The sequence below is a fragment of the Burkholderia anthina genome (assembly GCF_001547525.1).
GTDB lineage: Bacteria > Pseudomonadota > Gammaproteobacteria > Burkholderiales > Burkholderiaceae > Burkholderia > Burkholderia semiarida.
Map to the genome: position 1 here is coordinate 627,028 of NZ_LNJP01000003.1, position 115,343 is coordinate 742,370.

A 115,343-nucleotide genomic window follows, 5' to 3' on the forward strand; every position below is an offset into this window, starting at 1 on the left:
CCGCGGTTTCGTTCGCGGTCGCCTGCTGCTCGCGCGAGGTGGCCGCGATCTCGGCCACCGACGTCGTCACCTGCAGCGACGATTGCTGCGCGCGCGACACCAGCTCGGTCAGCTCGTCGGCCATCCGGTTGAAGCCCGTCTCGAGCGTGCCGAACTCGTCGCGGCGACGCAGGTCGAGGCGATGTGTCAGGTTGCCGGTGCGCATCACGTCGTGCACCTCGACGAGCCGCGCCATCGGCACGGTGACCGAACGGTACAGCATGTAGCCGAGTCCGAGCGCGGACAGCAGCATGAACGCCAGCGCGGTCGCCAGCACGATCTCGGTGTCCTGCACGGATTCGCGGATCAGCTTCGCGGACTGCTCGGCGAACTTGCGGTTCTCCTGCACCAGCACGTTCGCGTTGCGCACGACCTCGGTCCACGCGGGCAGCGTTTTCGCGTACGCGGCGACCGCGTCTTCGCGCGACGCGCGGCCCTTCTGCACCGCTTCGTTCAGCAACGGCACGTAGTGATCGTAGGCGCCGCGGAACGCCGTGAAGCGCTGCCGGTCGTCGTCGCGAAACGTCGTGTTCTGGTAGTCCACCGTCAGCGACTCGACCTCCTTCAGCGCGTCGGCGATCTTCGCGAGATCGCGCTGCGCGGCGTCGGGATCGGTTTCGACGAAGATCGCGCGCTGCAGCAGCGTGAACGATTCGTTGACCGCGCCGCGCAGCGTCGACGCGAGGTAGACGCCGGGCAGCGAGTCGCGCTCGATGCTGACGGCTTCGGCGTTGATCGCACGCAGTCGCTCGTACGACACGCCGGCCGTCACCAGCATCAGCACGAACAGCACGCCGAAGCTGAGCAGGATGCGATTGCCGAGCGTCAGCCGGGCGGCGCCGATCGTCGGATGCAGGCTTTCATTGGTCGCGCGGGGCGTCACGGTGGCCATGTTCGTTATGGGCTTTCTAAATTCAGCGTTGAAAAAACCGCGCCCGCGTGCGCGCCGAATGGCGCGCCACGAGCGCATCGGGGTCTCCCGGGCGGCGCGGCGGCGGCAGGCCGCGCCGCGACATCACCGCTCCGCCTGCGCCGGCAGCCGAAGCGCGACCATGAAACCGCGCGCCGTATTGCGCATCAGGATCTGGCCGCGATGCCGCGCCGCCGTTGCGCGGACGAATGCGAGGCCGAGGCCGAAACCGCCGCGCGCCGCGCCATGCGCGGATTCGAGCTGCACGAACGACTCGGTCGCGGCGGTACGCTGCTCCGGCGCGATGCCGGCGCCGGCATCCTCGACGCCGATCAGCCAGGCGCCGTCCTCGCCGCCCAGCGTGCAATGTACGTCCATCCCGGCCGGGCCGTATTTCAGCCCGTTGTCGACCAGGTTCGCGACCGCGCGCGTCAGCATCATCCGGTCGCCCATCGTCACGCACTCGCCGTCGGGCACGTGCGCGATCACCCGGCAGCCGAGCCCGGCCGCCTTCTCCCACAGCTGGTCGACGGCGTCGACCACGATCTCGTTGAGACTCACGACTTCGTGCGCGCGGCGCTCGGACTGCGCGCGGGTCAGGTGGATGAAGCCGTCGGCGAGCGCGAGCGCGCGCCGCGCATGGCCGGCGATGCGCTCCATGATCGCCGGCATGTCGCCGTGTTCGGCCCGGTAGACGTCGAGCAGCGCGAGGATCGACGTCTGCGGCGAACGCATGTCGTGCGACAGGAAATCGAGCGCCTCGTCGCGCTGCCGCGACATCAGGTACGAATTCGAGTGGTAGCGAATGCGCGCGGTCAGTTCCATCGCGTCGGGAAGCTTCACCAGATAGTCGTTCGCGCCGGCGATGAACGCCTCGCGCTTGACGATCGGCTCTTCCTTCGCGGACAGCACGATGATCGGCACGCGCGCGGTGCCGGCGTCCGCGCGCCACGCGCGCACGAGATCGAGGCCGTCGATCTCCGGCATCACAAGATCCTGCAGGATGACCGTCGGCTTCACGTCGCGCGCGACCGCCATCGCCCGATGTGCATCGGTGCACACGTGCAGGTCGATGTCGTGCTCGCTGCGCAACGCGCGGCGGATCACCTCGCCGACGAATGGCTGATCGTCGACAAGGAGGACCGATAACCCCGATTCGAGGCAATCCGAGGCATTATCACTACTCGATTCTTTCATAAATCCAGTTTCAAACGCCGAATCTCCAAACGATTCTTTCATAGGAGTTGTTTATCCGACTTGGGCGCCATCTTATATTGGCAGTTGAAAAACCCGCCTGATTCCGCGGATTAGGCCTGTCGGCACTGCCTTGCGGGGCCTCGGACGCCGTTGTTTCCCCGTCGGCGACCGCATTACCTCCGCATTCTTTCTCTCAATAAACATAACCGGCTGATTCTAAATGAAATTAGAACACAGCATCTATCTCCTTCCGGTTTAGTTTTGCCAAATATGCAGAAAGAGACGGAAACGGATAAATCGGATCATTTCCGGATTCGACGCACGATAACGTTTGCGAGACCCGCGCCATAAGGCTTGCATGTCGTGCAAGGCTGCGGGATCAGTCGTATTGGGGCCCGATCCTGACAAGTCCAACCGGCAGTGGGACGGGGAAATCGCACGGCGGCCGACGCTCGATCCGCATGCGTAGGAGAACCGGCGGCGGAGCCGGCAGGACGCCGGCCCCGTGGGGGTGAGTCGTGAGCCCGCGCCCGATTAACCGCGCGCGTGCTGCGCGGACACTTCCTGCAGGTCGAGGTCGCGTTCGAGCGTGTGCAGCATCTCGTCGTGAATGCGCCCCGACCGGTGCAGGCGCAACAGCTCGGCGCGCCCGGCCCGGATCGCGGCCAGCACCACGTCGTAGTGCGCGGTGCGCAGTTCCGCCGGATACGCGGGCGCGTTCTTCGACCGTTCGGTCAGCTCGGCGCGATACGTGTACTGCTCGAGCAGGCGCGGATGGATCACGACGCCGTTCTCGTCGCGCACGAGCGGCTGGATCGCCGCGAGCTGCGCGGCCTCGACGTACGCCCACGTCTGCGGCTCGGTCAGGTGGTGCGCGGCGCGCTCGTCGCGCGGCGGCAGGCGCAGCAGCCGGATCAGCGGGCCGATCGTCGTGCCCTGCAGCAGCACGGTGACGAGGATCACCGCGAACGATGCGACCAGGATCACGTCGCGGCCGGGTAGCGCCTCGGGCAGCGACAGCGCGATCGCCAGCGTCACCACGCCGCGCATCCCGGCCCAGCTCATGATCGTCGCGGCCTTCCAGTCCGGCGCCTCGCCGCGGCCCGCGAGGCCGCGCACCGGCCACTTCAGCGCCTCGACCGCGTAGATCCACACGAAGCGCGACACGATCACCGCCGCCAGTACCGCGAGCACCGGCGGCACCATCGTGCCGAGCACCTGCTCGAAGCCGCCGAGCCGATGGATCGCGCCGCGCAGCGACAGCCCGATCAGCACGAACACCAGCGCCTCGAGCAGGAACACGATGACCTGCCAGAACGCGGTGCCGCGCGTGCGCACGGCCGCCGAAAACACTTCGTGCTGATGCCAGCCGACGATCATGCCGGCCGTGACGGTCGAGATCACGCCCGACACCTCGACCATTTCGCCCGCGATGTACGCGATCCAGCCGGCGATCACCGCGACGGTGATCACGAGATAGTCGTCGTCGAGCAGCTTCAGGAACCACACGACGAGCTTGCCGACCACGAAGCCGACCACCACGCCGCCGAGCCCGAGCTCCGCGAAGCGCACGACCGCGTGCTCGAGGCTGAACGCGCCGGTGAGCGCGGCCGCGACCGCGAAGCGGAACAGCACGAGGCCGGCCGCGTCGTTCAGCAGGCTCTCGCCTTCGAGCAGCACCATCAGCCGGCGCGGCAGCGCGACGCGTTCGAGCACGGCCTTCGCGGCCACCGCATCGGGCGGCGACACGATCGCGCCGAGCGCGAAGCACGCGGCCCACGGCAGCGTCGGCACCACCCAGTGCACGGCGAAGCCGACCGCGAACGTCGTGAATACGACCGCGCCGATCGCCAGCATCAGGATGCCGCCGACGTTGCGCTTGAATTCTTCCCACACGGAGAAGTACGCACCGTCCATCAGCAGCGGCGGCAGGAACACCAGCAGCACCAGCTCGGGATCGAGATCGATCGGCGGCAGGCCGGGGATGAACGCGATGCCGATGCCGCCGATCAGCAGCGCGGCCGCGGGCGGCAGCCGCAGCCGCTTGGCGATGCATTCGAGCGCGACGATCGCGAGGAATGACAACAGAACCAGCTTGAATGCCGAGACGGGGGACATGAATCGACCTCGTGAAGAATGAATTCGCGCGTTCCGGCGTCGTACCCCGGTCGGCAGTTTCGCGCGATTACATCACGAGGCGACGCCCATCGTCGAGCCCGTGTCGGGCAGTTCGGCGCGCGGGACACGCGCGGCGCCGCACCGCGCTCGCGACGCGCGATGAAAGAACGGCACGCGGGCCGGCCCGATCGCCCGCCCGCGTGCCGTCATGGCGCCGCGCCGCCTGCCGCGCGTTACCGGCGCCGCACGACCATCAACCGCGGCTCGGTCATGTCCTCGATCGCGTAGCGGACGCCTTCGCGGCCGAGGCCCGAATCCTTCACGCCGCCGTACGGCATGTTGTCGACGCGAAACGACGGCACGTCGTTGATCACGACGCCGCCGACTTCCAGCTCGTCCCACGCGCGCTGCGCATGCGTGAGCGAATCGGTGAACACGCCGGCCTGCAGCCCGAAGTCGCTGTCGTTCACGCGCGCGAGCGCGTCGTCGAAGCGGTCGAACTTCTCGAGGATCGCGACGGGGCCGAACGCCTCCTTCCGGTACAGGTCCTGCTCGCGCCCGACGTTCTCCAGCAGCGTCGCCTCGAACATCGCGCCGTCGACCTTGCCGCCCGCGACGATCTTCGCGCCCGCCGCGACGGCCGCGTCCATCCAGCCCGACAGCCGGCGCGACTCGGATTCGGAGATCATCGGCCCGACGAACGTCGACGGATCCTTCGGATCGCCCATCTTCAGCGAACGCGTCTTCGCGATCAGCTTCTCGCGCAGCGCGTCGTACAGGTCGGCATGCACGAGAATCCGCTGCACGCCGATGCAGCTCTGGCCCGACTGGTAGTACGCGCCGAACGCGAGGCGATCGACCACGTAGTCGAGCCGGTCGCGCTGGTCGGCATCGACGATCGCGGCCGCGTTGCCGCCGAGTTCCAGCACGACTTTCTTCTTGCCGGCCTTCTCCTTCAGCGCCCAGCCTACCGCCGGCGAACCGGTGAACGACAGCAGCTTGAAGCGCTCGTCGGTCGTGAAGAGGTCGGCGCCGTCGCGATGCGCGGGCAGCACCGAGAACGCGCCCTTCGGCAGGTCGGTTTCCGCGAGCACCTCGCCGATGATCAGCGCGCCGATCGGCGTGCGGCTCGCCGGCTTCAGCACGAACGGGCAGCCGGCCGCGAGCGCGGGCGCGACCTTGTGCGCGGCGAGGTTCAACGGGAAGTTGAACGGCGAGATGAACGAGCACGGGCCGACCGGCACGCGCTTCGTGTAGCCCGTATAGCCCTGCGCCCGCGCGGAAATCTCGAGATTGACGATCTCGCCGTCGATGCGCACCGATTCCTCGGACGCGACGCGGAACGTGTCGATCAGCCGCGTGACTTCGCCCTTCGAATCGTTGATCGGCTTGCCGGCCTCGATGCACAGCGCCTCGGCCAGCTCGTCGAAACGTTCGCGAAACCGCGCGACGCAATGATCGAGCACGGCCTGCCGCTTGTAGGCCGGCATCTCGCGCATCGGCTTCGTGGCGTCGACTGCCGCGGCGATCGCCGCGTCGATCGCCTTCGCGTCGGCCAGCGCGACGCGCGTGGCGACCTTGCCGCTGAACTTGTCGGTCACCTCCAGATCGGTGTTCGCGTAGACGGCTTCGTTGGCGAGATAGTACGGATAGGTTTCCTTCAACATGGAACGACTCCTTCCTGTGAACGGGGAATTCAGAGTTGCGCCGACAGGCGCTTGATCTCGCGGTTCAGCACGCGCTCGTTGTCCGAGTAGTCGATCGGCACGTCGATCACGTGCACGCCCGGCGACGCGAAGCATTCGCGCAGCAGCGGCTCGAGATCGTCGGCCGACTCGACGCGATGCCCGTGCGCGCCGTAGCTTTGCGCGTACGACACGAAATCGGGGTTCTGCAGCGTCATCGCGAAATCGGGAAAGTTCATGTTCTCCTGCTTCCAGCGGATCATCCCGAACGCGTCGTCGCGCAGGATCATCACGACGATGTCGAGCTTCAGCCGCACGGCCGTTTCGAGCTCCTGCGAATTCATCATGAAGCCGCCGTCGCCGCACACGGCGATCACCTTGCGCTGCGGATGCACGATCTTCGTCGCGATCGCCGACGGCAGGCCCGCGCCCATCGACGCGAGCGCGTTGTCGAGCAGCAGCGAGTTCGGCTCGTGCGCACGCCAGTAGCGCGCGAACCAGATCTTGTACATCCCGTTGTCGAGACAGACGATGCCGTCCACCGGCAACGCGTTGTACAGGTCGTTCACGATCCGCACCGGGTACATCGGGAAGCGCGGATCGTGCTGGCCCTTTTCCAGATGCGCGTCGAAATGCGACTTGATCATCCTGAAGCGCTCGAAATCCCAGTGCGATTGCGGCGTCAGCGCCTCCTTCATCTGCCACACCGCATTCGCGATGTCGCCGACCACCTCGATCTGCGGGAAATAGACGGGGTCGACCTGCGCGCCGAGGAAGTTCACGTGGATCACGGTCTTGTCGTCGGTGCGCATGAAGAACGGCGGCTTCTCGATCACGTCGTGGCCGACGTTGATGATGCAGTCCGCATGCTCGATCGCGCGATGCACGAAGTCGCCGTCGGACAGCGTCGCGTTGCCGAGCCACAGCGGGTGCGTCTCGTCGATCACGCCCTTGCCCATCTGCGTCGTGAAGAACGGAATGCCCGTCTTGTCGACGAATTCGAGCAGCATCTTGCAGGTGGTCTTGCGGTTGCCGCCCGCGCCGATCATCAACAGCGGATGACGCGCGGCCTGGATCGCGTCGACCGCATGCGCGACCGCCTTCTCCTCGGCCACCGGCCGCCGGCTGTAGCTGCGCGGGATCGGCTTGCCGTCGCCCTCCTCGTGCGCGATGTCCTCGGGCAGTTCGAGGTGCGCGGCGCCCGGGCGCTCTTCCTCCGCGCGGCGAAACGCCTCGCGCACGGCCGACGGGATGTTGCCGATCGACACGATCTGCCGCGTGAATTTCGTGAGCGGCTGCATCATGTCGACCACGTCGACGATCTGGAAGTGGCCCTGCTTGCTGGACTTGATCGGCTTCTGCCCGGTGATCATCAGCATCGGCATCCCGCCGAGCTGCGCATACGCGGCGGCCGTCACGAAGTTCGTCGCACCCGGCCCGAGCGTCGCGAGACACACGCCGGTGCGGCCCGTGAGGCGGCCGTAGGTGGCGGCCATGAACCCGGCCGCCTGCTCGTGCCGGGTCAGCACGAGCTTGATCTTCGATCGCCGCAGCGATTCGAGCAGATCGAGGTTTTCTTCGCCGGGAATGCCGAACACGTACTCGACGCCTTCGGCTTCCAGCGCCTTCACGAACAGATCCGATGCTTTCATGGGACTCTCGGTTATGCCGCCTGCCCGGCCTACGGACACGCGGCGTTCAGGACGCGCGCCGGCCTACGGCACGCGGACGCCTTACCTGCTGGACACAAACCACGGCACTGCTCGCCGCGCGACACGCGATGCCGGAGCGTGATGCGCGATGCGCGGCGGCGCCTCCGGATGATGGAGGACGAACGGATCCGCCCGCGCGCGGCCAGCTCGCGCGAACGGCAAAGACGTTTTCGATTGTAGACGGATTCCTGAAATTCCGGCTTCGGCCGGATGGCCGGCTCCGCCAGCGGAACGATCGGCCTGACGGCCAGTCAACACCCGCCGACGCGCCGGCCGGGCTGTAATGGCAACGATGTTTCATTCAACAGACATGTGAACCATGGTTGACACACTGCAATTCATGCCCTACAGTCCTCCTGCATTCAGCATCCGGACCACCGACGTCTTCGACGCCTGGTTTGCCGGCCTGCCCGATCGCATCGCCAGGCGCCGCATCCAGGCGCGCATCGACCGCCTGTCGATGGGCAATCCGGGCGACTGGAAATCCGCCGGCTCGCCCGTCGTCGAAATGCGCATCGATCATGGGCCCGGCTATCGCGTCTACTACGCGAGGCGCGGGACGATCTGGGTGATCCTGCTCTGCGGCGGCGATAAATCGACGCAACAGGCCGACATACGCGCCGCGCACGCAATGCTCGCGCACCTCGACATGGAGTGATCGATGGACAAGATCAAGACGCGGCCGTGGGATTCGGCCGAACACCTGAAAACCGAAGACGACATGGCCGACTACTTCGACGCCTGCCTGCAGGAGGCCGGCGACGACCCGGCCTTCATCGCGCACGCGCTCGGCGTGATCGCCCGCGCGCGCGGCATGTCGCAGGTCGCGCGCGATGCGGGCCTGTCGCGCGAAGGGCTGTACAAGGCGCTGTCGCACGACGGCAATCCGAGCTTCGGCACGATCCTGAAAGTCATCAAGGCGCTCGGCCTGCAATTGCACGGCGCCAAGGCGGCCGCGTGACCGGGCGGCGCACGGCGTCGCGTCGTGCGCGCAACGCCCGTGCCCGCGTCAGTGCAGCCAGCCGGCCGCCCAGCGCGGCGCCAGCGACACCAGATACAACCCGAGCCCGATCAGTCCGCCGACCAGCGTGCCGTTGATGCGGATGTACTGCAGATCCTTGCCGATGTTCAGTTCGATCTGTCGCGACATCTCGCGCGCATCCCAGTTGCGCACCGTGTCGCGAATGTGACGCATCAGGAAATCGGCAAAATCGGGCGCCATCTCGTGCACGGCCTTCTCGATATGCTCGTTCAGCGACGCGCGCAGCGCCGGACTCTCGGCGAGCCGCGCGCCGAGCCAGCCGCCGAGCGTCGCGGCCTGCCGGTGCAGCGCAGAATCGGCGCGCGCGAGATCGGCCTTCAGCCAGGCCCGCAACTGGCCCCACAAGTCGCGCACATAGTCGTTGAACGCATCGCCGTCGCGGATGTAGCGCTTGATCTCGTCGCCCTTCGCGATGAATGCGGGGTCGTGCTTCAGCCGCTCGGTCAACCGCACGACCGTCCGGTCGAAGCGTTGCCGCAGTTCATGCTCGGGGTCGGCCGCCACGCCTTCCAGCACGCGGCTCACCGCACTCGCGAGCATCCGCGCGCCGTTCTCGCCGAACCACTGCGTCGGCATGATCTTCTCGACCTTCGGGTATTGCGTCTTCAGCCATTCGACGATGAAGCCCGCGATCACCTCGCGGTTCTCTTCCTTGTCGAGCACGTCGACCACCTGCTCGATCGCGTCGTCGAGCAGCGCCTGGTGGCGGCCGTCCTTCGTCAGCGTGTCGAGGATCGCGCCGGCCGATTGCGACAGGTCGACCCGGTCGATCACCGCGCGGAACGCATCGTGGACGAACGACTGGATCCGCGCGTCGTCGGTCATGTCGAGCGCGAAGCTCATCAGCTTCGTCACGTAGCCGCCGAGCGCGTTGGTGTTCGCGGGCTCGTCGAGCCACGCGCCGAGCATCCGCGCCGGGTCGTGCTGGCGGATCTGCGCGGCGAGCGCGTCGGGGCCGAGGAATTTCTCGCGCACGAACACCGCGAGGTTGTCGGCGATCTTGTCCTTGTTCTTCGGGATGATCTCGGTGTGGCGCGACACGAACGGAATCGGCACGCGGCGGAACAGCGCGACGACCGCGAACCAGTCGGCGAGCGCGCCGACCATCGCGGCTTCGGCGACGGCCTTGAAACCGTCGACCCACGGGCCGCGCGGCAGCAGGATGGTCGTGACGAACACCGCGACGGCCGCCAGCAGCAGCCACAGCGCACGGCGCTTGCTTCGTTTCAGTTCGAGAGCTTTGTCTGGCGTCATGGAGGACGGGCGGATCGGCGATGTCGTTAATATCCCCGATTTCGCCGCAGCCGACAAACCCGCGGCCGGCGTCGCACACACGGCGCATGCGCGCCGCGTGTGCCCCGCTACATGAACGCCTTCAGACTGACCGCCGGATCGGCCAGCTTCACCGGGTCGGGCACCGCGCCTGCCGCGATCAGCCGGCGCGACGCGCCGATGTCGCGCCCGAGGTTCGCCGCGGCCACCGCGACGATCCTGCCGTCGTCGCCGAGCCCGAACACCGTGAACGGCCCGCTCGCCGGATCGCCGCGCACGACGATCGTGCGTTCGCCGCCGAACAGCCCGAGCATCTGCAGGTTGCAGTCGTACTGATCGGACCACAGCCACGGCAGCTCCGCATAGCGCTCGTCGGCGCCGAGCAGGTTCGCGGCCGCGACGGCCGGCTGGTTCTCGGCCACCTGCCACGATTCGATCCGCACATGCCGCCCGAGCAGCGGATTGAAGTGCATCGTCACCTCGCCCGCCGCGAAGATCGCCGCATCGGCCGTGCGGCAGCCCGCATCGACGCGTATCCCGTTGTCGACGTCGAGCCCGGCCGCCTGTGCGAGCTCGACGTTGGGCACCACGCCGATGCCGACCACGACGATATCGGCCGGCACGTCGCCGCGATCGGTTTCGACGATCGCGCCGCCGCCCGGCGCGCGACGGATCGCGCGCGGCAGCGTCGCCAACCGGAAGCTCACGCCGCGCCCATCGTGCAGCCGATGCGCGAACGCACCGACCACTTCCGGCAACGCGCGCTGCAGCAACCGGGGCGCCGGATCGATCACCGTCACGTCGCAGCCGAGCTGGCGCGCCGCCGCCGCGACCTCGAGGCCGATGAAGCCGCCGCCGAGCACCGCCACGCGACACCCCGCAGAAAGTTGCGCACGCAACGAACGTGCATCGCCCACGGTACGCACGTAATGCGGCACGACGCCCTCGTCGACCGGACCACCGAACGCACGCACCCGCGAACCCGTCGCGAGCACGAGTCGCGCATATGGCAGCGTCGTCCCGTCGTCGAGGCGCACGCGCCGTGCATCGCGCTCGATCGCCTCGACGCGCGTGCCGAGCCGCAGCGCGATGCGCTGCGCGTCGTACCACGCGGCATCCCGGATGAACGCGCGCTGTTCGCCGCCATCGCTCAGCAGCGCGTCCTTCGACAGCGCCGGCCGGTCGTACGGCAGCTCGCGCTCCGCGCCGATCATCACGATGCACGCCGCCGCATCGCGTGCGCGCAGCGCTTCGGCCGTGCGCCGCGCCGCGTGGCCGGCGCCGACGATCACGAACGGATCAGCCGACATTGACTTCCACCTGCCCGTCGACGATCCGGATCGGATAGGTCCGCACCGGCTCGGTGATCGGCGCGCATTTCGGCGCGCCCGTGCGAATGTCGATCAGCCCCTGGTGCAGCGGGCATTCGACGCAGCCGTCCTCCACATAGCCTTCGGACAAGCGCGCGTGACCATGCGAACAGAGGTCGTGCATCGCGAACAGTTCGTCGCCGATCCGGAACACGGCGATCGGCTTCTGGCCGGCGACGCGCGCCGCCGGTTCGTCTTCGGAGAATTCGTCGAAAGCGCCGAGCGGATGCCACTCGGCCAGCGTTGCTTCGGTCATGTCGTTTCCTTGCTTCGTCGGAGCGGTCAGATCGGCGTCGCGAGCAGCGTCTGCACGCGCGACGTGTCGTAGATCACGCGCTTGGTCTTGTAGCGCAAGCCGTCGGGCGTGCGGACCACCGTGTCGTAGTACTTGCCGGCCTGGTACACGTTCGATTCGCCGTTGCTGCGCGTCTGCACGACCACGTAGTTGCTCTCGGTATCGAATTCGCCGTCGCGTTCGGCGACGATCGTCAGGCCCGACGTCATGTGCCGGTACGTATGCTCCTCGTAGATGTTCGCGTGCCGCAGCGACACCACGCGGTCGCGCAGCATCCGCTGGTTCGTGCAGTGGACGATCCCGACCGGCAGCCCGAGATCGGCGTTCTCCTTCGGCACGATTTCGTACGTGCAGTCCTCGGTGAACATCTCCGGCCAGTGTTCGAGCCGGTCGTTGTCGAGGTGCCCGATGTAGCGGTTCTGGAGCATGTAAATCTCGAACCACGTCTTCATGTCTTCCGTCATTTCTTGCTCCCGCCTCAATAGCCCATCAGCTTCTGATAGCCGACCCAGAACTTGCGGATCAGGCTCTCGGTGATCACCGTGTCCTGCTGGTCCGGATTGCCGCGCGACATCTCGATCACCGACGTCGCGTCGGCATCGCGCACCGTGCCGCGCTGCACGAGCTCGGTCGCCTCCGTGTCTTCCATCGAGATGTAGCCGGCCGGCCCGACCAGGTTCGCCTGCTTGATGCGCAGCGCGCGCAGCTCGGGCGTGTCGTCCGCATAGCCGAAGAAGTGGAAGATCAGCTCGAAGTTGTCCGGCCCCTTCGGCAAGATCTGCCGCGCGACCAGCGTGTTGTGGATCTGCTGGATCACGAGCTGCGGGAAGATCGGCTGGATATGGTTCGTGCAGTCCTCGTCGTATTCCGACACGAGATCGAGGATCGACTCGTCTTCCAGATGGAAGCCCTCGTCGAACGAACGGATGTTCTGCTGCTTGTACGCGGCCGACGTATCGTCGCCCGTCTTCGTCACCGTGATGATGCTGTGCAGCCCGTGGTTCGCATCGGGAATCGAGCGCGCCTTCATCCCGACGCGGAAGATGTTGAAGGTCGTATGGAACAGGTGCAGCATGCTCGCGTGATACGGGTCCTTCACGTTCTCCATGTACAGCTTCCAGTTCGACTTCGAATACTGGCGCGTGCAGCCGAGATACTCGATCGGCTTGTGGAAGATCCGGTCGATCCACGGGCGCATCTGCTCGCCGAGATAGTCGGGCAGCGGCGCGACCTCGTCGCTGAAGGTCGCGAACACGAGCCCGCGATAGCTGTCGACGCGCAGCTTGCGCAGCCCGTGCTGCTTCGGATCGAAATCGGCCGGCATCCCGGTCATCCCCTTCTGGCCGCGCCGGAACGGCACGCCGAGCAGGTTGCCCTGGTTGTCGAAGCTCCACTGGTGATAGACGCACGTGTGCGAGCTCGCGTTGCCGCGCGACTTGCGGCACACCTGCGCGCCGCGGTGCGCGCAGCGGTTCACCCATGCGGACAGCGCACCGTCCTCGGTGCGCGTGACGACCACCGGCGTGTCGCCGACGAACGTGCTCTTGAAGTCGCCGGCGTTCGGGATTTCCGCTTCGAGCGCGACGAAATTCCACGTCGGCCCGCGGAAGATGCGTTCCTGCTCGCGATCGTAGACCGCCCGCGAGCTGAACACCTTGTACGGCACGCGCGAGCCGTCGTCGTGCGGGAAGGTCACGTCGGATGCGTCGCCGCGTGCGGCGAAAACGACGGGCGATTCTGTCTGCTCCATGTCGGACTCCTTGTCGATCCGTTGCGTTGAATGCATGGAGCCGATTTTTGAAAAGCTAATATTCGGCGTCTATCCGGAAAGTGCGATTGCGGCGGCGCAATATCCACTTTCGGCGGATTTCTGCGCTAGCATGACGGCACACGCGGCCGGCGCACGATCGCGCCCCCGTTCGCCGGATCGAAGCGCGTGTCGTCCATACCAAGGCTGAAGCCCATGTCCCCAACGTCGTTCGAGCCGCTCGCGCTGCGCGCGCACCGGCTGTTCGAATCCCGCGATCTCGACGAGACGCGCGAGCGGATCTCGCGCGTGATGCAGCCGCACGCGCTGCTGCCGAGCGGCCGCGTGCACGGGGCGTCGCACATGGATTTCGTCAGGCTGGGCGGGCTCGGGATCGGCACGATCGCGTTCGGCGACGCGATGCGCGTGCAGGTCGACGCAGTCGACGGCTATTACCTGCTGATGTTCTGCCTGTCCGGGCACGCGGAAGTGCATGCGATGGGGCGTCGGCTCGGCGTCGACGGCCAGACCGGCGTGCTGTGCGCGCCCGGCGAGCGCTTCGACGCGGTGCTGTCGGCCGATTGCGAGCAATTCGTGCTGCGCATCGACGCGGCGACCGTCGGCTCGCTGACCGGCGACCCGCGCGCGACGCTCGATCCCGTGCTGCACGTCAGCGACGCCGCGCTCGCCGCGTGGCGCCAGCAGTTGATGCTCGTCGCGCGCTCGCCCGAGTTGCTCGAACGCGCGAACGCGAACCCGCGGGTCGCGTCGCAGCTCGAGCATCTGCTGATCGACCTGCTGATCGAAGGCCATCCACCGTCGTCCGTGCCGCACGCGTCGCACCGCGACCCGGCGCCGGGCTTCGTGCGGCGCGCGCAGGAGTTCGTCGATGCGCATTACGCGCAGCCGCTGCAGCTCGCCGATATCGTCCAGGCCGCCAACGTGCCCGAACGGACGCTGCGCGACGCGTTCCTGCAATTCCGCGGCATGAGCCCGATGCAATACCTGCGCGCGACGCGGCTCGCGCACGCGCGCGAACTGCTGCGCGGCGCGGCATCCAACCGGCGGATCGCCGATATCGCGCTCGACTGCGGGTTTACCCATCTCGGGCGGTTCGCGATCGCGTATCGGGAGAAGTTCGGCGAATCGCCGTCGGAGACGCTCGACGGGCTGCGCTGAGCGCAGGCCCGCGCGTTTTCGGGCGGACGCGCCCGCGGCAGCGCGGGCGGTTGCCTGTTGCATGGCACGCGCGCACGGCGACAAGCGGGCCGACGATCATTGCGATACCGCGCGGCGCCGACCGCTTCGGTGGCTGCGGCCGTCTCCGGCACCGGTTGCTGCGATGGCGCGCGCAGCGCGAGCGGCGTCAGCAGTTCGTGCCGCTTGCGCCCATGCCTGCGCCGTTTGCGCCGGTCATGCCGGTTGCGCTGTGTCGGCAGCGCCCGCGGGCGGCAATCGCGGACCATCCAGTCGCGACGACGCGCAGGCCAGCGCGCGTTCCACCTGTTCGAACATCGCCCGCGTGGCCGGGCTATGCGGGCACGCGCGCAGCAGCAATTCCAGCCATTTCAGCCGCCGCGCCAGCATCGGCATGACCATCGTGCGCACGATCAGCCGCTGATCCGCGTCCGACGGATCGAAACGCGCGCACGTGTCGACGAGCGCGTCGAGCGTCAGTACTGCCTGAGTCGGGTTCGTCATGAGCGTCATGAACAGATCCACCGCCCGCATCGCCGCGGACGGATCGTGAAAGTGAACGGCGAACGCGCGCGCCGGCGTGTCTGGCGCACCGGCATGCACGTCGCCACAAGCGCGGACCGCGTGGCGTTCAAAACGCGTGCCACTCGGCGGCCCCAGCCGCTGCCGCTACCGGCACGCTCGGCGGCCGCGCCGCCGCCGGAAGCTGCACCCGCGCCGCTGGCGCAACCGCCGGCGCGGCAGGCTCGTCCGGGATGGCGCCCGCCAGCCTGAACGCCGACATCGCCGCCTGCAAACGGCCGGCCTGCTCCTCGAGCGAATGCGACGCCGCGGCCGCCTGCTCGACGAGCGCCGCATTCTGCTGCGTCACGCCCTCCATCTGCCCGATCGCCACATTGACCTGCTCGATTCCCTGGCTCTGCTCCCGCGACGCGGCCGCGATTTCGGCGACGATGTCGGACACCTGCTTGATCGCCTGCTTCACCTGCCCCATCGTCGCGCCGACGTCCGCGGCCTGCTGCGCGCTGTCATGGATCATCGACACCGACGCGCCGATCAGTTCCTTGATCTCCTTCGCGGCGCTCGCGGAGCGCTGCGCGAGGTTGCGCACCTCGCTCGCGACCACCGCGAAACCACGCCCCTGTTCGCCCGCGCGCGCCGCTTCCACCGCCGCATTGAGCGCGAGAATGTTGGTCTGGAACGCGATTCCCTCGATGACGCCCGTGATGTCGGACACCCGGCTGGAGCTGCTGCTGATCTGCTCGATCGTCGCGACCATGTGCTGCACGGCGTCGTGGCCTGCGTCCGCGATGTCCGTCGCGCGGGTCGCGAGCGTGTTCGCCTGCTGCGCGTTGTCGGCGTTCTGCTTCACGGTCTCCGTCAGTTGCGTCATGCTCGACGCGGTTTCCTCGAGCGACGCGGCCTGCTCCTCCGTGCGAGCCGACAGATCCGCGTTGCCGCTCGCGATCTGGTGCGACGCGATCGCCACCGACTCCGCGCTGCGCTTGATGCCGCGCACCGTCGTGCCGAGCTGCCGGTCCATCGTCTCCAGCGCGCCGAGCAACTGGCCGAATTCGTCGTGCGAGTCGATGTCGATCCGGTTGTCCAGCCGGCCGCCCGCGATTTCGTCGGCCACGCGCACGGCCTTGCCGAGCGGCGTCGAGATATGCCGCAGCAGATGCGCCGACGCCCACACCGCGACCAGCAGGCCGACACCGATCAGGCCGATCGCGATCCACAGAATGTTGCGGAAGGTCGACTCGCTGTCGTCGACGAACGATTTCGCCTGCTCGACGTTCAGCGCGATGTCGTCCTCGAGCGCCTGCCTGAGCAGGTTCGCGGTCGGCGACAGCCGCTCGATCACCGCCCTGGCCGCATCGGGATCGCCGCCGTTCATCGCCGCGGCCACGTCGTTCACCCCGGCCCGGAACTGCGGCAGCACGCTGCGGATGCGCTCGGCGATGATGCGTTCCTTGTCGCTCGTGATCGATTCCCCGTAATAACGGCCCCAGATCGTATCGAGACGGCTTTGTTGCGTGCGAATGTCGTCGACCGCGCTGCGCATGAGCACGGGGTCATGCTCGGCCTGCAGCCGGCGCATTTGCAACCGTATGTTGAACGCGAGCGCACTGATTTCCGTCAATTCGACGATCGGCACCGTATTGCCCGTATAGGCGCGATGGAGATTCGAATTCAGTCTGGACAAGCCGAATACACCGAACGTGCCAATTGCGACCATCAACGCGACGCACACCGCAAGGGTGGCAAAAATCCTGAACTTTATGCTTTTCGCAAATCGACTCACCTCGTTCCCCTCCGGTTTTCCAGGTCGGCAATGAATGAAAAGTGCCGCTTCATGACCCTGGTTTACGGGGAGAAAATCAGATTATTTATGATTCGATATTGCAATAATTAAAACCGCACACAGCAAGAATCAATATGCGCCGCCACCCATTATCTCATTATTACGTTTATTTTTTAATACATTAAATTGGGCGCAGCCTGAGAGACGCTTGTTTCGCCGGCCAGTTATCTCATTAATAGGGCGGCCGGCGCCCGGTCGACGGCACGAAGCCGCGGCGACAAGCCCGATTCCCCCTCGGAGGAGCGCGTCAAAATAGGCCGTTAGTTGCGATTCGTGCTCGAGTCACGTCACGCCGCCGGCACGAACATCTCCCGTGCAATCGCACAGAACGCCGCCGTGGCCGCGCTCTCACCGTGCAGCCGGCGGCTCATGATGATCGGTGACGTCGCGGCCGGCTCTGGCAGCCGCCGGTAAACCACCCCCTTCACGCGCACGCCCTCCACGCTTTCCGGCACCAGCGACACGCCCACCTGCGCGGCTACGAGCCCAAGCGCCGTCTGCAACTCGCGCACCTCGTGCACGGCCGCCGGCACGACCGCGCCGTCGCGCAGCGCCGACAATTGCTGATCGGCGAAGCTCGGCCGCGGCGTGCTCGGGTAGACGATCATCGTCTCGTCCGCGAGATCCGCGAGCGTCAGCGGCCGGGCCGGATCGGCGAGCCGATGCCCGAGCGGCAGTGCCGCGATCAGCTTTTCCTCGATCAGCGCCTCGCGCACCAGTTGGTCGTCGTCGAAGCGCAAGCGGCCGAACCCCACGTCGATCCGCCCGCCCTTCAGCGCGCCGAGCTGTTCGAGCGTGAACATTTCGATCAGCGACAGCTCGACGTCCGGCTGCGCCTCGCGAAACGCGCGGATCACGTCCGGCAGCGCGCCGTACAGCGTCGACGGCACGAAACCGATCACGATCCGCTCCGACAGTTGCGCGAGCCGCCGCGTCAGCGGCCCCAATTCGTCGGCCTGGTCGACCAGACGTTTCGCCTGCGCATGGAACACGCGCCCGGCATCGGTCAGTTTCAACGGCCGCGCGCCGCGCTCGAACAGCGGCAGCCCGATCTCCTCCTCGATCGCCTGGAGCTGGCGGCTCAGCGGCGGCTGCGTCATGTGCAGCCGCTCCGCGGCCCGCGTAATGTTCATTTCCTCGGCGACGGCGATGAAGTAACGGAGCTGACGCAATTCCATTTCATGCCTCAAAGGTATGGAAGTAGTCGGAAAGAGTGTTGGACGACGCGGGGCGGGAATTCCTACCATGTGCACCAACAGGAGGAATCGCATGATAGCAACTGCCGCCACCATCGAACGCATCGAGACGCTGCTGGTCGACGTGCCGACGATCCGGCCCCACAAGTTGTCGGTCGCGACGATGAATTGCCAGACGCTCGTGCTCGTCCGCGTTCGATGCACGGACGGTATCGAAGGCGTCGGCGAGGCGACGACCATCGGCGGCCTCGCCTATGGCGAGGAGAGCCCCGAAAGTATCAAGGTCAACATCGATACCTACTTCGCGCCGCTGTTGCGGGGCATGGACGCGACGCGCCCGGGCGCCGCGATGGCGCGTGCGCGCAAGCTGTTCCAGGGCAACCGCTTCGCGAAATGCGCGCTCGAGACCGCGCTGTTCGACGCGCAGGCGCGGCGCCTGGGCGTGCCGCTGTCCGAGCTGTTCGGCGGGCGCCGGACCGATGCGGTCGATGTCGCGTGGACGCTCGCAAGCGGCGATACCCAACGCGACATCGCGGAAGCCGAAGCGATGCTCGACGCACGCCGCCATCGCGCGTTCAAGCTGAAGATCGGCTCGAACGCGGTCGCCGACGACGTGGCGCACGTCGTCGCGATCAAGCGCGCGCTCGGCGAGCGCGGCGACGTGCGCGTCGACGTGAACCAGGCCTGGAGCGAAACCGATGCGATCTGGGCCGGTGCGCGGCTGGCGGACGCCGGCGTGAGCCTCGTCGAGCAGCCGATCGCCGCGACCAATCGCGCGGGGCTGAAACGCCTCACGCGGCTCGCGCAGGTGCCGATCATGGCCGACGAGGCGCTGCACGGCCCCGTCGATGCGTTCGCGCTCGCGCAGGATCGCGCGGCCGACGTGTTCGCGGTGAAGATCGCGCAATCGGGCGGCCTGCAGGGCGCGGCGAGCGTCGCGTCGATCGCGGCGGCCGCCGGCATCGAACTGTACGGCGGCACGATGCTCGAAGGCGCGGCCGGCACGATGGCGTCCGCCCAGTTGTTCAGCACGTTCGACTCGCTGAAATGGGGCACCGAACTGTTCGGCCCGCTGCTGCTCACCGAGGAGATTCTCGTCGAGCCGCTGCGCTACCAGGATTTCAAGCTGCATCTGCCGGCCGCGCCCGGCCTCGGCATCACCTTCGACTGGGCCCGCATCGAACGGATGCGACGCGGCGCCCGCTGACCCCACACGACAACCGAAACCGGAGACACAGATGAACAAGCAAGCCATCGACGCCCTGCTGAAGACCTTCGACGACGCGGCCGAGAAGCCCGGCAACCCGCGCGTGCGCGCGATCGTCAACCGGATCGTGAAGGACATCTGCTACACGATCGAGGACTTCGACGTGCAGCCGAGCGAATTCTGGACGGCGCTCAACTTCCTGAACGAAGCCGGCCGCGAATTCGGGCTGATCGCCGCGGGCCTTGGCCTCGAGCGCTTCCTCGACGTGCGGATGGACGAAGCCGAGGAAAAGGCCGGCATCCAGGGCGGCACGCCGCGCACGATCGAAGGCCCGCTGTATGTCGCCGGCGCGCCGGAATCGGTCGGCCATGCGCGCCTCGACGACGGCACCGATCCGGGCCAGACGCTGATCATGCGCGGCCAGGTGCTCGGCGAGCATGGCGCGCCGCTCGCGAACGCGCTGGTCGAGGTGTGGCATGCGAACCATCTGGGCAATTACTCGTACTTCGACCCGTCGCAGCCCGCGTTCAACCTGCGCCGCTCGATCCGCACCGATGCCGAAGGCCGCTACAGCTTCCGCAGCGTGCTGCCGGTCGGCTACAGCGTGCCGCCGGGCAGCAAGACCGAGCAACTGCTCGACCAGCTCGGCCGCCACGGCCATCGTCCGGCGCACATTCACTTCTTCGTTTCCGCGGACGGTTATCGTAAGCTGACGACGCAGATCAACATCGATGGCGATCCGCATCTGTGGGACGACTTCGCGTTCGCGACGCGCGACGGGCTGATCCCGCCGGTCAGGCAGGCCGGGGGCGCGGAAGGCAAGCCGTACGGCGTCGACGGGCAGTTCGCGCTGATCGACTTCGACTTCTCGCTGGTCAAGGAAAAGCAGGACGTGCCGGGCAGCGAAGTCGAGCGGGCCCGCGCGCAGGCGTGAGCGCCCTTCCCGTTCGACGAATCGACAACGCAAGGAGTGCAGGATGCTGTTTCATGTGGAAATGACCGTTCGCCTGCCGGCGGACATGGACCCGGTCAAGGCGGCCACGCTGAAGGCCGAGGAAAAGGCGATGTGCCAGCGGCTGATGAACGAAGGCGTCTGGCGCCATCTGTGGCGCATCGCCGGGCAGTATGCGAACGTCAGCATTTTCGACGTCGAGAGCGTGCAGCAGCTGCACGACGTGCTGAGCCAGTTACCGCTGTTTCCGTACATGGAGATGGACGTGCGGGCGCTGTGCCGGCATCCGTCTTCGGTGCGGGACGACGATCGGTGATGCCCTTGCGGCCCATCATTGCCGGGCAACCGGCGCATGGGCCGCATTTTCAGTTCAAGTCACCTGCGTCAGCGCGGTCTCTTTCTCGCCCCCGACAGCAGTGCGATCACTTCGATCTATCCCCCGCCATCTGCAATCCGGTCGACGTCAAACCGACGCGTAGCGGCTTGTCCGGATCGAGCTTCCTTTTCTCGATGACGCGCTTCCAGCCGCCGGCTGCGCCCGGGACGCGATACAACGCGACGATCGCCACATACTCCGTCTCGCGTTGCATCGGTTGAGACAAGCTCGACGACGCCCCGGGGTTCACGACGGCCGACATATCGGCCTGCAGATCCTGAGCAAGCACCGTCCGGTCGTTCTTCAACAGATCGTCGTACGATGCTCCGTCGAACATCTTGCGGTCCTTCAGTTGGTAGACGCGAACGGCAACCGACGTCGGCCGCCCTGCGTCGTCGGGGTTCAGTTCGGCACGGGCGACCAGATCGACGTCAAGCACCTTCACCTGCTTGAAAAACACGGCGCGATACGCATTCGACGACGCGTCCGACACGGACTGCCAGGCACCGCAACCTGACAGCAGCAAGGCGGCAACGGCGGTAGCCGCACTCATTCGATAGAACATGGGAACTCCGGAATCAGATCGTGCGCGGCACGAGATGCGGGTTGGGTTGCGGTACGGGAAACGCCTCGTACACGCCAAGCGCGATGCCGATCATGCGTTCATCGACTGACGGCAGCACCGTCGTCCAGCCGAGACGCGGCGCCGGGCCGGCATGTTCGACGCCGACGGTCGGATGCGGAACGAACCATGACGACACTTCCATCCGCAAATGCACATCGGCCTTGACGCCGACATACAGCTGGATGAATGCCATCACCTCTCGATGCAGCCACGCACCGGGCAACAGTTCCTGAGCCTGCCGTTCGTCGACCGGCCGCAATGTCACGCGCACCGCGCGGCTGCGATACGCGAGACGCCTGCCGAGCACGTAACCGCCGCCGAGCCCGCCGCGCTTCCCGTCCGACAGCACGTCCGCATCCGGCTTCGCCGACGTCAACGGCTTTGGCCGACCGCTACTCGTCGTCACGGCCCAGAATTCGTCCACCCGAACATCGGCTCCCGGCGCGGCGAGCGCCACCACGCCGGCCAGCCCTTCCGACGTGCGTGTCCGCTGGATCAGCAGCCCCAGCAGGGCGAGCATCCGGGAATCCGGCAAACCCGCACGCAAGGGCTTGTCGCCCCATCCGAATCCGGCGAGACATAACAGGCTGCGCGAATAATCGTCGACTCCGCCGGCCTGGAAACGCTCCGGATAACGATATTTCTTCCATGCGCGATACAGCAGCGTCGCCATCCGGTGGTTGAACGGATCGAGAAACGCCTCGACCGCCTCATGCCCTTCCTCCCGCAGTACGATCTCGTCGATCATGTGCGACGGCATCGCCGCATCGACGCCGTAAAGCCCCATGAACGTCGTGCGCACGGTCGGCGGCGCCTCGGGGTGCTCGTCGTCGAATTCGACCGCGGCCATCTCGCCCGCCGGAAACCCCAACCGCGGACGCGGCCGGAACCGTACCGGCTCATGCTCCGGCGTATCGCGCGTACCGAACCCGGCGCGTTCGGGCGCACACGCCTCCAGCAGCCGACAGAACTGCATGAACGTCATCTTCGGCGCTCGCTGGAACAGCATCCCGGCAACCGTCGGCGGCCCCTTCGACGCGGCAGCTTCGGCCACCATCCGATCGATCGAAGCCGTCATAGCGGCGCCCGCCGAGCCTTGCTGCGCGGCCATTCCGTCCGCGACCGGGACGGCAGGCTGACGATCGCCAGCTTCGTGAACAGATTGATCTCCGCATACGCGCCGAAGAACCGATGCAGCAGTTCGCCGAACAGCATCACGTCGCCTTCGCCGGAGAACCCGTGCGAATCGAGCGTGATCTCGATCAGCACACCGCGCTCCACCGCGCCGCCCGATACTTCTTCCAGCATGTCCTGCGACACATGCAGGATGCCGGCGAGCCGCCGCCGGTTCAGCTCCTCGTTCGTCCAGTCGTACAGCGCCAACGCGCCGCGCAATACCTCCGCGTTCATCATCGACAGGAAATTCGGCGCGAGATGCGACAGCACGCGCCACTGGAAGCGGTCTTCGGTCGGCGGATACAGCGGCAACGTCGGCGCGACGAGATTGCGCACACCCGCGACGTTCGGCGTGCTGGCCGCCAGCTCGTCGAGGCTCGCTTCGCGCAGCCCCTTGCGCGGCAGCAGCCCGTTCGTGCCCGTCACGCGCAGCGACAGGCTTTCCTCGGGCAGCGTGTCCATCGACTCCCACGCGTGCCCGCCGAGGATCACCCACATTTCGTGCAACCCCGATACGCCGGAACGCACGCGCGTGTGGAAATAGCGCTCCGGCGCCTCGTGCCGCAGCATGCCGCCGCGGTGCCGGAACGTCGCGAACGGCACGTATTCGTATCGCTCGGCCGTATCGTGATCGAACGTCGCGACCGCATCGACCGAATACGTCTCGACATGCTCGCCCTGATGGCCGGCCGGCACCACGCGATATTCGGTTTCGTGATGATCGATCTCGATCGGCTCGGCATCGAGTTCGAACAGGTTGATCACCGGCGAGCAGAACAGCCGCACGTTCTCCGCGTTGAAGCGCTGGTCCGACGGATACGCGTCCTTGAGGACTATCTCCAGCTCGAAGCGGGTCGATGTTTCCGGAAGCGTGGAGATGTCCAGCCCGCACAGATCGACGAACAGAAACTTCTCGCGGAACGTGAAGTATTCGAGCAGCAGTTGATATCCGGAGAATGCCGCATCGGCTTTGGGCCACAGCCGTTCTTCCGTCGAAAAGCCGGCCGGCTCGATCGTGATGCCCGGCAGCGGCACGGCTTCTCCGTCGCGTATTTCCGGAACGCGCCAGTGAATCGCATCGACCTGGCGCGTCAACGCAAGATGCATCGCGAATGCGGTCGGCAGATCGGCGTTCAGGTGCAGCCGCAGCCGCGACAGATCCGTCTCCTTGCGCAGCGCCGAGCCGTGCAACGCGAAGCCCAGGCGGATCACCGAACGGCCGTCGTGACGCACGGCCGGCCCGGCATGCGTGAGCGACACCGGCTGCAACGCGACGGCCTGCGTCGTACGGTACAGACATTGCACCGTGCGCGGCGCCGCGCCGCCGGCGCCGTCAGGAGAAGGCACGTTGATCGGCGCGGAGCGCACCGGCACGCCGGCCGGCACGACGATCGTTTTCTGAAGCGTCTCCGCGAACGGGGTCAGCTCGACGATCGATAGCGACGGAATCATCCGCAGATAGTGCGGCCACAACAGGCTGACGAGCCCTTCGGTCAGCTCGGGCAATTCGTCGTCGAGTTTCTGCCGTAGCCGGCCCGTCAGGAATGCGAAGCCTTCGAAAAGGCGTTCGACGTACGGATCACGATCGCCGACGCGGTCGAGATTGAGCAGGCGCGCCCGATCGGGGTGCGCCTTCGCGAATTCCTTGCCGGATTCGCGCAAGTACCGCATTTCCGCTTCGTAGTAGCGCAGGATGGGATCGTCGTTGTCCATGAAAAATCCATTACGAAAGAGTCAATGCGCGCGCGGGATCGAGGACCATGAGTTCCGCATGCAGTTCGCCGATCCGGCGAGCGAGCGCCGGCTTGTCGGCATCCTTGCGGCTGCTCATCGCCTTCAGTGCCTTGACCAGTTGTTGCTTGACCTCGAACGTCAGCGCGGGCTCCCAGCGCATGAGCGGCAGCGAGCGGGATGTTGCGTCGAGTTCGACCAGGAGCGCGAGCGCTGCATCGTGACGGCCGGCGTGGTCGGCCAACCGCGCCATCACGAGCCGCTGCAAGTAGCGATGCCGATCGGTTTTCATGCCGGGCAGCGCTTCGAGCCACGCGAACGCCGCCTCGATACCCTCGCGCCCCACCAGTTCGCGGGCCTGGGCTTCGATCTCCGGCCAGTCGCCGGTTGAGTCGCTTTCGCTATCCGCGGAGACCGGCAGCGGCGCAACGGCCTCTCCCGCCTCCAGGTCGCGCACGACCGCGTGCCGGGCAATCCATTCGAGTGTCGTGTCGTCGGCGAACGGCGTGCCGTCGCTGAACGCCAGCCGTTCGATGCCCGGCAAGCGTTCGAGAAACAGCGCGAAATCGGCGCGCAGCAATGCTCGCCACGCGCCGTACGGCGTACCGACGTGATCGAGCGCCACATGCTGGAAGTACTGCAGATCGAACCACAGGTGATTCGCGCCCTCCATGAATGCGCCTTCGACCCGCTCCAGCAACTCGTGCCAGTGCTTCTGCAGCACGAGGCGCTTCATCTGCTGGCGCAACTCCGCGCGTGGGGGCGCCAGACGCGTATGCGACGCGGCATCCGCCGGCGGCACGTCGTGCAGCGTGTCCCAACGAATGCTTCGCGCGACGCGTACCGAAGGCAGGTAGCCGTTTTCCTGATCCCGCAGCCACGTCGACATCGCACGTGCCTGATCGATCAAGTCGCGCGTCGACGCGATCGAGCCGGCTGAAATTTTTCCCGGCGCACTGGCCGGCGGCACTGCCGTGCCGGAATCGGCCCCGTGCGCCGGTGCTTCCTTTTTATCGAAGCGCGACACGAGCGGCTGCAAATTCGGACGGGCGGCGTCGGGCCACGCCTGCGTGCACGTCACGAGCACGCCGAGTGCGGCAAGCGCACGCTCGAGATCGGCCGGCGCGAAATCGCCGTGGCGGTCCAGCGCGTCGATCACGCGCGCGGTGGCGAGCATGTCCAGCGCGGCTTTCCTCGCTTCGTGGCGGGCGGGCAACAGCGCCTCGCCGAACCGGTCGACGAGCGCGGCGGCCAGTTCGAGCCCGTCGGCGAAACCGGCCGGGCCGTCCTGCCGCAGGCGCGCGAACGCGTAGTAGCCGGCCACGCGCAAATCCTTGCCCGTCTCCTTGAGCAGGTGTTCGCACGCGCGGACGATCAACCCGTCGTCGATTCCCGACAGCTTGCCGGCTTCGTCCTTCATTTCGAAGAACGCTTCTTCGTAGCCGGGATCACGCCCGCACGCGTGCTCGCCCGGTATCGGTGCGATCCATGCGGCCCAGGTATCCGTCCGCGCCCGCTGGAGCGAATCGACGCGCGGTCCGCCTACAAGGGTCTTCACAAAATGGGCTAGCGTCATCGCTGGTCTCAAAAAACGAATGCGTCGCCCAGCAGCGTGAGGGCGTGCCGGAACGGGCTGGCGGGTGGATCCGAAAGCGCCGACGTCGTCACCACGCGCGAGATCGAGGGCTTCGGCGGCATCGTTCGTGTCGTCGGGACGGCCGTGGTCGTTCGTGCCGACGCTCGAGCCGGTTCGAGACCGGCATTCCGGCCGGATACCTTCTCCGACGCCGCCCACCTCGCCTCGTCCGGCAACGGGCCGCTGCCCGGAAGCCCCGACGGCAGCGGCACGGCCGCATGCTTCGCGGCCTCGATCGCCGACGTCGGCAACGGCGGCGGACCGCTCGCCGAACCGCGCGCCCCTGCGTTCGCTGCCGCCGTCACGAACACGCGTGCCGGCAACGCGAAATGACGCAACTGGAGCACGTCGAGCGGGCCGGCGCCGGCTTCGCTGCGCAATTGCACCCTGAGCGGAACACCCTGGCTCGTATCCGGCGTCCAGGTCAGCAGATAGCGCGCATTGTCCTGTTGCTCGACCTTCGCGCGCTCCAGCAGCCGGATGAAACCGAAGCGTCCCTGCGAATCGAGCGCGGTGCGCAAGCCGCCCTGCTCCGTCTGCCATTCGATGTGCGACAGATTTTCAAGCGACTGCCCCGGCCATTCGAACGGCGTCCATTCCTGCTTCTGGTTGAAGTAATGCAGTTCGCGGCCGGACAACACGAATCGCATGTCGGTGACGCCCGGCGTCGGCTCCGCTCTCAGCTCGTAGCGCACCCGTGCATCGCCGGACGGGAACAGCACCGTCGCCGTGCGCGCGAGCTTGTTCAGCCCGTTCAGGAAATCCGGATCGATCGTCAATGCGCCGGAGTCCGCGCCCTGCAAGGCCACCCACCGATCGCCATGCCGTTCGACGACACCAGCCAGTTGCGACGTCACGAACTGCGCGATCACGCCGCTGTCCGGACGCATGAAGCGCGCCATCTCGGGCAGCGACGCGTCGTTGTCCGAATCCGCGAACGGATAGCGGCCACCGAATGTCCTGTTCCAGTCGGCAAGAATTGCGGTACGCCAGATTTCGTTCAGGCTTGCGGCGGCCGGCTGCACGATGACTTGCCAAGACTGATCGAACGGCGCACGGAACAATGCACCGAATCCGGACCATTGTTCGCCGAGGCTTGCAGCGACGCGGCTCGCGTAATCGCGACTGTCGGCGATATCGGACGTCTTGCCCTGCAGCACGGACTGCGCGGCCAGACGCGCAATCGCGTCCGGATCCGGACTGGAGACGATCTGAGCCGTTTTCAGGCGCATCGCGGTGATCCGCTCCAGGTAGCGCGCCAGACTCAGGTCGCCGGTTGCCGCGGGCGGGCTGACGCCCTTGCCGCCGGATGACGCCACCGAAACGAGATCGCTGCCGGTCAGACGCAAGATCGGTCCGAACGCGGCCGCGAGCGGCGCAAGTGGTGGCTTCGCCTGCTTCGACGGATCTTTCTCGTCGGCCCCGACCAGTTGCTGCGCCTTGCTGATCAGCGTGTCGGACAGCGACGGTGCGTTGGCGCCCGTTCCCGCCTGATAGACGACCGCATTCATCAGCGCGACGAGCGGCGAGCGCTGCGGGTCGCCCAGTAGCGTGAGTTGATCAGCCGTGGCTGATAGCGTAGGTGCGGGTTGCCAACGCAGACTGTTGAGGAATAGCCCCCATGCCCGCGCGTAATCGTCGAAATAGCGCTGACGCAGTTCGGCCTTCAATGTCGACGGAGATGCATTGGCAACCTTGGTGTCGGAGAGTACCCAGTCGCTCGCCACATCGCGTTGTTCGCCGGCTTCGTCGATTGCCTTCGAGATGCGCTCTTCCCATGCTGCACGCGTGAATACGCCGGGTACCGTGGCGGTCGTGCCGAACAGGCCCCGGCTCGTTGCACCACCGGCAGAGGATTGCGACGCCGCGTCGCCGAGCAATGTCGCGAGTGATAGCGGCGGGTATTTCGGTGTCGCTTCGTCGACGATCTGCTGGTAGATCGCATCTCCCGAGTTCTGAATGCCGCGCACGCCGACAATCGTCTGGCGGGTGGACGCGATCAGCGCGCCGTCCGGAACAATCACCGGCGCGGTGCGGTCCGCTCCGGCTCCGTGCCCGATGTGATTGGCAAGGAACGTGATCGCGTGCTGACGCATATCTTCCCATTTGCCGCGCGACAGTTGCGAACTGGCCGGGCGTTCGGGCGCGGACGTCGCGACGAGTTGCGGCGCCAGGAACGCGGCCACGGCCCGCTCGGGCTTGGCAAGCATCAGGTACGTCTTGAGCGTGTCGTAAGCGGCCTGCACCTGGGCTTCGCCGCCGCTCGCGATTTCCGCGTCGGACAGCGACGCGAGTTGATGCAGTCTTGCCTCGAGCTTCTGGCGGATCGGACCGATGAGGATACGGTTCGCGGCATCGGCGTAGTGCGGCCAAAGGGCGTCGAGCAACGCTTCGTCGCGATTCAGGCCGAAACGGGCAATCAACGGCGCGCCGGTGCGCTGACGGATTTCGAGCGTGTCGATCTGGCGATCGAGGTCGGTGAGCGTTTGCAGCGACTGTGCCGGGTCCAAGGCGCCAGTGAGCTTCGCAACCGTATCCGTTGTACTCGAGATCGTTGCGCGGTTGCCGAACCCGGACAGCATCGTGCCGACGAGCCAGCAGCCGATCAGCACGGTCGCGATCCACGCCGCCGTGGTCGATAGCGAAAAGCCGATGCGGCGGCCGTGTACGTTGCGGCTGTGGGCGGCGACGGTTTGCCAGATGGTGCGGTGGTGGGGATTGTCGAGCGTATCGTTGTCGTTCTCGATACTGGAATCCGGCGACATCACGTCACGCTCCTTGAACAGCGGCGCAAACATCAGACCGTGAACCGCATGCCTCCAGATACTGGATTCAGACGCTTGCCGCACCAAGTTCGACAGCGCCTCGTGCAGCCTCGAAACATGCTGGGACAATTCCGCGGGATAACGATCGCGGGCATCCGCGGCGAGGCGCGCGACACCCGCATCCGCGAGGTTGCCGGCGAGATTCCGCAGCGATACATCGATCGCTTCTCCGCTCATCGACGTATTGGCCCACGTCAAGCCGATGGCTTCGTCCGGATCCAGCCACTCGCTACCGAAATCCGTGACATTCAGAAGGTAAGCAGGCGCGGCCCAGCGTAGCTCGCGCGCATGGCGCGCTAGACGCGTAGCGAGTTCATCGGTGTCGAACGCAGTATTCGCGGCGCTACGGTTGCGGGTAATCGCTACGATCGCATCGATCGGACGGCGCCGCCGCAGTCGGCGGATTTGATCCAGCCATTCGGTGTCGAGTTGGTCACGGGTCTGGTTTGCATGCAACACGACCGTGTTACCGAGAACGATGTACCCGATGTCGGCCAGTTCGGGAGCGAGACGCCTGACGAGAGGCGTGTCTCCGGCGACAAGCAGCCAGCGGTCACGATAACCCCAACGCCAGCCGTAGCGGTTACGTAGAACCTCGCGAAGCGCAGCAGCGCGATTGATCTGTCCTGGTGACAGGTTCGGATCGTTGCGCTCGCCGGATTCGGCGCGCTTTTCGGCATCGAAACGAGCGAACCATCTGGACGCCCTCAACACCGCAATCTTCAGCAATACCCACTCGAAGAACTTGACCGCCAGGATCGCCAGCAGCAACGCACATGCCAACGCAAGCTGGCCGATGATCAGGATTTCGCGCGACCACCCGCGACGAGGCCCCTCCACCCACACTGCGATACTGAGTGCCAGGAACACGATGACGGCCGCGACGCCAATGAAGAAACCGGCCGATCGTGTTTTGTTCTCGCTTTTGTCGTTCATGTCCGTTTTCTGCATACGAGTGCGAAAAGTTCCTCATCTTCGCCACAAAGCACCAATTGCGGATCGCCCGTCGTCCGGGCCGCTTCTGCAGCGAGGGCCACGGCCAACCAGGGCCCTGCGCCCGAACAGTCGCCCACTGCTGTCTCGAGCGCGATCCAGCATGCGTCGTCCGGCAACGGCGCCGCTTGGCGAACGCTACCGATACCGTCGCCAACCAGGCCATGCGTCCATACCGTACGCAGACGGTCGGACGGAGCTTGTCCCCACCTTGCAGCAAGCTCGAGTGTTGCGGCAGGAGAATCGAGCGAGCCTTTGGCAGGCCGATGTAGAAGAAGTCCGGCGGACATCGGCGACGACTCGGGGCGCGAACGCCTGATCAGTAGCGCGACGCCCGCCTCCGCAACGCCGTCGGACAGTACCGAGCTGATTGCATTGCGAAGCTCGACGGCGACCAGAAGGTAGGCGCTCCCGGCGTCTCGGTCGTCGTGCCAGGCATCCGCTCTGAAGACCGTGAGCGCGGGTTCGCTGGATCCCATCTCCACGTTCAATGCAGGGGCTTGTTCAGCGAGTAGATTCAATATCTGAGTCTCGACGACCTCGTGCTCCAGCCACGATTGGTGACTCAGTTCGACGTAGAGTCTCGTTCCCCGTGGCAGCGCGCGGAGCTGCGGCAGCAGGCCGTCTATCAGGCGCTCGAGCAGCCATGTACAAACCGAACGATGGCGAACATATTCCGAGATTTCGTTACCCGGATAGAAACGAATATCGGGAAGGTTGAGCCAGCGTGCATTGACTTCTCTATCCGCCACTGCATCGCTTGGTCGCGATTTCGTTCCTTCGACTCCCGTCAGTATCTGTTGGAGTGAGTTTTCGGAATCGTCGGTGGAGACGCACCAGGCATGGCCTGCGATCGTCAAAGGTCTGGCTGCCATTGCATGGCACGCCTGCTCTGCGTCATCGCTCACGCGATTGGTCGCAATCGCCTGATTGCGACAGGCATAGCCGTATCCGAGCCACGCGAACAGCAGGAATGCCCATGCCAGAAATGGGTAACCCGCGACGCAAAACCAGAACCATGGCGTGTTCGCAGAGCGGTCCGTCGGCCAGAGCGCGATCGTCAGTCCGGCTCCTGCTCCCATTACGAGTACCAGCAAAATCGTCCAGACGAGCGCCGAGACCCGGGGCGCAGCCGGCACCTTCACGCGCGGCGGCACACGATTGAAGTCGATGGGCATCGTTTACCGGACCCGCGCCCCGCTGGACGAAGCGATCAGAACGGCTCCGCACCGTGTGTGATCACCGTCGCGCGATAGCTGTGTCGTACCGTCCTTCATCCTGCTGCTGCCTTCGACGATTTCATTGTCGCCGTGGATCGGGCATGAGACTTTGTCGCCAATGCGGGCTGCGCGGCGTCCTTTCACCTTGATGCGATCGGAGCCAGTCAGGACTCGGCCGCCGTGGGTCGTTGCGTCACCTTCGTATGCGAGATTTTTCATTTAAGCTTTTCCTCGTGAATATTCAACAACCATCGACCCAACCGGCTTCGGACATGTCCACACGTTTCCGTGGCACGAAGATCATCCTTAAACACCACAATGCCATTTTTACGGCTTGAAATCGACATAAACATAGAGATTCTTTTGAGTGGAACACACCCATGATCTAGAACATCAGCCCATCCTGCCGACCCACGAGAGGCGGCGGCGATCAAGCGGTTTAAAAAATTTGAGATCTGACAGAATTATCAAACTCCCCAACCACAAATGGCGCGACCATTTAATTATCCACATCATCAACAACCGGAACGGTCATTATTCCGCAGAATGCCCGCCGACTCAGCAACGGATAATCTCCTTGCTCACACGCCTAATTCGAAACAAGATGGCCATTTTTTTGACGTACACCCCACTCGGAGAACCCTGATATATCACGTAATCATATGTTCCAACCCTGAATTTCACTTGCACAAAATTCAAGCTTCCGATGGAAATATCGCTCATACCGAAATACCTTCCCGGAGGGTACGGTTTATTCGGAAACTGTAGATCGATATGGTCTGGCCTACCATACCTGTACTGAACATATCCATTGTCTGGAGAAACGTTACCCGATGCACACAATGAGACCATCTTTTCACCCAATGAGCAGCTGAAATAAATTTCCTCGTGCGGCTGACACAACGTAACTTCATCTGCATATGCGCAGCCTCCAACACCAAATGCAAAAATCGCCCCAAATCGACCAACCAAAGTACTGCGCGAGCCACAAATCAATCGACCTCCTTCTTCCATTAGTTTCAGCCCCCAGACAGTTAGCGCTTACTAATACACATCAACCTCAGAAGGCAATACCCATTTCACCCCAACCGACACATTATCCGAGAAGTTTTTGTACTTCGATGATCGACATTCTTGATCCATAATCACCCTTCCATTTCTCGAAACGTACACCCCTCCCGGCCAAACGGAAGATACAACATACACGTAAGCTCCATTTGTTATTTTTAAATGAAGACCACGGATACTACCCTCCGACACATCGGATATTGAAAACAAATTACCCGAACCAATATTCCCCTCCGAAATCTCCAAGAAACCACCATTTCTTCCATATCGATATTTTATATATCCCCTCCCGGGCCCATAGTTATTCTTCGCGCAAATTGAAATCACTTTCTCATTTGCGAGCGGACAACTAAAATAAATATCCTCATCTACTCGGCACAGAGTTTCTTCGTCCCTCACCGCACCGACTCCAGCGCCGGCCACACTAATTTTCGCCACGCACAAGAGAATTACAAAAGCAAATTTCCTACTTGTCATATCAACCCCTGCCAGCCGCGAATAGACATGAAATTATTTCTCCGATCAACAATATCCGACATATTTTCATCAGAAATTGGCCGGTGAGGGCAGCGACCCAAAAGTCCGAAATTTACAATTCTGTTATGCCACCTACATCTACGCTCGCATCATCACGATCAGAAATCTTATACAATTTACTATGGCCCCAGTATCTAGCAGCTGACTAGTTGCACGTTTTTTCGTAGCACGAATTCAATTATCTATATTAATATGATCGAATACTCTTCCCGATTGCTCCTTGTACTCACTATCACAATACGCGTCGGCCAAATTGAGCTTCGCAACCGCCCGATCCGGAAAGTCTGAAATGATCCTTTCGGGAAGAGGAATAGCGTCATACACCCTTCCATTTTTCGAAATATAGAATTTAAGGCCATTGATGCCGCTAGCATTTCGAGAATCCAAATAGTCGACAAACTCATAAATACTATAATTCTTAAAACAAACACGAAAGCCACGAACCGCAACATCTCGCGACATCTAAGATCGATTTAAAACAATCGAAACATAGATTCCCCACCTCTACTTCCCATGCTGATCAAGCTTATCGGTGTTATCCACGACCCCATATTCCACACCACTTCGAACAGCTTTATCGAACGGGATATATGCATTGCCTTCGCAAATCTGATCGAATACCAGCTTCCCATTTTTAGAAACATAAATTTCCCCAGGCACGAGCGCATTTGAGACTACGTAGGTGTAGGGCCCGCTCGTAAACTTTAGATGACTACCTAAGCCTTCAGAGAGCCTTGAGACATCAATGATCGAAATTTTTCCGCGCGGGTGTAAGAGTTCGCCAGGGTGCTTGTATTCAATATTACTCTGCGTCCCAAAGCGATATTGCACATATCCATGATCGGGTGACGAGTTGTTAGACGCGCAAACTGATGCAATTTTTTTGAGCCTTGTAATTCGCAACTAAAATAGCCTACTTCACCATGGCGGCAGAGACTCCACGCATATATATAATCAGCCCCCCTAGCACAGACAATGTCGCTGAAAATGGTTGCAGCCGTCAAGGCAACCACCTTTGCAATCATTCTCATACAAGACCACCCCATACATGAATTTCGAAGAAGTGTGCTCTTCTACCACCAATACTTTCCGCTTTCACCTTATCGATCTTCGCTTTAAATAACCCTAGGCTGATCACCTTGATTATGGAGTCAAAGACATCGCCCCGATCTGCAAGACTATAGAGACCGTCGATAACCCAGAAGAAGCACGCTGACCAGACTGCATATTTATCGTGCTCAACGGTGAATCGGGTTGAAGCATCGGACGCACCATTGTCTTTACGCAAAACGAAAATGCGAACGACAGTTGCTTCGGAGCAAGCTTGGCAGGCGTCGACATGGGCAGCGGCACTCGCTTCGGCGCTTTTCTCGATTTGCGCTTGGTTGCCATAGTCAGGTCACTCCGAAAACCGACTCTCTATGCTTCTTACTTCATCCTCTTCATCATTAATCGATGTGGTATCAAGATAGCGTCTTTAGGGGCATAAAACTCCCCTCCTCTCGGGTTTCTGGTGACATGCCAAATTAGATAACCGTCGACTACTCTCAGAATAGCGCCTCCGTCCTTTGCCCCGAAAAATGAATGGAAATTTACGAATGACGACTTCCCAGAATCGTCAACAATTCCATGGATATTATTATTTTCCTCGTTATCGCAATCTATCTTATTACCGTTTTGCGCCACAGCACAATACTGCCCGTAAATCTTACCGTCCTTTTCTTTTAAATCAATTGAAAACGTCATTGTTCCAGATGAACTACTCCAGCCCCACTCGCCGACAAACGAGTCTACGGAAGACGCGTGTCCACCGGCCGAAATCACAGCGAAGACACACCCAAAAATCCGTTTCATCATTTTATTCACGAAATTTGTCATTCGTAACCTAGGCACCGATCAACTCTCCTTATCCACCCTTCCAAAAATTTGTATTTTTTATTGGGCTTCCCTTTTTTATCATATGCCAGCGACGTATAATACTGCTTTCTGAGCGATCCAATTCTCTGCACAAGCTCATCTTGATTTGCAATGGAATTTATTTTATTAATAAAATCCTTTGACATTACGTTGTTTTGTGCAATTTCCACAGAATATTCCACAGCAAGAAGTTCCTGTATTTTCCTAACAGCCTGCCCAGATGTTATTGTCCAGTCGTATATATTAAGAGCAGTCTTTTCATTGAAGATCCCACAAAAACCTCGAGGCTCCCAATACCGCTTCAGGTATATCGCTTTGGCCTGATCATCGGTCAGCGCTTTCAAATTTTCCAACGTCGGCTCAACACCGACGTCTTTTTCGGCATACGCTTCCCAAGTAGCCCACGCGATACCTTTGTTGGTAGCCCCTCCAGGATCATTTGGATCATCCACGAACCCTCCCTCATTGAAAAGAATTATCTTTGATACTTTTTCAAATCGGGCCTTACAATCACACTCGAGCGCGAAGTTTGCTACTAATCCAATTGAATTAATGTGGTAAACATCCCACCTTGGAAAGTTCGAAACACCAGCCCCCACCTCATCCCACCACGCCAACTTCTCGATCCGCTTCCGCTCTTCCTCATGCTGCGGCTTAGGCCCCGTCTGCTTCTCCAACCCGGCGATCAACGGCTTCCACTTCGACGGATTCGCCCACTCGCTCTCGTGCTTGACGATCAGTCGCGACGCCGCTTGCATCAACCACGGATATCCGTCCCGTTCGCCTGTCGACAACGTGCAAAGCTCGTCAGCCGCGCGGCTACCATCACCCCTCTTGTACAGTGCGTCGTATACCTTGAGCATCAACGGACTGAGCTTCGAACACGATGCGAGATCAGGCGCATTCGCACCGCTCGCGTAATCAATCCATGATTGCGTCGTCGCAAAAATCGTATGTGCCGGATCGTGGGTATCTGCCAAACACTCGAAGTCGATCCACTTCTGTGCGAACTCACGGGTCACTCGCCCGCCAGCAAAGTTGAAATCACACACCCAGCCTTCAATCGCGTGCCCGTGGGCGTTCACGCCGTCGACATGCCACCAGCTCACCGGATAACCTGGATCGGGATTCGGTCCGGGCACCGGAACACGCCGTCTCGAATCACGCGCCAGCTCGGCGAGCGAGTACACCTGCACACGGTCTGTTTTTCGCGATTGCGGGTCTGCGCCCTGTACAAATTCATTGTCCAGCGTACGCTGATACAGCACCGTACCCGGCTCAATTCGCAGAATGGTCGGTTCCGACGGAAGCCCGAGCTCGGCCCAGTCCTCCTTGCGCGAACCATGTTGGCTAACCCATGCACGCCCTTGCTCAAGGAACGACTGGATGCTGTCATCACAGAAAACCTCGATGTGCGCCATTCGAACGCCCGAGCTACGTTGATTCAACGAGTCGTATCGCCCCAGGTGTCCGATCAGATCCCCCGCCTTGATTGGAATGCCGGGTGTGTCGCCAGGCTTGGCTTGATCCGTTACCACGACAACCCGATCGAACATCGCGTCCTCAACAGCCTCCTCGGCAACCGGCCCGCCATTTTCCTGGCCGAGAAAAACCCATCCACCGATCGCACTCGACGGCTCGACATAACCGCCCGCGTGTTGCGGATACAGCGATGCCCCGTGTAGATCCGTCAGTTGCCCCCACACCTTCCCGTGCTTCGTCTCAATCTTCCCGATGCCGACGCTGGTCCCCTGAGGCACGATGCCAATAGGCGCACCGTTCGGAGCCTTGCGGACTCGCAACCCCTGCTGCGCCGGATCGGGAGCCTGTCCGTTTTTTCCCGACACCGGTTTATCCTGCGCATACTGCGTCACCCGCCATTGCCGCGGCCAATACGACGGCTTCTCCCGTTTCGGGAAATTTGCGTAGTCCTCCCAGGACATCAGGTGCATATACAAGCTGTAGAACGTCAGCTTGGTATCCCGCGGGAACTCCATCGTATGCCGCACCAGCGCGAAGCCCGTGCTATACGGCGCTTCATACGGCGCCCCACTATCGGCAGCCGCCATTTCGCTGACTGGATAGGTCTTGTTGGCGCGAAACGCAATCAGCATACCGTCGGCGATACAGCGCAATCCCCCGTCGAGGTCCAGCGACTGGCCCGCACCGGCCTCCGTGATATGGATGCCGCCGTGCCACATGCCGTTGCTGCTCGACAGATAGGTGCCGGACGGTTCACGCTCGGCCAGCAGCCGATAGATATCGTGCTCATCGGTGAATCGGGTTGAAGCATCGGACGCGCCATTGCCTTTACGCAAGAACGGAAATGCGAACGACAGTTTCTTCAGAGCAGGCTTGGCAGGCGTCCGCGTTGACTTGGGCGGCGTCGCTCGCTTCGGCGCATTTTTCGATGTGCGTTTGGTCGCCATGGTCGGGCTTACTCCGAAAAACCGAAATTCAGTGTGTTCTTCACGTCCTTTGGCGGCGCCGAGGACCACATCGGAAACTTGAAACTCCCGCCGTCGGCGTCATTGACGGTCAGGTCGCCTTTCAGCTCGATTTCCCCCGCAGGACTCCCGAGCACGATCTTTCCGCCTGACAGCTTGATATAGGCACCCGAGCCATCACCGATCGTGACGCCTTTACGACCGGTTATCGTGATTCCGCCATCCGAAGAACACACGTGCACGTCCTGCATCGCCATCAATTCCATGCCGTCGCCTTGCGCCTGAATCTGCACCTTGCCCTTTGCCGCGAAGAGTCGAATTCCCAGCCTCGCCGCGAAGAACGAAATCGCTTCACCGGCCGCCGCGGTGATACGCTTCATGACGCCGATGTCCAATCCTTCGCCGGCCGTAATGAACATCTGCTTGCGTGCAGCAACCTGAACGTGCTGCCCGCTCGCGATGCCGACACCCTCCGGCGCGCTTGCGACAATGACGGGCTTCTGGAGGCGGCTCAACTTCTGCTCGATCAGTACGCGTTGCTGATTGGCCGCAGCCTGTAGTGCCTTTGCGGCGTTCGCGGCATCATTGAGAGAGCGCAGAATTTCTTCAGCCTGTGCGAACGTTGCATCCGCGTTTTGCATCGCGAGCTGCTCGCCGGCCGCCCCAGGTTGCGCTTCGGCCGATACGAGCACGCCGTCTGCCGCCCGGATCGACGCATGACCATCGGTAGCGAGTTCAGCCCCCGTTCCGCGCGCGTTGCGATCGATGTCGACCATGAAGCCGAGATTCAGCTGGCTTGCCCGGAACGGCGTGATTAGATGGACATGCTCGTTGCCCTCCCTATCCTCCATCCGCAACTCATTGCGCGCCGCCGTCCGAATAAGATTCCGCGTATGGTTCAGGTTGTTGACCAGATCCGGATGCACGCTGTCATGCATCGCCCCGATGATCACCGGCCGGTTCGGATCGCCGTCCGTATGGACGATCGCCACTTCCGCCCCGTCGATCAACGGAAAGTGATGCCCATAATCGCCACCGCTATACGGCTTCGCCAACCGCACCGGCCGGCTCGTCCCACCCGGGCTCCATTCATCGAGATCGAACGGCAGCTTGATCACGTACCAGCCCTGCTCGGTCAGGTACGCATACTTGTAGTTGCCTGGCGACGTAATCCGCGCCGGCAGAATCCCGTCGACCACCGGCCGCGAAATCGAGGCCATCGACGTGCGCCACACGCGATCCGACGGAATCCCCTCGAACGCCACCCAGTACGATTCGTTCCGCCCGCCGTGCGACTCGACCGACGTCACGAAAACCCCATGTTTCGCATCGGCCGGCTTCGGCTCGACGCGCATGACCTCGCCGGCTTCGAGCCAGAACGGATTGCCCGTTCCCTTGAACGTGATCTGCCCGGCCAGATAGGCCTCGTGCCGCAACCGCGCCACCCGCTTGCCCTCTTCGGGCGTCTCGTAATGCTCGCCCCAGCGATAATCGACGGCGTTCGTCGTCTTGTCGTCGCGCGCCGTGTTTTCCTCGACCAGCAGCGACACCCCGGCCTGTCGATGGTTGTAGTCATGCAGCCGCACGGCCTCCGGCACGCGCTTCATCTCGCGCCCGAGCGTCTTGATCGCATCCGCACCGACGCTCTCCAGCCCCGAATCACGCCGATACGGCACCGTGCGCTGCTTGCGCGCATACGCATCGAGATCGTCGCCGAACACCACCACCGCGCGATCCTTCTTCTGCTCCCAGCGAAACCAGATCCCCTCTTCCGCACACATGCGCCGGATGAACGCGAACGTAGTCTCGTGATACTGCGTCACGTATTCACGGCGCTTGTACTGCCCGCGCAACTGGAACTGAAAATCCACCCCCGCGCGATAACCGTAGTGCCGAAGCGTGTCGGTCACGATCTCCTCGACCGACTGCTTCTGAAACAAGCGGCTGGTCACGCCGCGATCGAGATCCGCGAGCGCCGGTTCCAGCACGACGCGGTAGCGCGTTTCGTCCGCCGAAGTCTCAAGCTCGTCGAATTGCGTGATCACACCATGAACCGTATACGCCGCCGGCTTCGTACTGAACCGAGCCGCGTTCTCTCCGAACATCTTTCGCAGGTAATCCATGCCCGGGTCGATCGGATCGGCAACGAACTTCGCCGGCCGGCCCAGCACTTGGTCCATTGGAATCCCGGCCACGGGGCTTGTGAATTCGATCTCGTACCGATAAAGCTGGCTCACGCGGTCCAGCCCCGTGAACTTCAGGATCGAGAACGGCGCCGGATGCGGCGCCAGCTTCAATTCATAAGCCTGCGTAGGCAAAATCATCGACATCGACTCTCTCGGTTGCGCAAACAGGCGGTGCCGCCGGGGCAACCATCGTCACCCCGGCGGTTCGCCATCACACGTCGGATCAGTTCTTCGCCTTCGGCATCTGCGACACGAGCGACAGCCCGATGTCCATGCCTTCGACCTGGAAGTGCGGGACGATGAACAGCTTGATCCGGAAGAAGCCCGGGTTGTCCTCGATATCCTCGACCGTGACCTTCGCCTCGCGCAGCGGATGCGACGCCTGCAACTCGTCGCCCGGATCCTTCATCTCGGTGACGAGCCCCTTGATCCAGTTGTTCAGTTCGAGTTCAAGCAGCCGGCGATCCTTTGTCGTGCCGATGTTTTCGCGCTGGATCAGCTTCAGGTAGTGCGCGATGCGAGACAACAGGAAGATGTACGGCAGCCGTGCGTTGATGCGGCTGTTCGCGGTCGCTTCCTTGGTTTCGTACAGCGCCGGCTTCTGCGCCGAGTTTGCGGAGAAGAAGCACGCGAAGTCGTGGTTCTTGTAGAACGACAGCGGGATGAAGCCGAGATTCGCGAATTCGAATTCGCGCGTCTCCGGGATCAGCACTTCCGTCGGGATCTTCGGCTGGTAGCCGGTGCCGAGGTCGTACAGGTGAACCGGCAGATCCTCGACCTTGCCGCCCGCCTGCGGCCCGCGGATCTGCACGCACCATCCATTGCTCACGAAGCTGCGCACCATGTTCGCCGCGAACGCGAACGACGCGTTCATCCACAGGTACTTGTCGTGATCGGGGCCCTTGACGGCCTCCTCATAGTTGAACGCCCGCACCGGCGCCGTGTCCTTGCCGTACGGCAAGCGGCCGAGTACGCGCGGCATCGTCAGGCCGACGTAACGCGCATCGTCGGTATCGCGGAAGCTCTTCCACTTGATGTATTCGGCGCGATCGAAGTAGTTGCCGATGTCCTGGATCGCCGCCACTTCCTCCATCGACCGCTTGCCGAAGAACGCCGGCCCGACCGAGCCGATGAACGGCATGTGCGCGGCAGCCGCGACCTTCGAAATATTGCGTAGCAGCGCAACGTCCATTGGCGAATTCGCGAACTCGAAGTCGCTGATCATCGCGCTGATCGGCTGGCCGCCCGGCGTGTCGTATTCCTCGATGTAGGTGAGGCGATACAGCCCGCTCTGGATCAGTTCCGGCGTGTCCTCGAAGTCGCGCTGCAGCGCGTCCTTCGATACGTCGAGCACCTCGATGCGCGCGTTCTTGCGGAAATCGGTGCGGCTCACGAGCATCTTCAGGCCCCGCCAGCGTGCTTCGAGCGCCTGGAATTCCGGCGTGTGCATCACGGCGTCGAGCTGGCGGCTGATTTGCCGGTCGATCTGGCCAATGTGGAAGTCGAGCAGCGATTTGTCGAGCCGGTCCACCGGCTGGCTCGCGTTCGCGACGAGTTCGAGGAACGCGCTCATCCCGCGCGCGATGCGCTCGTCGGCCGATGCCTCGGACAGCATGTCGTTGTCGCGGAACGCCTCAAGCGGGCGCGCCTCGCTAACGGGCTTCAGGTTGATCTTGCTGCACAGCGACGCATAGACGCTGTCGATATCCCCATGCGGGGCGTCCAGCACGACGGTCTCGGTCGCGCCGGCCTGCTGCGTTTCAGTGGGTTTCATCTCGGATCCTGTCTGCGATCGAATGGCTACGAAGTTGCGGAATGCGCTGAACGCGCGTTTTGCCCGGCGTCGCTCACGCATGCCCTTCAGGCTGCGTCGCGGCGGTCGCGATCTGCGCGAGCTCGCCGCGCAGCTTCGCGGACAGGCGGTCGTCCTTCAGCACCTTCTCGAACTCGCGACGGAACGTCCCGTTGTCGAGCAAATTCGATTTCAGGTCGCGCAGCAGGTTGCGCATCGCGAGGAGCGCCTGAAGCTCGGGAATCTGGCGCGCCACCTGCTCGGGCTCGAAATCCTTGATCGACCGGAACGACAGGTTGACGGGCAGCTCGGAACCGTCGCCGGCCAGCGTGTTGTTCGCGGCAATCTTGAGATCCGGCGCGTAGTCGGCCAGCACGGCATCGAAATTGTTCTTGTCGATGTTCACCTTCTTGCGCTCGGCAAGCGGCGCCTGCTCGCGGCCGGCGCTGAAGTCGCCCGCCACCAACAGCTTCAGGGGCAGCTCGACCTTCTTCTGCGCCCCGCCCGTATGCAAGTCGAGAGTGATCGACACCCGGCTCTTCGGGATCTCTCGCTGAAAGCTATCCAATTCGTTCTCCTTATCTCAGAAAGCTTGAAGATTCCGCGATATGCACCCCGGACCACGAGTGCACCGTCGTTCACGTCACTTTTTTTGAAAATCGCAACCCGTATTGACGCACGACCGAATCGGATATTCGCGGCATGACATGCCGATTCAGACGGCAGAAAATATCATGCAATTTCATGAAAAGTAAACAGACAGAAATCAAAAATCACATCCGACCTAACGAGAAACGGATCAATTAATACTAGTCCTATACCACCCCCTCACCTGAGGCAGACACGAACCACACCAAAACCAATCTCAAATAACTGAATGATCACCACAACTCATTGATATTTATAACGAAATTCCACAAACGACACTCCCAAAAATCTCGATAAATCAGCGAACACAAACTCCGGCAGATCACAAAAACTATTCTCACCATAATCTCAAAATCAACCCCACTCTTATCTCGATATAAATGACACATTTGTCAACAAATTACCCGATGACGGAGTGACGAAATCGGCAAATGATGGTTAGAATCGGCGCCTCATAACTTCTGATCGATATTGACTACACCATGCGGATCGAAAAGCCGCTCTGGCATGAAGGGCTGATTCTCACGCAGCAGCATTTCCAGCAGCAGGACCGCTGGAACGGGTTCGCGCTGCAACAACTGGCGTCGGCGGTCGCCGCGTCGCCGTGGGGAACGCTGAACGTCGATGTCGACGAAGAAGCACTGGCGTCCGGCCGTCTGAAGCTCACGCGGCTGCGGCTACGCTTTCCGGACGGCACGCCGATCGACACGACCATCGCCGACGCACTGCCGCCCGCGCGTGACCTCGGCCGCGAAATTCCCGCCGATACCCAGACCGTCGACGTGCTCGCCGCACTCGCGCTGCCCGACGCGAACGGCGGCAACTGCCGTTTCGACGAGACGGCGTTGGCCCGTCCGCGTCGCGCGTATCGGGAGTTCGTGAAGGTGGTGGACCTGAACGGCGCGGGCGAAGCCGAAATCGCAGCCGAGCGCCACGCCGTCCGCTTGCTGTTCGGCCACGAATCGCACGCAGACGACACCGCATGCGCAATCACTCGCCTGACGCGCACGACGAGCGGCCAGTTTCAGATCGATCGCGAATATGTACCGCCCTGTCTGTCGCTGTCGGGTCATCCGCTGCATATCGAGCGCATCCGGCGGCTCGCGGATATCCTCGCCGCCAAGAGCGCGCTCCTCGGCGCGCGCCGCAGCGAACGGATCGAACAGGTTGCCGAATACGGCGTCGCCGACGTCCAGCTCTTCTGGCTCCTGCACTGCATTCATCAGGCGTGGCCGCAACTGCGCTTCCTCGCGTCGCATCCCGCGCAGCCCACGGATCGCCTGTACCAGGTGCTCGCGCAATTGGCAGGCTCGTTGAGCACTTTCTCGACACACGTGTCGCTGACCGACATCCCGCCTTACGATCATGCCGGCGCACACGAGGTGTTCGCGACGCTCGAGGCGTTGATCCGCGATCTGCTCGACGCGATCATCCCGTCGCGGGTCGTGTCGATTGGGCTATCGCACACAACGCCGACCACCTGGGCCGGCCGGTTCCTTGACGAGCGGATCGTCGAGGGCGCGGCGGACTGGTACCTGTCCGTCAATGCGGCGCTACCGGCGTTCGAGCTCGTCGAACAGTTCCCGCGCCTGTGCAAGATCGGTGCGCCGGACGACGTCGAGCACATCGTCAATTCCGCGGTGGCGGGGATTCCGCTCAAGGCCGTGCAGCGCGTGCCGGGCGCCATTCCGGTGCGGCTGGACAACCATTATTTCGCGCTGGATGCGCACGACGCCGCCCATGCGCGGATGCTGGCCGCGCGCGCTTGCCAGATCTATCTGCCGGCGTCGATTCCCGACGCATCGATCGAACTCTACGCGGTGCTGCGCTGATGAACGCCATCGTCTCCACACGTCACGATTCCGCGTTGCTGGCGCGGGAGCCATCGTCCAGCCACGCGGCCGGGCCTTCGATGCGTGCGCTGCTGCGCGATACGGCACTGCTCGTCGCGCAACTGTCGAGCGGCGGCGAGGTCGACAACCCGGAAGGGCTGCGTCAGCAGTGCGCCCGGCTCGTCGCGCAGTTGGCGACGGCACTCGATGCACAGGGGGTCGCCGCCGACATACGGGACGATTTGCTCGTCGCGCAATGCGCGCTGATCGATGAAACCGCGCTGCGGCATCTGCCCGCCGCCGACAAGGCGAACTGGGAGTCCAGGCCGCTGCAGGTCGACCGGTTCGGCACGCACGACGCAGGCACGCGCATTTACGAGCGGCTCGAGTACCGGATGCGCGAACCCTCGCCGAACGTCGATCTGCTCGAATGCTATGCGGCCATTTTCGGTCTGGGATTTCGCGGCCGCTACGCCGCTCGCGCGGGCTCGTCGGCGGACGCCCACGAGGGCGAGGCAACGCGTCTGGCATTGCTGGCCGCGCTGGTCGCGCAAATCGATCGATTGCGGCCGGCCGTGCGGCCGGGGTTCGTCACCGATCGTTCTAACACGCGACTGATCGACCGGCTCAGGCATCTGTCGCCATGGGCGATCGCCGGAACGGCCTGCGTGATCGCGATACTCGCATGGTTCGCGTGGGATCGCATTCTCGACGCGGAACTGGCGCAACTCGTCCAGAAAGTGAAGCGGCCGTGACGTCGGATACCCCTCTCCCGCGGGTGGCGACCCACGTCGAATCCGATGCCGCAAAGGCGGCGCTGTCGGGTCTCGGCTATCCGCTGCGCACGATCGTCACGCTATCCGCGACGCTCGCGCTGGCTATCATCGGATGGGTTTTGGCCGTCGATCGCGGCGTCATGTGGGGATTGACGGCGAGCGTCGCTGTGCTTTCCGCGCTCGTCGTCTGGCTGCATTCGCGCCGGCTGACGCGTGCCCGCGAACGGAACGTGCACGTGCTTGCGCAACTCGGCGCGGCCACCGCCGACCTGCCCGTCGCACTCCGCACGAAAATGCCGCTCGCGCTCGTCACCGGCGACGGCCTGTCCGCCTTGTTCGATCGCGATACGGCGCGCGCACGTTTCGTTCACGTCGGCGACGGCGCAATCTGGCTGCGCGCCGATCGCCCGCAGGATCTCGCCCGGCTTGCCGTCGCCGTCCGTCAGTGGCGGGACGGCCGTGCACCCGATTGCGTCGTGCTCTCGGTCGCGCCCGGCCTCCATGCGAGCGACGATACGTTGTCGCAGAACCTGCGCGTGATCCGGCAGGCCGTCGCCGATGCGTGTCGCATGCTGGGCACGTCGCTGCCGGGCTACGTCGCCGTCTATCAGCGACTGTCGGATGCGAGCGTGGCGACGAAGGCTGCCGCCGGCGCGTCGGCGGCGCAGTGGTACGGCATGTCGACCGGCTCGGCCATCGCGAATCTGCACGGCTTCGACACCGCAATCGAGGCGGCCGAGTCGGACGCACTCCATGCCGACGCAAATCCGGCCGTCTCGGCCCGCGCCGCCGGAATCGCGTCGATCGTCGGATGGACCCGCCGTCTCGTGTTCGACACGCTGACGGACCGACGTCAGCCCGCGTCGCCGTGGCCGCTGCTCGGCGCCGGCTGGATCGATCACGGCCCGGCGTCCGGCCCAGGCAAACCATGGGAACGCGAAGTGCGCGCGCTGACGCGTATCACGCCGGCCGCATTGCCCGCGTCGCCGCTCCCGTGGCCCTTTCCGCAACCGCTGATCGATACGATGCCGCGCCGTGCGTGGCGATCGCCGCGCATCGCCGCGGTCGCGCATGCGATTGCGATCGTCGCGTGCGCGGCGGTCGTCGCCATCTGCGCGGCCGCCCGGAACAATGAAACGCTGATGGCCCGCGTCGGCGAGCATCTGGAACGCTACAACCGCATCCCCGCCACGCAGGACACCGCGAAGCGCGACGCGCTGCTGTCCCTTGCAGCGGACCGCGATCAACTCGACCGATACGCCCGCGTCGGCGTTCCGCTGCGGCTGTCGTTCGGCACCTATCGCGGCGCGCAGCTGCTGCCGCTTCTCGACGACGCGATCGCCTCTTACGAACCGCCCCCGCCGCCGCCCGCCGTCGTCACGCTGGACAGCATGTCGCTGTTCGACAGCGGCAACGCGCGGCTCAAGGCCGGCACCACGCGCGCGATGGTCGATGCGCTCGACCTCATCAAGGCTCATCCGGACAAGCGCGTGCTCGTCGCCGGTTACACGGACGATCGGGGTCGGCCCGATCGGAACCTCAAGCTGTCGATCGATCGCGCGTCGGCCGTGCGCGACTGGCTCGTCGATGCATCGGGCATCCCGCCGACGCAGTTCGCGATCCAGGGCTACGGCGATACACGGCCGGTCGCGGACAACGCGACACCGCAGGGGCGAGCGAGGAATCGTCGGGTCGAAATCACGCTCGTTCCCGATACGCCGGCGCCGGCCCTCCCGACGGGCGCCGCGCGGTAATACGCAACATTTTTGGGTCCCGGGGCGACGCCTCGGGCTTGTCAGCGCCGGAACGCCGTTCCGGCGATTCGCAGTACGAAAAGAAGGAGTGAACAAATGGCAATTCCGGCCTACATGTGGCTCAAGGACGACGGTGGCGCGGACATCAAGGGCTCGGTGACCGTCCAGGATCGCGAGGGCAGCGTCGAACTGGTCGCGTTCGACCACGGGGTGCACATCCCGACCGACGGCAATACGGGCAAGCTCACCGGCACGCGCGTGCACAAGCCGATCATGCTGACGAAGGAAACGGACGCGTCGACGCCGTACCTGTACAAGGCCGTGACGAGCGGCCAGACGCTGAAGTCGGTCGAGATCAAATGGTATCGGATCGACGACGCGGGCAAGGAGAAGGAATACTTCAACACGAAGCTCGACAACGTGAAGATCGTCGCGGTAAAGCCGAAGATGCTCGACATCAAGAACCCCGACTACGAAAAGCACAACCATCTCGAAGACGTGGAACTGCGCTACGAGACGATCACGTGGTCGTACAAGGACGGCAACATCATCCACAAGGACACGTGGAACGAACGTTCCTGACGTGTTGACCGGCCGGCGGAATCCGGTGCGTGCGCGCGCCGGATTCCGCCGGTTCGCATGCGCATCGACGGATGCGCGCCCTCTCCCTCTCCTGATCCGCTACCGACATGACGCCGCCGCTCCGGGACGCTTCCCATCTCATTCGCCGTCTCAATCCTCATTGCACGCGTGCGCTCGAAGCCGCTGCAAGCCTTTGCCAGACCCGGCTCGCCGACGAAATCGCGGTCGAGCACTGGGTGCTGAAGCTGATCGAGGCGGACGACGGCGATATTCCGGCGATCCTGCGTCACTACGATCTCGACATCGATGCCGTCTGGGACGCGATGATCGACGCGATCGACCGCATGCCGCGTACGCTGCGCGGCGTGCCGGCGTTGTCACGGCAGCTCGCCACGGTGATCGAGGACGCATGGGCGCAGGCGGTATCCGACGACCGCGACGGCGCCATTCGCTCCGGGCATCTGCTACAGGCGATCGTCGACGCACCGCATGTGCTGCGCACCCAGCGGGCATGGCCGCTGCTGTCGGTTTCGAGTACGCAGATCAGGCGTGTGCTGCCCCGGCTCGGGCGGCGCTCGTGCGAAAACGCATGCGACGAAACGGTATCGACGTGGGAAACCGCCCCGGCCGGCAGTCAGCGCGGCGCCGGGACGGCGGCATCGACCACCACCGGCAACGCGGCCCCGCATGCGCCGCACGTGCCGGCGCGCGCGATCGACGGCGATGCGCTCGCCCGTTTCGCGCTCGATCTGACCGAAAAGGCGCGCGGAGGCGAGATCGACCCGGTATTCGGCCGCGACCGCGAGATCCGGCAGATGATCGACGTACTCGCGCGCCGCCGCAAGAACAATCCGATCCTGGTCGGCGAACCAGGCGTCGGCAAGACCGCGCTCGTCGAAGGGCTCGCGCTGCGTGTAGCAGAAGGCAGCGTGCCGGAAACGATCCGCGACACGCGCATCCTGACACTCGATCTCGGCTTGTTGCAGGCCGGTGCGGGCGTCAAGGGCGAATTCGAGCAACGCCTGAAGAACGTGATCGACGAAGTGCGCGCGTCCGAAACACCGATCCTGCTGTTCATCGACGAAGCCCATACGTTGATCGGCGCAGGCAACCCGGCGGGCGGCGCCGATGCGGCCAACCTGCTCAAGCCGGCACTCGCGCGCGGGGAATTGCGCACGATCGCGGCCACCACGTGGGCCGAGTACAAGCAGTATTTCGAGCGCGACGCCGCACTCGAACGGCGCTTCCAGGTCATCAAGGTCGACGAACCGGACGACGACACCGCCTGCCTGATGCTGCGCGGGCTCGCGAGCCGCTATGCGAAGCATCACGGCGTGCATATCCGCGACGAAGCGATCGTCGCGGCCGTGCGGTTGTCGCGCCGCTATATTCCCGCGCGACAGTTGCCGGACAAGGCAGTCGACCTGATCGACACGGCCGCCGCACGCGTGCGCATGTCGCTCGACGTGCCGCCCGCGGAACTGCAGCAGGCGCGTGCGACGCTGGCGGCGCTCGAACTGGAGCGCGCCGCGCTGGACGCGGACCGCCACGCCGGGATCGCCGCTGTCGCCGAACGGCGTGCGTCGATCGACACGGAATACGATACCGCCCGCGACGCCGCCGACAGGCTGCTGGATCAGTACACGCGGGAACGCGAACTCGTCGGCGCCGTGCATGCCCTTCGCGACGCAACGAATCAGATGGTCGATCCGGCGGCCGTGTCGGATGCGCTCGATGCGTTGTCGGCCGTTCAACGCAAGTCGCCGATGGTTGCCGCCGACGTCGACGCGCCGTCCATCGCGCGCGTCGTCGCCGAATGGACGGGCGTACCGGTCGGCAACCTCGTCGAGGACGAACTGCGCAACCTGCTCGCCCTCGAAGCAACGCTGGCGACGCGCGTGGTCGCACAAGACGATGCGATCGCCGCATTGGCCGAGAGCCTGCGCACCGCCAAGGCCGGCCTGAAGAGCGAACACACGCCGCTCGGCGTGTTCCTGCTGGCCGGGCCGTCCGGCGTCGGCAAGACCGAAACCGCGCGAGCGCTGGCCGACCTGTTGTTCGGCGGCGACGCCGCGCTGACGACCATCAACCTGTCGGAGTACCAGGAAGCGCATACCGTGTCGCAGCTCAAGGGCTCGCCGCCCGGCTACGTCGGCTACGGGCGCGGCGGCGTGCTGACCGAAGCCGTGCGTCAGCGGCCGTACAGCGTGGTGCTGCTGGACGAGGTCGAAAAAGCGCATCGCGATGTGCTCGACATCTTCTATCAGGTATTCGACCGGGGCACGATGCGCGATGGCGAAGGGCGCGAGATCGATTTCCGCCACTGCGTGATCGTGATGACGTCCAATCTCGGCAGTGCGCAAATCGACGATGCGACGGCTGAGGACGCATCGATCACGCAGGCGGCATTGCGGGAAGTCATTCACGCGCAACTGGTCGCGCATTTCCAGCCGGCACTGCTCGCGCGGTTCCAGACGCTCGTCTATCGGCCGCTCGATGCCGCGGCGCTCGCGTCGATCGTGCGCATCAAACTGAACATGATCGCAGCACGCCTGCACCGGCAACACGGCGTGACACTGACGTGCGCGGACGATCTGATCGACTCGATCGCGCGGCACTGCGTATCGCGGGAATCGGGCGCACGCAGCGTCGATGCGTTCCTGAACCAGCGCGTGCTGCCCGTCGTGTCCCGCGAATTGCTTGCGCGGATGGCATCGGGCATCGCGCCACGGCAGATCTCGTTGTCCGCGACTGCCGAAGGCACGTTGACGATCGATTTCGTCGATGCGCCGACGGCCGGCGACGACGGCACCGAACGATGGAGCCGACAATGACCGCCGGCCCGTCGCTGTATGACATGCTGCTCGGCCAGATCGGCGGCGAACCGATCGGCGCCTACGACGACCGGACGCTTGAATGCCTGAGCGTCCAGCAGAACGTCCGCCGTATTCTCAATACGCGAGCCGGCGCGCTCAAGCATCTACCCGACTACGGGCTGCCCGACCTGACGAACATCTACAAGGCATTGCCCGCGTCCGCGCATTTGCTCAAGCAGCAGATGGAAGCGACGCTGTTGAAATACGAACCGCGCATTCGCGCGATCGACGTCGCGATCGTCGACAACCGCGATCCCGGCATTCTCGTCAGCTTCGAGATGACCTGCCATCTGAAGAACGCCGGGCTCGTGCGCTTCGGCACCTACTTCGAGCCGCCGGGCCGCCTGCATGTCGTCCGGCGCATCGACCCATCGTGATCGCGCACGATCAACCCTCGTGCGCCAGATGCGCACTAAATCCGACCTTCCCCGGCGCGATCCCGTCCTTCAGCGTCAGTGCCGGAATCTCGTAATCGCCCGCGTTCTGCCGGCGAAACGGAATCGGCTGCGTGGTCCACAGATCGTCGAGACGCCGGCCGAGCGCCGCGCGCGTTTCGTCGAAGCGCGCCGCGTTCATCTTGCCCGTCCGATAGATCACGAATGGCGGCAGCACGTCGAACCCCGGGTAGTACAGCATGCCGTGCTGGATCGGGAACAGCAGGTCGTCGATCGGCCCGTTGATGCCGCGCGGGCTATAGTGCGGTTCCCACCCGCCCGTCGTGACGATCACCATCGCCCGCTTGCCGGCGAGCGACCCTTCGCCGTAGCGATCGCCCCAATGCGTGTCGGAATGCTCGCCGACACCATAGGCAAACCCGTACGCGTACACGCGCTCGAACCAGCCCTTCATGATCGCCGGCATCGAGAACCACCACAGCGGAAACTGCAGAATCACCGCGTCGGCCCACTTCAGCTTGTCCTGCTCGCGCGCGATGTCGTCGCGCTGCGTGCCCGTCTCGAACGCGCGCTTCGAATCGAGCGCCGGATCGAAGCGATCGTCGGGCGCACGGCCGGTCATGTCGTGCGCATCGAGCGTCGCCTTCCAGTTCATCGCGTACAGGTCGGTCACTTGCACCGTGTGGCCGGCCGCTTCGAGGTGCGCGACGGCGAAGTCGCGCAGCGCGCCGTTCAGCGAGCGCGGCTCGGGATGGGCATACGCGATCAGCACATTCATGTTCGTCACTCCGTGGATTGAATGGCTGCAGGATGCCGCCTTCAGCGGTATATTTGAAATGAATTCCTGATATCCCAGGTATAGCGATGAATAATCTCAGAAGGCTCGATCTGAACCTGCTCGTCACGCTCGACGTGCTGCTCGCCGAGCACAACGTCACGCGGGCGGCCGAGAAACTGAACATGTCGCAACCGTCGGTCAGCGTCCAGCTGCAGAAGCTGCGCGACGTGTTCGGCGATCCGCTGCTGTTGCCGGGGCCGCGCGGGATGCGGCCCACCGCGCGCGCGGAAGCGCTGCGCGAGCCGTTGCGGGAGGCGCTCGAGGCCGTCGAGCGGGCCGTGGTTCCGGCCACGCCGTTCGACCCTGCAACCGCGACGAACACGTGGCGCGTGGCCGCGACCGACTACGGCGAATCGACGATCGTGCTGCCCGCGCTGCACACGCTGCGCTCGACCGCGCCCGCCACGCGGCTCGCCGTCGTCGAGCTCGTGCCGCCGCGCATCGAGCAAGACGCCGAACGAAACGGCATCGACCTGGCTTTTCACACGACCGAAGGCTCGCCGCCCGGCATGCGGCGCCTGCCGCTGTTCGTCGAGCGTTACGTCCTGATCGGCCGTGCCGGCCATCCGAAGCTGAAGCGGCGACCCACGCTCGCGCAGTTCGGCTCGCTCGAACACGTGATCGTGTCGCCCGACGGCGGCGGCTTCTTCGGCGTGACGGACGAAGCGCTCGCGAAGGTCGGCGCCGCCCGGCGCGTCGTGCTGTCGGTGCCGCACTTTCTGTTCGTGATGTCGGCCGTCGCGAGTACCGATCTCGTCGCGATGGTGCCCGAACGGCTGGTGCGCGACGTGCCCGCGCTGCGCGTGGTGGACGCCCCGGTCGAGGTGCCCGGCTATGAAATGTCGATGCTGTGGCACGAGCGCATGCATCGCGATCCGGCGCATCGATGGCTGCGGGAGACGATCGCGGCGACGGTCTGACACGCCGGTCGCGGCGCGGCTGACATCTGCTGTCACCGGGGGCTTGAAAGTCGGTCGATCACTGTATATATTTACAGTGTTTCTGCGTCATTTGACCCGAATTCCATCATCCCGAGACGGTCTTTAGTGAGGCGACCATGTTCCAGTCATCCGCATTCGATCCCGAGCAACCCGGCTTCAATCCCGTCCATTTCGAGCGCGCCGCGCAGCGGGCGGTCGTCGATCTGCAGCGTGTCGTCAGCGGCCCTGCCCAGCGGGCGCTCGGCCTGCGTCGCCGCACCCACCCGGCCGCCGTCCGCACGATGAGCTGGCAGGCGCTGCTGAACGTCGAGGAGCTGGCATTCTCGAATGCCGGTTTCCTGAGCCGCAACGAGCCGGCCGTCGTCGATGCATTCATCCGGCTGCGCGACAGTCGGCTGGTCGCCGCGGACGTCGAGGAGCCGGTCGACTGGCGCCGCGACGACGACGACCTGCCGGCCGTCTATCTGATCGTCAAGGCGATGCTCGAAGCGGAAGAGGAAGAACGGGCCGAAGCGGCCTGAGCCGCGCGGGCCTTGCGCGGCTGCGTTCTGCCGCACGTCGGGTGGCAGCGCGATCGACGCGGCCGCTCATCGGGTTCGGCTTCCGCGGTTCGACGCATCGGCGCAGCGCGCGACAAGCCCCGCCCGCCGCGGATCACCGCCGGGTGACTGCCGCCGGGCGAACGGCGCAGCAACGCCCGTTACAGCCGCGCCGCCAGCCGCGCCCCCTGGTCGATCGCACGCTTCGCATCGAGTTCGGCGGCCAGTTCCGCACCGCCGATCAGGTGCACCGAGCGCCCGGCCGCCTGCAGCGGCGCGAGCAACGTGCGCTGCGGCTCCTGCCCCGTGCAGAGCACGACCGTGTCGGCTTCGATCAATTCGTGATCGGTGCGCTGCTCGCCGTACGACACGTGCAATCCGCGTGCATCGATCAGTTCGTAATTCACGCCGCCGATCATCTTCACCTGCTTCATCTTCAGCGTCGCACGGTGAATCCAGCCGGTCGTCTTGCCGAGGCCCTTGCCGAGCGGTGCGGCCTTGCGCTGCAGCAGCGTCACTTCGCGCGCGGGCGCCGACACCCGCGCACGCGTCACGCCGCCGCGCGTCGCGGCCGGGTCGGTCACGCCCCACTCGGCCTTCCACACGTCCAGATCGAGCGCCGGCGACTCGCCGTCCTGCACCAGATATTCGGCGACATCGAAGCCGATCCCGCCCGCGCCCACCACCGCGACCCGTCGGCCGACCGGCTGCCTGCCCGCGAGCACGTCGATATAGCTGAGCACGTTCGGCCCGTCCTGCCCCGGAATCTTCGGGTCGCGCGGCGCGACGCCGGTCGCGAGCACGATTTCGTCGTAGCCGCCCGCGATCAGGTCGCTCGCGTCGACGCGGCGGTTCAGGTGCAGCTTCACGCCGGTCAACTCGACCTGCCGGCCGAAGTAGCGCAACGCTTCGTGAAACTCCCCCTTGCCCGGGATCCGCTTCGCCATGTTGAACTGGCCGCCGATCTCCGGCGCCGCGTCGAACAGGTCGACCTGATGGCCGCGCTGCGCGAGCACCGTCGAGCACGCAAGCCCGGCCGGCCCCGCGCCCACCACCGCGATGCGCTTCGACTGCGGCGCGGGCGTGTATTTCAGCTCCGTCTCGTGGCACGCACGCGGATTCAGCAGGCACGACGCGATTCGGTTCTTGAACGCATGATCGAGGCACGCCTGGTTGCAGCCGATGCACGTGTTGATTTCGTCGGCCCGGCCCTGCGCCGCCTTGACGACGAACTCGGGATCCGCGAGCAGCGGGCGCGCCATCGACACCATGTCCGCGCAGCCGTCCGCGAGAATCTGCTCGGCCACTTCGGGCCGGTTGATCCGGTTGGTCGTCACGAGCGGAATGCCGACCTCGCCCTTCATCTTCTTCGTCACCCACGCGAACGCGCCGCGCGGCACCGACGTCGCGATCGTCGGCACGCGCGCCTCGTGCCAGCCGATCCCCGTGTTGATGATGGTCGCACCCGCGCGCTCGACCGCCTTCGCGAGCTGCACGGTTTCGTTCCAGTCGCTGCCATCCGGAATCAGGTCGAGCATCGACAGCCGGTAGATCAGGATGAAGTCGCGGCCGACCGCTTCGCGCGTGCGCTCGATGATCTCGATCGGCAAGCGGATGCGGTTCTCGTACGACCCGCCCCACTGGTCGCTGCGCTTGTTCGTATGCATCGAGATGAACTGGTTGATCAGGTAGCCTTCGGAGCCCATGATCTCGACGCCGTCGTAACCGGCTTCGCGCGCCAGCGTCGCGCAGCGCACGAACGCGCGGATCTGCCGCTCGACGCCGCGCGCGCTCAGTTCGTGCGGCGCGAACGGCGAGATCGGCGACTTGATCTTCGACGGCGCGACCGCGAACGGGTGATAACCGTAGCGGCCCGTATGCAGGATCTGCAGCGCGATCTTGCCGTCCTCCGCATGCACGGCATCCGTGATCTCGCGATGCCGGCGCGCGGCGGCCGACGTCATCAGCGTGCCGCCGAACGGCTTGGTCCAGCCGGCCACGTTCGGCGCGAAGCCGCCCGTCACGATCAGGCCGACGCCGCCGCGCGCGCGCTCGGCGAAATATTCGGCGAGACGCGGCAGCGTCTTGCGGCTGTCCTCGAGGCCGGTATGCATCGAGCCCATCAGCACGCGGTTCTTCAGCGTCGTGAAGCCGAGATCGAGCGGAGCGAGCAGGTGGGGAAAGGGGGTCGTCATGATGATTCGGCCAGTAAGCGATGCCTGCCATCGTAGGCGGGCGGCGCCTTGAACGTGAGGGGGCAAACAGCCATAATGCTTGTCATTTCCGGCCAAAACGACATGACCTCCCCGTCTCGCAAGGACCGCCTCGGGCTGCGCCGGCCGACGATTCCGGTCGCCTATACGCGCCTGCTGCTGCAGGCGCTGGCCGCACGCGGCGTCGATCTGGCCGCCGTGCGTGCCGGCACGGGCCTGCGCGACGCGGTGCTGGCCGAACCGGATGCACGCGTCGCGCCGTCGCAATGGGGACGGCTCGTGCTCAACGCGATCGAGATCGGCGGCGATCCGGGTATCGGGCTCGCGTTCGGCCTGCTGCTGAAGCCGACCGTGCACGGCTTTCTCGGCTATGCGACGCTGACCGCGCGGGACATCCGCGAAGCACTGTCGGTCACGCAGCGCTACTTCCGGATGCGCAATCGCCAGTACCGGCTGACCTATGCGGAAGACGAACGTGGCGCGACGCTCGAACTGCACGGCGTGCAGGCGAATCCCGTGCTGCAGCATCACGTGATGTTCGAATTCGTGCTGACGGGGCTCGCGCAGAACATCGCGCAATGGGCCGGTCGCCCGTCGCCGCCGATCAGGCTGCAATTCGCGTGGCCGGAGCCCGCGTATTTCGCGCGCTACCGCGATACGTTGCCGCCGGTCGAATTCGGCTGCGCAGCCAATGCGCTGTGGGTCGCGCACGACGTGCTCGACTGGCCGCTGCCGCTCGCCGATGAAGTCGCGCACCGGCAGGCGCTCGTGCAGGTGGAGCACGAATATGCGCAGGTGCGGCAGGAGGAAGGCGATCTGGTCGAGCGGGTTCGCGCGGAGCTGGCGCGCGCCGCCGGCGAATACCCGGGGCCCGACATGCTCGCCGAGGCGCTGCTCGTGTCGACGCGCACGTTGCGGCGCCGGCTCGAGGAAGCCGGTTCGAGCTATCGGCAATTGCTCGACGAAGCGCGGTTTCGCGACGCAAAGCAGTTGCTCGCCGCATCGGATCTCGACCTGAAAACGATCGCCGAGCGGCTGCAATTCACCGACCCGGCGAATTTCACGCGCGCGTTCCGGCGCTGGGCCGGGCAAACGCCGAGCGCATACCGGGAAGCGGGTGCGGCGCGCGACTGATACGCAACCACTGGCGACACGAGACACCGGCCCGCGATTTCACCGGTACTGCGCGTCGCGTTCAGCTTGATCGTGTGGCCCGAGGTGCATGCCGCGACGAGCGCGCGACGTATCAGCAGCCGATATCAATCCGCGCCCCGCCGTCCCCCTCCCCCGCCTCGATCCGCACGTCGCCCGTCGCGGCGGCAATCGCGTCGTACACGTCGTCCGTCACGCACACCACCGGCACCGCGATCGCATACAGCTCGGCGGCCACGATCGCGCCGATCGAGACGATCAGGTCGCGCTCCTTCAGCACGATCCCGACCGGCCCCGTGCCGTTGCGCACCGCTTCCGCGAGCACGCTGCTGCTCGAACTGGAGCCCTTCGCGTGCGGCATCACCATCACCTTGCCGGCAAGGCTCGCGCCGGCTTGCGGATGCCCACGATCGACGATCCTGCCCGCGCCCGAGTCGTAGCCGCCCCAGAAGCTCAGCGGCTTGTCGAGCACGAACGGACGCGCACACGCGCTGCCCGGCACGAGCGTGTCGCCCGTCAAGAACTTGCCCGTCGCGTCAGTCATCGAATCGCACCTTGCCTTCGTACGCGGACCGCACGCATTCGCGCATGCTGCCGTACGCGACCGTCACGCCGATGTTCGCGGGCGCATATGACGCCCACTTCCCCGAGTTGGTCATCACCAGCCCCGACAACTGCTTCATCACCGGCGTGATGTACGTGCAGGTATCGACGACGATCTGGATGCCGCGCGCGGCGAATTTCTCCGCGAGGCCGGCTTCTTCCAGCTCCCACAAAATGAAGCGGCTCGTGTTCACGTAGAAATCGCAGGCCGGCTTGCCGTCGAAGGCGTCGAGCAATGTGTCGAGCGTGCGGAACTCGGCCAAAGAAAAATGCGGCGTGCCGAGCGCCACCGCGACGAGCGCGTCGCCGGCTGCGGCGTGGTTCAGCGTGCGGCGAATCTCGTCGAGATCGGCCATCGCGATATCGACCGTGCGCTGCGCCGCGTGCCCATGCAACGCGGCGTCGAGCGTCGGCGCCTCCGGCGTCACGCCCACTGCATGGAACAGCGCGACGGCCCCGCTCGACGCGGCGGCCGCGCCGAGCGCCTTGAGTTCGTCCTCGGTAGTGTCCGCCGGCAGCCCGACGATCGCCGGCACGATCGCGCCCGCGATCTTGCCGACCGCCAGCCCGAGCGCGGCGAAATAGATGTCGCGCGACGGCAGGCTGCTGAAGTCCGGCGCATTGAACACGATCCGCGCGGCGCGGTTCGCGTCGACATGCAGCCCCGCATACGGCGCGCGCCCCGTGATCGCGGCAGCCAGGTCGAGGAAATCGCCGTAGCGGCTCGTGCGTGCGCCGAGCACCGAGTTCGCGAACACGATCGCATTCGATTCGGCCCACGCGATCTGCTCGCCCAGCGCGGGGCGATGCTTCAGCTGATACGGCGCGCACGTGAAGCTCGATTCGCAGCCGAGCAACAAATGCGCGTCCATCAGGCGCCGCGCATCGCGCTGGATCGTGCGATCGCCGTGGTACAGCTCGGGATGGATCAGGTCGAGCGACCCGACGTTCAACGTGGTCGGCACCGCAACCTTCGCGCCCGTTTCGACGAAATAGTCGACGAAGTCGAGGCTGGTCTGGCCGTGGTACAGGCAGCCGTCGATATGCGCAGACGTAATGTCGATCAGGTGCGGCGCGGACATCACTTGCGCGGTGCGCGCGACGATTCGCATCGCACGGGCGACGCCGTCGCCGAAATCCCCGCGCAACATCGCGTCGTCGCGGTCACTCAACTGCAGCATCCGGTTGCTCCTCGTGACGCGTGCCGGCGGCGCCGGCTGCGTGAAATCCGTCAGAGGACTCTACAACTGGAAATAAAAACTGTCCAGATTTTCACAGATCCGGACCCACACAAAACCACTTTCACCGAAATTCGGCGACCAAATCACATAATGGCTCGCATTCCGATCCAGTTCCCCCTAACGCTCCGCAGTCAGGCTGAACAACTCGTCACGCAGCGCCTTCGCGCGATCGCGGCCGAACTGCGCGTCGAATTCGTCTTGCGCGGCCTGCCACGCAACTTTCGCCTGCGCGAACGTGCGCTCGCCGAGCTTCGTGAGATGGAGCGCATGCGCACGCGCATCGTGCTCGGACGCAGCCGTCGCGACGAAGCCATCGCGCTGCAACGGCTTCAGCGCGCGCAGCAAGGTCGTGCGATCCATCACGAGCGTGTCGGCGAGTTCGCTCATCAGCAGGCCGGGCCGGCGTTTGAGGTTCACCATGATCGAGAACTGGGCGGGCGTGACGCCAACCGGGGCCAGATGGCGTTCGTACAGTTGCGTGACGAAGCGCGCCGCCTGGCGCAGCGCGAGACAGTTGCACGCCTCGGAAATCGGAATGTCGTTCATGTTCCGGAATCTATATGTGCATATGCATAAAGTCAATGTACACTCCGCGGTAACAACGGCCGGCGGCCGGCCATCGCATCAAGGAGACGGACATGGACTACATCGACAAGTTGCGGATCTTCCGGTCGGTGGTGGAGATGCGCAGCTTCACGCGCGCCGCCGACATGCACGGCCTCGCGCGGCCGGTCGTCTCGCGCGCGGTGGCCGATCTGGAGGCGCGTTTCGGCAGCCGGCTGCTGCACCGGACCACGCGCCAGGTGTCGCTGACCGAGACGGCCGAGCGCATCTACGAGCGTTGCGCGGCCGTGCTCGACGAGCTCGACGCGCTGGAAGTTCAAGCGCAGGCACACACGCGCGAGCCCGAGGGCCTGCTGCGCCTCGTCGCGCATACGACGGCCGCGCTGAACCGGCTCGTGCCGTTGATCGCCGGCTTCAAGGCCGCGCACCCGAACGTGCGCCTCGACGTCACGCTGACCGAGCGCCCGGTCGATCTGGTCGGCGAAGGCTACGACATCGGCATCGTCGTGCCGTACATGCTGACGAGCGAATCGACCGTCGTGCGGCTGATCGAGCGCATTCCGGTCGTGATCGTCGCCACGCCTGCGTATCTGCACGCGCATGCGCGCCCCGAAAGCCCGGCCGACCTCGCCGATCATCCGTTCGTGCCGATCTCGCCGTCGCTGCGCCGCCCGGCGCTGTCGTTCCGCGTCGACGGCGACACGGTCACCGTGCCGTTCCGTTTCGACATCTCGTCGAACAGCCCCGTGTTCAACCGCGAAATGGTGATGCACGACTTCGGCATCGGCGTCGTCCCGAAAACGCTCGTCGAGGCGCAACTCGCGTCGGGCGCGCTCGTGCAGTTGCTGGAAGGCGCCGATCTCGTCGATGCGTTCGTCGAAATCAAGCTCGCGTACGCGAACCGCTCGCTGCTGCCCGCGAAGGTGAAGGCGTTCATCGACTACACGGCCGCGTATTGCGACCGCGAAGGCTGGAGCGTCCCGGCCGCGGCGTGACCGGGCGCGGGAACGCGCCTTTGCGACGCCGATTGGTACAGCCACGACACCAATCTGATCCTGTCCCGCCCCTCGCTTCGCGCCGCCCCGCCCCCTAACATGTGCACATGCACAAGACCACGCTCACCGATGACGATTGCTTCGCGGTCCGGCAAGCCGCCCGGCGAATCTCGCAGTTCTACGAGCGCTATCTGTCGCGGGCGGGCGTCACGCCGTCGCAGTACAGCATCCTCGCGCTGCTGCGCGAGCGGCCCGGCCTGACGATGGCGACACTGTCGAACGTGCTGGTGATCGAACGCACCGCGTTGCTGCGCGCGCTCAGGCCGCTCGTCGGCGCGGCGCTGGTGACGGGACGGATCGAGCCGCCATGTCGTGGTCAGACGTTTGCACTGACCGCGCATGGCGAAACCAAGGTGGCCGATGCGCACGTGCACTGGCTCGCCGCGCAGGAAGCGTTCGAGCGGTACTTCGGGTCGGCGCAGGCGGCCCGACTGAGAGACGAATTGTTCCGGATCACGCACAACCTGCCGGAACGCTAACCCCTTCCCCGATCGACACGACGACGTCGATCGCTTTGATCAGTGCATATACATAGGTGAATCGATGGATACGACTCAAGACGCTGCCTCGTCACGCGAAGCAGCCACAACCGAGCGGCCCGCGAAGCAACAACGCCGCGTGCCGTGGATGCGCATCGCGGTGGGCGCCGTCGTCGTCGTGGTCGCGGCCGCCGCGCTCGACTGGCTGTTCGTGCTGCGCTTCCAGGAAAGCACCGACGATGCGTACGTCGGCGGCGACGTGACGGTGCTCGCACCGAAGGTCAGCGGTTTCGTCGACAAGATCCTCGTGACCGACAATCAGCGCGTGAAGGCCGGCGACGTGCTCGTGCAGCTCGATGCGCGCGACTACGACGCGAAGCTCGCTCAGGCCAGCGCAGAAGTCGACAGCGCGCGCTCCGCCGTGACCGAACTCGAAGCGAAGCAGCAACTGCAATTCGCGGTGATCGGTCAGCACGCGGCAGACAAGAATGCGTCGTCGGCCGAGTTGACGCGCGCGGCATCCGATCGCGTGCGCTATCGCGAACTCGTGAAGTCGGACGCCGTATCGAACCAGATCGTCGAGCGCGCGGATGCCGATTACTCGAAGGCCGGCGCGGCCGTCGAACGCAGCGACGCCGCGCTGCTCGCATCGAAGCGGCAGCTAGACGTGCTCGGCGCGCAACTCGCCGATGCGCGGGCCCGCGTGAACACCGCGCTCGCCGCCCAGCGCGTCGCGGCGCTCAACGTCGAATACACGACGATCCGCTCGCCGGTCGACGGTTACGTCGGCAACCGCACGCGCCGCGTGGGGATGCTCGCGAACGTCGGCGTGCCGCTGCTGACGGTCGTACCGGCCTCCGGCCTGTGGATCGATGCGAATTTCAAGGAAGACCAGCTACGCAAGATGCGCGCGGGCGATCGCGTCGACGTCGCGCTCGATGCGTCGAGCACGCGCCTGCACGGCCGCGTCGACAGCCTCGCGCCCGCGACCGGCGCGACCTTCAGCGTGCTGCCGCCCGAGAACGCGACCGGCAACTTCACGAAGATCGTCCAGCGCGTGCCCGTGCGCGTGCATCTCGATCCGCAGCCGGGCATCGAGCAGGTGCTGCGCCCCGGGCTGTCCGCGGTCGTGACCGTGCATACCGACCACAAGAACTGAGCGGGAGCCGACGATGACCACCGCGTTTTCCGGCGACCCCGCGTCACAACCGACCAGGCAGCGCGTGTTCGCATTCGCGCTGATGTGCGTCGGCTTCTTCATGGCGACGCTCGACATCCAGATCGTCGCGTCGTCGCTGCGCGACATCGGCGGCGGGCTGTCCGCGAGCCAGGACGAATTGTCGTGGGTGCAGACGGCCTACCTGATCGCCGAGATCATCGTGATCCCGATGTCGGGGTGGCTGTCGAAGGTGATGTCGACGCGCTGGCTGTTCGCCGCGTCGGCCGTCGGCTTCACGATCACCAGCATGCTGTGCGGGCTCGCGTGGGACATCAACTCGATGATCCTGTTTCGCGGCATGCAGGGCGCGCTCGGCGCCGCGATGATCCCGACCGTGTTTACCACCGCGTTCGTGCTGTTCCCCGGCAAGCAGCGGCTGATCGCATCGACGACCATCGGCGCGCTCGCGTCGCTCGCGCCGGCGATCGGCCCCGTGATCGGCGGCTGGATCACCGACCAATGGTCGTGGCACTGGCTGTTCTACCTGAACCTCGTGCCGGGCATCGCGGTAGCCGTGCTCGTGCCGCGCTACGTGCATATCGACGCGCCCGATCTCAGCCTGATCAAGCGCGGCGACTATCTCGGCATCGCGTTGATGTCGGGCTTCCTCGGCTGCCTCGAATACGTGCTCGAGGAAGGCCCGCGCAAGAACTGGTTCGGCGACGACGCGATCGTGATCTGCGCGTGGATCGCCGGCATCTGCGGCTTCCTGTTCATCGTGCATGCGCTGACCGCGAAAGACCCGATCGTCGACCTGCGCGCGCTCGCCGTGCGCAACTTCGGGATCGGCAGCCTGCTGTCGTTCGTGACCGGCATCGGGATTTTCGTGACCGTGTTCCTGACGCCGCTGTTTCTCGCGCAGGTGCGTGCGTTCAGCTCGCTGCAGATCGGCATCGCGCTGCTGTCGGTCGGCGCGTTCCAGTTGATCGCGCTGTGTGCGTATGCGTTCGCCGCGCGCTACTTCAGCATGCGTGCGCTGCTCGTGTTCGGGTTGATCTGTTTCGGCCTCGGCTGCTACCTGTATACGCCGATCACGCACGACTGGGGCTGGCGGGAGCTGCTGCTGCCGCAGGCGCTGCGCGGCATCGGCCAGCAATTCAGCGTGCCGCCGATCGTGACGATGGCGCTCGGCTCGCTGCCGCAGTCGCGGCTGAAATCGGCGAGCGGGTTGTTCAACCTGATGCGCAACCTCGGCGGCGCGATCGGTATCGCAGTGAGCGCGACGATGCTCAACGACCGGCTGAATTTTCACTATCTGCGGCTGAACGAGCACGTGAGCGCCGGCGAACCGCAGATCGCGTCGCTGCTCGACCGCCAGGCCGCGTACTGGGGATCGGTGGCCGGCAATACGCTGAATACCGCGCAGGCCGGGCTCGCGAACCTGCATCGGCTGATCTATCGCGAAGCGCTGACGCTCACCTATGCGGATGCGTACTACGCGCTGTCGCTGTGCTTCGTCGTCGCGCTGCTTGCCGTCGTGTTTTCCAAACCCATTACGTTGAACGCGCCGCCGCCGGACGCGCACTGAGGCCAAGGATCATCATCATGAAGAAGCTACTCGTCGCGCTGACCGTCAGCGCATTCGCCGCCGGGTGCGCGGTGCAGCCCGCGCAGCATCCGGCGCTTCAGGATTCGGTTCGAACGCTCGCGCCCGATGGTTGGGATACCAATGTGCCGCGCGCGGACATCGACGCCGCCGCGTGGTGGGCGCAATTCCACGATCCCGTGCTGGACAAGCTGATCGCCGCGGTGCTCGACGGCAATCTCGATCTGCAGGCCGCCGCCGAACGCATGAAGCAGGCGCAGGCGCTGACCGTGCAGAAGCGCGCGGTGCTGCTGCCCGAACTCGACGCGACCGCGCACGCGGCCGATGCGCGGCAGAACACGCCGCCGCCGCTCGGCTATGTGCGGCAGGCGGGCGCCGGGCTCGCGCTGAGCTGGTCGCCCGATGTATTCGGCGGAGAGCGGCTCGATCTGCTTGCTGCTCAAGCGGAGTTGGTCGGGCAAAAGCATGCGGAAGATGCGATGCGGCTCGCGCTCGCGGCCGATGCGGCATCCGCGTATGTCGATCTGCGCTGGGCGCAGCAGGAATTGAAGATCCTGCAGGACAATGCGAAGATCCGCCAGCATGCGCTCGAACTCACGCGCAAGCGGCAGGCGTTCGGGCTGTCGACGGAACTCGACGTGACGCGGGCGCAGAACCAGTTGGATGCACTCGAAGCCCGGATCCCGCCGACGCAGGCGCAGATTTCGCATCAGCTCAATCTGATTGCCGTGTATTCCGGGCGCACGCCGGAATCGGTCGATCGGCTCGTGCTGGCGCAGGCTGGCGAGATTCCCGCGCCGCCGGCGGGCGCGCCGGGGACGTTGCCTTCGCAAGCGTTGTTGCGGCGGCCGGATGTGCTGACTGCCTATGCTCAAGTCGAGCGGCGTGCGGCACAAGTCGGCGTGGCGAAGGCCGAACGGTATCCGAAGTTTTCGTTGAACCTGACGGACGGGATTCTCGCGGCTTCGTATCTCGGGTTGCCGACGTTGACCGATAACCTGTTCAGCGCGGCGTTGAGTGCGACGAGCCCGATCTTCAACGCGGGACGGATTACCGCCGATATCTCGCAGAGCGAAAGCCGGATGCGCGAATCGGAACTCGGGTTACGACAGACGATGCTGCAAGCGTTGCGGGAAGTCGAGGATGCGCGTGCGAACTTGGTCAGTTCCGAAGAGGCGACGCGGCGGCTCGATGGTGCATTGGCGGCTTCCGATAAAGCGCTTGGGCTGGCGAATCAGCTGTATAAGGGTGGCGCGACGGATTTTCTGGATGTGCTGTCGGCGCAGGAGGTTTATCTGCGCGATTCGGATTCGCTCAACCAGGTCAAGCGCGAACATGCGCTGGCGGCGGTGGCGCTTTATCGGTCGCTTGGGGGTGGGTGGAGCAGGAATGATGCGGCGGGTGGGACGCAGACGGAAACGGAGGCTGTGGCGAAGAACTGACGATCAATGGGATATCGGGCGGATGGAGGCGGCCTCGCTTGTTCGGACAGTACGCTTAGATTTTTAAGTGGAACGTCGGAAGCAGCCATACTGCCAATTTGATCGCAGGCAGCGTCGCGAAGTAGCCTCATCTGGCCTCTGATCCGCCAAGCTCGAATGAGGCCGTTTCAGGTTGTACAGCTTGACATACTCGCCGATGGAGCGGCCGGGCATGGCGACAGCCGGATGTTCCGGCCCAGCACGGCCTCCGCGAGCACGTCCGCGTGCACTGGATGCCCGGGCCCACGGGGCTCGCTCGAGGGCGCCCCGGTCGTACCGAACACGGCGGCCGCGCGTTCCTGTAACTGCCGTTTCCATTCCGTGATCTGGCTCGGATGCACATCGAACTGCTGTGCCAATTCGGCAAGTGTCCGCTCGCCTTTGCCCGCTGCCAGCAATCTTCGCGTTGAACGCCGCCGACCACGTCCGCCGGGTTCTCTTCGTCCTTTTGCCGTTCCTTTGCCAGAATTATCGTTGGCTCAAGGCCCGACCGCTCCACTTATTCCGCTGTCCGATTTTGCGCGGACACCTCTAGTCGCCCACACGAGCAGTCAAACTGCCAATTAACGTGCACCCACACTCGGTATGATGGCCGTGCAACGCAACGCGTTGACCATCGATCGTTACCGTCGGATGCGCCTCGATTATCTTGTTAACTCCATGTGGTCGTCCGTCCGGATATTTTTCCGGACAGTCCACCAGATCGTGCAACCGCGCAATATTTTTGCCATCGATGCGATGTGTTTCCGATCCGGTGATCACTCGCCCACCATGTGAGGTCGCATCACCGACCACGATCATCTGCAATGCCATAACATGCTCCCTATAACGTAACCGACTGCGAAGCGCTCCCTGCGTCATGCGTGCCCATCCGCTCAATCTCGGCCCATACATTTGCCGGGACGCGAGTGATAGCGACACTAAACGACTCATCAGACTGCTGACGCTGAATCAGTAAATCATGAACGAACCGATTCCGATCGAAATCCTGTCCATACATATAGGTGTGCTGGCAGAAAGAAAGGCGGTCCCCCGGCTCGCGGATCCCCCACTGCACCGCACGGAGATAGCGAGGAATGAAATCCTCGAAGCGGTCAAGGTAGGTACGCTCTCCGTCGACATCGCCGGAATCGATCAGTGCAGCCAGAATCTCGTCGGGCTCCGTGTGCGCCATGAGGGCATTGACGTCCGACGGCTCGAGCTGAACCATGACGGAACGGCAGATCCTCGCGCTCGCCATCGATTCGTTCCGAATGTGCTGCCACTCCTTGTGACGCCCCCGGTACATCCATTGCTCGATAGGGCTCATGAACATGGCGCGAATCTGCTCACCCCACGTGTTCAACACCGCCGTTGTGTTACGCGGATCAAAGAACCGCACCATCGCGGTCATGTTGTCGCCAATATCCGCAAACAAGAATGCTTGCAGATGCGTGACCAGTGCATCCATCTCCACCCTGCTAGAGATCAAGGACAGGCATGGACTTTGGCGATCGAGCTGATCGAGTTCTACAAACCAGTCCGCCTCCGTGTCATCGACCGACACCAAAAATAGTGAAGCCGGTCCGAGTTCCTCTTCAGGCAGACCAGCGAAAACAGAGAGAAACGGTACGCCAGCATGCTGCAGCAAAGGCACCACTTTCGGCGGACATACCGCCGCGTCGACCAACCCCATCAGGCGAGCTTGCGAGGATGTAGCTTGTAGTTCCATCTGAAATCCTGTTTTTCGGCTTGCTTTCCAATCGCCTCAGGCCCACCCAGCTTGGGTCCTGCCATTACCCAAGTCGAGCTGCGAAGCGTTTGACGCAAGGCCGAGATATGCCTTGCGCTTATCTCCGCCAACAAACACGACTCGCGGGAAACCATACCCACCTGGCGCGTACTCGTGAAAATACGGCACCCGGAACCAGCAGCGGCTATCGTGTACGTAGTCATCAAATAGAGCGATGGCCCCTGCAGGCAACTTGTTCACGGCGTCGGGAGACGTATGCTGGCGTAGGAACGACTCCACGCCAGGTAATGGCGCAGCCATAACGTCGTCCTCTACGCGGTAATTCTGCACAAGCGTCGACCAGACCGTGTTGAGCAGTATTCCGCTATACGCCAGCGTAACGCACGGGGAATCACTCCCGGGCTGATCATGTTCGACGACAAATGTCGGTGGCACCTTGATCACGTCGCCACCGCGAGTCACTATTGGACGATGATCCGTGCGCTTCACTTTCCACCGTTCGCACTGGTCCGGATACAGGTACCCAAGAAGCAGCCGCATTTCCTCCGCGCCCTGCCGAAGGTCGGTCTGATCGTTGGTCACAACGTCGAGTGGCCCCTCCCCAGGACGGGCAGGTTTCGGGTTAGCGACACCAGGATGAGCAATTGCACCGCATAGCTGCTCGTTGCGCCGGTCCATGGCTTCGTTCAGCGCCGTCACCTGCCCCTTCTGCGTGCTCATGTATGACGCATATCCCGCTCCCATTGACAAGGCGTTCGCCCGGAGCAACTGAGATTGCGACCTCAGCTTACTCATAGTCGGATCATTTTCCGACGCCTTTGAAACCCCCTGCTGCACCTTATGCGGCGTCATCTTGTCTTCGTGCGCGCGCTTGAAGAACGACTGTCCCGTAACATAGCGCTGCGGATTACCAATGTCTGCGCGCAGCGTCCGCCACGCCAACATCTGACCCAATCCGACCTTCAGCGCATCTTCCACACTGTTGACATTCTCGACGGTCTTGCGCCACGCGTTAAATGCATCGATCACCGACTGGTCGAGAGCAAAGTCGGCAACCAGATCGGCGCGTTTAGTTATCGTATCGCTATCCATCAGTGGCACACCATACGAGGCGGCCTTCAGATACATATCGTGCAGCGGAATCTGGCTAAGTTTGTAGCTGTCGTCCCCAGCTTTCGCTGCAACCCCTCCTTTACCCTGTTCGCAGGGCGCATAGCCACCGCCCACGTCCGAATGGACGCCCGGATAGGCCACCTCGTCACGAATACCGCTGCCGTAGCTGTCCCCGTTGCGGATTGAATCAAGCGGAAAACTCATACGCTGCTCGTGCACCGAAAACGCGTGGTAACAGAATCGGACATCCTTAGGAATATCAAGCCGACCGTCGTTAGCGAACGCGAAGTGCCCATCAAATGTGCCAAAGTCCACGGTCGCACGAGTCGAGTCGGGGGGACCAACGGAGGCGACTGTATCGAAAAGACCAACGAAGTTGACCTTGTAATTCAGCGCATATTTTCCAGTCTGGTATCCAATCCGCCCGTCCCGAGCCCATTCATTAATCAGCTTGTTGACGAATACGCGTGCGCATGCCGCCCCCCGCGAAAAACCAATTACGTTGATCCAGATCTGCTTAACCGTCTGCGGATATCGCCCCTCGTCGATCGCCTGCTTGTGAGCGAGACCCAATCGATCGGTGTAGCCAACCAGCGGGAGTTTGTGACCATCGGCCACTTCCGTGCAAACTCTTTGGACGTCGCTATCCGGAATCAGATTTCGGGTCTTGTCGGTAGCAATAGCCCGATATATAGCATTCAGTACTCTCGTGTAGCCCCACACGCAGCGACTGCCAAAACCGGATGCCATTGACTTGCCGGAAGTCGAGTACGTCTGCTCACCAATACTCTTGAATGGTGTACCCACACCTGCTATATAGAAGCGAAATATCCCCTCTTCTGAGCGATCCAGTGCCGCGTTGTACAGACGCGCAACGTTGGAATGTGTGCGAACGAGTGAATCCCGGAAAGGATTTGTCTGTTCGTCGTTATTGTTCGTACCATCAAAGAACAGTGTGATATGAAGTGTCTGAGGGCAAGACATTAGAGCATCGCACACCAGCGCGCGCCCCTTTCTCAACGCCGTGATACTGCCCGCTATACGCCCACCCTGAGGCATCGGATCCGCCCATTTGAGGCTCATTGCGCACTCCCTCCATCCCGGTACAACCGATTCCACTCTTCATCCAAAATCCCATGCGCGATGTACGGATCGGTGTCTGGAGGGCGTATGCCCGGGTCGTTCAAATCACCCTTCTGTCCGTCAGCAACCATGATACGAACCCGATCACCCGGCAAGAAGACCGCCCAAATTCCGCCCATAATCTTCCCATATTTTGGGATCCGAACGTTTTCCGCCTTATACCAGTACCCCGGCGTCTTTCCGTCCTGCTTCTTGTCAACCAACCAGCGCACCGTTAGCTTCAGGTCTGGCTGCCATACAGAGGGGATGTCGCTGCAGCACATATCACCGCCACCACCGTACGGCCTATTGTCTGCTTCAGCAGGCAATACGTTCGGGCCACCACCGCTTACCCCCGATCCCTTCGGCCCTTCGAATCCCCACTTATGGATGTACCAAGGGGAGTAGTTCAGAGTCGAGGCGCCAATACCCAGCGTATCGTAGTGCTTCGGCAGGCTCGACAGCTCAAGCGGCTGTGCCATAGCGCCGGGGTGCTTATCGCATGCCCCGAGGCCAAAAACGGCAGCAAAGGCGACGGCCTGGATCGCACGTCGCCCGAAATGGGAAAGTCGGTCTGTCATCATGGATAAGTCTACGAATTAACGGGGCACCAAGGCCGATCCGCCCCGGGCTGCCTTAAGCATGCATTCCACACAGATCTTCTTCGGAGATAAGTCGACCATCTGATCCTTCGGGCCTGGCAAATCATGAGAAGCTGCGTACGCGGTAAATTTGCCTGTTGTACCGCTCACCACGCCGCTCGCATCCATATTCAGGAAGCTGCCATTTACCTCGACCCGGAATTTGTGGGCACGCAGCAGAATCTCCTCGCTTTCCAGCAGAATCTGTTTCTGTGCTCGCGCCACGATTGACTTCGTCAGCGCGTTCAATACGACGTCGCCCGCAGCGGAAACAAGATGCATAGGGCCAGTCTGCGCAAACAAACGAAGCGTGTCTCGCACCGTCGCGAAAAGGCTGCGGCCACTCGCAATACCAATATGACCTTCTGTTGTGATCGCGGCCTGCTGAGACGCCACATGCACGGTCGCCGGCGTGGTGATTTCGATACCCGCCTTGCCGTCAATCACCAGATGCGGTTCCGACAACTCCGGAAACTCGTTGTTGCTGCCGGCACTCGTGCCACGAATCTGCTCGTTCTGTGCCGCAATGGTATTGACGATGTCGGCCTGATGGCCATCCGCATCCTGCGCTTCGCTCTGCTGCGCGATCTTCGTCAGCGCATCATGTAGTTGCTGCGCCTTTCCGAGACGTTCAACGGTCTCGCTCATATCTTTCGCGGCGGCCGTTGCGCCCGCCCGCGTCTCGGTCGTCACTAGCATGCCACGGTTCGCGCGCAACACACCCCAGGAATCCGTTGCCAACTCCCAGCCACTGCCGCGAGCTCCGTTGCGCCCCGCATTGCCGTCAATGCGTGTGTTGTAGCCAACTACAAGGCGTGACTGCTCGTAGTCGCTTGACACTTGAACCTGCAATTTTCCTGGCGTGTCGTCGGCTACAACTTGATTCGCCTGCGCTCCCTCGAGATCTCTGGAACGCAGCCCCGATAACGCCTGGTTATCTGGCAGTTTCCACTGCACGAAGTTATTTCCGTTCGACACCCGGCCTGTAATGAGGGGGCGGTCCGGTGCCCCGTCCAAAAACGACACTACGACTTCGTCGCCGATTCGAGGAACATGGATCATCCCAAACCCCTCGCCTGCCCAAGGATGACTCACGCGGACCCAACAGGAACTGCGCTCATCACGCCGACCGATCCGATCCCAATGGAACTGAACTTTTACTCGGCCCAACTCATCCGTATAAATGCGACGACCTTGCGGACCGACAACTGTCGCCGTCTGCATCTGCATGACGGGTTTATGGTGTTCGTACGGGCTACGAAAGGGCACCGATTTACGTTGTGCCTCGATTTCAACCAAAAAGAAACCTTCAGACCCATCGAAATGAGTAATCCCAGAGGTCGGTTGCCCGTCGAAGGTGGCTTTCGCTTTAGCCAAGCGCCCGTTCAAGCTGTGAGGAAGGGCCCCGTGATGATTCGATCCCGGCAGGTTGTTCTCGATCAGCCATATCACTTCGACCACTGCGAATTGGCTGCGCTCGCTCGACTCCCGATCATGTTCCGGATGGCCAACGAGTTCGAACCACCGCCCAGCGTCGACACCGCGCAGCCCCCCCATGCCGTAAAAGCGTTTTTCGCGTGACTCCCACTCCTCCATGCGTACCTTGGTGAGATGATCGCCGCGCTCTTGGTCAAGATACGTATAGGGGCCCGTATACTCATACACCTCCAACTGCTCCGGCAATTGATGTGACACGGTCGGGATATTGGTACCCTTCGGATTCGCAAGCGGCGATGGATACTTATAGTCGAATGTGCGAGTGGTCAGGGCCGCGCTATGGAGGGTTCGCAAGCCAGACCAGTGAACCAGCGCGTCAACTTCGCTGTTAGTACCGTATCGAGAGAACTGAACCGATCGCGCGGCGAGGGGCTCACACGTGTCTAGGTGATCCGTGATAGTCAGGGTATGGGAGTTACCATCATCGGCCTGCTTCCAGATGCTGAACAGTCCTTCCTCTTCCATCAACCGATGGACGAAATTCCAATCATCTTCGTATTGAGTACAGTACGACCTCGACGGAAGCGGCCTGGACAACGCAAATTCAAATCGGCCTTTCGCCTGCGGATGTGCGTTGAATACATCCCGGAGGATCTCATCAACAGGCTTGTCCTGCCAGATACGCTGATCGCGGCGAAATTTCAGAAAATGCATCCATGACGCAAAGCTGATCTGGTAACTGGTCAGTCCGCCCTCTGATCCCAGTCTTCGGGCGGCATAGACGTAACCGTTTCGCGGCTGATAGGACCGATCTGTCTGCTGAATCCAGAGGGTAACGGATTGACCGATCAGGTCTTTCAGCTTGAGATCGCTTCGTGTCGACAGGACGTCGACCGCAAAGTCGAAATGCCGGCCGATCCGAGACCAGCCCACAGTGCGCTGGGGTAGCAATACATTTTCCCCAAAGGGAGTGTCGAGTTTCAGCAGCCGATCTTGCTGAAGCAATCCGCCCTGCATCGCCCTCACGATGTCTTGCGCATCCATTTCCATCCTTTTATTACTTTTTGCTTACTTTATTGTCAGTAGTATGACACAAGCTCTCTGGCGCGATTCTACAGTCAAATGCATCGCCAGCACGGTGAACTCCAGCGCATGGATTTGAGCTGCGTACATGCGTGAGTGCCTTACATCGTGAGGGCACTCGCCGACGGAGCTCGAGGTGGGTCAGTGCAGTGTGTCCGACTGATTAGCAATGGCGGGAACGGCCGCATTTTGGATTTCTCGTGTGTTTGCCGCTGCGAGTCATTCGGTGGCCGGCCAGCGGTAGCCGATCACTTCGTTCAGCGGGTACGCGAGTTCGCGGACTTCTTCCAGTTGATTGCCGCCGAACAGGTGGACGTGTTCGGCGTCGTGACGCAGGTAGAAACCGACGTGCCCTTTCCAGCTCGTCGGGTCGTCACGCGTCAGGATCGCGATGCAGCCGTACACCGGACGCTCCAGCGGTTTTCCCCATTCCAGCCACGAGCGTGCGAGCGCGGAGCCGGTGCCGCGGAATCCGGCGTGCGCCATGCACCAGTTCACGAACGACGAGCACCAGGAAATCTTGTCGTCGTAGCCGACCAGGTTCGTCTGGTTGTTGTACTCGACGATGCGTGGGTTGATGCTGCCCGGCGGGTGGCGGCGGATGCCGAGTTCGGCCAGCGCGACGGGCATCCAGGGTGGGTGGGCGGCGTCCGGTCTGGTCTCAACGATTGATCGAGTCACGTCTACCTAGATTCGCGGGAATTGACCGGCAATCGTCGCATGAATCGCACATGGCGACGAGCCCCCTCGGCTGCGCACCGATCGTGGCGTCTTTCGCCGTCGCACGGAGCGCGGCTCCGGATGCACCTGTGAGATCAACTACCATACGATAAATCCAATCGGCCTCGACAGACCACCCACGCGCCATGACCACACCTGCCGACGACCCTGCCTCGCCCGAACTCGACAACACGCCGACTCGACCGGATCGGGGTGCGCAATCGACGCCGCGCATCATTGTGCTGCCGGCGCATCTGCGCAGCATCCCTTCCTGCGAAGGCGTTCCCGATCTGTTCAGCACCTACCTGATCAATATCGGGCTGGCGCTGCTGTTCGGCACGATGTTCACGGGGTTGCTCGTCAGTCCGTTTTACGACGGCTCGCTTTTCGACAAAGGCTTCATCGTGTTCGTCCTGTGGCTCGCGATGCTGGGTGTGAGCGCGTGGGCCGTGAGGATCGCCATTCGCGCCGCGAGACATGCCGGCGCCTGGTTCGAAGTGGACTCGACCGGTTTTCGCTATGGCCTCGGCACACGTCCGGAACTGGCCGCCATCCCGAAAGAACAGTGCGTCGAATGGCGCGAAGCCGTCGCGAACCCCGACCGGCTCTATGACGTCGAATACAACACGGCGTCCGGCGTCACCCGGCGCTCCGCGAACTTCCGGTTCTGGCGACGCGCCACGCGCGAGCCCGTCGCGGCCTATACGCTGCGCATGAATCTCATCCCGACCGACGCCGACGATGCCATTCGCTGCGCGGGCTTCAAGAATCGTCATGACCTGCTCGTCGCCATTCTGTGCGGCCTCGCGCATCAGGGGCTGCGCTTCAATCGCAATACCTTCATTGCCGCCGGCATTCATCCGGAGACCTGGCAGAAACTCAGGACGCCGTGGCGCAAGGCCGCCGTCTTTTTCTCCATGCTCGCCGCGCTCGGCCTGCTGGCCTTCTTCATCTGGGGGCGTCTCTCCCTGATCTTCTCCTTCGCGATCTGGATCGTTACGTTTTTATATTATTGCGGCGAGGGAAAGTACGACTTCTCTCCGGATATCAAGAACTATCCGCGAGAGCCGATCGTGTTTCGCGTCGACGATCGCGAGAAGGCCGACGAAAGCGGTCGTTGACGCAGCCGGCGCCCACCCGGGGGGCGGGCTTTCACCCATGCGCGGGTTTGCGCTTCCGTCGCGATCCCCGCTTATGATGTCGCGAGCCATACGACCCTCACGCCCGCCATGCGCATCACGCCCCTGCCGCCTCTTCAGTGCCTCGTCGCGTTCGAAGCCGCCGTGCGGCACGCGAGTTTCACGAAAGCCGCCGCGGAACTGCACCTGACCCAAAGCGCGATCAGCCGCCAGATCCAGCAGCTCGAGGAATTCCTCGGCCGGTCGTTGTTCGTTCGCGAACACCGTTCGCTGCGGCTGACGATCGCCGGCGAGCAATACGCGGCGCAGGTCCACCATCTGCTCACGCAATGCGCGCAAGCCACGCACGACGTGATGAAGCCGTACGGCGATCTCGAACTGACGATCGCGTGCTCATCCGGTGTCGCACTGCTGTGGCTCACGCCGCGGCTACCGAACTTTCGCGCCACGTATCCGAACATCAAGCTGCGCCTGATCGTGCGCGACAGTCTTGCATCGATGTCGCCCGCGGAATTCGACGTCGGTGTCTACTACGTGCGCCAGCAGGCGCCAGCCGAATACACCGCGCGCCGGCTGTTCGACGAAGAAGTGTTCCCCGTCTGCGCGCCCGGCTATCTGGCCGGCCGCACGCTCGACGCGGCCGATCTCGCGAACGAAACGCTGCTGCGCCTCGAAGACGGCCAGCGCCAATGGATGTCGTGGTCCGAATGGTTCGACATGAACGACGTCGACCGGCAGAAGGCGCAGCCGCAGGACATCACGATCAACTCCTATCCGCAGATCGTGCAGATGACGATTCTCGGCCAGGGCGTGTCGCTCGGCTGGCGTTACATGATCGACGCATGCATCGAAGCCGGCCTGCTCGTGCGCGTGACGGAAGCGTCCGCGAGCCACGGCGGCGGCTACTACGTGATCTCGCCGAACGACCGCGCGCAGAACCAGGCCGCCCGCCTGTTCACCCGCTGGCTGTTCGAACAGGCGGAGCAGCAGACCGGGGCCTGAATGCCCCGAACGCCCGAACACGACGCATGCGTGCAGCGCATGCCTGCATGCGAATCTTTCGTTTCAGAAAAAAATCCGGCTCTCCTTAGTATGGGATTCGAGCGGGGCAGCCGCCCCGTCTTCTGACCAAGGAAGAGACCATGCAAGGAACGCTTTCCCCGCCCGCCGCGCCTTCCGTCGATGCGGCGGTGCAACAGCGCCGCCGCGCCATCGTCGCGACCGTCATCGGCAACGGCCTCGAATGGTTCGACTTCACCGTCTACAGCTTCTTCGCGGTGATCATCGCGAAGCTGTTCTTCCCGACCGGCAACGAACTGACGTCCGTACTGCTCACCGTCGCGACGTTCGGCGTGGGCTTCTTCATGCGGCCGGTGGGCGGCATCGTGCTCGGCGTCTATGCCGACAAGGCCGGACGCAAGGCCGCGCTGTCGCTCACGATCCTGCTGATGGCGGCCGGCACCGCGCTGATCGGGATCGCGCCGACCTACGACCAGGCCGGCATCGCCGCGCCGCTGATGATCGTCGTCGCGCGGCTGCTGCAAGGCTTCTCGGCCGGCGGCGAGATGGGCGGCGCCACCGCGTTCCTCACCGAATACGCGCCGCCGGAGAAGCGCGCGTATTACTCGAGCTGGATCCAGTCGAGCATCGGCTTCGCCGTGCTGCTCGGTGCGGCGACCGGCACGTTCGTCACGACGTCGCTCGACACGCAGGCGCTGCATAGCTGGGGCTGGCGGCTGCCGTTCCTGCTCGGGATCATCGTCGGGCCGGTCGGCTACTTCATTCGCAGCCATATCGACGAGACGCCCGCGTTCAGCGCCGTCGAATCGCAGGCGAAGGAAAGCTCGCCGCTGAAGGAAGTGCTGCACACGTATCCGCGCGAAACGTTCGCGAGTTTCTCGATGGTCATCCTGTGGACCGTCTGCACCTACGTGCTGCTGTTCTACATGCCGACCTATTCCGTGCGCACGCTGCATCTGCCGCAATCGACCGGCTTCACGGCCGGCATGGTCGGCGGGCTGATGATCATGTGCTGCTCGCCGATCGTCGGGCGACTCGCCGACGCGTGGGGACGGCGCGTGTTCCTGTCCGGCTCGGCGCTCGCGATCCTCGTGCTCGCGTGGCCGATGTTCTCGTGGATCAACCATGCGCCCGGGTTCGCGTCGCTGATCGTGTTCCAGGCCGTGTTCGGCGTGCTGATCGCGACCTATACGGGGCCGATCCTCGCAGCGTTCGCGGAGCTGTTTCCGACCAAGGTGCTGTCGACCGGGTTGTCCGTTGCGTACAACTTCGCAGTGACGATCTTCGGCGGGTTCGCGCCGTTCCTGATCACGTGGCTCATCGCCCGCACCGGCAGCAACATGGCGCCCGCGTTCTACGTGATGCTCGCCGCGGCCGTCAGTTTCGTCGGCACGCGCTTCGTGAAGGATGCGAAGCGTACGGCTTCCGCGATTCGATAAGGATTTTTTCCCATGACCATTACCGTACTTCAAGGCGGCAACGTGCTCGACCTCGAACGAGGCGTGTTGCTCGAACATCATCATGTCGTGATCGAAGGCGAGCGGATCGTCGAAGTCACCGATCGGCCGGTGGATTTGCCGAATGCGCAGGTGATCGACGTGAGCGGCAAGACCGTGATGCCCGGGTTCATCGATTGCCATGTGCATGTGCTGGCGTCGAATGCGAACCTGGGCGCGAATGCGACGCAGCCGAATATTCTCGCGGCGATTCGGTCGCTGCCGATTCTCGATGCGATGTTGTCGCGTGGGTTTACCAGCGTGCGGGATGCGGGGGGCGCGGATTGGAGCCTGATGCAGGCGGTCGAGACGGGGCTGATTCCGGGGCCGCGGATTTTTCCGTCGGGGAAAGCGCTGTCGCAGACGGGCGGTCATGGGGATTTCCGGCCGCGCGGCGATGTGCTGGAGCCCTGCTCCTGCTGTTTCAGGACGGGGGCGATTGCGCGAGTGGTCGATGGCGTCGAAGGCGTGCGGCTCGCCGTGCGCGAGGAGATTCAGAAAGGCGCGACGCAGATCAAGATCATGGCGTCAGGCGGCGTGGCTTCGCCGACCGATCCGATCGCGAACACGCAGTATTCGGAGGACGAGATTCGGGCGATCGTCGATGAGGCCGAGGCCGCGAATACTTATGTGATGGCGCATGCGTATACGGGGCGGGCGATTGCGCGCGCCGTGCGATGCGGCGTGCGGACGATCGAGCATGGGAATCTCGTGGATGAAGCGGCCGCGGCGCTCATGCATGAGCGGGAGGCGTTCGTGGTGCCGACGCTTGTGACTTATGACGCGCTTGCGAAACATGGAGCGGAGTTCGGGATGCCGGCGGACTCCATCGCGAAGGTGGCTTCCGTGCAGCAGAAAGGACGCGAGTCGCTTGAGATCTATGCAAAGGCCGGCGTGAAGATGGGGTTCGGGTCGGACCTGCTCGGCGAAATGCATGCGTTTCAGTCTGGAGAGTTCCGGATTCGGGCGGAGGTGCTTGGGAATTTGGAGGCGCTCAGGTCGGCGACGACGGTGGCGGCGGAGATCGTCAATATGACCGGGCAGCTTGGGGTGGTTGCGGTGGGGGCGATTGCCGATCTCGTCGTGCTCGATGGGAATCCACTTGCGGATATCGGAGTCGTTGCCGATGAAGGGGCGCGGGTCGAATATGTGTTGCAGCGGGGGGCGGTTGTGAAGCGGCGGGTTGGCGGGCGGTGATTTGCGGCCATTCGGCTATTTCCGCAGGCGCGGTGCGCCCTCACGGGCCTTGTGGTCGTGACAGTTGTTGACGATGGCTATCGGTGTGAGTCGCGGCGTTCGCCACAATGGCCGGGGCGGTGTCGCCCCGGCAGTCAAGCGCATTCGGAAACGCTTGCGTCCCAGTCGCTAGAGCCGCATCAAGCGGCCCTTGCAGGCGTTATAGCGGCGACGGTCCCCGGTCAGGATCGTGGTACGGCTGCTCTCGCAACGCCAACTGGCTGTAGTCCGGCGTGATCGTGATCTGCCGGGTCACGTAGTTGGTGGGCGGTCTCAAGAATCAAGTGCAACGTTTAGCCAATCCGGCGGCAGCCAATTCCATCGCCATAGCCTCTTCAGGGGTTTTCCAGTTGAGGGTTTGGCGAGGGCGGCCGTTCATCAGTTTGGCAATGTCGTTCAATTGCATCTGGGTGACGCCTGACAGGTCGGCCCCTTGGGCAGAAACTGGCGCAGCAGGCCGTTGGTATTTTCGTTGCTGCCCTGTTGCCAAGGGGCGTAGGGATCTGCGAACCAGATGTCCAGATTCAGTCGTTCAGCCAACTCGACATGGCAAGTCATTTCCGATCCACGATTACCGACGCAGGAGCGATTGAAGGCGCCTTTGATGTGTATTAGCCGGGACTCGATCTGACAGGTAGTCGGGCCTACAAAGAACGAGCCATCAATGGGGGATGAGTTTCTCCTTGGCTAGTTCGAGCGAATCGAGGAAAGTACGCATCGGCGTCTTGCCATAACACCAGCGCCCCTGATGCTCTCGTTCATTGTTGTACTGGTCGAGCCACGCATCAAGGTCCGTCTGCAGCGTAGCGATCGAGTCGTAGATCTTCTTTCGGAAGACGATGCGATAGAACTCGTTGAGCATGGTCTTGTGCAGCCGTTCGACGATCCCGTTGGTTTGCGGCGACTTGGCCTTGGTTCGGGTATGGTCGATGTCCTCCAAGGCCAGATACAGCTCGTATTCGTGATGTTCGGGGTTGCCGCAGTATTCGGTGCCGCGGTCTGTCAGCACGCGTAGCAGCGGAATGCCGAAGCTGTCGAAGAACGGGACAACGCGATCGTTGAGCAGGTCCGCCGCCGGCAAAGGTGTCTTGCGATCATAGAGCTTGGCGAAAGCAACCTTCGAGTAGGTATCGACGAAAGTTTGCTGGTAGACACGGCCGACGCCCTTGAGGCTGCCGACGTAGAACGTATCCTGCGCGCCGCAGTAGCCCGGGCATTCGGACTCGAATTCGCCGTGCACTTCCTTCTCGTGCTTGGCGCGTTCGAGCGCGACAAGCTGCGCCTCGGTCAGCACCAACCCCTCCTGGGCGGACTTGGCTTCCAAGGCCTTCAAGCGCTTCGGCATGGTCTCCAGATCGTGGCGCAACCAGATGCTACGGACGCCTTGGGGCGAGACAGAAAGAGCATGCCGTTTGAGGACCTCGTTGGCGATACGCACCTGACCGTAGGCTGGCAATTCGAGGGCCAGTTCGACAACTGCGGCCTCGACCTGCGGATCCACGCGGTTCTTGAGCAGCGGCCGGTGGTGGGAAATCTCCTGCAGCGCAGCTTCACCGCCTCGATCGTACAGTTCCTTAAATCGGTAGAAGCTGTCGCGCGAGTAACCCATCACGCGACAGGCCTGGCTGACGTTGCCGAGTTGCCGGGCCAGCTCGAGTATGCCGACCTTGGCACGAATTACCTTCTGCTCCTGAGTCATGGCGGACTCCTTGCTGTTCGCGGCGCGCATTGCCGCTACGGGCTACGCCCTCCGCGCCAATGCGCGCCAGCATGAAAAACCAACCACTGTCAGATTTAGTCTAGTCCACCGCATTTGATGAGATCGCCTTCCCAATGACCGGGCCATTGGCGCGTTTCGATTGCCTCGGGTCGATGGATGATGCGCAGTTCTTCCGGGACAAAGCTCTTGCGGGCCAACGTCTTGCGGGCGTTGCCGCGCACCGGCTTCTCCTGGCGCAAGGCCTCGATCATCGCCTGCTTCAAGCCGCCGCGGGGATGGGTATAAATCGCCGCGTAGATCGTTTCATGACTGACGCGTTGCTCGGGATTATCTGGATGCATCTCGCGAAGTCTGGCAGCAATTTGCTGGGCGACCAGCGCCGATAAACCAGATCGTGATGTACTTGCCACTACAGCGCGCTTCCTGTTGCCAGCTTCACCTGACGCCGACTTCGCTCGCGGCGCCCGGTAGGCTCTGGCCGCGCTCGTGGCGTCATAACAGCGAGACGATTCCGTACGATTGCGTGCCAGCTCTCGCGTGATCGTCCACGCGCTGCGACCAAGCAGCCTTGCAATCGCCCTGACGCTCGTGTTTCTGGCCTTCTCGATCATGATCGCCGCGCGCTCTTCGGCGCTCAGATGCCGGTACTTCGTCATTGCAACACGCTACCTCATTAACAGTGTTGCACATGAAACTAGAGTCTAAGCTTCTTGGTCAAACTTGGCCGGATGCCCCCCTGCGACACGTGACCGACATAAATTGGATGTGGCAGTGCCCCATGGAGCGGGTCCACGCTTATGAGGGGTTTCACAAGAGTCCGAGATAAGCAGACCCACGAAGCGAGTGAGCCATATTAAATGCGGCTGCTCCTATAGATAGAATCCACCAGCCGGCTTCCCGCACCGACGACCTTTGCCAGAACTTTCAATTGTTCTTGGCAAGCGAGAACTTCAGATGGATTAGGGTAGTTCAACGAATGATCCACCTCGCCCCAAATCTCCTCAAACAATGTTCGCACCTGAATTTCACAGCAAAAAGGCGAATCCTCTCGTGGCCTTACTACATAATGCACGCTCGTATAGTGGCTAGCCTTGACTTCGACAGGTATTTGAAGTGATTCAAAAAAATCGCGAGACTCCGGGTCCCAAGTATAAGCCTTCGGAACCTCGTACAAAACCCAATCCTTTTGAATATAAAGTTTATCCCGAATCAGTTGATTTATCACCCTAAACTGATCTTGATAAAGATGAAGAACGCGAACCCCCGCCAAGTCTGTTATCCGAGAAAAAAGATTTTCTTTCGTTATGACACCATCCACCATCTTCCTTTTAATTTTCTCCTCTAGATGCTCTCTATTTTTTATTCTTGACTTAACCGAATGAACAATGGGAAGCGGTGGAGCAGTGAGGGCTTCGTGACGTTCAAACCAGCTATGAACACCATGCATAAAGATGGACAAATCATGCTTGGTCTGATCGAAATGCTCCAGAATCGACTGCAGCTCTTTTTTCTTCATGGCAAGCCACCGGCAATTCAAGAATTCAACGATTTCATTCGTTGCAGCAAGGCCTTAGCGAACATTTCGTAGGCCGCCTTGGTATCCTCGTATGCACGCCGATTTCCTCCGATAGTATTTGCATCTGCCGAATCAAGGCCTTTTAGTTTTGGTATTTTCCAGATCGGTGCATGGTACTTTTGCGCCATGTTCGGAAGGGTGTTATGTGTGTGCATAACCGCAGTCTCACCAACCGGCTGAGATAAATCTTCTAGAGAAAGATGCTCTCGGATCTCAGGTCGAACAAACTCCTCAATTGCCCCCGGTATTTGCATTGCGTAATTGTAATGTGCTGTAGCTAAATTCCATGGCTTCGTGGCTTTGGTATACTTCTTCGCATTATAAATTGTAAAGCCAAGCAATCTGACAAATTCTTGCGGGAATGCCTTTCGTTTATCGGAGGATAAAAGACTAAAAATAGTATCGAATTGCTTTTTCCAGATTGTAAGCGCCTTTCCGATGTTTCTGATTCCATAAAGAGAAAACATGTCAGGCATGCACGGGATTAAGAAGCCGTCCGTTGTGGATATAATTACTTTGTTTAACGTGCCCAGACTGGGCGAGGTATCGATAATCACATACTGATACCCAAACTCAGCAGCGTACTCCTTGGCAATCTCCCGAACCCTAGTAACGATGCGGACTGCCTGCGGATCACCCTGATAAACATCACTCCACATCTTGGAAATCTTATCCTCAAATAAGTGAACACTTAGCCGACCGGGAATAAGGTCCAGATTCTTCGCTAATTTATATGGCGGAGGATTAAGGGAGATTTCGGCCGTACCATCCTCTGTCGGCTTCAGCAAAAAATGGATCGATCGGGTCTCGGCCGTCAGCGTTTTAAAGTTGCGAGTCGTTGTTGATTTCCGTGCAGCAGCGAAATCATCGATGTAGGCGTCCTCTTTTTCCCAGATCCCATGCAGCTCCTCTTCATCCATTCCCAGAATTGTTAAGTTGCACTGGGGATCCAAATCTATCAAAAGAGTTTTATGGCCAAGTTCGGCAAGCGCATGTGCCAAATGAAAAGTAAGCGTGGTTTTTCCCACCCCGCCTTTATTGTTGAAGATCGAAATTGCTTTCATTGAAACGACGCCCCCGACGCCTCGGTTGGAGTAAGTATTCGATTATTGCAAGCGCTTTGTCAGATTCGGATGCGCAATGACAGGGCTGCATCAGGAACCACCTGGAGTCGAACTGGCCACAACCCGACAATCGGTGCTGAACACGGGCAATGCCCAATCCGATGCCGCTGGTGCCGCATTCGAGGGGCTTTGGGACTACGCGTTACCCTCTTGGCCGATGACATGACTTGCATCATCAACCGACCGGTCGTCCAACCACATCCGTCTTGGTCCAAACCTCTAAAAGCGAAACCGTCCGTACAAGCAGATTCACCTCTTCCCGTCATCACAATAACGCTTCGCACGTTACCCCATCCCCTTCTATCTGGAAATGCGTTTCATTATAAACGCCACTGTGACCCCACGGCAGCCGCCTTCAGAAACACCCCAGTTCCAAACGCCAAATCAACCCTCACTCATCCACTCTAAAAGCCAAAACCAGCTTGGTCAATTCCGCCGCCTGCTGCTTCAAACTCTCCGCGGCCGCCGCGCTTTCCTCGACCAAAGCCGCATTCTGCTGCGTCATCTGATCGAGCGACTGCACCGCATCCCCGATCTGATCGATCCCGGCACTCTGCTCCAGGCTAGCCTCAGCAATCTCGCTCATCATCGCGCTAACGCCCTGAACCTGCGAGACAACATCGCTCATCACCTTCCCCGCCTCACTCACGAGCCGCGACCCGGCACCCACCGTCCCCGCGCTATGCTCGATCAGCGATTTGATCTCCTTCGCCGCTTGCGCGCTACGCTGCGCCAAATTCCGCACCTCCGAGGCAACGACAGCAAACCCACGCCCCTGCTCCCCCGCCCGCGCCGCCTCCACCGCCGCATTCAACGCCAAAATATTCGTCTGAAACGAAATACTGTCGATCATCACAATGATCTCGGAAATTCGTTGCGAAGCGTTACTGATCTGCTCCATCGTCGTCACGACCTCGCCCACCACCTGCCCGCCGCGCGCCGCCGTATCCGCCGCACCGTTGATCATCTTCGCGGCCGTTGCCGCCGTCTCGGTGTTGTTGCGCACCACCGCCGTGATCTCTTCCATCGACGAAGCCGTCCGTTCCAGGTTGCTCGACTGCCCTTCGGTGCGCTCGCTGAGATCCGCATTCCCCGAAGCGATCTGCGCCGACCCCGTCGCAATCGAAGCCGACGCCGCACGAATGCGATGAACGAGCGTCGACAGCGACGACACGAACTGGTTGAACGCATCCGACAACTGCCCGATCTCGTCCTCGCTCTCCACCGCCATGCGGCGCGTCAAGTCACCCTGACCGCTCGCGATCTCCGACAACAGCGTCGCCGCGCGGCGAATCGGCGCGGCAATCGCACGCCCCACCAGCCAGATCACGAGCAACGCAACCCCAAGCCCCACCACCGCCGCGACCAGCGCCGCGCTGCGAATCGCACGCGTCACCGGCCCGAGCAGTTCGGCCTGCGGCACTTGAACGACCACATACGCATTCAGCTCCGGAATGAACGACGTCGCGATGAAACGCGCGCCGCCATCGCCCTCGTAGCTGAGGTACGCATACGGCTTGCCCGCAAGCAGCGTCGCCGACGCATCACCCGGCAGGCCCGGCTCATCCTTCAGGAAATGCTTGCCATCGATCAGCGACGTATCGCGATGCATCATGATCGCGCCGTCGGGACGCACGAGGTACGCAAACCCGGTGTCGCCGATCCGGTAAGCGGAGATGCCCTTCGCGAGCGCATCGACGGACAGGCTCATGCTTGCCGCGCCAACCGGCACGCCGTCGAGTTCCACGCGGCTGTTGATGAACATCATGTAGCCGCCGACGGTCACTTCGCGATCCATGTTCACGTCGTACGCCTTGCCGGACGACAGGAAGTTGGTCAGCCACTGATCCTTGTCGGTCACCTTCCGCTGCAAGCCGGCTTCGTTGTAATAGTTGCCACTCTTCACCGACACCCACTGCACGGACGCGGCCTTCTGCTCGTCCTTCACGTTCTTCGCGAGCTGAATCCAGTTACGCGTGCCGGCATCGGGTTCGCCGTCGGCTTCCCATTGCAGCAGAAACGCATCGCGCGCGAGAATGCGTGACGCGGCGATCGGGCCGGCCATCTGGCGCTGCACGTCGGCGCGAATGCCGTTGACAGCGGTCGGCAACTCTTCGCGGACAACGCGATCGCGCACCGCGTTGCCGATCAGACGAACGCTGAGCCCGCTCGAAATCGCGACGAATACAAGCAGGCAACTCGTCATGCTGAGAATCAGCTTGTTCTGAATGGAAAGCTTGCGCCAGAAATGCATGGGGAACCCTCGATAACCGCTCGGTCTGAGCCAGATTGGGTTATCGGCAGGCGGGCGCGGAAACGCATCGCTGATTTCAGATAGCGATCATTCGAGATTCGTTATGTTGTTGTCGGGCTGGCATATGCGGCCGCCTATATAGGCAGAAACGGCGCAACCTGAACGCCAATCAATACGCGACGGAAATCGTCACGCGCCGGTTTCGCGCTCTTGATGCCGCATCGTTACCCGCGACGAGCATTGAAATGCCCGCCACGATCGCCCGCGTCAGGTCAGAACTCCATATCGAGTTCGTCGATGTCTTCGTGCTCGGCCTTCGCCGCGTCGATCCACTCGGCGACGAACGGGTGCGCGAGCACCTGCATGCAGTACTCGGCGACGTCCGGTTCGAGCTTCACGTCATAGGTCAAAAAGCGCGTGACGACCGGCGCATACATCGCGTCGGCGATGCCGATCTCGTCCCCGAACAACCATGGGCCGCCGTACTCGACCAGGCACTCGCGCCAGATCGTCACGATCCGCTCGATGTCGTGCTGCGCGCGCGACCAGATCCGGAAGCCGGGGAAATGCCCCCGCAGGTTCATCGGCAGCGCGGATCGCAATGCGCTGAAGCCGGAATGCATCTCGCCGCAGATCGACCGGCAATGCGCGCGTGCATGGCGTTCGTCGGGCAGCAGCCGCGCCTGCGGCCGGATCTCGTTCAGGTATTCGGCGATCGCGAGCGTGTCCCACACCGCGTTGCCGTCGTGCGTGAGGCACGGCACGAGGATCGACGGCGACAGCAGCAGCAGCTCCGCGCGCGAAGCGGCATCGATCGGCACGCTGATCGTCTCGAACGCGAGCCCGCTCAGCTTCGCGAGCAACCAGCCGCGCATCGACCACGACGAGTAATTGCGGCTGCTGATGGTCAGCATCGTCCGTGCGTTGGATTCCATGTCGCTCCCCCTGCTGAATGTCGTTCGTGCCCCTGCACCGTAAACGGACGCGCCGCATGACCGGCCGCACCACACCTGTGCGATCGGTTCGCCGAAGTGGCGCGCCGTCGCACGGCATCGCGACACATGTCGCGATGCCGACCGGCAAGGCCATGCATCGCCTGCACCCCGCTCATCACGTACCGCGCGCGTCGCCGCGCTCCCGAACCGCTGCAACGCGCGTGCCAGCCGCATGCTGGCATACGGCTTGCCTCGTTCCCTGCAATGCGGCGTCACGAGCGGCGGTCTGATGAATCTGCTTGCCTATCCGTTTTATCAATGGTCTGCGGAATGCCTGCGCCCGGCGCGCGCTTGGGCGGCCGCCACGCGCGCGACGATGTCGCTGTGGCCGCCGGTGACATCGACACCAACGGGCCGCATGGTCGACGCGCTGTGCGAACTGCTCGAATGCTGCGCGTTCTCGCATCGGCGTCCGCCGTTCGGGATCGCATCGGTCGTCGTCGACGGCGAAACGGTGCCGATCGTCGAGGAAGCGGCCGCGGCCACGCCGTTCGGGACACTGCTGCATTTCCGCAAGGCGCGGCCGGTCGCGCGCCAGCCGCGCGTGCTGATCGTCGCGCCGATGTCCGGGCACTTCGCGACGCTGCTGCGGGGCACGGTGCGCACGATGCTGGCCGATCACGACGTGTACATCACCGACTGGCACAACCCGCGCGACATCCCGCTGGCGGCCGGGCGTTTCGGTTTCGACGAATACGTCACACACGTGATCGACTTCCTCCGTCACATCGGCCCGGACGCACACGTGCTCGCCATCTGCCAGCCGACCGTCGCGTCGCTGGCCGCGGTCGCGCTAATGGCGGCCGGCGGCGATCCGGCGCAGCCCGCGAGCCTCACGCTGATGGCCGGCCCCATCGACTGCCGCGTGAATCCGACGAAGGTCAACGCACTCGCGACGAGCCAGCCGATCGAATGGTTCGAGCGCAACCTGATCAGCGTGGTGCCGGCGGGTTTCGTCGGCGCGCAGCGGTGCGTGTATCCGGGCTTCGTGCAGGTCGGCGCATTCATGTCGATGAATCCGGACCGGCATGCGGCGTCGTTCGCCGATCTGTACTACGAACGCGCGAAAGGCGACCCCGCGAAAGCCGACACGTTGCGGCACTTCTACGACGAATATTTCGCGACGGCCGACCTCACCGCGGAGTTCTATCTGGAAACGGTCGAGAAGGTGTTCCAGCAGTACGCGCTCGCACGCGGCGAACTGACGGTCGACGGCACGCTCGTCGAACCGGCGGCGATTCATCGCACCGCGCTGTTGACGATCGAAGGCGAGAAAGACGATATCTGCGCAGTAGGCCAGACGGTGGCCGCGCAGGAATTGTGTTCGGGATTACCGTCGTACCTGAAGACGCACCATGTACAGACGGGTGTGGGGCACTACGGCGTGTTCAACGGCAGTCGGTGGGACACACAGATCTATCCGATCGTGCGGGCGACGATCCACGACAACGAGCCGTACGATCGCACCGCGGATACGCAAGGCGACATGAGCGGCGCGCACTACGTCACGCTGCGTGCGCTGCTCGATGCACGTGCATCCGGGATCGACGAAGCGACCGAGGCGGAATCGGATCACGCGCACTGAACGCGGCTGGCGCCACGGTGAATTGCCCCGCCCCGCCAGAGATGCGGGGTGATGTTGGCCGCGACATTCGAGCGGCGTGCGAGCAAAACCCCTCGCGCGGATCTTCGCAACCCTTTGGAATTCGAAGCAATGTGCGGGAGCGAAGAACGGACCGCAGAAGTCAGCGGATCAATAAAAAACCGCCTGAATGCAGGCGGTTCTTCGAAAACGCACACCCAACCGGCCAGCTAGGCACCGGCCTCACCCCACGGCGTCGGCTCCGGCACCGCGCACGGGCCTTCAACGTCGATCGATTTGAAGTCGGCGGGCCCGACGATCTCCAGGTACTCCATGTCCGGCGAGTAGTCGAACAGGTAGTGGACGATCCCCGGCGCCTGATGCACGCAGTCGCCGGCGGCCACCAGCGTTTCCTGTTCGCCGTACATGAAGCGCGCCCAGCCCTTCAGCATGATCACGATATGGAACTCGGCCTCGTGACGGTGCCAGCCGGTGCCCGCCTCCGGTGCATGATTGGCCCTGACGAGTTGCGCGACGACCTTGCCGTTCGTCGCGGCGGCGATACCGAGATCGCGGTACAGGAAAAAGTCGCGCAGGCCCTCGCCTTGAAAGGAGGTGTCCTGCGGCTTCACGTGGGAAAAAGCAGTGGTGGTCGGCGTGCTCATCGCGGTGCTCCTTTATCGAAAGGATCACGCGAGACAAGCATTTAGCGTTCCAGTTTGCGGCGGCGCAAAACGCGCGCGGGCTTACTTCAACCGTCCCGACAGAAACTGCCTGAGCCGCTCGCTCTTCGGATTCACGAGAATCTGCTGCGGATCGCCCTCTTCCTCGATCTTCCCCTGATGCAGGAAGATCACGTGGTTCGACACGTTGCGCGCGAAGCCCATCTCGTGCGTGACGACGACCATCGTGCGGCCTTCCTCGGCGAGCTTCTGCATCACCTTCAGCACCTCGCCCACCAGCTCCGGATCGAGCGCGGATGTCGGCTCGTCGAACAGCATCACTTCCGGCTCCATCGCGAGGGCGCGCGCAATCGCGACGCGCTGCTGCTGGCCGCCCGACAGGTGCGATGGATACATGCCCTCGACGCGCGGCGCGAGCCCGACCTTCTCCAGATACGTGCGCGCCCGCGCGGTCGCCTCGTCCTTGCCGACGCCGAGCACGGCCATCGGCGCCTCGATCACGTTCTCGAGCACCGTCATGTGCGCCCATAGGTTGAAGTGCTGGAACACCATCGACAGCTTCGTGCGCATCCGCTGCAGTTGCTTCTGGTCGGCCACGCGCAGCGAGCCGTTGCGCTCGCGCGTGGTCTGGATCGGCTCGCTGCCGATCGTGATCTGCCCCGAGCACGGCTGTTCGAGGAAGTTGATGCAGCGCAGGAACGTGCTCTTGCCGGAGCCGCTCGAGCCGATGATGCTGATCACGTCGCCGGCCTTCGCCTTCATCGACACGCCCTTCAACACCTCGTTGTCGCCGAATTTCTTGTGCAGGTTGTCAACGGTAAGCTTGTACATGCGGAGTCCTTCGTTGCGGATCATGCGAATGCGTTAATGGCTGCGCGGCGCGAGGTACGCGAGCCAGCGCGTCTCGAGCTTGCGGAACACCCAGATGAGCGCGAACACGACGACGGCGTACAGCACGGCCGCGATGCCGTAGGCCTGGAACGACATGTACGTCGCCGAATTGACGTCGCGCGTGACCTTCAGGATGTCGGGCACGGTCGCGGTGAACGCGAGCGTCGTCGCGTGCAGCATCAGGATCACTTCGTTGCTGTAGCTCGGCAGCGAGCGGCGCAGCGCGGACGGCAGGATGATGCGCGTATAGAGCTTGAAGCGCGACATCCCGTAGGCCATCCCGGCCTCGATCTCGCCGGCCGACGTCGCCTTGATCGCGCCCGCGAAGATCTCGGTCGCATACGCGCATTCGTTCAGCACGAACGCGAGCAGCGTGCAGTTCATCGCGTTGCGAAAGAATGTGTCGAGGAGCACGTGGTCGTGCACGACCTGCAGGCTGTAGATGCCCGTGTAGCACATGAGCAGTTGCACGTAGAGCGGCGTGCCGCGGAACACGTACGTGTAGAGCCACACGGGGCCCGAGATCCAGCGGTTCGACGACGCGCGCGCGATCGCGAGCGGCACGGCAAGCGCGAAACCGAGCGCGATCGACACGACCAGCAGCCACAGCGTGATCGCGAGGCCGCTGAAGCGATAGCCGTCGGTATAGAGAAAGTTTTGCCAGTACTGGCTGACGAGTTCGATCACAGTGCAAGCCTCCGGACGCCGACGGAATAACGCTTCTCGAGGTGATGCAACACGACGTTGGACACCGTCGTGATCGCGAGGTAGATCGCGCCCGCAGCCAGCGTGAAGAAAAAGAAGTCGAGCGTGCTCTTGCCGGCGTCCTGCGACGCCTTCACGACATCGGCGAGGCCGATGATCGACACGAGCGCGGTGGCCTTCACGAGCACCTGCCAGTTGTTGCCGATGCCCGGCAACGCGAAGCGCATCATCTGCGGAAACAGGATGCGGCGAAACACGCGCCAGCCGCTCATGCCGTACGCGAAGCCGGCTTCGAGCTGGCCGCGCGGCACCGCGAGGAACGCGCCGCGGAACGTTTCGGTGAAGTACGCGCCGTAGATGAAGCCGAGCGTGATGACGCCGGCGACGAACGGATCGATGTCGATCTGGCGCCAGCCGAGCGCGTCGGTAACGTTGTTCAGCAGGATCTGCATCCCGTAGAACAGCAGCAGCATCAGGACGAGATCGGGCACCGCGCGGATCAGCGTCGTATAGAAGGTGCCGATCGACTTCAGCATGCGGTTGGTCGACAGTTTCGCGCTCGCCCCGATGAGGCCCAGCACGAGCGACGCGGCGAGCGACAGCACCGCGAGCTTCACGGTCTCGACCGTGCCGGCCCACAGCAGTGGGCCAAATCCTTGGAAGATCATATGAAGAATCCGGAACGATGTGGCTGGATCGTCAATAGCCATTAACCGCGCATCAAACGAGTTCTGCGCACTGAGTGATGCAGCCTGCTCATCAGCCCGGGCGCAGCGCGCGGCGCGCGGGCTGATCAACCGCCGTAGACGTCGAATGCGAAGTACCGAAGCGGATCGTCGACCCATCGTTGGAGTGGGCACCGATCGCGATGCAAGCGGGGGCAATACTGAGCGCGAGTTTCTTCATGGCGTTCCTGTCCGAGGCGAACTGGGCGGGCCCTGTCGGGCAGCCCGCGCCGGCGCCGCCGGCACCGCGCCCCCGCCGCGAACCCTGCCAACCCGGCGATCGCCCCTTCCGGCGACGCTCAAAGTTGTACATACAACTTTGCCTTTTCGGAGGAATGCCCGGCAATCCGGATTTATCTCTAGTCGTCGGCGGATTCTTTCACCGATGACATTTTTTATTTGTTTTTCAATTGATTGACCATCCCATCAAGCTAAACACGGGACTTCTCCCAACGATCGTTCCAGACCAGGGACGCGCCTTCACTTGTCTATACTTATCCAGCCATCGTCAGGTTTCCCGTTCGCCGAGCCGACCGTTCCCGGCCCGACCAGCCGGCGGGCAAATGGCGATTCCGCCGGTGGATGCCCGGACGGAATCGGCCGCGGTTGGCATGTGCGGCGCAAGTTCGCCGTGTACCTGCGCACGCCGCGCAAGCGAATGCCTTTACGAGAAGACCGAACTCGTCGGGGCGAAACCAGGCGTACGGCGTTTTTACGGGTTCTTTTCGGGGTGGGCGCGAGTCTATACACCGCATCGTCACCGCGCTTCCTAGAATGGGCGCCATGTCCGATACGCGATCTCCGCGGTGCGGAGCACGATGCGAGCCGGGGATGAACACATGAAATCGACCAGAACCGAATGCGCTGCTTCACGCGGTCTGCCGCCCGCCCGTTCTCGGCGTCGTTGTGCCGCGGACTCGCTCGTGCTGCTGTCGATCCGCGTCGAATCGGACGACCTTGCGCTCGTGCGGCGCCAGTTGCATCAGGCCGTCGGCGCCGCGCTCAACTGCTACACGGCCTCGCTCGACAGCCGCACCGGGCGCGCGTGCATCGAGTTCGAAGTCGCGCGCTCGCAGGCGTCGCCCGCGATCCTGTCGATCCTGCGCGTGCTGCCGGCCGCCGAGTTCGGCACGATCCGCCTGTTGCAGCATTAGCCGGCATTCGCCGCCGCGCGTGACACGTGTCACGCGCTCCCGCTTTCATCGATTCGCACACGCGTGTTCGCACGGGCACGCGTGACGGATCGCCGTTCCCGTCGCAACGGGCCTTTCCAGGAAATACATGCAATGAAAAAAGCAGTTGTCGGAACCCTCTCGCTTGCACTCTTCAGCGCCGCCGCGCACGCGCAAAGCAGCGTCACGCTCTACGGGATACTGGATGCCGGTATCGCCTATACGAACAACCAGTCGGGCAAAAGCACGTGGCAGCAAGGCAGCGGGCTGCTGTCGAATACGGTCTTCGGGCTGAGCGGCAACGAGGATCTCGGGGGCGGCCTGCACGCGCTGTTCCGCCTCGAAAGCGGCTTCAACCTGAACAACGGCACGCAGTCCTATCGAAATACGACGTTCGGCCGCCGTGCGTATGTCGGGCTGCAGAGCGACCGGTACGGCGCGCTGACGCTCGGCCGTCAATACGACGCCGTGGTCGACTACCTCGGCCCGCTCGCGCTGGCGAACAACGGCGACGGCAACAACCTCGCGTCGCATCCGTTCGACAACGACAACATCGACGATTCGTTCTACATCGACAACGCGGTGAAATACACGAGCCCGACGCTCGCCGGCTGGCAGTTCGGCGGCCTGTACGGGTTCAGCAACGCGGCCGGCGGCTTCGCGAGCAACCGCGCATACAGCGCGGGCGTGTCGTACGCGAACGGGCCGGTCAGCCTCGGCGCCGCGTACCTGCAGCTCAATCGCGGCGGCCTGACGGCCGGCGGCGCACTGTCGACGAACGACGCGCCGAACTTCCCGGCCGTCCGGCAGCGCGTGATGGGCGCCGGCGGCAGCTATGGGTTCGATCGGCTGACGATCGGCGCGTTGTGGACGCACTCGATGTTCGACGAGACGGCCGCGTCGTCGCTGCCCGGCGCGCTGAACGCGCTGCGCTTCGACAACTACGAGGTCAACGCGCGCTACGCGTTGACGCCGGCGGTCTCGTTCGCGCTCGCCTATACGTTCACCGGCGGCCGCTACGACGACGCAACCGGCAGCCACCGGCCGAAGTGGCACCAGGCGACGCTGATGGCCGACTACGCGCTGAGCAAGCGCACCGACGTGTACGCGGAAACCGTGTACCAGCACGCGTTCGGCGTGCCGTCGGGCGCGACGCTCAGGTTCGCGAACGTCACGGGGCTCGCGGCTTCGTCGACGCGCACGCAGGTGGTCGCGACGGTCGGCATCCGGCATCGGTTCTGACCGCGCGCGGGCCGTCGAAGGCCGGCCGCTCTGTGCAATCCCGCATGGACGCGCGCCGGCCGAACAGGGATCATTCCGGGAATCCGGGCCGGCGCGCCCGCGAAACCGGTACACTCGGCGCCGGGCGCGCGCCGGATCGGCATTCGGCGGCGGCCCGCCGCCGACTCTGAATCGTGATCCCATGACCACACCGATCTATCAGGAAATCAAGGACTTCATCCTCGCGCGCATTCATGCCGGCGAATGGGCGGAAGGCGACCAGGTGCCGTCGGAGAACGAGCTCGCGCGCGAATTCAACGTCGCGCGCATGACCGTCAACCGCGCGCTGCGCGAACTGACCGCCGAACAGGTGCTCACGCGCACGCGCGGCTCGGGCACTTACGTGGCGTCGCCGAAATACGAATCCACGCTCGTCGCGATCCGCAGCATCTCCGACGAAGTCGCCGCGCGCGGCCACGGCTATCGCGCGCAGGTGCTGCAGGTCGGCGCGGCCGTCGCCGACGCGAAGCTCGCCGACGAACTGCGGCTCGACGCCGGCAGCCCGATCTTCCATTCGCGCGTGCTGCATTTCGAGAACGATACGCCGGTGCAACTGGAAGAACGCTGGGTCAATCCGGCCTGCGCACCCGAATACGCGTTGCAGGACTTCACGACGACGACGCCGAACCAGTACCTGACGCGCGTCGCGCCGCTGCAGCGCGTCGAATACCGGATCGAGGCCGCGATGCCCGACGCCGAAACGCGCCACCACCTGACGATGGACGATCGCGAGCCGTGCCTGCTGCTGCACCGGCGCACGTGGTCGCAAGGGATGGTCGCGTCGGTCGCCAATCTGTGGCATCCGGGCAGCCGTTACCGGTTCACCGGGCATTTCTGATGCCGATGCGCGCGCTCACCTCGCGCGCGGTTGCGCGCATCGTCCGATCGCGCTGACGGCCAGCTTCAAGCCATCCTCCCGCGCGAGGCGCGCACCGAGCTCCGTCGCACGCGCCTTCGTGTCGCCGCGCTCGGCAAACGCGATCGCCCGCGCCAGCGCGGCAGCGTCCATGCGCCTGCCGGCGATCGGCGCATCGGCGACACCGAGCCGCTGCAGCCGGTTCGCCCAGAAGAACTGATCGCCCGCGAACGGCACGACCACCGACGGAATGCCGGCCCGCGCCGCCGAATGCGTGGTGCCCGACCCGCCGTGATGCACCGCCAGCGCGACACGCGGGAACAGCCAGTCGTGCGGCGTGTCGTCGATCACGCGGATGTGCGCGGGCAGCAGCGACGCATCGATGCCGCTCCAGCCCGGATAAAACAGCGCGCGCCGGCCGGCCAGTGCATGCGTCAGCGCGGCGGCCAGCGCCGCACGATCGAAGCCGGCCATGCTGCCGAAACCGACGTACACGGGCGGCTCGCCCGCGTCGAGAAACGCCGACAGGTCGGGCGGCGGCGCCCATGCATGCGCATCGATTCGCCACTGGCCGCATGCGTGCACGTTCGCCGGCCAGTCGGCGGGGCCGGACAACAGCGCCGGCGACACGCCGTACAGCATCGGATGGTCGGCCCACACGCGCTTGCGCGGCGGCAATCCGCACACGCTGGCGCGCGCGGCATTCGTCGATTTCCTGAACGCCTGCCACAGCAACGCGTTCACGAGCCGATGGCTCGCGCGATTCAGCCCGCGCGGCAACTTCCCCGGCGGCAGGAACGGAGACGCGAATTCGGCGGTCGGCGTGATCGGGATCATGCCCGTGCCGATCGCAGGTATGCCGCGATATTCGGCGACCGACAATCCGACGAACGATGCAAGCCCCGACACGAGAAGCGCGTCGCACCCGGCCGACGCGTCCGCGACTTCGCGCATCCACGCGGCCGTGTTCGCATTCGCGATCGCGGCAAGCGCCTTCGACGTATCGTGGAAGCCGCCGCGCCCGCGCACCGCATCGGCCAACACGCCTTCCGGCGCAATCGCGCGACGGATGTCGCCGGACAGCGGCGCCGACGGCACGCCGAGCGCGACGGCCGACCCGAGCGTCGCGGCATCGGCCAGCAGGCGGACGTCGTGACCGGCATCCATCAGCGCGCGGCCGAGCGCCGCGAGCGGACGCGTGTCGCCTTCGGTGCCGTAGGTGGCGATGACGAGTTTCATGCGGGGCGCCTCGTACACGGCGGAAAAGCCGAAAAGGTTGGATTCAAAAAAAAGTGCACGTCGTATACTAATGCAATCCGTACACTTTCAATCAACCCCTGCCATGACGATTCCGACCGACGATCCGGGCCGCCGCGCGCGCAAACGCATTCAGATGCTCGCGCATCTTGCCGCCACCGCCGCGCGCCTGTTCGACGCGCACGGTTACGAGGCCGTCACGATGGAGCAGATCGCCGCCGAGGCCGACGTCGCGAAGCGCACGCTGTACAACCACTTTCCGACGAAGGAAGCCGTGCTCGCGCACTGGCTCGAAGGCGAACTCGCGCGCGATCTCGCGCATCTGCAGCACGACGTCGCGCGGCGCAAGACCTTTGCATCGCGCATCGGCTGCGTGCTCGACGCGTCGGCCGCCTGGTGCGAGCAACATCCGGCGTACCTGCTCGCGTACCTGCGGCATCGCTTCCTCGGCATCGGCGCGGCCGAACCCGAGCGTGCGGGAGAGAACGGCGGCGATATCGCGCCGGTGTGGCGGCAACTGATCGCAGCCGGTCAGCAGGCCGGCGAACTGAACCGCACGCTGCGGGCCGACCAGCTCGCAACCTGGTTCCATCACCTGTATCTCGCGGCGATGCTGCGCTGGCTGACCGTGCCGGGACTGTCGCTGAAACGGGAGTTTCAGGCGGTCGCGAAGCTGTTCATCGAAGGCGCGGAAGCGAAACGGTGACGCAGCACGACCGGCGGCGGGACGCGGCCAACGCGTCGCGCGGCGCATACACACTGTTACAACGAACACACGCATTGCATGCCAAATTCCGCGCGCAGCAGTATGCTGATGACGTACGGCTGCGCACTGTGCATCGGGCAATCCCCTGGTTCGCACGCAATCGCGCCGCCGTCGCGACCGCAATCATGCGTTGCAAGGAGGGTTGTGATGGCTACCACGCATCAGCACTTCCACCTCGAACTACGGCACGCCACCGCGCCGACCTACTTCATCAGTTACCTGTTCCCCGCGTTGCTGTTCGTGTACGAACTGCTGCGCGTCGGCCAGTGGATCCGCGATCACGGGATGCAATTCGTCGCGTTCAAGCAGATGGGCTACGAGTATCTGCTGATGCTGCTGTTCGTCGGGCTGCAGATCGTCGTCGAGGCGATCTTCCTGCTCGGCGCCGCGATGCGCAAGGATCATCGCGATTTCGAGCACCGGTTGCCGAACGTGATTCTCGGCATCGGCCTGTCGATCGCGTTGCTGGCGATCGATCTCGCGATCCAGCTTTCGTTCTGACGACCGGCGGGCGGATGCCCGCCGGCGATGGCGAACGCGCTCAAGCGCCCGTGTCGCGCAGCAACGTCGCGACGGCGGCCAGCACGTCGTCCGTTCGCTCGCGGTGCGGCATGTGCCCGCAACGGGCGAGCAACAGGAACGACGACGGCCCCGCCACGCGCGCGGCGATCCGCTTCGGATGCACGTCGGAGCCGTATTCGTCGTCCTCGCCGTGAATCGCGAGCGTCGCGCACTGCACGTGCGGCAGGTCGCCGTCGAGATTCCAGTCGCGGAACGCCGGCGACAGCCACGTGTCGACCCACGCGCGCAGCACCCATTCGGCCTTGTCGCCGTGATAGCGCGCGAGCCGGTCGAGCTGCCCCGGCTCGTCGAACTGCCGCCCCGCGTCGCGAATGCCGGCCAGCGTGCGATCCTCGACGAACGCCTGCGCGGCGACCGTCACGAGGGCGCGGCAACGCGCCGGATGCGCGGCCGCACAGCCGACCGCCATCCCGCCGCCGACGCTGTGCCCGAACGCGACGAACGCATCGACGCCGAGCCGTTCCAGTACCGCGACGAACGCATGATCGGCCTCGTCGCGCACGAATGTCGTGCCGAGCTGGCCCGGATGACGATCCGAACGGCCGAAACCGAGGCGGTCGTATGCGATCACGTCGCGTTGCGTGGCGCGTGCGAGCTGCGCGGGGAAGTCGCGCCACAGATCGACGCAGCCGAGCGAATCGTGCAGCAGCACGATCGGCGCGGCCGGCCCCGGCGCGGCCGCGTCTTGCGCCGGCTCCGCACGCCAGCGTTTCGCAAAGAGACGCCCTTGCGGCGTCTCGACGGTCATCTCCTCGGTCACGATATCGGTCATGTGTCGGTCGTCTGCATGAAAGCGGCCGCGCGTCGGCGGCCGCATCGAATCGGAACATGGTGGCCTGCCGGCGCGCGCGGCGTCAAGCAAGCCCAAGCCTCTTTTGCCTACGTGCTCATTCGGGCTGCGGCGGCAGATACTCCATCTGGGCTTCGTCGTACAGCCGGTAGATCAGCGCCTGCATCGCGCGGATGTCCTCCGATTCGTCGAGCATGCGCATGCTCATGATGATCGGTGATACGAGGTTCGGATCGTCGAGCGGCTTGTAGCTGATGTCGTCGCGCTTCAGCCCGTACACGCTATGCGGCACGACGGACACACCCTCGCCCATCGCGACGAGGCCGAGCGCGATCTGCAATTCGCGCGTCTCGTAGATCCGGCGCGGTTGCAGCGCGCGATCGTGGAAGGCCGCGAGCACCTGGTCCGCGTAGCTCGGACGCGGCGCCTTCGGAAAGATGATCAGCGTGTCGTTCACGAGATCGTGCAGCGACAGCACGGGCTTCGCGCTGTCGAGCACGTGACCGACCGGCAGCGCGACGATCATCCGCTCCTCGCGCAGCACGACGCGCCGCACGCTCGGGTCCTCGTGGCGGATGCGGCCGAACCCGACGTCGATACGCCCTTCCTTCAGCGCCTTGATCTGATCCATCGTCGACATCTCGTGCAGGCTCAGCTCGACGGCCGGATATTCGCTGCGAAAGCGCCGGATGATCTTCGGCAGCATCCCGTACAGCGTCGAGCCGACGAAACCGACCGACATGCTGCGCTCGATCTTGCCGACCCGCTTCGTCATCGATTCGAGCTCGGTCGTCTGCGCGAGCAACTGCACCGCGTGCGAATAGAAGAAGCGCCCGGCATCGGTCAGCTTCAGCGGCCGCGCGGTGCGCTCGAACAGCGGCACGCCGAGCGCTTCCTCGAGCTGCTGGATCTGCCGGCTCAGCGGCGGCTGCGCGATATGCAGCCGTTCCGCCGCCCGCGTGAAATTCCGCTCTTCGGCTACCGCGACGAAGTAGCGGAGGTGTCTCAACTCCATGTTCGAATCCTCCCGGCACAGGCGCCGGACGCTCCTTCGGCACCGCACGGACAGCGCCCGCACCGGTCACCGTCGCCGGCCATCCGTACCGGCTTCCTCGATCGCCTGCTTCCCGATCCCGTCACGATACCTCAGCCGGCGCCGATCCCGGCGCAAGCAGCGTCGTGCCCGCGGCGACGTCCGGGAGCCGCCCCAAGCAAAACGGGAAGCCCGCAAGCTTCCCGTCGTTTCATCGCCGCGGCGGCCGCGGCGGCGCGACCGCGCATCACACCTCGGTCGCGTACAGCGCGTCGCGCTGCTCGTGGCTCAACGAGTCGAGCGGCACGTCCGGCAACTGGTAGCAGATCATCTTGCCGTACAGCTCGGCGAGGCAGTTGCTGCCCGCGTCGAGCGCGTAGCCGTCCTCGCCGTCCGGCGCCGGCGGGTAGACTTCGCGCCACGCGTTGATCGCGGCTTCGATTCGCACGATGGAAACGGGTCCGGCCTTCCGCTCGGCGGGTGATGCGCTCATGGATTCCTCTAAGTTGCGCGCTCCGCGGGCCGTGCCGGCCCGGATGGAACGATGAAAACGCCGGGCCACTCGCCGGCCGCCGCACGCGGCGCGCGCCGGATGCCGATCCGCGCCGCGCCTGTCGCGCCGGCCGGGCCGTGGCCCGGTAGGGTCGGGCAATATAACCGGCTTTGACCCCGTGCAGGCAAAAGCCGGGCAAAAAAAACGGGAAGCGCGCGGCTTCCCGTTTCGTCCCGTCGCGCGGCCGCCTGCCGTGCCGGCGTCAGCCCGCGGTTTCGCGGTTCGCCACCGGCGGCCGCTGCGCGCCGCGATTGGCGGCGACCCACGGCGCGATCTCCATGTCCTCGTAGCGCACGAACCGGCTCTTCTTCAGGAACCGGAAGCCGAGCCACACGACGAGGAACAGCGGAATGCCGACATAGGTGGCGGCCACACCTGCCCAGTCGATCCGGTTCGCGAGGAACGCCTGATAGTCCTGGCCGAGCGCGATCACGAGGCACAGCACGAACGCGAACAGCGGGCCGAACGGGAACCACTTCGACTGGTACGGCAGTTGATCGAGCGCGTAACCCTGCTTCACGTAACCCTTGCGGAACCGGTAGTGGCTGATGGCGATGCCGAGCCACGCGATGAAGCCCGTCATCCCCGACGTGTTCAGCAGCCACAGGTACACGGTCTTGTCGCCGTACAGCGACGTGAAGAAGCACAGCGCGCCGACGGCGGTGGTCGCGTACAGCGCGTTGCGCGGCACGCCGCCCGGCGACAGCTTCGCGAACACCTTCGGCGCGCGGCCCTCGGTGGCGAGGTTGTACAGCATCCGCGTGGATGCATACATGCCCGAATTGCCGGCCGACAGCACGGCCGTCAGGATCACCGCGTTCATCACGCCGGCCGCGAAGGCCAGGCCCGCGTGGCGGAACACGAGCGTGAACGGGCTCACGCCGATGTCGGTCACGTCCGTCTTCAGCAGGTTCGGGTCGGTATACGGAATCAGCACGCCGATCACGAAGATCGCGAACACGTAGAACAGCAGGATGCGCCAGAACACCTGGCGCACCGCACGCGGAATCGTCGTGCGCGGGTGCTCCGATTCGCCGGCCGCGACGCCGATCAGCTCGGTGCCCTGGAACGAGAAGCCCGCGATCATCGCGACGCCCATCAGCGCCGGCAGGCCGCCCGCGAACGGTGCGTCGCCGATCGTCAGGTTGCCCCAGCCGTTGGCCGGTGCGCCCTTCAGAATACCGAAGATCATCAACAGGCCGACGCCGATGAACGCGACCACGGTGACGACCTTGATCAGCGCGAACCAGTATTCGGCTTCGCCGAAACCGCGCACGGTGAGCGCGTTGAGCAGGAACATCACGGCGAGGAACGCCGCGCTCCACCACACGCCCGGCACGTCCGGAAACCAGTAGTGCATCACGAGCTGCGCGGCGACGAGCTCCACCGCGATCGTCACCGCCCAGTTGTACCAGTAGTTCCAGCCGAGCGCGAAGCCGAAGCCTTCGTCGACGTATTTCGCGCCGTAGGTCGCGAACGAGCCCGACACCGGCATGAACGCGGCCATCTCGCCGAGGCTCGTCATCAGGAAGTAGACCATCAGGCCGATCAGCATGTACGCGACCATCGCGCCGCCGGGGCCGGCCTGCGAGATCGACGCGCCGGACGCGACGAACAGGCCCGTGCCGATCGAGCCGCCGATGGCGATCATCGTCAGGTGGCGCGCCTTCAGCGCGCGATGAAGCTTGGGTGGGTTCGCGGGCGAACCAGGTGGGTCGGAATTCGGAATTGCGGACATAAACGAGACGAACGTTGAGCGAGCCGGCATCCGTAGCCGGCGCATGCGGAATCGGAGCGCGGCGCGCGTCCTGCGATGCATTCGATGCGGCCCCGATACGCGTTGCGCGGCGGGCTCCTGCGGCGAAGCGCGGATTCTACCTGATTCGACAGGGGGACAGCCGAGGTCGGCGCGCCCGCTGGCGCGCCGGAGATTTCGCGGAATCGACGGGTTGGCCGCGTCGGCCGCCGCGATTTCCTCATACGTTGCAAAAACCACGATTGCGACCGGGTCATTCGATTTTCATTTGTCGCGGTCGGCAGGTAATCCTGTCCCGATCCGCCAAATACCGCTGCAATAGGCAAAATCGACTGATGATTATGCGATTAATCAGACAAAAAGACCGACACTGTTAATTGATTCAAATCAAGTGGTCCGTACGCCATGCGGTAATGATGCGTAACCGTCGCGCGTCACGCTGTCTACATGCATGTTTTGCATGTACGCGCGAAATTCAGGAAATCGCGGGATAATGACGTTTAATTCGAAATAATCCGCGCGCGGAACCGCCAACGATGCGAACAGCCGCCGCCCCCAGCCCCCGAGGATGAAGTCATTCCCGCTGCCCGCCACGCTGCGCCGCCAAACCGCGTCGATCGTGGCACGCATTCTGTCGCCCCGCGGCGTACTCGTGGCGGGCATCGTCCTGCTGATGTTCAGTTGGGGACTCTCCACGTCGCTATTAATCGAGGCGCGACGCGACGCGTATGACCATGCGGTTGAAAATGCGCGCAACTTGATGCTGCTGATCGAACGCGATATCGCGCGCAATATCGAACTCTACGATTTGTCGCTGCAAAACGTCGTCGACGGCATGGCCGATCCGGAACTGATGACATTGCCGCCGCGCCAGCGCCACCGGCTGCTGTTCGACCGCGCGGCGACCGGCGCCTATCTCGGCTCGATTTTCGTGATGGATGCGCACGGCAATATCGCGATCGACTCCAGCGCGTCGCCCGCGCGGCAAGGCAATTTCGCCGACCGCGACTATTTCGCCGTGCACCGCGACCGGCTTGCCCCCGGCCTCTACATCAGCCGGCCGTACGCGTCGCGGCTGCGCGGCGGCGCGCTGACGATCGCGCTGAGCCGCCGGATCAACCGGCCCGACGGCACGTTCGGCGGGATCGTCGTCGGCACGCTCAGCATCGACTACTTCCGCGCGCTGCTCGACGGCATCGCGGTCGGCCGGCACGGCAGCGCGGCGATCGTCGAGGACAACGGCACGCTCGTGTCGCGCCTGCCGTACGACACGCGGGTGGTCGGCCTCGACCTGCACGACTCGCCGCTGTTCATCGACGCGCAGCGCGGCCGCGCCGGCGAGCTGACCGGCGTCGGCGCCATCGACGGCGTGCGGCGCGTCTATGTGTACAAGCATCTCGCCGGGCTGCCGCTGATCGTCGACGTCGCGCCCGCCGAAATCGACATCTACGCGTCATGGCGCCACCGCGCGGTCTGGACCGTCGTGCTGATGAGCCTGTTCACGGCGTTCATCGCGTGGGGCTCGCTCGCGCTGTCGCGCGAGCTGAAGCGCCGGCAGGACGCCGAATCCAAGCTGTACCGGCTCGCGCACACCGATTCGCTGACGGGCCTCGACAACCGCGGCACGTTCGACGCGGTGCTCGCGAAGGAGGCCCAGCGCGCGTCGCGCAGCGGGCGCCCGTTGTCCGTGCTGTTCGTCGACGTCGATCACTTCAAGGCGTTCAACGACTACTACGGCCACCCGGCCGGCGACGACGTGCTGCGCCAGGTCGCGCAATCGCTATCGCGCTGCCTGCGCCGCGACAGCGATCACGTCGCGCGCTACGGCGGCGAGGAATTCGTCGTCACGCTCCCCGACACCGACGCGCAAGGCGCGGCGACCGTCGCCGAAAGCATCCGGCGTACGATCGCGGGGCTCGAGATCGAACACGTGAAGAGCCCGTACGGCCGCGTCACGGCCAGCATCGGCACGGCCACCGCCGCCGACGGCCGGATGAACGCCGCGACGCTGCTGCGGCGCGCAGACGAAGCGCTGTACCGCGCGAAGTCCGGCGGCCGCAACCGCGTGCTGGACGCGCAGTCGAGCGGGGCCGACGCTTGACGCGCGATGATGGAACGTGGCGCGTGATCTGATGCGGCCGCCTGCCGCCTGGCCTGCCGGCCGCGCCGTGGACAGCCCGCGCGCGTTCGGCTAGCGTTACGTCTGCTGCGCATGCGGCGCGGCGCCGGCCCGCGCGGGCCGCCGTGCGCGTTCCGGCCACTCCTGCTCCGTCATGAACGCCCCGCTCCCGACCCGATTGCCGCCGCTCGTGCGCCACGCGCTTCGCCCGCTGCTCGACCCGTACCGCCGCTACCGCCACGCGAAGCTGATCCATGCGGCGCGCGTCGCGCTCGCGATTCTGGTGTCGATCGCGCTGTCCACGGGGCTGAACGTGCCGCACGGCGAATGGTCGACGATCACCGTGCTGATCGTCGTCGGCGGGCTGCAGCATCACGGCAACATCCGCAAGAAGGCGGCCGAGCGCGCGCTCGGCACGTCGATCGGCGCGCTCGCGGGCCTCGCGCTGATCCTTCTCTATTCCGCTTTGCATGCGCCGTTCGTCATCTACCTGCTGATGGCCGTCGGGTGCGGCGTCTGCGCGTATCACGCGATCGGCAAGGCCGGCTACATCGCGCTGCTGTCGGCGATCACGATGGTGATCGTCGCCGGGCACGGCGACAACGAGATCGTCGACGGCCTGTGGCGCGCGGTGAACGTGCTGGTCGGCATCGCGATCGCGCTGGCGTTCTCGTTCGCGTTGCCGCTCTATGCGACCTACTCGTGGCGCTACAAGCTCGCCGACGCGCTGCGCGCGTGCGCGGCCGTGCATGCGCGGCTCGCGGGCGACCGCCCGGTCGGCGACGACGCGCACCTGAAGGAAATGGCCGCGCTGAGCACGCTGCTCGTGCAGTTGCGCTCGCTGATGCCGTCGGTGTCGAAGGAATGCGAGACGTCGATGACGCAGCTCGAGGCGATCCAGCGCAGCCTGCGCCTGTGCATCGGTTATCTGGAGATCCTGTCGAGCGCGCTGCCGGCCCGCGACGACGCGGCGGCCCGCGAATACATGCGCGTCGAGATGAAGCCGTTGAATCGGCGCATCCGCGACACGCTGGTCGGCGCGAGCCGCGCGCTCAAGTTCGGCACGCCGAGCCGGCTCGCCCCGCGCCGCCGGCCGGTCGAGCCGCTGCACGACGCGCCGCCGCCGCAGTTGTCCGGCTACGTGTCGATCACCGCCAAGCTGGCCGGCGAAGTGGACCAGCTGCGCGAGCGGCTGCTCGATACCGCGCGGTCGTGGAATATCTGACGTTCCGGGAATCCGGGGTTCACGCGTCAATCTTTCATATACCTTTCTGTGTGGCGCGACGACACGCCGGCGGCGACGATCGGGGCCTTTGTCCGATCCGGCCCCGGAAATCCGGCCGCCGCCCCGGCGCGGGCGTGCGTGTTTCGGCGGCGATGCAACGCCGTCCGGCACGGCATTCTCCACCCGGTTAATCGCCCGTCAGGCCCGCCGCGACAGGCTCGACGCCGGTTCCGCACCAAAATCAACCCTTGCTCCAACTTCCCGGACAGCCGATACTCGCATATTCCGCGAAATACGATCCCACCGGCTTCAATCCACGGTAATTCCTATGAGCACGATTCTCGAAAGCCTCCCGACCGGCCAGAAGGTCGGTATCGCCTTCTCCGGCGGCCTGGACACCAGCGCCGCGCTGCACTGGATGAAACTGAAGGGCGCCGTCCCGTACGCATACACGGCGAACCTCGGCCAGCCCGACGAAGACGATTACGACGCGATCCCGAAACGCGCGATCGAATACGGCGCAGCCGGCGCCCGCCTGATCGACTGCCGCGCGCAGCTCGTCGCCGAAGGCATCGCGGCGCTGCAAAGCGGCGCGTTCCACATCACGACCGCCGGCGTCACGTACTTCAACACGACGCCGATCGGCCGCGCCGTGACGGGCACGATGCTCGTCGCCGCGATGAAGGAAGACGGCGTCAACATCTGGGGCGACGGCAGCACGTACAAGGGCAACGACATCGAGCGCTTCTACCGCTACGGCCTGCTCGTGAACCCGGATCTGAAGATCTACAAGCCGTGGCTCGACCAGACGTTCATCGACGAGCTCGGCGGCCGCGCCGAAATGTCCGAATTCATGAACCAGGCCGGCTTCGCGTACAAGATGTCGGCCGAGAAGGCGTATTCGACCGACTCGAACCTGCTCGGCGCGACGCACGAAGCGAAGGATCTGGAAAGCCTCGAAAGCGGCATCAAGATCGTGAACCCGATCATGGGCGTCGCGTTCTGGCGCGACGACGTGAAGATCGCCGCCGAGGAAGTGACGGTGCGCTTCGAAGCCGGCCAGCCGGTCGCGCTGAACGGCGTCGAGTTCAAGGATCAGGTCGAGCTGCTGCTGGAAGCGAACCGCATCGGCGGCCGCCACGGCCTCGGCATGAGCGACCAGATCGAGAACCGCATCATCGAGGCGAAGAGCCGCGGCATCTACGAAGCCCCGGGCCTCGCGCTGCTGTACATCGCGTACGAGCGTCTCGTCACCGGCATCCACAACGAAGACACGATCGAGCAGTACCGCGAGAACGGCCGCCGCCTCGGCCGCCTGTTGTACCAGGGCCGCTGGTTCGACCCGCAGGCGATCATGCTGCGCGAAACCGCCCAGCGCTGGGTCGCGCGCGCGATCACCGGCGAAGTGAAGATCGAACTGCGCCGCGGCAACGACTACTCGATCCTGAGCACCAAGTCGCCGAACCTCACGTACCAGCCGGAACGCCTGTCGATGGAGAAGGTGGCGTCGACGTTCTCGCCGCGCGACCGGATCGGCCAACTGACGATGCGCAACCTCGACATCACCGATACGCGCGACAAGCTGCGCGTGTATTCGCAGGTCGGGCTGCTGACGCCGGGTGAAGCGTCGGCGCTGCCGCAGATCAAGGGCGACAGCGACAAGTAAGTCAGTCGCTTTCGCGAGCGGCCGGGCGGTGTGACAACCGCCCGGCTGCATGCAGTACTTCCCTTCCCGCTTTTTCTTCAAGCACTGCCGGATTCGGAACGCGTATCGCGACGATCCTGCAGGCGCGTCAGAGTTTTTTCGACACCGTGGCCGTCGCAGTGGCTGCAGGCCTCGTCATCGTCGTGGAAGCAGCGGCATTGGCCGGCGCCGACGCCGGCGTGCGCGCCAGATCCCGACCGATCATGTCCGCGACCGACTTCTCGCACGACTTGATCCCTTCCACCGACTTGTCGAAATTCTTCTCGAGATCGCTGAAGCTGCCGTACGTGTACGCGAAATCGCTGTCGATGTGGACGCTGCTCGCCTTGACGTCGTAGCCGCACGCGAACGTCTTGTAATAGAGGTCCTGCTTCGTCTTCGCGTCGAGAATGCGCGCGCGGATGACGACCCACGGGATGTAGTCGAGCTGCTGAGGCGGCGAGATATAGCCGAACGACGTGAACCACACGTTCATGATCGCATCCGCGTCGGTCTGGATCGCCGAGTAGTCGTCCGACTTGCCGTCATCGGCAAGCTTCACCTTCTGCCCGTCCAGCTTCACGACCTGATAGCCGTTGCCGGTGAGGCGGCCCGCCACGCCGTCCGCGATGTCCGGTGCGAAGAGGATCTTGCCGGCGGCCACGTGGTCCGTGTAGGTGCTCGTATGGCTTGCGTTGACGGCGCCTTGCGCGAGCGCGCCGATCAACCCGAACCCGGCCGCCGCGCCGCCGGAATTGACGACCGCGACACGCTTCGGCTCGATGACGTCGAGCATCGCGATCGAATGCAGCTTCTGACGCGCCTCGGGCGTCATGTCCGTGTTCGGCACCGTGGTGCAGCCGGACAGCAGCGTCACGAGCAGGCCGCAACCGACCAGGGTGGCTTTGGATGAGTTCTTCATTGGATCAGTGGCTTTCGTTGTTGACGGAACGTGTTCATCGGGCCGCCGCACGCGGCGCGTCGACGCGCCGTGTGCGGTGCGACCGTGCGTTTATTGTTTGATCACCTGACCGTACGCGATGAAGCTGTAATCAGCCGCGCGCAGCACGTAGAGGATCGAGCGCTTGAAACCGTTGGTTCCCGTGATCGGCACGAACATGATCGCGGCATTGCCCGACAGCGGAACGCCGGCCGGCAGCTTGCAGCCCGTCGATGCGGAGGCCGTCACCGTCATGTCGTACATGTTCTGGCTCGAGCCGGGCGTGGAAAGCAGCAACGTACCGCTCAGGTTGCAACCGCTCAGCGTGCCGGTCAGCGTACCGCCCGATGCAATCGCGAACGATGCGTTGGTCGTCGCCCACGTGCCCACCACGCTGTCCTGCGTGACGGCAAGTGCGTTCGCGGCGTTGTAGGTCCACGTGAAATTCGAGGCCGTACCGTTGCGGGTGATCGTGCCGGACAACGTCTGCTTCGGGCTGTATGCGCCCGAGCCCGAATCGATCTTCGTGACGATGCCGCTCGTTCCCGCGAAGTTGATACCCGGTGCAAGCGACCACGTCGAACCGTTGACGGTCAGATTCGTGAAATCGTCGGACATCACGAACGATCCGAGCAGATTGAGCGTGCTCAGGTTGTTGTGCGGGTCGACCAGGGCGATGGTCGAGTAGCCGAGGTTGCCGGATGCCGACCAGATCCCGACCGGGCCGGTTGCCGTTGCGGCCGTCGAACCGTCTTGCGGGGTCGTCAGGCTGGGCAGTGCCTCGCCGACCGTCACCGGCTGCGACGATGCGACGGGGGCGCTTGCGGGGGGTGCCGCGAGCGGCGTGGACGCGACGGACGGTGCGCTGGCTGAGTTGTTGGCGCCGCCGGTGTTGGCGGGCGTGCCGCTGCTTGCGTTCGACGAGCCGTCGCCGCCGCCGCAACCAGCGACGACGAATACCGAGATCGCGGCTGCGGTCAGCAGACAAAGGGAATGCTTGTTCAATTCAATCCTCGATTTTTTGGTGCGTTTTTTTTAGTGGTCTAGATTCGAATCGCGTTACTTTTACGGTGGGTTGTGGGGGCCTCCTCGAGCGATGTTGGATGCTTGGTGTGATGTGTAGGGGAAGAGCAATGCGGGATTCGTCGGTTGCCGGATATTCGGCACGACGGATACGAGTGTGGAGGTGTGGTCGTGCGGGAAGGCGCACGCAGCGGTGAGAACCGCATGCAGCGGCAGACATACCGCGGCAAGGCAAAGGCACAGCGCGCGCCAGCCCCCGGTGCCTGCGCGCCCCATCGAATCGGTACATCCCATGTTCTGGTCATGCGCACGGCCTCGCCGGCCGGGCGCCCCCTCGGTTATCTGGTCGTGTGGTTTGGTTCTACGGCTCTGGTAGTACTTTTTTGAGATACCGAGGAAGGGTAACGGCGGTGGTGGGGATTTCTTTAGGGGGTTTTATCGAGGGAATTTTCTAAGGGATTTGTTCCGGGGTTCCGTAAGGCCCTTTGCTCGGCCGTTGGCTCGAGCGATGAAGTCAAACCCACGTTTGAATTCAATCTGTCGATCGGGAAAATGCTTCAGTCGCTACGCAGCGGCACAAGAACATCCCAGGCTGCGGGAATAGCGTTTTGCAAGTACAAGCGCCAGTATGATCGACGGCGTTCGGCGCCGCCCTTGGCTTCCCAGATCGTACTGCCCGACACCGCGAGCGCTGCGTAATAGCCAGCATCCCAATCGTCCGGAGGCACGCTCTGTTCGGTTTCGCCGACCACATCGAAGTTCGTGTCGTACAAAATCGTATTGATCGCAGAGAAAACGGCCATGCCCGCATAAACGGAGACAAAGGCCGATTCGCCATGTTCGAGCAGATCGATAACCTTCGTGTGGTACTCGCCGTTGGCTATTTCGAGGGTCGGCAGATCGCATTGACCCGATAACGCGTCGATGCCGCTCGCCAGAATCGTTTCGGCTGCCGTCAACACGCTCGCATACGGACTCAGCCGGCCAAGCACCTCTCTTGCACAGATCACCGCCAATCTCGCGCGGCGCAAATACCCCGCATCGGCGTGCTCGGCCGCCGACAGGGCCTCGATCAACTGAAGAAGGTCCTTTCGGACGGTAGCCGGGAGTTCACCCTCTGTCGTAATCGAGGTCGCAGCTGTCGATAATGCGTTCGACAAACGTTGTGGAATGCGCATCGCTTATGCTGATTCTCCGTAATGTCCGATGGACATGATGATTCGAGCATCGTGGCGGCGCGATGAGCGATCTATTCGATCGCTATCGCCTCGCTGGCATACCGGATTCATGACGATCATCGCGTCATTGCAGACATCTGGCTGCGGTGCGCGATCAACGAAAATCGGCAAATGCATCCCAACGAGGGGCATGCCTCGAAGTCGCGGCGAGGGTTTTCTAGTGGCCCGGCACCGGCACGCGGCGACGACGAATCGAGCAATTCAACAACAGTGCCATCGCGCGCGCCGACGAAATCAAGCACGAATCCGGCACATGGCCGGGCTCGTGTCATTTACCACCAACGATCAAACTGCATGAACTGGTCTTTAACATGTGCCAAGGCATCTTCGTCGATTGGTGCTCGAAAGGCGGCTGTGGCAATTGCCCCCGTTACGTCCGCTTTCTTCATTTCCCACGAAATCTCCGGCTTTTCAGAAACCTCTCCAAGCCGCAAAGTAAAGTGGCCACCCATATCTACAAGTTCAGCCTCCCCGCCCCCGATATCAGAGACAAACGTGTCCCAAACAGAGCAATCAAACCACGCGCTTCCTCGATATTCCAGTCTGTGCCCAAACTGCTGCACGTCGATCACCACCTGCATTCGCATCGACGGTACATGTTCGTCTGCCTCAACAACATCGAGGTGCAAACGGAACGGCTTTTCGATCTTGATTTCCATGTTCCGATATTACTTTCCGGTGTGTAAAGCGTGGATCAGAGCAGGAAGCTGCCCAGGCTGCTGCGGCGGTGAAAATTTCAGTTCCCAGCCGCCAACATTAATCACCTGATTGTAGGGCACGCCACCTTGAGTCGCAGCATTCACTGCGCTCTGCAGGCTTGACAACTGTTGCTGGGCGGTCTCAAGAATCAAGTGCAACGTTTAGCCAATCCGGCGGCAGCCAATTCCATCGCCATAGCCTCTTCAGGGGTTTTCCAGTTGAGGGTTTGGCGAGGGCGGCCGTTCATCAGTTTGGCAATGTCGTTCAATTGCATCTGGGTGACGCCTGACAGGTCGGCCCCTTGGGCAGAAACTGGCGCAGCAGGCCGTTGGTATTTTCGTTGCTGCCCCGTTGCCAAGGGGCGTAGGGATCTGCGAACCAGATGTCCAGATTCAGTCGTTCAGCCAACTCGACATGGCAAGTCATTTCCGATCCACGATCGTGCGTCAGGCTCTCACGCAGAAAGGCCGGGAGCTTCTTCATCTGGCGCGTGAACCCCTCCAGTGCGTCCTGGGCCGTACAGCCATTCATGCGACACAGCACGACGAACCGCGTCTTGCGCTCGACCAAGGTACCGACGCAGGAGCGATTGAAGGCGCCTTTGATGAGATCGCCTTCCCAATGACCGGGCCATTGGCGCGTTTCGATTGCCTCGGGTCGATGGATGATGCGCAGTTCTTCAAGCAGCCTTGCAATCGCCCTGACGCTCGTGTTTCTGGCCTTCTCGATCATGATCGCCGCGCGCTCTTCGGCGCTCAGATGCTGGTATTTCGTCATTGCAACACCCTACCTCATCAACGGTGTTGCACTCGAAACGAGAGTCTAAGCAGTCTTAAGTTACGCTGATCTTTATGCAGCAGCTACTGTCCGCGCAAGCGGAGGCGGACGGCAGATTGCAACCACCCCCCTTAAGGATGGAGATCTGCAAAGTCAATTTCCCGCTCGGAAATTGCGACCCAATCGCTCCTCAGAAAATCACAACTTTCCTGCCGTCTATCTTTGATATCCGATCGTCACAAAAACCTCCCCAGTTTCATCATCACAGATAACCCGCGCTGGCACCGACACATCACCAAAATCTCTCTGCAATTTCACATTCCAGCCATCGACGATCAATTTCGCGAGCTCGGCAGCCTGGTCGGTATCAATATCATCAAACATCCCCGTTATCTCAAGCAGATTTATCCAGAACTGAATCTCATGAACAGCCTTCCCTTTACTCAACAAATCCTCGTACTCTTCATCACTGAACAATTCAGAAACGAATACCCCACCGCCAACAACCCTAAAATCCGGGAAGAATAATTTTGCAAAATGAAAGACGAAGTCGTACACCAGCCCATGAGCTTTATAGACAGTATGCACGTAGTCAAGCCCAGAAACACTACCCGGCGGATTGGCGGCAACAAATGAAGCAAAATCGAATGACTTGTCGTTATACATTACTTTCCTCCTGGAAATTCATCTGATCGGGGCTCACGCACCTTGGGCTTTCCTATGAACTGGCTCCCATCTGGAGCATAGTTGATTCCAGTTTCCTTGACATTTGGGCGTGCAATATTTCCATGGTCTTGACCGGAGCCGCGATACTGCTTCCAAGTTCCATCACCATTATATGTCGTGTATTGCCCATCAAATCCGGGGCGCTCAATGATCGAGTGCGGGAGCCCTTCTGCGTCAGGCAAAGGGCTTGGTGGCTTATTGCGAGACTTGCCTCCCTTACCCCCGAGCTCCGGTGTCGTCGTCGCAACGTCCGTGGTATTCGCCACCGCATTCGGTGCGGCCCCATTGGAACCGACCGGATGATTCGCCCCCCCGTCCCAGGTTCCGCGGGGCCCGGAGTATGATTCGTCCCCAACCGTGACCAGTCGCGTCCCCGCGCCATCAGCCGTGCCCGTCAGAATGCCTGAGGCATCGCCAGCCACGGTTCCGCGAATAAGCCCGCCAAGCCCGCCAATTGCGCTGCCCAACACAACGCCGCCCGTCAACGCCCCAATAGCTGTCGGATTACCCTTCAGGGCGGCGCTGAGCAGATCCAACGTATTCGTGCCCCCCTGAACAAACGTACCGACAATCCCATTCTGAGCGGCCGACTGATATAACGCGCTCATCGGTGCCGAACCCGGCAGGCCGGAATAAAACAGGTTGTCGTATGCGAGCAAGGCCCCTTGTTTGACAGTGTCCTTCACTGACGACACAGCGGCCGATCCCGCCTCCTTTGCCCAGTTCACCGTCTCCTGCGGACTCTGCGATGCAACCGACGCCGCAGCGCGACCACTCAGAGCCGTCATCGCAACAGGCAGCGAAAACCCGTATTGAGACGCTTGACCAGCGAAGGCTACGGCGGCATTTACGAATTTCTGTAGCTTGTCATGAAGCGAATTGTTGAACGCCTCGTTGACTGCCCATGTCGCGCCGGCCTGTGCATCAGCTCCAGCAAGACCACTCGTGAGGCCTCCAGCAAGCGCAGCAACTCCCCCGATGACAGCATTAGTCGTGCCATTGTTGAAACTCGTAACTTGCGTCGACGTTCCGTCACCGTTGTCCGTTACCGTGACAGTCTGTTTTCCGTCATACAGGCTGTCTCGAACATACGGCGTCGCAATTGCGCTGACAGCGCCACCAATCGCCCCTCCCGCGCATCCATTTCCTCCCGCAGCTGAAAGCGCACACCCCAGCGTCGCATGAGCCAGTACGTACCCCGGGCTGCCCTCTGCCAGTACCGAAGTCTTGTCCGTCGAAGCAACGCCGATTGCACCCGCACCAATCACGCCGAGATCGCTGATCAGGCTGTTCGTAAGCGCACTGCCGAAGCTGCCTCCGGATACGGCCGTATTGATTGCGGCCGACACGACGCCGCGCTCAACAATCTTCTCCAACACCTGGCCGAGTTGCCCCATCGAGACCGCTCCACCGGTTCCGATTGTTCGACCGAGATCCTGCAAACCCTGAAGATTGGCAAGACCCGTCCCAGCCATGACACCGGCAGTCAATGCGCCGAGGGCGCCCGCCTGCAGGATCTTTCCGAAATTCAGCCCGTTCCCGGAGAATGCTTGACTGGTAATGCTTCCAACCATGCCGCCAAGTGCGCCGATCATTACCGAACCAACCGACAGCTGCGTCATCACAACGCCCGCGGCGGCGGCGGCGCCCGCCGTCACGATCGACGCTGCAATCGCGATGGCCGCGATGGCAAACGTCGGCAGCCCGCCGCCCTCCTGCACGAAGTCCGAATGCAGGTGATCACTGACTGACGTCTGCGTAAAGTTCACGCCGAGTTGCTGCTGCAGGTTTGCGAGTGCCTGCTGCGTACCAACCTGATCGACCGTGCCGTCTGCATTCAACTTCTGCAGCGCCCCACCGATCTGATTGAGCGCCTGAACATTCAACTCCATGTTCGCCGCGCTCATGAACCCGCCCGGCTGCACCACCGTCCCGGTCGTGTTCAGATACCCGCCATCGACCTTCTGCCAGATCTCGCCGACGTTGACCTGATTCGCCTGGTTCGTCAGCGTGTGCGTGTCGACGCTCAGCGTCTCCGACGCGGAGATGCTCCCCGTATTGAGGATGCTGCCGTTACCGTCCTGATTGAACTTCAGCGTGACGTCGTGTCCGGAGATGTTGCCGCCCGCCGACATCGCCTGCGTGTCCTGCGGCAAATACACCTGCGGCATCAGCGCGGTAATCGTCGGGCACGTCACCGCTCCCGTCGCGTGACACGTCGGGTCCGGCACCGTCTGCTCGACGTACCAAAGCATCGGCCTGCTCAGCCCAAAAATGAAGTTTGCTCAGCACCGCGACGAGCAACTCCTCGAACACACCAAGCGGGATGGCGTCGTCATGCTCCCTGGCCCACGATACATATCGATCCAAACCCGCGCCGGTCATCCACGCCTGTATGAATCTGGCCGATATTCGTGCGCCGTCCGCTCCGCGCGTCCCTATGGCACTTTCGTCCGGTCCAATATCGCGCATGCCAGCCCAGAAAAGTTGCGCTCCGACGATAGACCGTCATGCCATCGCTGGCCCCCTTCCCACTCAACACCGTGTACGGTACACCGTCGGCCTCCGCAAGCGGACCGGTTACGGCCCACTCTGGCACCACTCTTTGTGGCAGTGCAATTGGCGTACCGTCATTGATTCCACGGTATATATCCAGATTGCTCGCTACGATCACCGGACGAGTTGCCTCCGTGTTTGGGGCAACAACGTTCCTGTTCTGGTGCAGTACCAAGCTATCACTCTCGCAGCATGCGTTCTACAGCGTCCTTGTCGGATTCGGCAAATACAACCTCGAAGCGATGAGCTTCATCTGGACGCCAATCGAGAACTGAATCGCGCAACAAACGCAAATAGATCTTCAGCTCTGACTGCTGCAACAGCGGGAGATCAGGATGGACTAACACGATGTCGTGTTCGTCCAGCCAACTGAAGTCGCGCAAGCAGTCAAACAACGCATCCCAGTTAAATCCGAAATAAGCGGGGAATACAAGCAAGGACGCTAGCGCCTCAAGCAAGCCATTCTTCGTTCCAATGGTCGCAGGGAGCATAGCAACAAATGCGTCTTTCGGGCTGTAATAGCTCGGCTGCGCTTCGTAACGAAACGGGTTGACGATTGTCATCGCGGTCACCTTTTCACGGGAATGAATGTCTCGTAGTGGTCGGGCGTGTAATAAACTTCGCCATTTTGCCCGGTCACGATCCGCTGTGGACCGGCACCTTTCACCCCGGGCGTCGGAACAACATATTCCTTGTAGAAGCCTACTGGCTGCGACGGCAAGAGTCCCTCCTCATTTTTGAAGGTGGTGCCATCGTTACGTGACGGATACTTCACACCAGCGGCGATTCGGTCTAGCGTCGGCTGAAGATTAACGGTGCCTTGGTAGATGTTTCCGGTAGCCCGATCAGTGACCGTCACGCCAGCGATCATGGGTGCAGAGCCGGAGGTGCTGTTTGTGCCCCCTTCCGTGCTCGCCCCCGCGTAATCGCTGCCCCGACCTGCAGAGGCTCGAGAAACATCCCCCGGCGCCTTCGGCAGGCTATATCCCGCCGCACCGGCCAGGATACCCTCCACTGCAACGCCCATTTGCGCGGCCGAGTAAGCGCGCTCGTTCGACCCGCCGAAGGCATACACCATACCTGCGAATGCCCCCGCCAGTGGACTGCCCAGCATGGTGTTCAGCGTCGCAGCGCCGACCGACGAACCCGAGTTCGTTGGAATACTCGTAATCTGGGGCCCGTTGGCATACGTGAAAGGCACGCTTTCCGGCCCCGCCGCAAACTGCAGCGGATTCGCGTACGTGTAATTCAGCCCCCCCCCCAAAGGGTTCGTGAAGATCAGATTCCCACCCGCTTTGGCCGCCTGAATCTGCGCTTGGCATGCCGCGTTAGCCCCTCCCGCACACGCCTGCGCCAGATTCTGATCATTCTGGGCCGACAAGGCAGCGAGCTGGTTCTGCTGACTACAGGCCGGCCCAGAGCCCCCCTGCTGCTGACATGAGGCCGCCGCCTGTTCATACTGCTCCTGCTGCGACAACGTCATTGAGCTTGGCCGCACATGACTCAGCCAGTTGTTCTGTGTCTCGTTCTGCGCCGCCGACACCGCACCTTGAACGTTGAACCCCAATGCGCCTGCAACCGAAGCGCTCACTAGCGTTTCGATCACATTCAGCACTGGCGCGGGAATGCTGCCCGTCGCATCGATGATTGGGTTCAGGCCAGCAGACAACGCGCCCCCAAGCGCCCCCGCCGCACAGCCGGTCCCTCCCGCGGCACCGCCCGCGCAACCCAGCGCCGCGTGCGCGACCACATAACCCACCTTGAAACCGTCGCCGGTCCCAAAGAAGCCTGTGTCGTTCAGTTCCCCAATCGCGCCAGCACCCACGGCGGCCAGATCGCTGACGACGCTGCCTTTCAGGACCTCCCCGAAGCTGCCGCCGTATACCGCCGTGTTGACCGTAGCCGATATGAGGCCGCGGCCAACCATCCCAACCGCCGCTTGAGTGATCTGATCAAGCGTGGCCGTACCAGCGACGAGGCTATCCCCCAAGGACGACAGCGAAGCCGCGTTAAGCCCGAGCCCCAGCGTCAACCCCTGCGTCAAATCAGCGACCACGCCGGCCTTAAGAACCTCCCCGAGGCTGAACCCTTGATCGCTGAACGCCTGATTCATCGCGGACGCCACCATGGCACCCACGACAGGCATCCCCATCGCGGACAGCGCCACCGCCGCCGCCATCGAGAAAAGCTGATCCGGGCCAAATCCGCCCTGCTTCACGAACTCCGAATGCAGATGGTCGCTCAGCGTCTGCTGCGCGAAGTCCCCGCCGAGCTGCTGTTGCAGCGACGCGAGCATGGCCTGTGTCGCCGCCGCGTCCACCGTGCCATCCGCGTTGAGCTTCTGCAGCGCTCCACCGATCTGATTGAGCGCCTGAACATTCAACTCCATGTTCGCCGCGCTCATGAACCCGCCCGGCTGCACCACCGTCCCCGTCGTCTTCAGATACCCGCCATCGACCTTCTGCCAGATCTCGCCGACGTTGACCTGATTCGCCTGGTTCGTCAGCGTGTGCGTGTCGACGCTCAGCGTCCCCGACGCGGAGATGCTCCCCGTATTGAGGATGCTGCCGTTACCGTCCTGATTGAACTTCAGCGTGACGTCGTGTCCGGAGATGTTGCCGCCCGCCGACATCGCCTGCGTGTCCTGCGGCAAATACACCTGCGGCATCAGCGCCGTAATCGTCGGGCACGACGCCGTGCCCGTCGCATGACACGACGGGTCCGGCACCGTCTGCTCGACGTACCACAGCATCGGCTTGTCGAGCGTGTTGATCTGCTCCTGCGTCAGCGCCGCGCCCAGTTGCAGGTCGTGCGCCTTCGAGTAATCGACCGCGTTCTGGTACAGGTACATCTTTTCCTGCGCCGTCACCGACAGGTTTTTCTCGTTGTCGTACGTCAACCCGTCGACGAAGCTCGACTTGCCGGTCTGCTTCAGCGCCGCCTGCTGCAACAGCAGATCCTCTTCCTGCGGGTTGTAATAGAACAGCGTCGACGACGGCTGCAGCGCCGACGGCAGATTGTTCAGCAAGTCCTGCGGCCCGAGCGAGCCGAGCACGGAACCGCCGAGCGACGCGTCGACGTACGACGCAGCGCCCGCGACCGGTGTCGGTAGCTTGCCGGTGCCGACTGCACGAGGCACGGACAGGTTCAGCCCCGGCAAGTCCACCGGGCTCAGCGAAATGACTTGCGACGGCGCATTGACACGCGGCGTGTAGGTGTTCGCCGTCGTGATCCCGTTGATGAGCTTCTGGCCCGTCAACGACACATACGTGCCGATCACGTTGCCGACGTTCTGGATCTGTCCGTTCGACGAGATCGACAGGTTCGGCGCCTGGATGGTCGCCGCGATGTTACCGACCGGCGTCGGCGGATCGATGGTGCCGCCCGTGCTCGTGTATGCGCTTCCGTATAACGCCTTGCACTGCTCCGGCGTGCCGCACGCCCAGATGTCGTGACGCTTGTCGCTGCTGAACATGCCCGTTTCCTGCACCCAGTGCGAGTGCCAGTAAGCGTTCAGCACCTGCGCCTCGTTCACGACGGGGCCTGCGACGGCGATCGTCGCGTTGTTGCCGGCCGCGATCAGGCTGCCGATGTTCGTCAGGCTGCCCGCGTTGATCTGCAGGTTGTTGCCCGCGCTGATCACCGACGAGCTGCCCGACTGCTGGTCGACATAACCCTCGCAGTAGCTTTCCTTGTAGCCGCCGGCTGTCATGCAGCCCGAGTATTGCTCGTGCTTGCCGTAGTTCTCG

93 protein-coding genes and 5 pseudogenes (2 of these 98 only partly in view) are annotated in these 115,343 nt (G+C 63.4%); 33 read left to right on the plus strand and 65 right to left on the minus strand.

All coding sequences use genetic code 11. The features are described from left to right. The 5 genes from WS64_RS23125 to WS64_RS23145 form a co-directional block, all read right to left on the minus strand. A protein-coding gene (locus WS64_RS23125; protein ID WP_059573752.1) for a methyl-accepting chemotaxis protein crosses the window boundary here: on the minus strand, positions 1-931 show its 5' portion. The gene continues 746 nt to the left of window position 1, outside the view; 931 of the gene's 1,677 nt are visible here — the first part of the coding sequence; the start codon lies at positions 929-931; its stop codon lies off the left edge, out of view. Positions 932-1,054: 123 nt separating this feature from the next. Further along, on the minus strand, positions 1,055-2,188 hold the full coding sequence (locus tag WS64_RS23130; RefSeq protein ID WP_059573751.1) for a hybrid sensor histidine kinase/response regulator: 1,134 nt from the start codon (positions 2,186-2,188) through the stop codon (positions 1,055-1,057). Between the two features lie 492 nt (positions 2,189-2,680). Continuing rightward, positions 2,681-4,264 carry a Na+/H+ antiporter gene (locus WS64_RS23135; RefSeq protein WP_059639077.1) on the minus strand — a complete coding sequence of 528 codons (1,584 nt, stop codon included), beginning with the start codon at positions 4,262-4,264 and terminating at the stop codon, positions 2,681-2,683. 233 nt (positions 4,265-4,497) lie between these two features. Next, positions 4,498-5,931: an aldehyde dehydrogenase family protein gene (locus WS64_RS23140; RefSeq protein WP_060311395.1), complete on the minus strand. Its 1,434-nt coding sequence runs from the start codon at positions 5,929-5,931 to the stop codon at positions 4,498-4,500. A gap of 29 nt (positions 5,932-5,960) precedes the next feature. Continuing rightward, entirely contained in the window at positions 5,961-7,601 is a 1,641-nt protein-coding gene (locus WS64_RS23145; RefSeq protein ID WP_059639075.1) for an acetolactate synthase large subunit, read from the minus strand. Between the two features lie 400 nt (positions 7,602-8,001). Between WS64_RS23145 and WS64_RS23150 the strand changes: the two genes are divergently transcribed. Beyond that, on the plus strand, positions 8,002-8,319 hold the full coding sequence (locus WS64_RS23150; protein ID WP_060163117.1) for a type II toxin-antitoxin system RelE/ParE family toxin: 318 nt from the start codon (positions 8,002-8,004) through the stop codon (positions 8,317-8,319). Positions 8,320-8,322: 3 nt separating this feature from the next. After that, on the plus strand, positions 8,323-8,622 hold the full coding sequence (locus WS64_RS23155; protein ID WP_006490972.1) for an addiction module antidote protein: 300 nt from the start codon (positions 8,323-8,325) through the stop codon (positions 8,620-8,622). A gap of 48 nt (positions 8,623-8,670) precedes the next feature. Here WS64_RS23155 and WS64_RS23160 read toward each other — a convergent pair whose 3' ends face one another. The 5 genes from WS64_RS23160 to andAc all read right to left on the minus strand — a co-directional run bounded on the left by WS64_RS23160 (position 8,671) and on the right by andAc (position 13,390). Beyond that, the gene (locus tag WS64_RS23160; RefSeq protein WP_060967805.1) at positions 8,671-9,957 is read right to left on the minus strand and encodes a DUF445 domain-containing protein; all 1,287 of its coding nucleotides are present in this window, start codon (positions 9,955-9,957) and stop codon (positions 8,671-8,673) included. A 107-nt stretch (positions 9,958-10,064) separates the two neighbouring features. Beyond that, positions 10,065-11,285 carry an anthranilate 1,2-dioxygenase system ferredoxin--NAD(+) reductase gene (andAa, locus tag WS64_RS23165; protein ID WP_060967806.1) on the minus strand — a complete coding sequence of 407 codons (1,221 nt, stop codon included), beginning with the start codon at positions 11,283-11,285 and terminating at the stop codon, positions 10,065-10,067. Further along, entirely contained in the window at positions 11,275-11,601 is a 327-nt protein-coding gene (andAb, locus tag WS64_RS23170) for an anthranilate 1,2-dioxygenase ferredoxin subunit AndAb (RefSeq protein WP_039344765.1), read from the minus strand. The genes andAa and andAb overlap by 11 nt, the downstream gene beginning before the upstream one ends. Before the next feature lie 26 nt (positions 11,602-11,627). After that, a complete protein-coding gene (gene andAd, locus WS64_RS23175; RefSeq protein ID WP_006479528.1) occupies positions 11,628-12,104 on the minus strand; it encodes an anthranilate 1,2-dioxygenase small subunit AndAd in 477 nt (158 codons plus the stop codon). Positions 12,105-12,118: 14 nt separating this feature from the next. Then, a complete protein-coding gene (gene andAc / locus WS64_RS23180) occupies positions 12,119-13,390 on the minus strand; it encodes an anthranilate 1,2-dioxygenase large subunit AndAc (protein WP_034174903.1) in 1,272 nt (423 codons plus the stop codon). A 213-nt stretch (positions 13,391-13,603) separates the two neighbouring features. On the opposite strand from andAc, the gene andR reads away from it, so the two are divergent. Continuing rightward, positions 13,604-14,566 (plus strand): anthranilate 1,2-dioxygenase regulatory protein AndR, encoded by a 963-nt coding sequence (gene andR, locus WS64_RS23185; RefSeq protein ID WP_059639071.1) that lies wholly within the window; start codon positions 13,604-13,606, stop codon positions 14,564-14,566. A 234-nt stretch (positions 14,567-14,800) separates the two neighbouring features. Here andR and WS64_RS23190 read toward each other — a convergent pair whose 3' ends face one another. The 3 genes from WS64_RS23190 to WS64_RS23200 all read right to left on the minus strand — a co-directional run bounded on the left by WS64_RS23190 (position 14,801) and on the right by WS64_RS23200 (position 18,127). Next, the gene (locus WS64_RS23190; RefSeq protein WP_244166637.1) at positions 14,801-15,109 is read right to left on the minus strand and encodes a hypothetical protein; all 309 of its coding nucleotides are present in this window, start codon (positions 15,107-15,109) and stop codon (positions 14,801-14,803) included. 106 nt (positions 15,110-15,215) lie between these two features. Then, complete coding sequence (locus tag WS64_RS23195; RefSeq protein WP_060967807.1) at positions 15,216-16,889, minus strand: methyl-accepting chemotaxis protein; 1,674 nt, start codon at positions 16,887-16,889, stop codon at positions 15,216-15,218. A gap of 347 nt (positions 16,890-17,236) precedes the next feature. After that, the gene (locus WS64_RS23200; protein WP_059639069.1) at positions 17,237-18,127 is read right to left on the minus strand and encodes a LysR family transcriptional regulator; all 891 of its coding nucleotides are present in this window, start codon (positions 18,125-18,127) and stop codon (positions 17,237-17,239) included. 91 nt (positions 18,128-18,218) lie between these two features. On the opposite strand from WS64_RS23200, the gene WS64_RS23205 reads away from it, so the two are divergent. Genes WS64_RS23205 through catC form a run of 3 tightly spaced genes read left to right on the plus strand, consistent with a single transcriptional unit; the run spans position 18,219 to position 20,620 of the window. Continuing rightward, positions 18,219-19,352, plus strand: a complete 1,134-nt coding sequence (locus WS64_RS23205; RefSeq protein WP_060967808.1) for a muconate/chloromuconate family cycloisomerase — start codon at positions 18,219-18,221, stop codon at positions 19,350-19,352. 31 nt (positions 19,353-19,383) lie between these two features. Beyond that, complete coding sequence (gene catA / locus WS64_RS23210) at positions 19,384-20,286, plus strand: catechol 1,2-dioxygenase (protein ID WP_060967809.1); 903 nt, start codon at positions 19,384-19,386, stop codon at positions 20,284-20,286. A gap of 43 nt (positions 20,287-20,329) precedes the next feature. Continuing rightward, the gene (gene catC, locus WS64_RS23215) at positions 20,330-20,620 is read left to right on the plus strand and encodes a muconolactone Delta-isomerase (RefSeq protein WP_059573738.1); all 291 of its coding nucleotides are present in this window, start codon (positions 20,330-20,332) and stop codon (positions 20,618-20,620) included. Between the two features lie 106 nt (positions 20,621-20,726). On the opposite strand, the gene tssJ is transcribed toward catC, so the two are convergent. The 12 genes from tssJ to tssB all read right to left on the minus strand — a co-directional run bounded on the left by tssJ (position 20,727) and on the right by tssB (position 41,401). After that, a complete protein-coding gene (gene tssJ, locus WS64_RS23220) occupies positions 20,727-21,245 on the minus strand; it encodes a type VI secretion system lipoprotein TssJ (RefSeq protein ID WP_060967810.1) in 519 nt (172 codons plus the stop codon). A 13-nt stretch (positions 21,246-21,258) separates the two neighbouring features. Continuing rightward, a complete protein-coding gene (tssG, locus tag WS64_RS23225) occupies positions 21,259-22,383 on the minus strand; it encodes a type VI secretion system baseplate subunit TssG (RefSeq protein WP_081103960.1) in 1,125 nt (374 codons plus the stop codon). Further along, the gene (gene tssF / locus WS64_RS23230) at positions 22,380-24,194 is read right to left on the minus strand and encodes a type VI secretion system baseplate subunit TssF (RefSeq protein ID WP_060967811.1); all 1,815 of its coding nucleotides are present in this window, start codon (positions 24,192-24,194) and stop codon (positions 22,380-22,382) included. Before tssF ends, tssG begins: the two co-directional genes overlap by 4 nt. Positions 24,195-24,204: 10 nt before the next feature. Beyond that, positions 24,205-25,788 (minus strand): type VI secretion system protein TssA, encoded by a 1,584-nt coding sequence (gene tssA, locus WS64_RS23235; RefSeq protein WP_060967812.1) that lies wholly within the window; start codon positions 25,786-25,788, stop codon positions 24,205-24,207. An 8-nt stretch (positions 25,789-25,796) separates the two neighbouring features. After that, entirely contained in the window at positions 25,797-29,609 is a 3,813-nt protein-coding gene (locus WS64_RS23240; protein ID WP_060968563.1) for an ImcF-related family protein, read from the minus strand. Then, on the minus strand, positions 29,606-30,844 hold the full coding sequence (locus WS64_RS33370) for a hypothetical protein (protein ID WP_081103900.1): 1,239 nt from the start codon (positions 30,842-30,844) through the stop codon (positions 29,606-29,608). The genes WS64_RS23240 and WS64_RS33370 overlap by 4 nt, the downstream gene beginning before the upstream one ends. 3 nt (positions 30,845-30,847) lie before the next feature. Next, entirely contained in the window at positions 30,848-31,105 is a 258-nt protein-coding gene (locus WS64_RS33375) for a PAAR domain-containing protein (protein ID WP_081059113.1), read from the minus strand. 2,814 nt (positions 31,106-33,919) lie between these two features. Further along, on the minus strand, positions 33,920-34,357 hold the full coding sequence (locus WS64_RS34505; protein WP_155720466.1) for a hypothetical protein: 438 nt from the start codon (positions 34,355-34,357) through the stop codon (positions 33,920-33,922). Between the two features lie 8 nt (positions 34,358-34,365). After that, positions 34,366-36,837 carry a glycoside hydrolase family 108 protein gene (locus WS64_RS23250; protein WP_081103901.1) on the minus strand — a complete coding sequence of 824 codons (2,472 nt, stop codon included), beginning with the start codon at positions 36,835-36,837 and terminating at the stop codon, positions 34,366-34,368. 8 nt (positions 36,838-36,845) lie between these two features. Further along, entirely contained in the window at positions 36,846-39,185 is a 2,340-nt protein-coding gene (locus WS64_RS23255) for a type VI secretion system Vgr family protein (RefSeq protein WP_060967814.1), read from the minus strand. Positions 39,186-39,264: 79 nt separating this feature from the next. After that, positions 39,265-40,815 carry a type VI secretion system contractile sheath large subunit gene (tssC, locus tag WS64_RS23260; RefSeq protein ID WP_060967815.1) on the minus strand — a complete coding sequence of 517 codons (1,551 nt, stop codon included), beginning with the start codon at positions 40,813-40,815 and terminating at the stop codon, positions 39,265-39,267. 73 nt (positions 40,816-40,888) lie between these two features. Further along, entirely contained in the window at positions 40,889-41,401 is a 513-nt protein-coding gene (gene tssB, locus WS64_RS23265; RefSeq protein ID WP_059575337.1) for a type VI secretion system contractile sheath small subunit, read from the minus strand. A gap of 562 nt (positions 41,402-41,963) precedes the next feature. On the opposite strand from tssB, the gene tssK reads away from it, so the two are divergent. The 6 genes from tssK (at position 41,964) to tssE (ending at position 49,678) form a co-directional block, all read left to right on the plus strand. Next, positions 41,964-43,313: a type VI secretion system baseplate subunit TssK gene (gene tssK, locus WS64_RS23270; RefSeq protein WP_060967816.1), complete on the plus strand. Its 1,350-nt coding sequence runs from the start codon at positions 41,964-41,966 to the stop codon at positions 43,311-43,313. Then, positions 43,313-44,068 carry a DotU family type IV/VI secretion system protein gene (locus WS64_RS23275; protein WP_060967817.1) on the plus strand — a complete coding sequence of 252 codons (756 nt, stop codon included), beginning with the start codon at positions 43,313-43,315 and terminating at the stop codon, positions 44,066-44,068. The genes tssK and WS64_RS23275 overlap by 1 nt, the downstream gene beginning before the upstream one ends. After that, positions 44,065-45,843 carry an OmpA family protein gene (locus WS64_RS23280; RefSeq protein ID WP_060967818.1) on the plus strand — a complete coding sequence of 593 codons (1,779 nt, stop codon included), beginning with the start codon at positions 44,065-44,067 and terminating at the stop codon, positions 45,841-45,843. The genes WS64_RS23275 and WS64_RS23280 overlap by 4 nt, the downstream gene beginning before the upstream one ends. 96 nt (positions 45,844-45,939) lie before the next feature. Beyond that, positions 45,940-46,425: an Hcp family type VI secretion system effector gene (locus WS64_RS23285; protein WP_059575329.1), complete on the plus strand. Its 486-nt coding sequence runs from the start codon at positions 45,940-45,942 to the stop codon at positions 46,423-46,425. A 107-nt stretch (positions 46,426-46,532) separates the two neighbouring features. Further along, positions 46,533-49,259 (plus strand): type VI secretion system ATPase TssH, encoded by a 2,727-nt coding sequence (tssH, locus tag WS64_RS23290; RefSeq protein WP_060967819.1) that lies wholly within the window; start codon positions 46,533-46,535, stop codon positions 49,257-49,259. Then, complete coding sequence (gene tssE, locus WS64_RS23295; protein WP_059575349.1) at positions 49,256-49,678, plus strand: type VI secretion system baseplate subunit TssE; 423 nt, start codon at positions 49,256-49,258, stop codon at positions 49,676-49,678. Before tssH ends, tssE begins: the two co-directional genes overlap by 4 nt. A 10-nt stretch (positions 49,679-49,688) precedes the next feature. Here tssE and WS64_RS23300 read toward each other — a convergent pair whose 3' ends face one another. Next, the gene (locus WS64_RS23300; RefSeq protein WP_060967820.1) at positions 49,689-50,474 is read right to left on the minus strand and encodes an NAD(P)H-dependent oxidoreductase; all 786 of its coding nucleotides are present in this window, start codon (positions 50,472-50,474) and stop codon (positions 49,689-49,691) included. Between the two features lie 86 nt (positions 50,475-50,560). Between WS64_RS23300 and WS64_RS23305 the strand changes: the two genes are divergently transcribed. Further along, the gene (locus WS64_RS23305; protein WP_060967821.1) at positions 50,561-51,454 is read left to right on the plus strand and encodes a LysR family transcriptional regulator; all 894 of its coding nucleotides are present in this window, start codon (positions 50,561-50,563) and stop codon (positions 51,452-51,454) included. A 137-nt stretch (positions 51,455-51,591) separates the two neighbouring features. Next, a complete protein-coding gene (locus WS64_RS23310) occupies positions 51,592-51,996 on the plus strand; it encodes a DUF2471 family protein (protein ID WP_059575323.1) in 405 nt (134 codons plus the stop codon). Positions 51,997-52,175: 179 nt separating this feature from the next. On the opposite strand, the gene WS64_RS23315 is transcribed toward WS64_RS23310, so the two are convergent. Beyond that, the gene (locus WS64_RS23315; RefSeq protein WP_060967822.1) at positions 52,176-54,209 is read right to left on the minus strand and encodes an NADPH-dependent 2,4-dienoyl-CoA reductase; all 2,034 of its coding nucleotides are present in this window, start codon (positions 54,207-54,209) and stop codon (positions 52,176-52,178) included. Between the two features lie 75 nt (positions 54,210-54,284). Between WS64_RS23315 and WS64_RS23320 the strand changes: the two genes are divergently transcribed. After that, the gene (locus tag WS64_RS23320) at positions 54,285-55,361 is read left to right on the plus strand and encodes an AraC family transcriptional regulator (protein WP_060967823.1); all 1,077 of its coding nucleotides are present in this window, start codon (positions 54,285-54,287) and stop codon (positions 55,359-55,361) included. A 112-nt stretch (positions 55,362-55,473) separates the two neighbouring features. On the opposite strand, the gene WS64_RS23325 is transcribed toward WS64_RS23320, so the two are convergent. The 3 genes from WS64_RS23325 to WS64_RS23335 all read right to left on the minus strand — a co-directional run bounded on the left by WS64_RS23325 (position 55,474) and on the right by WS64_RS23335 (position 57,769). Further along, entirely contained in the window at positions 55,474-55,923 is a 450-nt protein-coding gene (locus WS64_RS23325) for an aconitase X swivel domain-containing protein (RefSeq protein ID WP_060967824.1), read from the minus strand. Beyond that, positions 55,916-57,163 carry an aconitase X gene (locus WS64_RS23330; protein ID WP_060967825.1) on the minus strand — a complete coding sequence of 416 codons (1,248 nt, stop codon included), beginning with the start codon at positions 57,161-57,163 and terminating at the stop codon, positions 55,916-55,918. The genes WS64_RS23325 and WS64_RS23330 overlap by 8 nt, the downstream gene beginning before the upstream one ends. A gap of 177 nt (positions 57,164-57,340) precedes the next feature. Continuing rightward, entirely contained in the window at positions 57,341-57,769 is a 429-nt protein-coding gene (locus WS64_RS23335; RefSeq protein WP_060967826.1) for a MarR family winged helix-turn-helix transcriptional regulator, read from the minus strand. Between the two features lie 92 nt (positions 57,770-57,861). Between WS64_RS23335 and WS64_RS23340 the strand changes: the two genes are divergently transcribed. The 5 genes from WS64_RS23340 to WS64_RS23360 all read left to right on the plus strand — a co-directional run bounded on the left by WS64_RS23340 (position 57,862) and on the right by WS64_RS23360 (position 63,528). Then, on the plus strand, positions 57,862-58,782 hold the full coding sequence (locus WS64_RS23340) for a LysR family transcriptional regulator (RefSeq protein WP_059575302.1): 921 nt from the start codon (positions 57,862-57,864) through the stop codon (positions 58,780-58,782). A gap of 107 nt (positions 58,783-58,889) precedes the next feature. After that, on the plus strand, positions 58,890-59,321 hold the full coding sequence (locus WS64_RS23345) for a MarR family winged helix-turn-helix transcriptional regulator (RefSeq protein WP_059575300.1): 432 nt from the start codon (positions 58,890-58,892) through the stop codon (positions 59,319-59,321). Positions 59,322-59,385: 64 nt separating this feature from the next. Next, on the plus strand, positions 59,386-60,480 hold the full coding sequence (locus tag WS64_RS23350) for an HlyD family secretion protein (RefSeq protein WP_060967827.1): 1,095 nt from the start codon (positions 59,386-59,388) through the stop codon (positions 60,478-60,480). Between the two features lie 13 nt (positions 60,481-60,493). Continuing rightward, positions 60,494-62,068 carry a DHA2 family efflux MFS transporter permease subunit gene (locus WS64_RS23355; RefSeq protein WP_059575295.1) on the plus strand — a complete coding sequence of 525 codons (1,575 nt, stop codon included), beginning with the start codon at positions 60,494-60,496 and terminating at the stop codon, positions 62,066-62,068. Between the two features lie 17 nt (positions 62,069-62,085). After that, entirely contained in the window at positions 62,086-63,528 is a 1,443-nt protein-coding gene (locus WS64_RS23360; protein ID WP_060967828.1) for an efflux transporter outer membrane subunit, read from the plus strand. A 293-nt stretch (positions 63,529-63,821) separates the two neighbouring features. On the opposite strand, the pseudogene WS64_RS33385 reads toward WS64_RS23360, so the two are convergent. The 7 genes and pseudogenes from WS64_RS33385 to WS64_RS23390 all read right to left on the minus strand — a co-directional run. Beyond that, a pseudogene (locus tag WS64_RS33385) lies at positions 63,822-63,966 on the minus strand (transposase); the annotation flags it as partial. A gap of 132 nt (positions 63,967-64,098) precedes the next feature. Beyond that, positions 64,099-64,380, minus strand: coding sequence for a PAAR domain-containing protein (locus tag WS64_RS33390; protein ID WP_081103904.1), 282 nt, complete (start codon positions 64,378-64,380; stop codon positions 64,099-64,101). A gap of 10 nt (positions 64,381-64,390) precedes the next feature. Further along, complete coding sequence (locus WS64_RS23370) at positions 64,391-65,278, minus strand: DUF4123 domain-containing protein (RefSeq protein WP_060967830.1); 888 nt, start codon at positions 65,276-65,278, stop codon at positions 64,391-64,393. Positions 65,279-65,314: 36 nt separating this feature from the next. After that, the gene (locus tag WS64_RS23375) at positions 65,315-67,495 is read right to left on the minus strand and encodes a T6SS phospholipase effector Tle1-like catalytic domain-containing protein (protein ID WP_060967831.1); all 2,181 of its coding nucleotides are present in this window, start codon (positions 67,493-67,495) and stop codon (positions 65,315-65,317) included. Continuing rightward, positions 67,492-68,118: a DUF3304 domain-containing protein gene (locus WS64_RS23380; RefSeq protein WP_060967832.1), complete on the minus strand. Its 627-nt coding sequence runs from the start codon at positions 68,116-68,118 to the stop codon at positions 67,492-67,494. Before WS64_RS23380 ends, WS64_RS23375 begins: the two co-directional genes overlap by 4 nt. A 15-nt stretch (positions 68,119-68,133) precedes the next feature. Then, entirely contained in the window at positions 68,134-70,656 is a 2,523-nt protein-coding gene (locus WS64_RS23385; RefSeq protein WP_244166639.1) for a type VI secretion system Vgr family protein, read from the minus strand. A gap of 258 nt (positions 70,657-70,914) precedes the next feature. After that, on the minus strand, positions 70,915-71,325 hold the full coding sequence (locus tag WS64_RS23390) for a TIGR02594 family protein (RefSeq protein WP_060967834.1): 411 nt from the start codon (positions 71,323-71,325) through the stop codon (positions 70,915-70,917). A 236-nt stretch (positions 71,326-71,561) separates the two neighbouring features. On the opposite strand from WS64_RS23390, the gene WS64_RS23395 reads away from it, so the two are divergent. From WS64_RS23395 to WS64_RS23410, 4 genes are all read left to right on the plus strand, one after another. After that, a complete protein-coding gene (locus WS64_RS23395; protein ID WP_060967835.1) occupies positions 71,562-72,536 on the plus strand; it encodes a hypothetical protein in 975 nt (324 codons plus the stop codon). Positions 72,537-72,644: 108 nt separating this feature from the next. After that, entirely contained in the window at positions 72,645-73,556 is a 912-nt protein-coding gene (locus WS64_RS23400) for a LysR substrate-binding domain-containing protein (protein ID WP_059575289.1), read from the plus strand. 140 nt (positions 73,557-73,696) lie between these two features. Further along, a complete protein-coding gene (locus WS64_RS23405; protein ID WP_060967836.1) occupies positions 73,697-75,013 on the plus strand; it encodes an MFS transporter in 1,317 nt (438 codons plus the stop codon). Positions 75,014-75,025: 12 nt separating this feature from the next. Next, entirely contained in the window at positions 75,026-76,267 is a 1,242-nt protein-coding gene (locus WS64_RS23410; RefSeq protein WP_060967837.1) for a metal-dependent hydrolase family protein, read from the plus strand. Between the two features lie 319 nt (positions 76,268-76,586). Here WS64_RS23410 and WS64_RS33395 read toward each other — a convergent pair. The 7 genes and pseudogenes from WS64_RS33395 to WS64_RS23435 form a co-directional block, all read right to left on the minus strand. After that, positions 76,587-76,912 (minus strand): annotated as a pseudogene (locus WS64_RS33395) (IS30 family transposase); the annotation flags it as partial. A 55-nt stretch (positions 76,913-76,967) separates the two neighbouring features. Beyond that, positions 76,968-78,005: an IS481 family transposase gene (locus WS64_RS23415; protein WP_060968564.1), complete on the minus strand. Its 1,038-nt coding sequence runs from the start codon at positions 78,003-78,005 to the stop codon at positions 76,968-76,970. Between the two features lie 95 nt (positions 78,006-78,100). Next, positions 78,101-78,682, minus strand: a complete 582-nt coding sequence (locus tag WS64_RS33400; RefSeq protein ID WP_244166640.1) for an IS30 family transposase — start codon at positions 78,680-78,682, stop codon at positions 78,101-78,103. 197 nt (positions 78,683-78,879) lie between these two features. After that, on the minus strand, positions 78,880-79,542 hold the full coding sequence (locus tag WS64_RS33405) for a RelA/SpoT domain-containing protein (RefSeq protein ID WP_081059322.1): 663 nt from the start codon (positions 79,540-79,542) through the stop codon (positions 78,880-78,882). Between the two features lie 17 nt (positions 79,543-79,559). After that, a complete protein-coding gene (locus tag WS64_RS33410; protein ID WP_081059321.1) occupies positions 79,560-80,666 on the minus strand; it encodes a ParA family protein in 1,107 nt (368 codons plus the stop codon). 451 nt (positions 80,667-81,117) lie between these two features. After that, complete coding sequence (locus tag WS64_RS23430; protein ID WP_060967839.1) at positions 81,118-82,980, minus strand: methyl-accepting chemotaxis protein; 1,863 nt, start codon at positions 82,978-82,980, stop codon at positions 81,118-81,120. A gap of 272 nt (positions 82,981-83,252) precedes the next feature. Then, positions 83,253-83,915, minus strand: a complete 663-nt coding sequence (locus WS64_RS23435) for a glutathione S-transferase family protein (protein ID WP_060967840.1) — start codon at positions 83,913-83,915, stop codon at positions 83,253-83,255. 289 nt (positions 83,916-84,204) lie between these two features. On the opposite strand from WS64_RS23435, the gene WS64_RS23440 reads away from it, so the two are divergent. Further along, complete coding sequence (locus tag WS64_RS23440; RefSeq protein ID WP_060967841.1) at positions 84,205-85,560, plus strand: polyhydroxyalkanoate depolymerase; 1,356 nt, start codon at positions 84,205-84,207, stop codon at positions 85,558-85,560. Between the two features lie 227 nt (positions 85,561-85,787). Here WS64_RS23440 and WS64_RS23445 read toward each other — a convergent pair whose 3' ends face one another. From WS64_RS23445 to WS64_RS35345, 5 genes are all read right to left on the minus strand, one after another. Beyond that, positions 85,788-86,222 carry a cupin domain-containing protein gene (locus tag WS64_RS23445; RefSeq protein ID WP_060967842.1) on the minus strand — a complete coding sequence of 145 codons (435 nt, stop codon included), beginning with the start codon at positions 86,220-86,222 and terminating at the stop codon, positions 85,788-85,790. An 81-nt stretch (positions 86,223-86,303) separates the two neighbouring features. Further along, positions 86,304-87,071 (minus strand): ABC transporter ATP-binding protein, encoded by a 768-nt coding sequence (locus WS64_RS23450; protein WP_059575345.1) that lies wholly within the window; start codon positions 87,069-87,071, stop codon positions 86,304-86,306. A gap of 33 nt (positions 87,072-87,104) precedes the next feature. Then, positions 87,105-87,818 (minus strand): ABC transporter permease, encoded by a 714-nt coding sequence (locus tag WS64_RS23455; protein ID WP_059644729.1) that lies wholly within the window; start codon positions 87,816-87,818, stop codon positions 87,105-87,107. After that, positions 87,815-88,504, minus strand: coding sequence for an ABC transporter permease (locus WS64_RS23460; protein ID WP_060967843.1), 690 nt, complete (start codon positions 88,502-88,504; stop codon positions 87,815-87,817). Before WS64_RS23460 ends, WS64_RS23455 begins: the two co-directional genes overlap by 4 nt. 91 nt (positions 88,505-88,595) lie before the next feature. Continuing rightward, complete coding sequence (locus tag WS64_RS35345; RefSeq protein WP_244166641.1) at positions 88,596-88,742, minus strand: hypothetical protein; 147 nt, start codon at positions 88,740-88,742, stop codon at positions 88,596-88,598. Positions 88,743-89,484: 742 nt separating this feature from the next. On the opposite strand from WS64_RS35345, the gene WS64_RS23465 reads away from it, so the two are divergent. The 3 genes from WS64_RS23465 to hutC all read left to right on the plus strand — a co-directional run bounded on the left by WS64_RS23465 (position 89,485) and on the right by hutC (position 91,852). Then, positions 89,485-89,715 carry a hypothetical protein gene (locus WS64_RS23465; protein WP_060967844.1) on the plus strand — a complete coding sequence of 77 codons (231 nt, stop codon included), beginning with the start codon at positions 89,485-89,487 and terminating at the stop codon, positions 89,713-89,715. 132 nt (positions 89,716-89,847) lie between these two features. Continuing rightward, a complete protein-coding gene (locus tag WS64_RS23470) occupies positions 89,848-90,975 on the plus strand; it encodes a porin (protein ID WP_060967845.1) in 1,128 nt (375 codons plus the stop codon). Positions 90,976-91,156: 181 nt separating this feature from the next. Next, positions 91,157-91,852, plus strand: a complete 696-nt coding sequence (gene hutC / locus WS64_RS23475; RefSeq protein ID WP_059575266.1) for a histidine utilization repressor — start codon at positions 91,157-91,159, stop codon at positions 91,850-91,852. A gap of 15 nt (positions 91,853-91,867) precedes the next feature. On the opposite strand, the gene WS64_RS23480 is transcribed toward hutC, so the two are convergent. Then, a complete protein-coding gene (locus WS64_RS23480) occupies positions 91,868-93,109 on the minus strand; it encodes a glycosyltransferase (protein ID WP_060967846.1) in 1,242 nt (413 codons plus the stop codon). A gap of 103 nt (positions 93,110-93,212) precedes the next feature. Here WS64_RS23480 and WS64_RS23485 point away from each other — a divergent pair, with 103 nt between their 5' ends. Together WS64_RS23485 and WS64_RS23490 are read left to right on the plus strand one after the other, a co-directional pair. Beyond that, positions 93,213-93,833: a TetR/AcrR family transcriptional regulator gene (locus tag WS64_RS23485; RefSeq protein ID WP_060967847.1), complete on the plus strand. Its 621-nt coding sequence runs from the start codon at positions 93,213-93,215 to the stop codon at positions 93,831-93,833. 207 nt (positions 93,834-94,040) lie between these two features. Further along, positions 94,041-94,394: a hypothetical protein gene (locus WS64_RS23490; protein WP_050018066.1), complete on the plus strand. Its 354-nt coding sequence runs from the start codon at positions 94,041-94,043 to the stop codon at positions 94,392-94,394. 40 nt (positions 94,395-94,434) lie between these two features. Here the strand turns inward: WS64_RS23490 and WS64_RS23495 are convergent, their stop codons facing one another. The 5 genes from WS64_RS23495 to WS64_RS34980 all read right to left on the minus strand — a co-directional run bounded on the left by WS64_RS23495 (position 94,435) and on the right by WS64_RS34980 (position 99,237). Next, positions 94,435-95,247, minus strand: a complete 813-nt coding sequence (locus WS64_RS23495; protein ID WP_060967848.1) for an alpha/beta fold hydrolase — start codon at positions 95,245-95,247, stop codon at positions 94,435-94,437. Between the two features lie 115 nt (positions 95,248-95,362). Then, on the minus strand, positions 95,363-96,280 hold the full coding sequence (locus tag WS64_RS23500; RefSeq protein ID WP_050018064.1) for a LysR family transcriptional regulator: 918 nt from the start codon (positions 96,278-96,280) through the stop codon (positions 95,363-95,365). A 265-nt stretch (positions 96,281-96,545) separates the two neighbouring features. Continuing rightward, positions 96,546-96,791 carry a DUF3717 domain-containing protein gene (locus WS64_RS23505; protein ID WP_059644709.1) on the minus strand — a complete coding sequence of 82 codons (246 nt, stop codon included), beginning with the start codon at positions 96,789-96,791 and terminating at the stop codon, positions 96,546-96,548. Positions 96,792-97,053: 262 nt separating this feature from the next. Next, positions 97,054-98,589 (minus strand): amino acid permease, encoded by a 1,536-nt coding sequence (locus tag WS64_RS23510; protein WP_060967849.1) that lies wholly within the window; start codon positions 98,587-98,589, stop codon positions 97,054-97,056. Between the two features lie 405 nt (positions 98,590-98,994). After that, positions 98,995-99,237 carry a hypothetical protein gene (locus tag WS64_RS34980; RefSeq protein ID WP_167351637.1) on the minus strand — a complete coding sequence of 81 codons (243 nt, stop codon included), beginning with the start codon at positions 99,235-99,237 and terminating at the stop codon, positions 98,995-98,997. Here WS64_RS34980 and WS64_RS23515 point away from each other — a divergent pair. The 3 genes from WS64_RS23515 to argG all read left to right on the plus strand — a co-directional run bounded on the left by WS64_RS23515 (position 99,176) and on the right by argG (position 103,617). Further along, complete coding sequence (locus tag WS64_RS23515) at positions 99,176-100,708, plus strand: sensor domain-containing diguanylate cyclase (protein ID WP_060967850.1); 1,533 nt, start codon at positions 99,176-99,178, stop codon at positions 100,706-100,708. The two genes, WS64_RS34980 and WS64_RS23515, sit on opposite strands and share 62 nt — an antisense overlap. A 172-nt stretch (positions 100,709-100,880) precedes the next feature. Continuing rightward, on the plus strand, positions 100,881-101,951 hold the full coding sequence (locus WS64_RS23520) for an FUSC family protein (RefSeq protein ID WP_060967851.1): 1,071 nt from the start codon (positions 100,881-100,883) through the stop codon (positions 101,949-101,951). Between the two features lie 328 nt (positions 101,952-102,279). Further along, positions 102,280-103,617, plus strand: coding sequence for an argininosuccinate synthase (gene argG / locus WS64_RS23525; protein WP_050018060.1), 1,338 nt, complete (start codon positions 102,280-102,282; stop codon positions 103,615-103,617). A 127-nt stretch (positions 103,618-103,744) separates the two neighbouring features. On the opposite strand, the gene WS64_RS23530 is transcribed toward argG, so the two are convergent. From WS64_RS23530 to WS64_RS23570, 10 genes and pseudogenes are all read right to left on the minus strand, one after another. Then, positions 103,745-104,557: a hypothetical protein gene (locus tag WS64_RS23530; protein WP_060967852.1), complete on the minus strand. Its 813-nt coding sequence runs from the start codon at positions 104,555-104,557 to the stop codon at positions 103,745-103,747. 90 nt (positions 104,558-104,647) lie between these two features. Then, the gene (locus WS64_RS23535; protein ID WP_081103908.1) at positions 104,648-105,580 is read right to left on the minus strand and encodes a hypothetical protein; all 933 of its coding nucleotides are present in this window, start codon (positions 105,578-105,580) and stop codon (positions 104,648-104,650) included. 575 nt (positions 105,581-106,155) lie between these two features. Then, on the minus strand, positions 106,156-106,776 hold the full coding sequence (locus WS64_RS23540; RefSeq protein WP_081103909.1) for an Imm5 family immunity protein: 621 nt from the start codon (positions 106,774-106,776) through the stop codon (positions 106,156-106,158). Between the two features lie 332 nt (positions 106,777-107,108). Continuing rightward, a complete protein-coding gene (locus WS64_RS23545) occupies positions 107,109-107,495 on the minus strand; it encodes a hypothetical protein (protein WP_060967854.1) in 387 nt (128 codons plus the stop codon). A 188-nt stretch (positions 107,496-107,683) separates the two neighbouring features. Beyond that, positions 107,684-108,219: pseudogene (locus WS64_RS23550) on the minus strand (IS30 family transposase); the annotation flags it as partial. Between the two features lie 39 nt (positions 108,220-108,258). Next, positions 108,259-108,312: pseudogene (locus tag WS64_RS35670) on the minus strand (hypothetical protein); the annotation flags it as partial. Between the two features lie 216 nt (positions 108,313-108,528). Continuing rightward, complete coding sequence (locus tag WS64_RS23555; RefSeq protein WP_060967855.1) at positions 108,529-108,978, minus strand: hypothetical protein; 450 nt, start codon at positions 108,976-108,978, stop codon at positions 108,529-108,531. Continuing rightward, positions 108,978-111,314: pseudogene (locus WS64_RS33430) on the minus strand (DUF637 domain-containing protein); the annotation flags it as partial. The gene WS64_RS23555 and the pseudogene WS64_RS33430, both read right to left, overlap by 1 nt. Positions 111,315-111,773: 459 nt before the next feature. Further along, positions 111,774-112,157, minus strand: coding sequence for a barstar family protein (locus WS64_RS23565; protein WP_208606866.1), 384 nt, complete (start codon positions 112,155-112,157; stop codon positions 111,774-111,776). Positions 112,158-112,162: 5 nt separating this feature from the next. Further along, on the minus strand, positions 112,163-115,343 hold the 3' portion of the coding sequence (locus tag WS64_RS23570; protein ID WP_081103910.1) for a two-partner secretion domain-containing protein. The gene runs 8,660 nt beyond the window's last position; the window shows 3,181 of its 11,841 coding nt (coding positions 8,661-11,841); its start codon lies off the right edge, out of view; its stop codon occupies positions 112,163-112,165.

Coding starts and splice junctions, on each gene's coding strand:
- WS64_RS23130 (WP_059573751.1), bottom strand. CDS start 2,188: ATGAAAGAATCGTTTGGAGATTCGGCGTTTGAAACTGGATTTATGAAA.
- WS64_RS23135 (WP_059639077.1), bottom strand. CDS start 4,264: ATGTCCCCCGTCTCGGCATTCAAGCTGGTTCTGTTGTCATTCCTCGCG.
- WS64_RS23140 (WP_060311395.1), bottom strand. CDS start 5,931: ATGTTGAAGGAAACCTATCCGTACTATCTCGCCAACGAAGCCGTCTAC.
- WS64_RS23145 (WP_059639075.1), bottom strand. CDS start 7,601: ATGAAAGCATCGGATCTGTTCGTGAAGGCGCTGGAAGCCGAAGGCGTC.
- WS64_RS23150 (WP_060163117.1), top strand. CDS start 8,002: ATGCCCTACAGTCCTCCTGCATTCAGCATCCGGACCACCGACGTCTTC.
- WS64_RS23155 (WP_006490972.1), top strand. CDS start 8,323: ATGGACAAGATCAAGACGCGGCCGTGGGATTCGGCCGAACACCTGAAA.
- WS64_RS23160 (WP_060967805.1), bottom strand. CDS start 9,957: ATGACGCCAGACAAAGCTCTCGAACTGAAACGAAGCAAGCGCCGTGCG.
- andAa (WP_060967806.1), bottom strand. CDS start 11,285: ATGTCGGCTGATCCGTTCGTGATCGTCGGCGCCGGCCACGCGGCGCGG.
- andAb (WP_039344765.1), bottom strand. CDS start 11,601: ATGACCGAAGCAACGCTGGCCGAGTGGCATCCGCTCGGCGCTTTCGAC.
- andAd (WP_006479528.1), bottom strand. CDS start 12,104: ATGACGGAAGACATGAAGACGTGGTTCGAGATTTACATGCTCCAGAAC.
- andAc (WP_034174903.1), bottom strand. CDS start 13,390: ATGGAGCAGACAGAATCGCCCGTCGTTTTCGCCGCACGCGGCGACGCA.
- andR (WP_059639071.1), top strand. CDS start 13,604: ATGTCCCCAACGTCGTTCGAGCCGCTCGCGCTGCGCGCGCACCGGCTG.
- WS64_RS23200 (WP_059639069.1), bottom strand. CDS start 18,127: ATGGAATTGCGTCAGCTCCGTTACTTCATCGCCGTCGCCGAGGAAATG.
- WS64_RS23205 (WP_060967808.1), top strand. CDS start 18,219: ATGATAGCAACTGCCGCCACCATCGAACGCATCGAGACGCTGCTGGTC.
- catA (WP_060967809.1), top strand. CDS start 19,384: ATGAACAAGCAAGCCATCGACGCCCTGCTGAAGACCTTCGACGACGCG.
- catC (WP_059573738.1), top strand. CDS start 20,330: ATGCTGTTTCATGTGGAAATGACCGTTCGCCTGCCGGCGGACATGGAC.
- tssJ (WP_060967810.1), bottom strand. CDS start 21,245: ATGTTCTATCGAATGAGTGCGGCTACCGCCGTTGCCGCCTTGCTGCTG.
- tssG (WP_081103960.1), bottom strand. CDS start 22,383: ATGACGGCTTCGATCGATCGGATGGTGGCCGAAGCTGCCGCGTCGAAG.
- tssF (WP_060967811.1), bottom strand. CDS start 24,194: ATGGACAACGACGATCCCATCCTGCGCTACTACGAAGCGGAAATGCGG.
- tssA (WP_060967812.1), bottom strand. CDS start 25,788: ATGACGCTAGCCCATTTTGTGAAGACCCTTGTAGGCGGACCGCGCGTC.
- WS64_RS23240 (WP_060968563.1), bottom strand. CDS start 29,609: ATGAACGACAAAAGCGAGAACAAAACACGATCGGCCGGTTTCTTCATT.
- WS64_RS33370 (WP_081103900.1), bottom strand. CDS start 30,844: ATGCCCATCGACTTCAATCGTGTGCCGCCGCGCGTGAAGGTGCCGGCT.
- WS64_RS33375 (WP_081059113.1), bottom strand. CDS start 31,105: ATGAAAAATCTCGCATACGAAGGTGACGCAACGACCCACGGCGGCCGA.
- WS64_RS23250 (WP_081103901.1), bottom strand. CDS start 36,837: ATGGCGACCAAACGCACATCGAAAAATGCGCCGAAGCGAGCGACGCCG.
- WS64_RS23255 (WP_060967814.1), bottom strand. CDS start 39,185: ATGTCGATGATTTTGCCTACGCAGGCTTATGAATTGAAGCTGGCGCCG.
- tssC (WP_060967815.1), bottom strand. CDS start 40,815: ATGAAACCCACTGAAACGCAGCAGGCCGGCGCGACCGAGACCGTCGTG.
- tssK (WP_060967816.1), top strand. CDS start 41,964: ATGCGGATCGAAAAGCCGCTCTGGCATGAAGGGCTGATTCTCACGCAG.
- WS64_RS23275 (WP_060967817.1), top strand. CDS start 43,313: ATGAACGCCATCGTCTCCACACGTCACGATTCCGCGTTGCTGGCGCGG.
- WS64_RS23285 (WP_059575329.1), top strand. CDS start 45,940: ATGGCAATTCCGGCCTACATGTGGCTCAAGGACGACGGTGGCGCGGAC.
- tssH (WP_060967819.1), top strand. CDS start 46,533: ATGACGCCGCCGCTCCGGGACGCTTCCCATCTCATTCGCCGTCTCAAT.
- tssE (WP_059575349.1), top strand. CDS start 49,256: ATGACCGCCGGCCCGTCGCTGTATGACATGCTGCTCGGCCAGATCGGC.
- WS64_RS23300 (WP_060967820.1), bottom strand. CDS start 50,474: ATGAATGTGCTGATCGCGTATGCCCATCCCGAGCCGCGCTCGCTGAAC.
- WS64_RS23305 (WP_060967821.1), top strand. CDS start 50,561: ATGAATAATCTCAGAAGGCTCGATCTGAACCTGCTCGTCACGCTCGAC.
- WS64_RS23310 (WP_059575323.1), top strand. CDS start 51,592: ATGTTCCAGTCATCCGCATTCGATCCCGAGCAACCCGGCTTCAATCCC.
- WS64_RS23315 (WP_060967822.1), bottom strand. CDS start 54,209: ATGACGACCCCCTTTCCCCACCTGCTCGCTCCGCTCGATCTCGGCTTC.
- WS64_RS23320 (WP_060967823.1), top strand. CDS start 54,285: ATGCTTGTCATTTCCGGCCAAAACGACATGACCTCCCCGTCTCGCAAG.
- WS64_RS23325 (WP_060967824.1), bottom strand. CDS start 55,923: ATGACTGACGCGACGGGCAAGTTCTTGACGGGCGACACGCTCGTGCCG.
- WS64_RS23330 (WP_060967825.1), bottom strand. CDS start 57,163: ATGCTGCAGTTGAGTGACCGCGACGACGCGATGTTGCGCGGGGATTTC.
- WS64_RS23335 (WP_060967826.1), bottom strand. CDS start 57,769: ATGAACGACATTCCGATTTCCGAGGCGTGCAACTGTCTCGCGCTGCGC.
- WS64_RS23340 (WP_059575302.1), top strand. CDS start 57,862: ATGGACTACATCGACAAGTTGCGGATCTTCCGGTCGGTGGTGGAGATG.
- WS64_RS23345 (WP_059575300.1), top strand. CDS start 58,890: ATGCACAAGACCACGCTCACCGATGACGATTGCTTCGCGGTCCGGCAA.
- WS64_RS23350 (WP_060967827.1), top strand. CDS start 59,386: ATGGATACGACTCAAGACGCTGCCTCGTCACGCGAAGCAGCCACAACC.
- WS64_RS23355 (WP_059575295.1), top strand. CDS start 60,494: ATGACCACCGCGTTTTCCGGCGACCCCGCGTCACAACCGACCAGGCAG.
- WS64_RS23360 (WP_060967828.1), top strand. CDS start 62,086: ATGAAGAAGCTACTCGTCGCGCTGACCGTCAGCGCATTCGCCGCCGGG.
- WS64_RS33390 (WP_081103904.1), bottom strand. CDS start 64,380: ATGGCATTGCAGATGATCGTGGTCGGTGATGCGACCTCACATGGTGGG.
- WS64_RS23370 (WP_060967830.1), bottom strand. CDS start 65,278: ATGGAACTACAAGCTACATCCTCGCAAGCTCGCCTGATGGGGTTGGTC.
- WS64_RS23375 (WP_060967831.1), bottom strand. CDS start 67,495: ATGAGCCTCAAATGGGCGGATCCGATGCCTCAGGGTGGGCGTATAGCG.
- WS64_RS23380 (WP_060967832.1), bottom strand. CDS start 68,118: ATGATGACAGACCGACTTTCCCATTTCGGGCGACGTGCGATCCAGGCC.
- WS64_RS23385 (WP_244166639.1), bottom strand. CDS start 70,656: ATGGATGCGCAAGACATCGTGAGGGCGATGCAGGGCGGATTGCTTCAG.
- WS64_RS23390 (WP_060967834.1), bottom strand. CDS start 71,325: ATGCCCGTCGCGCTGGCCGAACTCGGCATCCGCCGCCACCCGCCGGGC.
- WS64_RS23395 (WP_060967835.1), top strand. CDS start 71,562: ATGACCACACCTGCCGACGACCCTGCCTCGCCCGAACTCGACAACACG.
- WS64_RS23400 (WP_059575289.1), top strand. CDS start 72,645: ATGCGCATCACGCCCCTGCCGCCTCTTCAGTGCCTCGTCGCGTTCGAA.
- WS64_RS23405 (WP_060967836.1), top strand. CDS start 73,697: ATGCAAGGAACGCTTTCCCCGCCCGCCGCGCCTTCCGTCGATGCGGCG.
- WS64_RS23410 (WP_060967837.1), top strand. CDS start 75,026: ATGACCATTACCGTACTTCAAGGCGGCAACGTGCTCGACCTCGAACGA.
- WS64_RS23415 (WP_060968564.1), bottom strand. CDS start 78,005: ATGACTCAGGAGCAGAAGGTAATTCGTGCCAAGGTCGGCATACTCGAG.
- WS64_RS33400 (WP_244166640.1), bottom strand. CDS start 78,682: ATGACGAAGTACCGGCATCTGAGCGCCGAAGAGCGCGCGGCGATCATG.
- WS64_RS33405 (WP_081059322.1), bottom strand. CDS start 79,542: ATGAAGAAAAAAGAGCTGCAGTCGATTCTGGAGCATTTCGATCAGACC.
- WS64_RS33410 (WP_081059321.1), bottom strand. CDS start 80,666: ATGAAAGCAATTTCGATCTTCAACAATAAAGGCGGGGTGGGAAAAACC.
- WS64_RS23430 (WP_060967839.1), bottom strand. CDS start 82,980: ATGCATTTCTGGCGCAAGCTTTCCATTCAGAACAAGCTGATTCTCAGC.
- WS64_RS23435 (WP_060967840.1), bottom strand. CDS start 83,915: ATGGAATCCAACGCACGGACGATGCTGACCATCAGCAGCCGCAATTAC.
- WS64_RS23440 (WP_060967841.1), top strand. CDS start 84,205: ATGAATCTGCTTGCCTATCCGTTTTATCAATGGTCTGCGGAATGCCTG.
- WS64_RS23445 (WP_060967842.1), bottom strand. CDS start 86,222: ATGAGCACGCCGACCACCACTGCTTTTTCCCACGTGAAGCCGCAGGAC.
- WS64_RS23450 (WP_059575345.1), bottom strand. CDS start 87,071: ATGTACAAGCTTACCGTTGACAACCTGCACAAGAAATTCGGCGACAAC.
- WS64_RS23460 (WP_060967843.1), bottom strand. CDS start 88,504: ATGATCTTCCAAGGATTTGGCCCACTGCTGTGGGCCGGCACGGTCGAG.
- WS64_RS35345 (WP_244166641.1), bottom strand. CDS start 88,742: ATGAAGAAACTCGCGCTCAGTATTGCCCCCGCTTGCATCGCGATCGGT.
- WS64_RS23470 (WP_060967845.1), top strand. CDS start 89,848: ATGAAAAAAGCAGTTGTCGGAACCCTCTCGCTTGCACTCTTCAGCGCC.
- hutC (WP_059575266.1), top strand. CDS start 91,157: ATGACCACACCGATCTATCAGGAAATCAAGGACTTCATCCTCGCGCGC.
- WS64_RS23480 (WP_060967846.1), bottom strand. CDS start 93,109: ATGAAACTCGTCATCGCCACCTACGGCACCGAAGGCGACACGCGTCCG.
- WS64_RS23485 (WP_060967847.1), top strand. CDS start 93,213: ATGACGATTCCGACCGACGATCCGGGCCGCCGCGCGCGCAAACGCATT.
- WS64_RS23490 (WP_050018066.1), top strand. CDS start 94,041: ATGGCTACCACGCATCAGCACTTCCACCTCGAACTACGGCACGCCACC.
- WS64_RS23495 (WP_060967848.1), bottom strand. CDS start 95,247: ATGACCGATATCGTGACCGAGGAGATGACCGTCGAGACGCCGCAAGGG.
- WS64_RS23500 (WP_050018064.1), bottom strand. CDS start 96,280: ATGGAGTTGAGACACCTCCGCTACTTCGTCGCGGTAGCCGAAGAGCGG.
- WS64_RS23505 (WP_059644709.1), bottom strand. CDS start 96,791: ATGAGCGCATCACCCGCCGAGCGGAAGGCCGGACCCGTTTCCATCGTG.
- WS64_RS23510 (WP_060967849.1), bottom strand. CDS start 98,589: ATGTCCGCAATTCCGAATTCCGACCCACCTGGTTCGCCCGCGAACCCA.
- WS64_RS23515 (WP_060967850.1), top strand. CDS start 99,176: ATGAAGTCATTCCCGCTGCCCGCCACGCTGCGCCGCCAAACCGCGTCG.
- WS64_RS34980 (WP_167351637.1), bottom strand. CDS start 99,237: ATGCGTGCCACGATCGACGCGGTTTGGCGGCGCAGCGTGGCGGGCAGC.
- WS64_RS23520 (WP_060967851.1), top strand. CDS start 100,881: ATGAACGCCCCGCTCCCGACCCGATTGCCGCCGCTCGTGCGCCACGCG.
- argG (WP_050018060.1), top strand. CDS start 102,280: ATGAGCACGATTCTCGAAAGCCTCCCGACCGGCCAGAAGGTCGGTATC.
- WS64_RS23530 (WP_060967852.1), bottom strand. CDS start 104,557: ATGAAGAACTCATCCAAAGCCACCCTGGTCGGTTGCGGCCTGCTCGTG.
- WS64_RS23540 (WP_081103909.1), bottom strand. CDS start 106,776: ATGCGCATTCCACAACGTTTGTCGAACGCATTATCGACAGCTGCGACC.
- WS64_RS23545 (WP_060967854.1), bottom strand. CDS start 107,495: ATGGAAATCAAGATCGAAAAGCCGTTCCGTTTGCACCTCGATGTTGTT.
- WS64_RS23555 (WP_060967855.1), bottom strand. CDS start 108,978: ATGTATAACGACAAGTCATTCGATTTTGCTTCATTTGTTGCCGCCAAT.
- WS64_RS23565 (WP_208606866.1), bottom strand. CDS start 112,157: ATGACAATCGTCAACCCGTTTCGTTACGAAGCGCAGCCGAGCTATTAC.